General features: G+C 46.1%; 102 protein-coding genes, 1 pseudogene, 3 riboswitches and 1 other annotated feature (2 of these 107 only partly in view). Of the genes and pseudogenes, 74 read left to right on the top strand and 29 right to left on the bottom strand.

Annotated elements, in window-relative coordinates:
- Window positions 1–1,214, bottom strand: partial view of a sporulation integral membrane protein YlbJ gene (gene ylbJ / locus MHI51_RS25860; RefSeq protein ID WP_076277554.1) — the 5' portion only. 49 nt of this gene lie to the left of the window's left edge; 1,214 of the gene's 1,263 nt are visible here — the first part of the coding sequence; the start codon lies at window positions 1,212–1,214; the stop codon falls past the left edge of the window.
- 412 nt (window positions 1,215–1,626) lie between these two features.
- On the opposite strand from ylbJ, the gene MHI51_RS25855 reads away from it, so the two are divergent.
- Window positions 1,627–2,010 (top strand): globin, encoded by a 384-nt coding sequence (locus tag MHI51_RS25855; protein ID WP_076134176.1) that lies wholly within the window; start codon window positions 1,627–1,629, stop codon window positions 2,008–2,010.
- A 36-nt stretch (window positions 2,011–2,046) separates the two neighbouring features.
- The gene (locus MHI51_RS25850) at window positions 2,047–2,763 is read left to right on the top strand and encodes a DUF2225 domain-containing protein (RefSeq protein WP_036685310.1); all 717 of its coding nucleotides are present in this window, start codon (window positions 2,047–2,049) and stop codon (window positions 2,761–2,763) included.
- Between the two features lie 79 nt (window positions 2,764–2,842).
- Here the strand turns inward: MHI51_RS25850 and MHI51_RS25845 are convergent, their stop codons facing one another.
- Together MHI51_RS25845 and MHI51_RS25840 are read right to left on the bottom strand one after the other, a co-directional pair.
- Window positions 2,843–3,073 carry a hypothetical protein gene (locus tag MHI51_RS25845; protein ID WP_036685307.1) on the bottom strand — a complete coding sequence of 77 codons (231 nt, stop codon included), beginning with the start codon at window positions 3,071–3,073 and terminating at the stop codon, window positions 2,843–2,845.
- Entirely contained in the window at window positions 3,070–3,261 is a 192-nt protein-coding gene (locus tag MHI51_RS25840) for a YycC family protein (protein ID WP_036685305.1), read from the bottom strand. The genes MHI51_RS25845 and MHI51_RS25840 overlap by 4 nt, the downstream gene beginning before the upstream one ends.
- 118 nt (window positions 3,262–3,379) lie before the next feature.
- Here MHI51_RS25840 and MHI51_RS25835 point away from each other — a divergent pair, with 118 nt between their 5' ends.
- Together MHI51_RS25835 and MHI51_RS25830 are read left to right on the top strand one after the other, a co-directional pair.
- Window positions 3,380–5,179, top strand: coding sequence for a M3 family oligoendopeptidase (locus tag MHI51_RS25835; RefSeq protein WP_076184769.1), 1,800 nt, complete (start codon window positions 3,380–3,382; stop codon window positions 5,177–5,179).
- A gap of 611 nt (window positions 5,180–5,790) precedes the next feature.
- Window positions 5,791–6,201: an O-methyltransferase gene (locus tag MHI51_RS25830; protein WP_405173351.1), complete on the top strand. Its 411-nt coding sequence runs from the start codon at window positions 5,791–5,793 to the stop codon at window positions 6,199–6,201.
- Window positions 6,202–6,354: 153 nt separating this feature from the next.
- On the opposite strand, the gene MHI51_RS25825 is transcribed toward MHI51_RS25830, so the two are convergent.
- Together MHI51_RS25825 and MHI51_RS25820 are read right to left on the bottom strand one after the other, a co-directional pair.
- Complete coding sequence (locus MHI51_RS25825; RefSeq protein WP_036685295.1) at window positions 6,355–6,585, bottom strand: alpha/beta-type small acid-soluble spore protein; 231 nt, start codon at window positions 6,583–6,585, stop codon at window positions 6,355–6,357.
- 200 nt (window positions 6,586–6,785) lie between these two features.
- Window positions 6,786–7,760: an aldose 1-epimerase gene (locus MHI51_RS25820; RefSeq protein ID WP_076184767.1), complete on the bottom strand. Its 975-nt coding sequence runs from the start codon at window positions 7,758–7,760 to the stop codon at window positions 6,786–6,788.
- Between the two features lie 134 nt (window positions 7,761–7,894).
- Window positions 7,895–8,134, top strand: a binding site (T-box leader).
- Window positions 8,135–8,197: 63 nt separating this feature from the next.
- Here MHI51_RS25820 and trpS point away from each other — a divergent pair.
- Window positions 8,198–9,184, top strand: a complete 987-nt coding sequence (gene trpS, locus MHI51_RS25815) for a tryptophan--tRNA ligase (protein WP_036685592.1) — start codon at window positions 8,198–8,200, stop codon at window positions 9,182–9,184.
- Window positions 9,185–9,186: 2 nt separating this feature from the next.
- Here the strand turns inward: trpS and MHI51_RS25810 are convergent, their stop codons facing one another.
- Both MHI51_RS25810 and MHI51_RS25805 read right to left on the bottom strand, forming a co-directional pair.
- On the bottom strand, window positions 9,187–9,375 hold the full coding sequence (locus MHI51_RS25810) for a hypothetical protein (protein ID WP_036685291.1): 189 nt from the start codon (window positions 9,373–9,375) through the stop codon (window positions 9,187–9,189).
- A gap of 105 nt (window positions 9,376–9,480) precedes the next feature.
- Window positions 9,481–10,482, bottom strand: a complete 1,002-nt coding sequence (locus MHI51_RS25805; protein WP_076277557.1) for a metal-dependent hydrolase — start codon at window positions 10,480–10,482, stop codon at window positions 9,481–9,483.
- Between the two features lie 232 nt (window positions 10,483–10,714).
- Here MHI51_RS25805 and cyoE point away from each other — a divergent pair, with 232 nt between their 5' ends.
- Both cyoE and MHI51_RS25795 read left to right on the top strand, forming a co-directional pair.
- Window positions 10,715–11,647, top strand: a complete 933-nt coding sequence (gene cyoE, locus MHI51_RS25800; RefSeq protein ID WP_036685285.1) for a heme o synthase — start codon at window positions 10,715–10,717, stop codon at window positions 11,645–11,647.
- Between the two features lie 23 nt (window positions 11,648–11,670).
- On the top strand, window positions 11,671–12,288 hold the full coding sequence (locus MHI51_RS25795) for an SCO family protein (RefSeq protein WP_036685589.1): 618 nt from the start codon (window positions 11,671–11,673) through the stop codon (window positions 12,286–12,288).
- Window positions 12,289–12,383: 95 nt separating this feature from the next.
- On the opposite strand, the gene MHI51_RS25790 is transcribed toward MHI51_RS25795, so the two are convergent.
- On the bottom strand, window positions 12,384–12,731 hold the full coding sequence (locus tag MHI51_RS25790; protein WP_076218721.1) for a DNA primase: 348 nt from the start codon (window positions 12,729–12,731) through the stop codon (window positions 12,384–12,386).
- Window positions 12,732–12,864: 133 nt separating this feature from the next.
- Window positions 12,865–14,052, bottom strand: a complete 1,188-nt coding sequence (locus MHI51_RS25785) for an MFS transporter (RefSeq protein WP_076277558.1) — start codon at window positions 14,050–14,052, stop codon at window positions 12,865–12,867.
- A gap of 270 nt (window positions 14,053–14,322) precedes the next feature.
- Between MHI51_RS25785 and MHI51_RS25780 the strand changes: the two genes are divergently transcribed.
- The 13 genes from MHI51_RS25780 (at window position 14,323) to MHI51_RS25720 (ending at window position 28,735) form a co-directional block, all read left to right on the top strand.
- A complete protein-coding gene (locus tag MHI51_RS25780; protein WP_076127990.1) occupies window positions 14,323–14,760 on the top strand; it encodes a hypothetical protein in 438 nt (145 codons plus the stop codon).
- A gap of 63 nt (window positions 14,761–14,823) precedes the next feature.
- Window positions 14,824–15,969: a transglutaminase domain-containing protein gene (locus MHI51_RS25775; RefSeq protein WP_076218714.1), complete on the top strand. Its 1,146-nt coding sequence runs from the start codon at window positions 14,824–14,826 to the stop codon at window positions 15,967–15,969.
- 173 nt (window positions 15,970–16,142) lie between these two features.
- Window positions 16,143–18,218: a penicillin-binding protein 2 gene (locus MHI51_RS25770; protein ID WP_256719070.1), complete on the top strand. Its 2,076-nt coding sequence runs from the start codon at window positions 16,143–16,145 to the stop codon at window positions 18,216–18,218.
- A gap of 31 nt (window positions 18,219–18,249) precedes the next feature.
- A complete protein-coding gene (locus tag MHI51_RS25765; protein WP_076218712.1) occupies window positions 18,250–20,355 on the top strand; it encodes a penicillin-binding protein 2 in 2,106 nt (701 codons plus the stop codon).
- A 77-nt stretch (window positions 20,356–20,432) separates the two neighbouring features.
- Complete coding sequence (locus MHI51_RS25760) at window positions 20,433–21,200, top strand: Cof-type HAD-IIB family hydrolase (RefSeq protein ID WP_405173350.1); 768 nt, start codon at window positions 20,433–20,435, stop codon at window positions 21,198–21,200.
- 58 nt (window positions 21,201–21,258) lie between these two features.
- Complete coding sequence (locus MHI51_RS25755; protein WP_038573189.1) at window positions 21,259–21,744, top strand: DUF456 domain-containing protein; 486 nt, start codon at window positions 21,259–21,261, stop codon at window positions 21,742–21,744.
- Window positions 21,745–21,770: 26 nt separating this feature from the next.
- Window positions 21,771–23,396, top strand: coding sequence for a polysaccharide biosynthesis protein (locus tag MHI51_RS25750; protein ID WP_076277561.1), 1,626 nt, complete (start codon window positions 21,771–21,773; stop codon window positions 23,394–23,396).
- Between the two features lie 78 nt (window positions 23,397–23,474).
- The gene (locus MHI51_RS25745) at window positions 23,475–23,819 is read left to right on the top strand and encodes a thioredoxin family protein (RefSeq protein ID WP_036685265.1); all 345 of its coding nucleotides are present in this window, start codon (window positions 23,475–23,477) and stop codon (window positions 23,817–23,819) included.
- Between the two features lie 102 nt (window positions 23,820–23,921).
- Entirely contained in the window at window positions 23,922–24,905 is a 984-nt protein-coding gene (locus MHI51_RS25740) for a heme A synthase (protein WP_076277562.1), read from the top strand.
- Between the two features lie 155 nt (window positions 24,906–25,060).
- Window positions 25,061–25,795, top strand: a complete 735-nt coding sequence (locus tag MHI51_RS25735) for a Cthe_2314 family HEPN domain-containing protein (protein WP_076178960.1) — start codon at window positions 25,061–25,063, stop codon at window positions 25,793–25,795.
- A 102-nt stretch (window positions 25,796–25,897) separates the two neighbouring features.
- Window positions 25,898–26,033, top strand: a riboswitch (SAM riboswitch).
- Between the two features lie 102 nt (window positions 26,034–26,135).
- Entirely contained in the window at window positions 26,136–27,152 is a 1,017-nt protein-coding gene (locus MHI51_RS25730) for a methionine ABC transporter ATP-binding protein (protein WP_076218128.1), read from the top strand.
- A 29-nt stretch (window positions 27,153–27,181) separates the two neighbouring features.
- On the top strand, window positions 27,182–27,811 hold the full coding sequence (locus MHI51_RS25725) for a methionine ABC transporter permease (protein WP_370510697.1): 630 nt from the start codon (window positions 27,182–27,184) through the stop codon (window positions 27,809–27,811).
- Between the two features lie 57 nt (window positions 27,812–27,868).
- Window positions 27,869–28,735: a MetQ/NlpA family ABC transporter substrate-binding protein gene (locus MHI51_RS25720; protein WP_036685252.1), complete on the top strand. Its 867-nt coding sequence runs from the start codon at window positions 27,869–27,871 to the stop codon at window positions 28,733–28,735.
- 158 nt (window positions 28,736–28,893) lie between these two features.
- Here the strand turns inward: MHI51_RS25720 and MHI51_RS25715 are convergent, their stop codons facing one another.
- Window positions 28,894–29,142, bottom strand: a complete 249-nt coding sequence (locus MHI51_RS25715; protein ID WP_036685249.1) for a NifU family protein — start codon at window positions 29,140–29,142, stop codon at window positions 28,894–28,896.
- An 81-nt stretch (window positions 29,143–29,223) separates the two neighbouring features.
- Here MHI51_RS25715 and MHI51_RS25710 point away from each other — a divergent pair, with 81 nt between their 5' ends.
- A complete protein-coding gene (locus tag MHI51_RS25710; protein ID WP_036685247.1) occupies window positions 29,224–29,478 on the top strand; it encodes a YuzB family protein in 255 nt (84 codons plus the stop codon).
- Between the two features lie 409 nt (window positions 29,479–29,887).
- Here the strand turns inward: MHI51_RS25710 and MHI51_RS25705 are convergent, their stop codons facing one another.
- Window positions 29,888–30,949 (bottom strand): NAD(P)/FAD-dependent oxidoreductase, encoded by a 1,062-nt coding sequence (locus MHI51_RS25705; protein ID WP_076277563.1) that lies wholly within the window; start codon window positions 30,947–30,949, stop codon window positions 29,888–29,890.
- Between the two features lie 51 nt (window positions 30,950–31,000).
- The gene (mqnE, locus tag MHI51_RS25700) at window positions 31,001–32,107 is read right to left on the bottom strand and encodes an aminofutalosine synthase MqnE (protein ID WP_076277564.1); all 1,107 of its coding nucleotides are present in this window, start codon (window positions 32,105–32,107) and stop codon (window positions 31,001–31,003) included.
- Window positions 32,108–32,565: 458 nt separating this feature from the next.
- Between mqnE and MHI51_RS25695 the strand changes: the two genes are divergently transcribed.
- A complete protein-coding gene (locus MHI51_RS25695) occupies window positions 32,566–32,925 on the top strand; it encodes an iron-sulfur cluster assembly accessory protein (RefSeq protein WP_036685235.1) in 360 nt (119 codons plus the stop codon).
- A 101-nt stretch (window positions 32,926–33,026) separates the two neighbouring features.
- Window positions 33,027–33,479 (top strand): N-acetyltransferase, encoded by a 453-nt coding sequence (locus MHI51_RS25690; protein WP_076218130.1) that lies wholly within the window; start codon window positions 33,027–33,029, stop codon window positions 33,477–33,479.
- 480 nt (window positions 33,480–33,959) lie between these two features.
- On the opposite strand, the gene MHI51_RS25685 is transcribed toward MHI51_RS25690, so the two are convergent.
- Window positions 33,960–34,169, bottom strand: a complete 210-nt coding sequence (locus MHI51_RS25685; protein WP_036685233.1) for a hypothetical protein — start codon at window positions 34,167–34,169, stop codon at window positions 33,960–33,962.
- Between the two features lie 333 nt (window positions 34,170–34,502).
- Here MHI51_RS25685 and MHI51_RS25680 point away from each other — a divergent pair, with 333 nt between their 5' ends.
- Window positions 34,503–35,165 (top strand): YheC/YheD family protein, encoded by a 663-nt coding sequence (locus tag MHI51_RS25680; RefSeq protein WP_076218131.1) that lies wholly within the window; start codon window positions 34,503–34,505, stop codon window positions 35,163–35,165.
- 315 nt (window positions 35,166–35,480) lie between these two features.
- On the top strand, window positions 35,481–35,624 hold the full coding sequence (locus MHI51_RS25675) for a sporulation histidine kinase inhibitor Sda (RefSeq protein WP_036685584.1): 144 nt from the start codon (window positions 35,481–35,483) through the stop codon (window positions 35,622–35,624).
- 132 nt (window positions 35,625–35,756) lie between these two features.
- Here MHI51_RS25675 and MHI51_RS25670 read toward each other — a convergent pair whose 3' ends face one another.
- Window positions 35,757–36,731 (bottom strand): NAD(P)/FAD-dependent oxidoreductase, encoded by a 975-nt coding sequence (locus tag MHI51_RS25670; protein WP_076128050.1) that lies wholly within the window; start codon window positions 36,729–36,731, stop codon window positions 35,757–35,759.
- A gap of 331 nt (window positions 36,732–37,062) precedes the next feature.
- Between MHI51_RS25670 and MHI51_RS25665 the strand changes: the two genes are divergently transcribed.
- Together MHI51_RS25665 and MHI51_RS25660 are read left to right on the top strand one after the other, a co-directional pair.
- Window positions 37,063–38,256 carry an NAD(P)/FAD-dependent oxidoreductase gene (locus tag MHI51_RS25665; RefSeq protein WP_036685230.1) on the top strand — a complete coding sequence of 398 codons (1,194 nt, stop codon included), beginning with the start codon at window positions 37,063–37,065 and terminating at the stop codon, window positions 38,254–38,256.
- Between the two features lies 1 nt (window position 38,257).
- Complete coding sequence (locus tag MHI51_RS25660; RefSeq protein ID WP_076277565.1) at window positions 38,258–38,536, top strand: hypothetical protein; 279 nt, start codon at window positions 38,258–38,260, stop codon at window positions 38,534–38,536.
- Window positions 38,537–38,603: 67 nt separating this feature from the next.
- Here MHI51_RS25660 and hemQ read toward each other — a convergent pair whose 3' ends face one another.
- Window positions 38,604–39,362 (bottom strand): hydrogen peroxide-dependent heme synthase, encoded by a 759-nt coding sequence (hemQ, locus tag MHI51_RS25655; protein WP_036685226.1) that lies wholly within the window; start codon window positions 39,360–39,362, stop codon window positions 38,604–38,606.
- Between the two features lie 439 nt (window positions 39,363–39,801).
- On the opposite strand from hemQ, the gene MHI51_RS25650 reads away from it, so the two are divergent.
- From MHI51_RS25650 to dnaI, 3 genes are all read left to right on the top strand, one after another.
- Window positions 39,802–40,098, top strand: a complete 297-nt coding sequence (locus tag MHI51_RS25650) for a YuiB family protein (protein ID WP_036685224.1) — start codon at window positions 39,802–39,804, stop codon at window positions 40,096–40,098.
- A 240-nt stretch (window positions 40,099–40,338) separates the two neighbouring features.
- On the top strand, window positions 40,339–41,877 hold the full coding sequence (locus tag MHI51_RS25645) for a DnaD domain protein (protein WP_076184760.1): 1,539 nt from the start codon (window positions 40,339–40,341) through the stop codon (window positions 41,875–41,877).
- Between the two features lie 18 nt (window positions 41,878–41,895).
- Window positions 41,896–42,852: a primosomal protein DnaI gene (gene dnaI, locus MHI51_RS25640; protein ID WP_076134190.1), complete on the top strand. Its 957-nt coding sequence runs from the start codon at window positions 41,896–41,898 to the stop codon at window positions 42,850–42,852.
- Window positions 42,853–43,274: 422 nt separating this feature from the next.
- Here dnaI and MHI51_RS25635 read toward each other — a convergent pair whose 3' ends face one another.
- Window positions 43,275–43,433 (bottom strand): YqzM family protein, encoded by a 159-nt coding sequence (locus MHI51_RS25635; RefSeq protein ID WP_094902239.1) that lies wholly within the window; start codon window positions 43,431–43,433, stop codon window positions 43,275–43,277.
- 352 nt (window positions 43,434–43,785) lie between these two features.
- On the opposite strand from MHI51_RS25635, the gene trxA reads away from it, so the two are divergent.
- Window positions 43,786–44,103: a thioredoxin gene (gene trxA / locus MHI51_RS25630; RefSeq protein WP_036679814.1), complete on the top strand. Its 318-nt coding sequence runs from the start codon at window positions 43,786–43,788 to the stop codon at window positions 44,101–44,103.
- A gap of 121 nt (window positions 44,104–44,224) precedes the next feature.
- Window positions 44,225–46,177, top strand: coding sequence for an excinuclease ABC subunit UvrC (gene uvrC / locus MHI51_RS25625; RefSeq protein WP_282580007.1), 1,953 nt, complete (start codon window positions 44,225–44,227; stop codon window positions 46,175–46,177).
- Window positions 46,178–46,265: 88 nt separating this feature from the next.
- On the opposite strand, the gene MHI51_RS25620 is transcribed toward uvrC, so the two are convergent.
- Window positions 46,266–47,942: a CPBP family intramembrane glutamic endopeptidase gene (locus tag MHI51_RS25620; RefSeq protein WP_339169666.1), complete on the bottom strand. Its 1,677-nt coding sequence runs from the start codon at window positions 47,940–47,942 to the stop codon at window positions 46,266–46,268.
- Window positions 47,943–48,262: 320 nt separating this feature from the next.
- Window positions 48,263–48,438, top strand: a riboswitch (cyclic di-AMP (ydaO/yuaA leader).
- A gap of 64 nt (window positions 48,439–48,502) precedes the next feature.
- On the opposite strand from MHI51_RS25620, the gene MHI51_RS25615 reads away from it, so the two are divergent.
- Window positions 48,503–49,861 carry a TrkH family potassium uptake protein gene (locus MHI51_RS25615; RefSeq protein WP_076218136.1) on the top strand — a complete coding sequence of 453 codons (1,359 nt, stop codon included), beginning with the start codon at window positions 48,503–48,505 and terminating at the stop codon, window positions 49,859–49,861.
- A 13-nt stretch (window positions 49,862–49,874) separates the two neighbouring features.
- Window positions 49,875–50,546, top strand: coding sequence for a TrkA family potassium uptake protein (locus MHI51_RS25610; RefSeq protein WP_036679808.1), 672 nt, complete (start codon window positions 49,875–49,877; stop codon window positions 50,544–50,546).
- Window positions 50,547–51,083: 537 nt separating this feature from the next.
- Here the strand turns inward: MHI51_RS25610 and MHI51_RS25605 are convergent.
- Window positions 51,084–51,986 carry a LysR family transcriptional regulator gene (locus tag MHI51_RS25605; protein ID WP_036679806.1) on the bottom strand — a complete coding sequence of 301 codons (903 nt, stop codon included), beginning with the start codon at window positions 51,984–51,986 and terminating at the stop codon, window positions 51,084–51,086.
- A 402-nt stretch (window positions 51,987–52,388) separates the two neighbouring features.
- On the opposite strand from MHI51_RS25605, the gene MHI51_RS25600 reads away from it, so the two are divergent.
- The 7 genes from MHI51_RS25600 (at window position 52,389) to MHI51_RS25570 (ending at window position 59,195) form a co-directional block, all read left to right on the top strand.
- Complete coding sequence (locus MHI51_RS25600) at window positions 52,389–53,054, top strand: succinate dehydrogenase cytochrome b558 subunit (RefSeq protein WP_036679804.1); 666 nt, start codon at window positions 52,389–52,391, stop codon at window positions 53,052–53,054.
- A gap of 45 nt (window positions 53,055–53,099) precedes the next feature.
- Entirely contained in the window at window positions 53,100–54,842 is a 1,743-nt protein-coding gene (sdhA, locus tag MHI51_RS25595; RefSeq protein WP_076127961.1) for a succinate dehydrogenase flavoprotein subunit, read from the top strand.
- A 75-nt stretch (window positions 54,843–54,917) separates the two neighbouring features.
- The gene (sdhB, locus tag MHI51_RS25590; RefSeq protein WP_036679800.1) at window positions 54,918–55,682 is read left to right on the top strand and encodes a succinate dehydrogenase iron-sulfur subunit; all 765 of its coding nucleotides are present in this window, start codon (window positions 54,918–54,920) and stop codon (window positions 55,680–55,682) included.
- A gap of 211 nt (window positions 55,683–55,893) precedes the next feature.
- Window positions 55,894–56,685 (top strand): DUF3891 family protein, encoded by a 792-nt coding sequence (locus MHI51_RS25585; protein WP_341003783.1) that lies wholly within the window; start codon window positions 55,894–55,896, stop codon window positions 56,683–56,685.
- Between the two features lie 57 nt (window positions 56,686–56,742).
- Window positions 56,743–57,672 (top strand): metallophosphoesterase, encoded by a 930-nt coding sequence (locus tag MHI51_RS25580; RefSeq protein ID WP_081391912.1) that lies wholly within the window; start codon window positions 56,743–56,745, stop codon window positions 57,670–57,672.
- 38 nt (window positions 57,673–57,710) lie between these two features.
- A complete protein-coding gene (locus MHI51_RS25575) occupies window positions 57,711–58,253 on the top strand; it encodes a GNAT family N-acetyltransferase (RefSeq protein WP_341003782.1) in 543 nt (180 codons plus the stop codon).
- Window positions 58,254–58,463: 210 nt separating this feature from the next.
- A complete protein-coding gene (locus MHI51_RS25570) occupies window positions 58,464–59,195 on the top strand; it encodes an NADPH-dependent oxidoreductase (protein ID WP_254857065.1) in 732 nt (243 codons plus the stop codon).
- A 143-nt stretch (window positions 59,196–59,338) separates the two neighbouring features.
- On the opposite strand, the gene MHI51_RS25565 is transcribed toward MHI51_RS25570, so the two are convergent.
- Both MHI51_RS25565 and MHI51_RS25560 read right to left on the bottom strand, forming a co-directional pair.
- Window positions 59,339–60,148 carry a histidinol-phosphatase gene (locus MHI51_RS25565; protein WP_076277566.1) on the bottom strand — a complete coding sequence of 270 codons (810 nt, stop codon included), beginning with the start codon at window positions 60,146–60,148 and terminating at the stop codon, window positions 59,339–59,341.
- Between the two features lie 71 nt (window positions 60,149–60,219).
- On the bottom strand, window positions 60,220–61,122 hold the full coding sequence (locus MHI51_RS25560) for a LysR family transcriptional regulator (protein WP_038573173.1): 903 nt from the start codon (window positions 61,120–61,122) through the stop codon (window positions 60,220–60,222).
- 254 nt (window positions 61,123–61,376) lie between these two features.
- Here MHI51_RS25560 and MHI51_RS25555 point away from each other — a divergent pair, with 254 nt between their 5' ends.
- The 6 genes from MHI51_RS25555 to MHI51_RS25530 all read left to right on the top strand — a co-directional run bounded on the left by MHI51_RS25555 (window position 61,377) and on the right by MHI51_RS25530 (window position 74,315).
- Window positions 61,377–61,832 carry a chemotaxis protein CheX gene (locus MHI51_RS25555; RefSeq protein WP_036679793.1) on the top strand — a complete coding sequence of 152 codons (456 nt, stop codon included), beginning with the start codon at window positions 61,377–61,379 and terminating at the stop codon, window positions 61,830–61,832.
- A gap of 28 nt (window positions 61,833–61,860) precedes the next feature.
- On the top strand, window positions 61,861–62,637 hold the full coding sequence (locus MHI51_RS25550; RefSeq protein ID WP_076127922.1) for an SDR family oxidoreductase: 777 nt from the start codon (window positions 61,861–61,863) through the stop codon (window positions 62,635–62,637).
- 97 nt (window positions 62,638–62,734) lie between these two features.
- Entirely contained in the window at window positions 62,735–64,243 is a 1,509-nt protein-coding gene (locus MHI51_RS25545) for a DEAD/DEAH box helicase (protein ID WP_339244835.1), read from the top strand.
- On the top strand, window positions 64,240–64,986 hold the full coding sequence (locus MHI51_RS25540; protein ID WP_405173349.1) for an ABC transporter ATP-binding protein: 747 nt from the start codon (window positions 64,240–64,242) through the stop codon (window positions 64,984–64,986). The genes MHI51_RS25545 and MHI51_RS25540 overlap by 4 nt, the downstream gene beginning before the upstream one ends.
- Before the next feature lies 1 nt (window position 64,987).
- A complete protein-coding gene (locus MHI51_RS25535) occupies window positions 64,988–66,208 on the top strand; it encodes an ABC transporter permease (protein WP_076277567.1) in 1,221 nt (406 codons plus the stop codon).
- Window positions 66,209–66,470: 262 nt separating this feature from the next.
- On the top strand, window positions 66,471–74,315 hold the full coding sequence (locus MHI51_RS25530; protein ID WP_405173348.1) for a glycoside hydrolase family 3 N-terminal domain-containing protein: 7,845 nt from the start codon (window positions 66,471–66,473) through the stop codon (window positions 74,313–74,315).
- A 525-nt stretch (window positions 74,316–74,840) separates the two neighbouring features.
- Here MHI51_RS25530 and MHI51_RS25525 read toward each other — a convergent pair.
- The 3 genes from MHI51_RS25525 to MHI51_RS25515 all read right to left on the bottom strand — a co-directional run bounded on the left by MHI51_RS25525 (window position 74,841) and on the right by MHI51_RS25515 (window position 77,141).
- Window positions 74,841–74,960, bottom strand: a complete 120-nt coding sequence (locus MHI51_RS25525) for a YjcZ family sporulation protein (RefSeq protein WP_212592220.1) — start codon at window positions 74,958–74,960, stop codon at window positions 74,841–74,843.
- A 150-nt stretch (window positions 74,961–75,110) separates the two neighbouring features.
- Window positions 75,111–76,412, bottom strand: coding sequence for an aminotransferase class I/II-fold pyridoxal phosphate-dependent enzyme (locus MHI51_RS25520; protein ID WP_036679816.1), 1,302 nt, complete (start codon window positions 76,410–76,412; stop codon window positions 75,111–75,113).
- Window positions 76,413–76,523: 111 nt separating this feature from the next.
- Window positions 76,524–77,141, bottom strand: coding sequence for a pyridoxamine 5'-phosphate oxidase family protein (locus tag MHI51_RS25515; protein WP_076277568.1), 618 nt, complete (start codon window positions 77,139–77,141; stop codon window positions 76,524–76,526).
- 144 nt (window positions 77,142–77,285) lie between these two features.
- Here MHI51_RS25515 and MHI51_RS25510 point away from each other — a divergent pair, with 144 nt between their 5' ends.
- From MHI51_RS25510 to gpmA, 3 genes are all read left to right on the top strand, one after another.
- On the top strand, window positions 77,286–78,791 hold the full coding sequence (locus MHI51_RS25510; protein ID WP_405173347.1) for a PLP-dependent aminotransferase family protein: 1,506 nt from the start codon (window positions 77,286–77,288) through the stop codon (window positions 78,789–78,791).
- 254 nt (window positions 78,792–79,045) lie between these two features.
- On the top strand, window positions 79,046–79,831 hold the full coding sequence (locus MHI51_RS25505; protein WP_036679782.1) for an AraC family transcriptional regulator: 786 nt from the start codon (window positions 79,046–79,048) through the stop codon (window positions 79,829–79,831).
- A 779-nt stretch (window positions 79,832–80,610) separates the two neighbouring features.
- The gene (gpmA, locus tag MHI51_RS25500; protein WP_076141983.1) at window positions 80,611–81,354 is read left to right on the top strand and encodes a 2,3-diphosphoglycerate-dependent phosphoglycerate mutase; all 744 of its coding nucleotides are present in this window, start codon (window positions 80,611–80,613) and stop codon (window positions 81,352–81,354) included.
- 1,448 nt (window positions 81,355–82,802) lie between these two features.
- Here the strand turns inward: gpmA and asd are convergent.
- Both asd and MHI51_RS25490 read right to left on the bottom strand, forming a co-directional pair.
- Window positions 82,803–83,594: an archaetidylserine decarboxylase gene (gene asd, locus MHI51_RS25495; RefSeq protein WP_076278180.1), complete on the bottom strand. Its 792-nt coding sequence runs from the start codon at window positions 83,592–83,594 to the stop codon at window positions 82,803–82,805.
- A gap of 86 nt (window positions 83,595–83,680) precedes the next feature.
- A complete protein-coding gene (locus MHI51_RS25490) occupies window positions 83,681–84,775 on the bottom strand; it encodes a YheC/YheD family protein (RefSeq protein ID WP_076280560.1) in 1,095 nt (364 codons plus the stop codon).
- Between the two features lie 217 nt (window positions 84,776–84,992).
- Here MHI51_RS25490 and MHI51_RS25485 point away from each other — a divergent pair, with 217 nt between their 5' ends.
- Window positions 84,993–89,681 (top strand): WIAG-tail domain, encoded by a 4,689-nt coding sequence (locus MHI51_RS25485; RefSeq protein WP_405173346.1) that lies wholly within the window; start codon window positions 84,993–84,995, stop codon window positions 89,679–89,681.
- 298 nt (window positions 89,682–89,979) lie between these two features.
- Here MHI51_RS25485 and MHI51_RS25480 read toward each other — a convergent pair whose 3' ends face one another.
- Complete coding sequence (locus MHI51_RS25480; protein ID WP_179088269.1) at window positions 89,980–90,129, bottom strand: hypothetical protein; 150 nt, start codon at window positions 90,127–90,129, stop codon at window positions 89,980–89,982.
- Between the two features lie 268 nt (window positions 90,130–90,397).
- Between MHI51_RS25480 and MHI51_RS25475 the strand changes: the two genes are divergently transcribed.
- Genes MHI51_RS25475 through MHI51_RS25460 form a run of 4 tightly spaced genes read left to right on the top strand, consistent with a single transcriptional unit; the run spans window position 90,398 to window position 93,670 of the window.
- Window positions 90,398–91,240 (top strand): glycosyltransferase, encoded by an 843-nt coding sequence (locus tag MHI51_RS25475; protein ID WP_249267796.1) that lies wholly within the window; start codon window positions 90,398–90,400, stop codon window positions 91,238–91,240.
- Window positions 91,237–92,157 (top strand): glycosyltransferase, encoded by a 921-nt coding sequence (locus MHI51_RS25470; protein ID WP_143763963.1) that lies wholly within the window; start codon window positions 91,237–91,239, stop codon window positions 92,155–92,157. The genes MHI51_RS25475 and MHI51_RS25470 overlap by 4 nt, the downstream gene beginning before the upstream one ends.
- Window positions 92,154–92,891, top strand: a complete 738-nt coding sequence (locus MHI51_RS25465; RefSeq protein WP_076142551.1) for a glycosyltransferase family 2 protein — start codon at window positions 92,154–92,156, stop codon at window positions 92,889–92,891. Before MHI51_RS25470 ends, MHI51_RS25465 begins: the two co-directional genes overlap by 4 nt.
- 47 nt (window positions 92,892–92,938) lie before the next feature.
- The gene (locus MHI51_RS25460) at window positions 92,939–93,670 is read left to right on the top strand and encodes a sugar phosphate nucleotidyltransferase (RefSeq protein WP_076208710.1); all 732 of its coding nucleotides are present in this window, start codon (window positions 92,939–92,941) and stop codon (window positions 93,668–93,670) included.
- 65 nt (window positions 93,671–93,735) lie between these two features.
- On the opposite strand, the gene MHI51_RS25455 is transcribed toward MHI51_RS25460, so the two are convergent.
- Window positions 93,736–94,251 (bottom strand): GNAT family N-acetyltransferase, encoded by a 516-nt coding sequence (locus MHI51_RS25455; protein ID WP_076278183.1) that lies wholly within the window; start codon window positions 94,249–94,251, stop codon window positions 93,736–93,738.
- Window positions 94,252–94,446: 195 nt separating this feature from the next.
- Here MHI51_RS25455 and MHI51_RS25450 point away from each other — a divergent pair, with 195 nt between their 5' ends.
- The 13 genes and pseudogenes from MHI51_RS25450 (at window position 94,447) to MHI51_RS25390 (ending at window position 107,485) form a co-directional block, all read left to right on the top strand.
- Window positions 94,447–94,734 carry a hypothetical protein gene (locus MHI51_RS25450; RefSeq protein ID WP_036679726.1) on the top strand — a complete coding sequence of 96 codons (288 nt, stop codon included), beginning with the start codon at window positions 94,447–94,449 and terminating at the stop codon, window positions 94,732–94,734.
- Between the two features lie 24 nt (window positions 94,735–94,758).
- Window positions 94,759–95,103 (top strand): hypothetical protein, encoded by a 345-nt coding sequence (locus MHI51_RS25445; protein ID WP_036679724.1) that lies wholly within the window; start codon window positions 94,759–94,761, stop codon window positions 95,101–95,103.
- Complete coding sequence (locus MHI51_RS25440; protein ID WP_051491084.1) at window positions 95,100–95,402, top strand: hypothetical protein; 303 nt, start codon at window positions 95,100–95,102, stop codon at window positions 95,400–95,402. Before MHI51_RS25445 ends, MHI51_RS25440 begins: the two co-directional genes overlap by 4 nt.
- Entirely contained in the window at window positions 95,383–95,823 is a 441-nt protein-coding gene (locus MHI51_RS25435) for a hypothetical protein (RefSeq protein ID WP_139330222.1), read from the top strand. The genes MHI51_RS25440 and MHI51_RS25435 overlap by 20 nt, the downstream gene beginning before the upstream one ends.
- 142 nt (window positions 95,824–95,965) lie before the next feature.
- Entirely contained in the window at window positions 95,966–96,496 is a 531-nt protein-coding gene (locus MHI51_RS25430; protein ID WP_076130442.1) for a GNAT family N-acetyltransferase, read from the top strand.
- A gap of 2,058 nt (window positions 96,497–98,554) precedes the next feature.
- Window positions 98,555–98,653, top strand: a riboswitch (purine riboswitch).
- Between the two features lie 69 nt (window positions 98,654–98,722).
- Entirely contained in the window at window positions 98,723–100,060 is a 1,338-nt protein-coding gene (locus MHI51_RS25425; protein ID WP_076130441.1) for a 5'-deoxyadenosine deaminase, read from the top strand.
- Between the two features lie 137 nt (window positions 100,061–100,197).
- Window positions 100,198–100,770 (top strand): RNA polymerase sigma factor, encoded by a 573-nt coding sequence (locus MHI51_RS25420; protein ID WP_076278175.1) that lies wholly within the window; start codon window positions 100,198–100,200, stop codon window positions 100,768–100,770.
- Window positions 100,767–101,936, top strand: a complete 1,170-nt coding sequence (locus MHI51_RS25415; RefSeq protein ID WP_405173345.1) for a hypothetical protein — start codon at window positions 100,767–100,769, stop codon at window positions 101,934–101,936. The genes MHI51_RS25420 and MHI51_RS25415 overlap by 4 nt, the downstream gene beginning before the upstream one ends.
- Before the next feature lie 206 nt (window positions 101,937–102,142).
- Entirely contained in the window at window positions 102,143–104,041 is a 1,899-nt protein-coding gene (locus MHI51_RS25410) for an LTA synthase family protein (RefSeq protein ID WP_076278173.1), read from the top strand.
- Window positions 104,042–104,049: 8 nt separating this feature from the next.
- Window positions 104,050–105,465: a hypothetical protein gene (locus MHI51_RS25405; RefSeq protein ID WP_076278172.1), complete on the top strand. Its 1,416-nt coding sequence runs from the start codon at window positions 104,050–104,052 to the stop codon at window positions 105,463–105,465.
- Between the two features lie 173 nt (window positions 105,466–105,638).
- On the top strand, window positions 105,639–105,839 hold the full coding sequence (locus MHI51_RS25400) for a hypothetical protein (RefSeq protein WP_405173344.1): 201 nt from the start codon (window positions 105,639–105,641) through the stop codon (window positions 105,837–105,839).
- Between the two features lie 84 nt (window positions 105,840–105,923).
- Window positions 105,924–106,544, top strand: a pseudogene (locus MHI51_RS25395) (IS1595 family transposase); the annotation flags it as partial.
- 26 nt (window positions 106,545–106,570) lie between these two features.
- The gene (locus MHI51_RS25390; protein WP_076278171.1) at window positions 106,571–107,485 is read left to right on the top strand and encodes a phosphotransferase; all 915 of its coding nucleotides are present in this window, start codon (window positions 106,571–106,573) and stop codon (window positions 107,483–107,485) included.
- Window positions 107,486–107,810: 325 nt separating this feature from the next.
- Here MHI51_RS25390 and MHI51_RS25385 read toward each other — a convergent pair whose 3' ends face one another.
- Complete coding sequence (locus MHI51_RS25385; RefSeq protein WP_076278170.1) at window positions 107,811–108,563, bottom strand: AAA family ATPase; 753 nt, start codon at window positions 108,561–108,563, stop codon at window positions 107,811–107,813.
- Between the two features lie 253 nt (window positions 108,564–108,816).
- Here MHI51_RS25385 and MHI51_RS25380 point away from each other — a divergent pair, with 253 nt between their 5' ends.
- From MHI51_RS25380 to MHI51_RS25365, 4 genes are all read left to right on the top strand, one after another.
- Complete coding sequence (locus MHI51_RS25380; RefSeq protein ID WP_076098583.1) at window positions 108,817–109,917, top strand: glycosyltransferase; 1,101 nt, start codon at window positions 108,817–108,819, stop codon at window positions 109,915–109,917.
- A gap of 54 nt (window positions 109,918–109,971) precedes the next feature.
- The gene (locus MHI51_RS25375; RefSeq protein WP_076187192.1) at window positions 109,972–111,087 is read left to right on the top strand and encodes a glycosyltransferase; all 1,116 of its coding nucleotides are present in this window, start codon (window positions 109,972–109,974) and stop codon (window positions 111,085–111,087) included.
- A 53-nt stretch (window positions 111,088–111,140) separates the two neighbouring features.
- Entirely contained in the window at window positions 111,141–111,311 is a 171-nt protein-coding gene (locus MHI51_RS25370) for a hypothetical protein (protein ID WP_175619029.1), read from the top strand.
- Window positions 111,312–111,482: 171 nt separating this feature from the next.
- On the top strand, window positions 111,483–112,955 hold the full coding sequence (locus MHI51_RS25365) for a glycosyltransferase (RefSeq protein WP_339169622.1): 1,473 nt from the start codon (window positions 111,483–111,485) through the stop codon (window positions 112,953–112,955).
- A 258-nt stretch (window positions 112,956–113,213) separates the two neighbouring features.
- Here the strand turns inward: MHI51_RS25365 and MHI51_RS25360 are convergent, their stop codons facing one another.
- Window positions 113,214–113,729 carry a hypothetical protein gene (locus MHI51_RS25360; RefSeq protein ID WP_405173343.1) on the bottom strand — a complete coding sequence of 172 codons (516 nt, stop codon included), beginning with the start codon at window positions 113,727–113,729 and terminating at the stop codon, window positions 113,214–113,216.
- 80 nt (window positions 113,730–113,809) lie between these two features.
- On the opposite strand from MHI51_RS25360, the gene wecB reads away from it, so the two are divergent.
- Both wecB and MHI51_RS25350 read left to right on the top strand, forming a co-directional pair.
- Window positions 113,810–114,904: a non-hydrolyzing UDP-N-acetylglucosamine 2-epimerase gene (wecB, locus tag MHI51_RS25355; RefSeq protein WP_076103696.1), complete on the top strand. Its 1,095-nt coding sequence runs from the start codon at window positions 113,810–113,812 to the stop codon at window positions 114,902–114,904.
- On the top strand, window positions 114,894–115,343 hold the beginning of the coding sequence (locus MHI51_RS25350; RefSeq protein WP_036679704.1) for a polysaccharide biosynthesis protein. 537 nt of this gene lie beyond the right edge of the window; the window shows 450 of its 987 coding nt (coding positions 1–450); its start codon is at window positions 114,894–114,896; its stop codon lies off the right edge, out of view. The genes wecB and MHI51_RS25350 overlap by 11 nt, the downstream gene beginning before the upstream one ends.

Genomic DNA, 115,343 nt, shown 5'->3' with positions numbered 1-115,343 from the left:
AGTGACACTAGAAGAGCAGCGGCCAGTATAAGACTCAGTAGAGCTAGGCTGGCAGTGACACCAGAGGCTGAAGGTGTAAAGGCGGTGGAGGCTGGCAGAGAGACCCAGGCAGAAGACAATCCTGATCCCATCACAGGCTTCCATAGCAGCACCACGAGACCTGCTGCGAGTACGGCATGTATTAGTCTCGCTGTTAAGAACGGCAGATAACGCAGCCCGGTACCGTTCAAAATACTGGCGACTTGGGCATGTACAGATAATCCGCCCCAAGAGAGAATAAAGGCAGCTGCTGCGACCTTGAATTGAAGCGGGATGGAAGAAGCGGCTTCACCAGCAGAACGAGCACCTATGGTGACCTCGAATAATCCGCTGATCAAGGCCTGAGCTAATTCGGGAGGCCCTCCAACAAGGGAGACGAGAGATCCGGCCAGGCTAAATAGTGAGGGCAGGATTCCGGCACGGGCAAGCAGCTCCATTAGCACGTTGAAGAATACAACCAGACCCCCTACGACAATAATAAGCTGTAGCGAGGATTGGATCGCTCCTTTTAACAGCTCCCCGAAGCTACGTCCATCCTTGCGCCGGGCTTCGGACATCGCAAGGAGTGCGGCATGTATTCTGCCGAATCCTTGTTTTGCTGGAGCAGTGGGGACGTCAGAACTACTTTTTGTTGGGTCTTGGGTGGGAGTCTTTTGTTCCTTACGTCCATGAAATGACATTAGGAGACCAACCATTAAGCCACTTCCGTAGTGGGCTAGTGCCAATATTAGCCCCAAAGAAGCATCGCGAAAGAACCCAACGGATACCGCCCCTAATAGAAAAATAGGATCGGAGGAGGTTGTAAATGCTACAAGGCGTTCACCTTCGATTCTGCTGATCAGCTTCTGCTCCCGCAGCTTAGCGGTTAATTTGGCTCCAACGGGATATCCTGATACATATCCCATGGCCGCGACAAAACCACCGCTGCCTGGTATACCGAAGAGGGGACGCATCAGTGGATCAAGTAAAGCGCCGAAGAGATGGACAATGCCTAAGCCTAGCATGATTTCAGAAATGACGAAGAAGGGAAACAATGAAGGGAAGAGCACGTCCCACCAGATGGCCAGGCCACGTAAGGCTGCGGCAAGAGATGCTTCAGGATGAAGTAACATAAGCAGCATACAACCTGCCAATATGAATCCCAGCAGCGGGCCGCCAATCTTTTTAAAAGTCATAATTAACGCCTCCTGGTCTATGGTTAGATGTATGCAAAAAGAGGGACAAACAGCACAAAAAAATGGAGAAAGCGGTTACAATTATCTGTGCTTTTTCGCAGGAATTATGATATTATGTAATAAATAAATGCACCCTCTGTTACACGATTAAATGGGATGGAGTGATGGCGATGAGCGTTATAGCCGGAGTTCTCGTTTGTGCTTTTGTATATGTAATCCGGGTCTCTCTCGTCCCTCCTGGTGATGAGGAATTTAGGACCTACTAACCTTACTCTTCAGGCGCTGAACTATAGTTTAGCGCCTTTTTTCTGTAGTTTAGAGAGCACTTTCGACGGATATCCGTGTTATGCTTATCTTTGGTATAATAAAATAAGTAACGTTTCATTAATATGGAAGAAGGCTGGTAACCTCAATGAATCCAAATGAGAGTATATATGACAATCTAGGGGGGGCTGAAGCACTACATCGGTTGGTGGAAGTGTTCTATGCCAAGGTACAGCTTCATCCGCAGCTGGGACCCTTGTTCCCTGAAGATATTACTCCAGTTCTGGAGAAGCAATATCAATTCCTGACACAGTTTTTTGGCGGGGGTCCACTTTATTCGGAATTACATGGACATCCCATGATGAGAGCAAGGCATATGCATATTCCTATTACTCCAGAACGTGCTGAGGAGTGGCTACAATGTATGAAAGAGGCACTGGTGGAGACTGGAGTCGAAGAACCACTGCGTTCATTCGTGCTTAGCCGCCTTGCAGGTCCTGCACATCATTTTGTTAACATGCCCCAGGAATAACAAGGGACAGGTTGATCCTGAAAGGAATGAGAGTACTTGACAGAGTTAATACCCCTATATTCTATTAAGGTCAAGTGTTGCAACTGTGAAAATGAATTTTCAACCTCGCGGGTACGCCCTAGTCTAAAAAAGGCTATTCGGCGTGATGCTGATTTCTGCGCGTATTATAAAAATGAGAATCCGGATTATTATGTTGTACGGGTCTGCCCCAATTGCGGGTTTGCCTCCACAGAAAATTCGGCTGACAAGCTGACGGAACGCCAGCGCAAGGCATTTAATGAACAAGTAGGGAAACGCTGGAAGAGCCGGGACTTTGGAGAGAAACGAGACTGGGAAACTGCGCTCGAGACCTATAAGCTGGCGCTTTTATGTGCTCAGAGTATTAACGATAAAGATCGGATTATCGCAAGTCTGCTGCATCATATTGCTTGGCTCTATCGCTATCAAGGGGAGACTGAGCAGGAGAAGCGTTTTTTACGCTATTCTTTGGACGAGTATGTTAAGGTCTATGAAATAGATGGCATTGCCGGCAATGATGCCCGGCTTATGTACCTGATCGGCGAACTTAATCGGCGCATCGGAGAATACTCAGTGGCTGTAATGTGGTTCTCCCGTCTGATTAATGATCAGAAGATCATGGATGCGGCGATGATTCGAGCGGCACGTGAGCAGTGGGTTATTTTACGGGAGCAAATGCGTGCTGAGGCTCTAGATGTTGAAGTTGATATCGAAGGCTTGTCTTCAAGTTCATAATGTTTGCGAACAACAAAAAGCGCAGAAGAGAATTTAAATTCTCCTCTGCGCTTTGTAGAAAGAAAATGTTAGGATTTGCTTATCTGACAGCTCGATCGAACAAAAGGTAATCGCCGTCATTATCTATAACTGTAGGACTGGCGCTGCAGCAGGGGAAGACGAGCAGTTTTTTCTTGCCGTCACGAACGATTTGTAATTCTTTTGGCTTCATAGGCAGAAGCACATTCTCTGAGTTGCAGAATGGACAGTATTGCACATACATATCGCCTAGAATGATGTCATAAGGCCAGGTATGACTAAATGGAATCATTGTGAGTCCTTCCCAGAAGGAGTCTCTTCATTTTCGCCCTCAGTTTGTGGGGGATTTTCTTTTTTGGATAGCTCCGCTATTTTTTGTAGTAAAATATGTTGGGGCATATGCATCAAGTGTTCCAAAGGAACGCCTAGTTGCTTGGATAACGTAATGGCTGTTTCCGGTGAAATTTGTAGTGGCTTCATATGGATGCCCTCCTAAAGTTTATCGGCTATAAATGTTCAGATATCGTTATTCACTTTACCATGGTGTTAAGACAATTACAAAGAAAGTCAAATGAAAGCAAAGGAATGGTGAGTACACATGAAACAACCGTTATCACTGACTTGGGAACTTGATACTATTTTTCCGGGGGGTTCTTCGTCTGCAGAGTTAGAAGGGTTCTTGAGCAAGCTTGAAAAAGATATTTTATCCTTGCAAGGCTTTGTGAAGGATGCTGTGGCACCAACGGATGTTGCGTCTACAAAAGCATTGGATGAGGTTATAGCATTGCTTCAGAGCTGTTCAGGAAGACTTGTGGAGGTCACTTCCTTCGCAGACTGTCTAGGCGCTCAGAATCAGATGGACAAGGGTGCGGTAAGGCTGGCGGCCAAAGTGACAAGCATGCGCGCCGGATTCGAAGGGATCAGCTCGCAATTTAGCAATGTCCTTCGTCAGACTACGGACAAGGTATGGGCTGAGTGGATGGCTCGTCCAGAGATTGCTCCTTTAACGTTCGTACTGAGCGAGAGCCGTGATTTGGCCCGTGAGAAGATGAGCCCTGAGCTGGAAAGCTTAGCGTTGGAATTAGCTGTTGACGGATATCATGGATGGAGCGGGCACTATGATACGATTGTGAGCTCGATCAAGATCCCATTTGAGGATGAAGAAGGAACAAAGCTGCTATCTGCTGGTCAAGCTTTTAATAAGCTGGATGATCCAGATCCAAAAGTGCGTCAAACGATGTTCCATAAATGGGAAGAGGCTTGGACTGAAGCGGCAGATAATTGCGCGGATACCTTAAATCACTTAGCAGGCTTCCGCCTGAAGCTCTATAAGGGCAGAGGCTGGGACGATGTTCTGAAAGATCCGCTCAGCATCAATCGTATGACACAGGACACCTTAAATACGATGTGGGACGTGATTACGAATAGCAAACCTGTACTTGTGTCCTACCTTCAGCGTAAAGCCAAGCTGCTGGGGCTGGATTCTCTCTCATGGGTCGATGTCGAAGCTCCTGTAGGCAAATCCTCCGGCAAGATCCCTTATGATCAAGCTGCGAAGGATATCGTCACACAGTTCCGTAAATTTAGTCCTAAGATGGCTGAGTTTGCAGAGCGTGCCTTTGATAATAACTGGATCGAGGTTGAGGATCGTAATGGCAAACGTCCTGGTGGATTCTGTACTTCCTTCCCTGAGAGTAAAGAATCACGGATATTCATGACTTACAGCGGCACACCTTCCAATGTTTCAACATTGGCCCATGAGCTGGGACATGCTTATCATTCCTACCTGCTTGATGATCAACCTGTATTTAATCAGAATTATGCAATGAACGTTGCAGAGACCGCTTCAACCTTTGCAGAAGTGATTGTATCTGATGCTCAGGTTAAAGCTGCGGGCAATGCAGAGGAGAAGCTGGCTCTGCTTGAAACGAAGATACAGAACAGTGTGGCATTCTTTATGAACATTCATGCTCGATTCTTGTTCGAGACTCGCTTTTATGAGAAACGTAAGGAAGGCCTTGTAAATGCTGAGGAACTTTCTGCTCTGATGGTGGAAGCACAGAAAGAAGCTTTCTGTGGTGTGCTTTCTGAATACCATCCTCACTTCTGGGCGTCAAAGCTGCATTTCTATATCACAGATGTACCTTTCTATAATTTCCCGTACACCGTTGGTTATATGTTCAGTACAGGCTTATATCGTCTGGCATTACAAGAGGGAGCTTCCTTTGCAGACAAATATGATAGCTTGTTGCAGGATACCGGCGTGATGACATTGGAGGATTTGGTGCTCAAACATTTGGGAGTGGATCTGACAAAACCGGATTTCTGGCAAGGAGCTACAGATCTGATCGTGGCTGATATTAACGAGTTCTTGGAGATGACAGAGCATTTAGCGTGAAATGTCTAAAATAAGACAAATTTCAGGACACAAAAAATAACGGAATTTCAGTGTGAACACGCAAAGACCCCGGTTAAGGGGTCTTTTTTTAATGCTTAAATGTCGAAAACCCCCGGTTTATAAAAATTAATATACGAATGATCTATGAATTTTGCGCATTACTAGGGATAATAACCCAATTTTGTAGAATAATGTTGTTGGACGTATGTAAGGGGTCTATAATGAGCCTTGAGCCTTATAAAAGGCTTGCATGGAAGACAAATGAGCTCAGCTCAAAAAGCTTAAGTAAGCGCTTACTAAGCCGGCTTGTACGAAGAAAACTCGAAGTAGCTAAGCTCACAAAACGATATAAATCGAACCAGAAACTTGGGAAAAGGGGAAGGAGTGGCGAGGGGAATTTTGGAACTGTAAGAGCGGGAGCGACCGCCTTTGTCTCCGAATTTCACCCGCTATACGCGTAAGAATTCAAGAAATTTGGAGAGAACAGCGGCTGGAAGTCCAAACATTCCCCGCAGTGGCGACGGACCCTTAGCCCAAATATTTAGGGTTCGATTTATAAGACGAAGAAAACTCGAAGAAGCTAAGCTCACAAAACTTTTAGGAGGAAAGATATGCTTAAGACAGAACAGCTATCATTAGCAAGACAGATGGATTTGGTGTTTAGGGAACTGCAAGAGGAATTGTCAGGGCTATCTTCCGGTACGGTATTTGTGCAAATACGAAATAATACCATTGGCAAATTCGGCATACGTCATCACCCTTTAGCCGGTCGGGGTGGTGGATTCACAGAAGTGAAGGAAGGAATAACGGAGAGCCAGCAGTCTTCTTTTCGTCTAATGGCACTGGAGAGTCTGAAATACAAACGCCGTTGGACTCATGGTGAGATCAGCTATGAATTCGCTATAAGACAGGGCAAGCTAATCGTAGATGCTACGCTGGAGTCTAATTATAATATGGCGAATCTGATGATTCGATCTACCCGTAATGCTTACGCCGAGAGTGCTGATCAATTTTTAAGTTAAACGTTTTACATAAAAATTGTTTGCAGCTGGGACTATAGGCTATAAATTAGAAAAACCTCCCACAGCTTCTGGAAGAAGTGTGAGAGGTTTGAAAGCTAGTCGGCAATAGGCTTTTTAAGACCTCTGCCGGATAAAACACTTAAGATAACGATGTTACTGACGACCGGACAGTTGTTGTTCTGCCAGTTGTACTAGACGTTTAGTGATGTAACCTCCCAAAGAACCAGTTTCGCGGGAAGTGTAGTTCCCGTAATAACCGTCAGCTGGGATCGTTACTCCAAGCTCTTGTGCTGCTTCATATTTCAATTGTTGCAACGCTGCATTTGCTTGAGGAACTACAAGGTTATTGGAACGGCTGCTACGACCTTGACCTGCTTGACCCATGTGTGTCACCTCCTTCGCCCGTTGTGAAGATAGTATGAGCGCTAAGTGGCTAATTCATGCATGCTATCGAAAGGTTTTAAGGATGGTAATTATTAGTCGATTAAAAGTAAGGGTAGAAAGCCCAAATAACTAAGCTCGCACAAAAAATCGGCCTTCTCTTACGTAAACGCAAGGGAAGACCGATATAATGTATATCTGCTTTAATTCTCGGGATAGATCATTTCCAGCATAGTGGACAGCTCAAGACTTTGACCTGGTTCTACCTTCAGCAAGCCCGTGAAGGAAGGGTCATCGGAAACGTTAGGAGCATCCGGGAGCCAGGTGTACGGTTCGATGCACAGAAATTGATCGGCCGGCCCTTTGGTATACAGGACCCAGTGGCGGAAATGATTCTCGTCAGCTGTATAACGAAGACCATAACCATCATCGCGTAATAGCAAGGCTTCTACGGGCTGCTTGTCACCAATACGTAGAGCAGTATCAAAATTAGTTCCCTGGAGGTTGATTCCAGAGTTTAGTGAATCTAGATCACCAAGTGGAATTAGATTGCCGCTAGGGAGCAATTCATCGTTTAGTTCATAAATGCTGTTTACGGGCAGCTTGAGATTCCAGCGTTCAGGTTCTCCATCGATCATAAACCAGGTGTGATAACCGATCCCAAAGGGAATACGATGATCGCCGAGATTTGTAACCTTTAAAGTCTGGCTGAGCCGGGCATCCTGAAGCCTGAATGTCATTTCGAATTTGAGTGGAATGGGAAATTGCTCCATCCAGTGCGGATCATCTTCAGTAAGGAATTCAGTAGTGACTGCACAACCGTCCTCGTCTTCTTCAATATCGCTGACACACCAGGATTGAGTCCGGTGTAGACCATGGATATGATTGTCACCAGCGGTATTCTGGTCAAATTGATAACTTGTACCCTCGAATTGAAATTTTCCTTTACGAATTCTTCCGGGTGGAATTAAGAGCGGGATGCCAAAATGGTAAGGTTTTTGCATAAAGAAAGCTTGATCGCTTTCATCAGGCCGCCGCAGAATTTCCCGTTGTTCTTTTACATCAAACAATGAAATCACGTTGTTTCCTAGTCGCGGCAAAAGCGTGACTTCCAGTTCGCGGCTGTGCAAAATATAAGTATCATAACCGCCCCACTGCCCTTTGGTCACCTGTTTCATGAGATATGCTCCTTTATCGTAACTGTAATCGAATAGAACATGGATAACCTTATCATAACAGATTTATGCGGAAGTGGTTAAGTGATTTGACAACTTCTCTTTATGGTTCTATGATGAAGGCATTAAATTATGATGAGAATGTGATGACGGGGACAAGTAGACAGGAAATGCACCTTCAGAAAGCCGGTGGTTGATGCGAACCGGTAGGACACTCCTGATGAATGGACCCCTGAGCGCCGCGCTTGAACGGGAGCAAGATGCCCTAGTAGACCGGCCGGATCTTCCCCGTTAAAGGAAGACTAAGGCTGTTTCCCTTTGACTATATAAGGGTTAAGCAGCGAATAAGGGTGGCACCACGGTCTCACGTCCCTTGCGGATGAGGCTTTTTTTGCGTTCTCGGAAATTGGAAATCACATCTAACGGAGGTCTATATTATGTTGAAAAAAGTAATGTCAGGCATACAACCGAGCGGTTCTCTAACTTTGGGTAACTATATCGGAGCGCTGAAAAATTTTGTGAAGCTGCAAGACGATCATCAATGTTTCTTTATGGTTGTCGATATGCATGCGATCACCGTTGCTCAAGATCCTGCGGCACTGCGTGAGCAGTCTGAAGCTGTAGCTGCACTCTTTATCGCGGCAGGAATTGATCCTGTGCGTTCGAATGTATATATGCAGTCTCATGTGCCTCAGCATGCGGAATTGGGCTGGATCATGACTACGCTAACGGCAATGGGCGAGCTTGAGCGTATGACACAGTTCAAAGATAAATCATCAGGTAAGGATTCAGTTGGCGCGGGCCTATTCGTATATCCTTCTTTAATGGCAGCAGATATTCTTGTTTATAATGCGGATCTTGTGCCAGTAGGTGAAGATCAGAAGCAGCACTTGGAGTTGACCCGGGATTTAGCTGGCCGATTCAATAACCGTTTTGGCGAATTCTTTACGATTCCTGAACCGTATATCCCTGAAGTGGGCGCACGCATTATGTCTCTGGATGATGGCACTAAAAAAATGAGCAAGAGCAGCCCGAATGCAGGCAGCTATATTGCCCTGTTGGATTCGCCGGATGTGATCCGTAAAAAAATCAGCCGCGCAACGACTGATTCTGGACGTGAAGTGATCTTTGATCCGGCTAACAAGCCAGAGATTAGTAACTTGATGAGTATTTACTCGGAATGTTCTGGAATGTCCCTTCAGCAAATTGCCGATCGTTATGAGGGACAAATGTATGGTGGCTTTAAGAAGGATCTTGGGGAAGTGGTTGTATCCACACTTGAGCCTTTGCAACAAAGATATCATGAAATTCGCAGTTCAGGTGCGATCACTGATATTCTTGCCGAAGGTGCTGAACGCGCACGTATTGTTGCAGCTGAGACGTTGAATGGCGTAAAAGAGCGGATGGGCTTTCTGCCAGCTCGTTAATCTTAGTCAGAGCTTAAGCTTTCCTGTTTGCGTCTAATTCTGGCTTTGAGGATAAATCCCCAGCCAATATTCATTACGCAAAGAAAACCAAGCAGAAGTGCCAGCCAGAAGCTATAGCTGATCGCGATTGAAGCGGCAGTGAGAATAAGAATAGAAGAACAAGCGAACCAAAGTGAGAGTCCTTTACCCATTAAGAGCCTTCCTTTCCGTGTCTGCTAAAATGAATCCCGGAGTATTATAAAATACTCCGGGATTTTTTGTGATTATAGAATAGATCTCTCAGTAAGTCTACAGTTTCATCGTAAAGAACCAGGGTCGATGGAAAATCGTTTGTCGAGCTTATCACTGCTAAGCCAGCCTACATAAGTATTTAAAGGTTTATATTGGTTATCCATAACTAATACAGCCACAAAAGGGTATTGTTTGCGGTGTAAATAACGAACGTCTCCCCAGCGCACCATATATCCTGAAGGAAGTTCCTCCACTTCGGCAACCGCATAAGAGGTGAAATATAGAAAGGACTGAATATCTGGATGCGACTTGGATATTTCCACAGCGGGATGATTCGAGCAGACCGCATGTTTGAACCATTCCAGACGGTTGTTCAGTAGCTGCCCTACGTCATAGCTGCCGTCTTTTTTCACTTTAACTACGTTCCAGCGTTTAGGTGAAATTGTAGGGATTACAATATAACGTTCACCAGCATTATGGTGTATATCTTTAAGCTTGATGTTTCGTGTAAGGCGGGCATGAACAACCGTTCTCCAAATATAATAAAGAATGGTACAGGCATAAAGCGTAATAAATAAAGGTTTGGGCGGCACAATCCCAGTGATCCAGAGTAGAATAGCTGCGATATGGCTGCCAAAAATAAATGGATCGAAAATGTGGATGATATTCCAGGCAATCCATTTCTCAGTAAATGGACGGGCGGCCTGGGTTCCATAGGTGTTAAACAGATCAGAGAAGACGTGCACGCCTACGCCTATGAAACCCCAGAGTGCAACATGGCTTAAAGCTGCCAAATCAGTAAATCCAAACAGAGGCCCTAAGACTAGGGCAATCAGAGCGGGCCACAAAATTAGAAAAGGCAAGGAGTGTGTGATTCCCCGGTGATTACGAATATATATTGCATTGTCCTTTAGTCTTAATGCGGTATCGGCATCAGGAGCTTGTGAGCCTAAAATCGTAGCCAGCATAACGGCCCCGGCCAGTTTAGGGTCAGAAGCAACGACAGGATCTACGAATGAAAGTCCGGCTAACCCTATGCCCATAACTAAATGTGTAGCGGTGTCCATTGGTCAGTTCTCCTTTGTTGTTCGGAAGTACATTATTAATAATTACCCAAATACAGCTTAGGTTATTAACGGGCTGGAAATAAATATTGTCACGTAATTGTCAAATTCATGAACATACTGTGCCATGACTGTCAAAGTCTCCTCGGGTTTGATATGATAAAGTTAACAGCGAAGTCTATTTAGTGCTTCGGCTAGAACGTTAGAAGTTCGTTTAGAAGGAGGATCATTTGGTGTGGATAATCATATAACATTTCAAGCTTCTTCCGATTCTGCAGCTATGTCTGCAAAATCTCCACCGGAAGGTGCAAGTTGGCGTGATTTCATTACCGTAACAAAACCCGGTATTATCCGATCTAACCTCATCGCTGCCTTTGCAGGATATTGGCTGGCTTCAGGTTGGGATGTTCAATACGGCAGATTAGTTCTGACACTGCTCGGTACAATGCTGGTTATGGCTTCGGCCTGTGTTTTTAATAACTATTTCGACCGTGACTTGGACATGAAGATGGAAAGAACGCGCGATCGGGGGCTTCCTACAGGACGACTGAAACCCAAAACCGTATTGCTGTATGCTATTGGGCTAGGGATTGCGGGCTTGATTGTACTGTTTGCTTTTTCCGGAGTTTTAGCCGGTCTGTTCGGGATTGTAGGGATGTTCGTTTACGTTGTAGTATACACCCTTTGGTTGAAACGGACATCAACATGGAGCACTTCAGTAGGTGCGATCTCTGGAGCTATGCCACCGGTAATTGGCTACGTTGCAGTTACGGGAACAGTTGATCTAGGGGCTTGGCTGATGTTTGCGATGTTGTTTCTGTGGCAACCTCCCCATTTCTGGGCACTCGGGATTAGACGTAAAGAAGAATATAGAGCCGCTGGATTTCCGCTGCTGCCTGTAGTCAAAGGAACACGTCGTACGAAGTTTCAAATGATTCCTTATGTAGCACTGTTGCTGCCTATTCCAGTGTTAATGTACGCCTACGATTATGCAGGCATTTTTTATCTGGTGATTTCAACAGCGCTGTCCTTAGCTTGGTTAATCATAACCTTGATGGGCTTTGCAGCAAAAGATGACGAAGTCTGGGCGAAGAAGAACTTCCTCTTCTCCATTAACTATCTAACGGTAAGTTTGATCGTACTTGTATTGAATACGATTCACGGTTAAGAAGAGGGAGGGTATTATTGTCCGTGCAGACCTTTAAGCGTTATAAATGGACCTGGATTCTACTATTGCTTGCTTTGGTAATGGCTGGTTATCTGGCAGTTAATTCTTTGAATTTAGGAAAAGAAAAACTGCCGGTAATCGGTGAAGTGCAGGACTTTTCACTTGAAAATGTGGATGGAGACCAGATTACTCTGGCTGATACACAAGGTAAGGCGCGGCTGGTATACTTTTTTTTCACACAATGTCCGGATGTATGTCCTATAACTACGTTTCTGTTATCTCAGACGCAGAAAATTCTGGTCGACGATGGCAGCTTTGGAAAAGATACGGCGTTCGTCTCCATTTCTTTTGATCCAGAGAATGATACGCGTGAAGCCATTAAAAGCTTTGCGGACCGTTTCCAGGCAGATTATAAGGGTTGGTACTTCTTACGGGGGGATCAGGAAGTCATTCGTAAGCTGGCAACTGATTCTTTTAAAGTACTAATTGCAGGGAATAGTAAAGAAAATTTCGTACATGCCAATCGCATAGCATTGGTTGATCGGGACAATCGTCTCCGTGCATTGTATGACGCAGGGGATACGGATAACATAACGCCTGAATTTCTTGCCGATAGGCTGAATGAATTGGCTCGTGAATAGAACATAACCGCATAACAGAAACGCCTTTTTCGAATCCCATTTATTGAAGGATAACGAAAAAGGCGTTTTTAATTTCTTAGGCAATATATCGCGAATCAAAAAGGAATGGGTTCAGGGTAAATGATGAACTCTTCCAGACCCGCTTTTTCAAGCTGATTAATATTGTATTCATCTGGAGTGCCTTCCACTCCGGCATAACCCCGGCGTGTATAGATGTGACCAGCATCGGGAAAGGCATCGCGGAGAATCCCGCGTATTTTTTTGCCTGAACTGTCGTTATCCATATAAAGATATACTTCTCCATCTCCTGCTTTTTGTCGCAGGGACTCGAGTTTGAGCGTATTTAATGTACCAAAGGTACAGAGGATTTCGACTTCCGGTACCAGCACGCGTCGTAATCTGCTGCGATCGTTTTTGCCTTCGACAATAATCGTAATGGACATTTGCTGACAATCACCTCCGGAAATGAAGCCTGAACTTACAGACTTATTATAGTTTACCGAAGGAGGAGCAGTTTTAACAACTGTTTCTACAGGAAAATCTTCATTCCCCGGGAAATGTCGTAAAAACAATAAATCATGCGGCCCGCCCATTCCATTTGGAAGAGTAGGTAGACAGCTTGGTTGAATTTTTTGGCGGAAGCAGTAATAGTGCAACCATTAGCAATAGAAAGGCAATGAAATAAGGCGAAACAACGGCTCTTAATTGTCCTGCGGCCACAGGGCCTGCGAATGCGCCTAGTGACATGGCTATCGACTGCATGGAGAAGGTGCGTCCCATACGTCCTGGTCCACCTAGACTAATAAAGAGCGATGCCATTGCAGGAAATAATATTCCTTTAGCTGCACCCAGCATAAAGAGAATAACGGAAGCGGGAATGCTGTGAAGTGAGGCAAGCGCAAAAAAACAAAGGGCCATTCCTAGCAAGGCCACGGCTATTCTTCCTCCTGGGGAAAAGCGGTTCAGGAAGAACAAACTGAGTGTTACCAAAGCCCCTAAGCTAAGGAGCGATAAAAGAATGCCTGTGGAAACAATGCTATTACTTCCGGTCTGAGATAGAGGAAGTTCAAAGAACAGAACCCCTTGTGAACAAGAAACGAAAAAAGGCAGCAGATAATAACGTTTGGAAACTGGATTGGCATCGGATATAGGGACCGAAGGAAGATCCTGTTTTTTTAAAGGAGGTGCTGCAGAGTTTACAGGGCGTACTAAACGCCGGGCAGGTGCCGGTACACTGAAAAAAGCCATGATGCCTGTAGCGATAAGCAGCCATCCCAATGAGGTGAAGGTGCCGGAATAGCCAGCTTTAGCTACGATAAAGGCCCCCGCTGCCGGGGATACCACTGAAGCTAAGGTATGAACGATACCATGTCCGGACATATATTTCCCCTGCTCAGTAGCATCAGATGATAATGAAGCCAGCAAGGTCATGCACGCTGGAGAGAGGAAGGCGAGCGCGAACCCGCTTGCTGCTCGTAGCATCAGCAAATGCCACGGAAGCTGAGCATGAGCCTGCAGCAGTAGAATGGCTCCCGCAGTAACAAGGCTAAAGACGATGTAGCGGCGGCTGCCATTACGATCGACGAGTACGCCTGCGAGCAAATTGCCAGGAAGATGGGTTAACGAATACATGCCCATCATCCAGCCAATAAAGGCGGGTCCCGCACCAAGAGAGATGGCAAAGGGCGTTAGAATAGGATACTGTGCATGTAAATCAAAAAACGCCAGAAAAAGAAACAGGTACAGCCACAGCGCAGTTTTCACAGGGAAACACCTCCGAGAGCCACCTACAATAAAGATTAATGCAGGAAGGCGGATTTTAAGAAGATCAAATTTAAGCAACTACTTGTACTTTACGTGGGACAGAGAAGGCTTATACCGCTTTTTTAATTCCTATAAGCAGGTATACCTTTCTCTGGCTGTGGAACCATGAATTATGATGGGCATTCATGTATAATAATTAATATTGGCGTCATGTCTATAGAGGAGATAATCCTTAGGACGAAACTAGGTGATAGGGGTGTTGTGAGGTTGATGGATCCAGAGGTGTGGTCACAGTTTATTAGAGAGAATTGGTTAGTTATTGTTATTGCGCTCATTCTGTTGTTCGCGGTTGTTAATTTGGTCAAAACGATGTTGAAATGGGCGATTGTCATTATTATCGTTGTAGGTCTATTCATCTATAGTGGTGTGACAATGGACCAAATTGGTAACGCTGTGAATAAGGTGGCAGATGGAACGGTAAGTACGGTGAAGAAGGAAGCACAAGAGGTTATGCTTAAAGAGGCGCAGGATGCGAAGTACACTTCAAATGGTGACGGAACATTTACGATTACAACTCCGAATATTGAAGTGAAAGGTACTACTGGCGAAGATAAGGTAGAGGTTACTTTCCGCGGAGTTAGTCTTGGGAAGTGGAGTATTACTGATACCACACAAACATTTATCGAGGAAGCTCGGAAACATCAATAAACGGCTTCAGTTTAAATCATTATCAAAAACAAGCAAGCGGGCGACTGAAAGGGAAGATCGGATATGATAAACGGTTGGTTGACTAGTCTGAGTGATGCAAATATCATCTCCATCGCCCTCCTGCTGGTAGTAGTCTTTTCACTATTGCAAGGCTGGAGCAGAGGGTTCTCAAGTGCCACCGGAAGATTATTCGGTCTGCTGGGAGCAGGACTGTATACAATAGCTTCTTTGGTGCTGGCCATTCCTGCTGCGGCTTATCTCAATCCTCATGTACAGACTTGGGCAGCAGGAATAAGTCTGCCTGATAAACAGCTGACCCAGTGGCAGCAAATTTATTATACGGCTGTGTCTGTGCTGGCGGAATCGCCGCTGGTGCGGTTTCTATTGTTGTTATTGCTCTCTTATATCTTAATTCGTATGCTTCTGGGATTGTTGTCTATGCTGCTCCCATTCCATCAGCTACGGCGCACCAAGACATTTAAGGACAGAAAGATTACGCAAGTAAGCCGTATGGGCGGAGCTATCATAGGATTAATTATAGGATTGACTCGTGGTTTAATTATTGTGCTTGCTCTCTTCATTTGTGTTGGCCTAAATCCAGAAAGTCAATTTAGCCGTTATGTGGAATCTTCTCCGATCTACAGTCAAAGCGCTGCCGCTGTATTTGAGCCCTTTGTTGGGGAGACAGTGCAGAAAAAGCTGCCTATTCTGACGAAGACCGTTGCAGCTGAGATGAATGATATCCTGCGCAGAAAATATGAAGTTATTGATCATGACATTCCACAAGATATTGTGGGTGCGGCTGAAGATATTATTGGACAAGCGCAAGGAGACGAGAAGAAAGCCAGACTACTGTATGATTGGGTAGGAACACGAGTAACTTATGATTACGCCAAAGCGGAAAATTATGAAAAAAATAGAATTTGGCATGAACAGACCCCGCAGGATACCTTCGACACACGCATAGGGGTATGTATTGATTATGCACGTCTTTATGCTGTAATGGCCCGCTCCCAAGGATTGCAGGTGCGCGTTGTAACGGGTCAAGGCTATGATGGTCGAGGCGGGTATGGCGCACATGCCTGGAATGAAGTTTATATAAGTGACCGGCAAGCTTGGATTCCATTGGATCCCACTTGGGCGAGCAGTGGGGATTGGTTTAATCCGAAGGATTTTGACGATACGCATATTAGGGAGAACGCACTCTGAGTGAGGGCGCCGCACTCCTTCCGTGTGGTACAATAAACTCATACCAACCGCTCTAACACAAATGCGAGTGCAATGCTCACAATCAGCTTCTTAGAAATCACCTTCATTATAAGAGCAATGTCGCTGGCTAAGGCAATTCAGACATTATTTTTATATAGAAGGGAAGAAAGCTGGTGAGCTTTGGGAAGCAGCTCCCGCCTGCGGACGGGAAATCTTCGAAACATTCTGTAGGTCTGAGATTGAATCTGTTTTTCTTTGGCACTTTTTTTATTTTTTGTATCATTATTGTGCGTCTTGCAGGTTTGCAGTTTACTGAGGGAGCTTTGCTGACAGAAGAAGAGATCAAACGGGATACGAAGTTTGTTCCGCTGGCAGCCATGCGAGGGATTATTTTTGCTGCCGGGGGTGAGCAGATAGCCTATTCTACACCTGTTGAGTCGCTCTATCTTACCCTAAATAAGGAATATACAGCTAAAACTACCGATAAAGTAACGGGTGAAACCTCACTAACGGAAAAAGCCAAAAATAAGTCTAATTACCTTGCAGCAAGATTAGTAGCGGAGTTTGAGAAATATGGAAGTGCAGATGCCCCTAAGTTAACGCAGCAGGACGTGCTGGATTTACTTGATCTGGACTTTAAAAAGTATCTGGGTTATGTACCGCGTCGTATAAAAGCAGGGCTAACTTCAGAAGAAATAGCTTATTTCATGGAACACAAGGATGAATATCCAGGCATTACCATTGTGGAAGAAAGTGTACGCCACTACGATAAAGATACGGTAGCTGTGCAGACGGTGGGTTTTGGTAAACCTTTTAAATCAACCGAAGACATAGCGATGTACAAAAATATTCGTAGTGCAATGAAAGACAATTCTTCACCGGGACTTATGTATAAAACGGAAGAATATGTAGGATTTGATGGTCTGGAAATGCAGTATCAACGCGAACTGCGCGGAGAAAATGGTTATCAGGTCATTTCGGTCACTCCTCAAAATATGGCGGAGAAGGTAGAACAGACCGTTCCCCCTGTAAAAGGCAATAACATTTGGATGACCATTAATAAGAATGTTCAGATGAAGACTGAACAGGCTATATTGGATCAGATTAAATGGCTGCATACCAATGCTGTTCAAGGCGAAACTCATCCTGATGCTTTAACAGGTTATGCAGTAGCAATGGAAGTAGAGACTGGGAATATTGTCGCTATGGCGAGTATGCCTGATTACGATTCGAATGTATGGACAAAGGACTCGCTGCCTACATCTGTCTGGAATAAAATTATGAATAATCATCTGAATGGTACAATTACCTCGAATTCTTCCGGGAGATCGGGTCATGATTTTAGCTCACTTGTATTCTTGGGATCGACCATTAAACCGTTAAGTGTATTAATTGGTTTAAATGAAGGATTTTTTAACACCTCGAGCACCTATCCCGATGTGGGGATTACCTATTTCGGTAAGGATGATAAATCATCGGTTAGAAATTCATCAGGTCACGTCTATGGAAAACTGTATCCGGCTGATGCTATCAAGCAATCCTCTAACGTATTTATGGTAGATATGGTCGGAAAGCAACTATACAAGAAATACCTGGGGGATAAAGGTGTAGAGGTCTGGGACGAATATATGAAAAAGTTCGGACTGGGTGTGTCAACACAAAGTGGTCTTCCCGGTGAATCACCAGGTCAGATTAACTATACAGATTTCAAGGCTGCAGGGAGCTCACAGGCCGCGCTCGTCTACGCATCTTTTGGCCAGCAAGGCAGTTATACTACATTACAGCTTGCCCAGTATGCTACTACACTTGCAAATGAAGGTGTGCGAATTAAACCGCAGCTTGTAAGTAAGATTACTGATGCGCAAGGTAAGGTGGTTAAGGAATTTAAAAAAGAAGTGCTTAATAGCGTAACTTTTGATAAATCGTTCTGGAGAGAAATCAAACAGGGAATGAGCAGTAAAGTTAGTGCTTTTGACGATTTTCCTTATGATTTTGCCCGTAAGACAGGAACCTCTGAAAAAACGGATAGAAAAAATATAAACCGTGATAACGGGGTCTTTATTGCCTTTGCTCCACGTGAGAATCCGAAGCTGGCTGTAGCGGTTGTGATTCCGGAAGGCGGCTTTGGCTCCAATAGTGCAGCTCCGGTTGCCCGTAAGATTTTTGATGCTTATGATTGGGAATATGGGCTGGATGGGGTTCCGAAGAAGAATATTCCACCTGTGGCAGATCCCGTTCAAGAACAATAAGCTTAAATTAGAGAAAAAGGAGAGAAAAACTGTGAGTTTTTTCCGTAAGCAGGCCTCACCTCCTGACGAGACCAGCAGCAAAAGTTCCATTGGCCTGCGACTCAACGTGTTTTTCTTTAGCACGTTCGTTATATTTTGCGTAATCATCATCCGACTAGCTGTTCTGCAGTTCGTGGAAGGTCCAACTTTAACTGAGGTAGAGACGAGTAGAGATACTAAAAATGTACCGTTAGCTTCCATGAGAGGGGTTATATACGCTGCAGGTGGTGAGAAGCTAGCTTATTCCACACCTGTTCAATCGCTGTATATCACACTCAATAAAGAGTATACGGCTAAGGAAACAGATAAAGTCACCGGTAAAACAACGCTGACCCCAGAGGCTAAGGCCAAGTCTGATGCATTGGCAGCCAAGCTGGTAGCTGATTTCAATAAATATGGGGATCCAAATGCAGAGAAGATGACGGAGAAAGATGTAATTGATGCGTTGGATTTATATTTCCGTAAATCACTTGGCTTTATGGCACGGCGAATTAAGGCTGATCTGACTACTGAAGAAGTTGCTTATTTCATGGAACATAAAGGAGAATATCCGGGGCTTGAGATTGTCGAGGAGAGCATTCGTCATTACGATAAAGATACGGTTGCTGTACAGACGATTGGTTATATCAAACCCTTCAAATCCGCGAACAGTCTTAATATTTATAAAAACATTCTAAGTGCTATGAAAAACAATCCGGAGCCAGGGCTAACGTATAAGGATGATGAATTTGTTGGATTCGATGGGCTGGAGCTGAAATATCAGCGTGAGCTTCGCGGGCAAAACGGCTATCAGGAAATTTCCGTCAATCCACAGAATATGGCGGAGAAAATTGAGCGTGTCGTTCCGCCTGTCAAAGGAAATGACATCTGGACAACGATTAATAAGAACGTTCAGATGAAGACAGAACAGGCGATAACAGATCAGCTCAAATGGTTGCACTCTAATACCGTACAAGGCAGAACGCATCCGAATGCTTTAACGGGATATGCAGTAGCGATGGAAGTAGATACTGGCAATATTGTTGCTATGGCGAGTATGCCTGACTATGATACGAATGTTTGGACAACGGGTTCTTTATCTGCAGATGTCTGGAACAGTATTATGGATAACTATCAGAACGGCACGATAACTCCTATTTCTTCAGGAACCTCAGGGAATGGACTAAGATCTGTATTGCTTCTAGGTTCAACGATTAAACCTTTGAGTGTACTCGTGGGCCTGAATGAAGGGTTGTTTTCAACTTCATCGTATTATCAGGATAAAGGTTTTGCGACTTTTGGTAAGTCTGGGCATGAAACGAAGGTAAGAAACTCTTCTAACCACGTATATGGTTCTTTGGATCCTGCTAGAGCCATTGAGAAATCCTCGAATGCATTTATGGTCGATATGGTCGGTAAAAGATTGTATGACAAATATAAAAGCAAGGGGATAGACATCTGGGATGTCTATATGAAAGAGTTCGGCCTTGGTGTATCTACGGGAATTGACCTGCCAAATGAATTCTTGGGTCAAAGAAACTATACCAATATAGAAGCTGCTGGTAGTGCGCAGTCCGCACTGGTCTATGCCTCTTTCGGACAACAAGGAAGTTATACAGTAATGCAGCTTGCACAGTATGTTACAACACTTGCTAATGAAGGACAGCGGATTAAACCTCAATTGGTTAGCAAGATTACTGATGCAGATGGAAATATAGTCAAAGAGTTTAAACGTGAGGTGCTTGATGAAGTAACAAACTTCGATAAGTCCTACTGGAATGAAATTAAGCAGGGGATGCGAAGTGAAGTTAGTGCTTTTTCTGATTTCCCTTATGACTTTGCCCGTAAGACGGGAACCTCTCAGCAAGTAGCTAAGGGTGAAATTCGCGATAATGGGGTATTTATTGCATATGCTCCACGTAATAATCCTAAGTTGGCTGTGGCGGTTGTAATCCCTGAAGGTGGTTTTGGTTCACAAAGTGCGGCACCAGTCGCACGTAAAATATTTGATGCCTATGATTGGGAATATGGCCTTGATGGAGTTCCAAAGAAAAGTCTCCAGTCTGGCAATAATACTAATGATAATGCGAAGGAGGGAGAGACTACAGGTACCGAGTAACTCTGACCCTATGGCCTAAGATTTAAAAAAATAAACAGCTTCTCAAATGAGAGCATACAAGAATGGAGGGATGGCAAATGATTGCCAAATACCGCCTGCTTGCATTGGATATGGATGGAACCCTACTGAATGATGAACAGATAATTACACCCACAACGGTGGAATGGATTCAAAAGGCGGTCAACGCAGGCGTTCATGTCTGTCTGTCGACAGGCCGGGCATTTGTAAGTGCCTTACCCTATGCAGAGCAGCTAGGTTTAGAGACACCGATGATCACTGTGAACGGCAGTGAGGTGTGGAGAGCGCCACATGAAATATACCGGAGATCACTAATGGATCCCAAGCTGGTACAAGAAATGTATGATCTTGCAAAAGCAGATGACATCTGGTTCTGGGCTTATTCTCTGGACGAAGTTCTTAAACAGGATAACTGGGATGGGGATGTAACGGGTAGAGAATGGCTTAAATTCGGTTATCACACTGAAGATGATGAGCTTCGTCATAAGCTGTTGCTTCGTCTTCAAGATATGGGTGGACTGGAGATTACGAACTCTTCTCCGCACAATCTGGAGATTAATCCTCTAGGCGTGAATAAGGCAGCAGGATTAAAGGAAGTCTGCAAGCTGCTGGGAATAGAAATGTCGCAAGTTGTAGCTGTGGGCGACAGCCTTAACGATCTGGCGGCGATCCAGCAGGCTGGGCTTGGGGTTGCCATGGGCAACGCGCAAAAGACGGTTAAACAAGAGGCTGATGTTGTGGTGGCGACCAATAATCAAGACGGGATTGCCGAGGTCATCCAAAAGTATATCTTTACCGAAGCTGCAGCCTCTGTAGGCAGCAAATAATAAAAGCAGTACTGCGAAGTGAATCCATGGAGCATTATGCTAGTAGGAGGTTAAGGAATTGACGATCCTGGGTTGGATTCTTATCATTGTTTTGTTTGCTGTAGGATTGGCAGGGGCTGTGTATCCCATACTGCCGGGTGCGTTAGCGATCTATCTTGCCTTTTTTGTATACGGCTGGTTTTTTTCTTTTGAGCCCTTTGGGGTTTGGTTCTGGATTATTCAAACACTGATCGTTGTAGTTCTTTTTGTTGCTGATTATGTTGTAGGAGCGTGGGGTGTCAAAAAATTTGGCGGATCACGTTCATCGATTATCGGGAGCACGATCGGGCTGATCTTGGGACCTTTTGTTATTCCAGCTTTTGGTCTTATCATTGGACCATTTCTAGGCGCTTTTATTGGAGAATTGATAGTGGGATCTTCCCCGTCTAAAGCTGCTAAGGTAAGTGTTGGCTCCATACTCGGCTTATTTAGCAGCACCTTGGTCAAAATCGTGTTGCAGGTAATTATGGTCGTCCTCTTTTTTATATGGGTCGCCCGGTTTTAATTTAACAGTGAAGAAGGGGAAAGAGTTTGTCCAAGAAAGAGTCTTTTGTTAAAGGCACGCTTATCCTTGCTGCTGCAGCTTTGGTGGCAAGGGTACTCGGGCTTGTCCAGCGTGTGCCGCTGGAGCATTTATTTAATGATGTTGGTAATGCTTCATTTACACAGGCAAACACAGTTTATTTAATGTTATTACCGCTGGCTACAGCAGGGATTCCAAGTACATTAAGTAAAATGGTATCTGAGCGTTATGCACTGAATAGACCAAATGAAGCTCAGCAGGTGTATCGGGCGGCATTAATCTTTGGTGTTGTAGTTGGCGTAATTATGAGCGCATTGTTATACATAGGTGCTCCTTATTATGCAGAATATGCAAAAGTTCCTGAAAGTACTTTGGCGATCCGGGCCATAGCTCCGGCACTCCTACTCTTCCCTTCTATTGCAATGATGCGTGGTTACTTTCAAGGGCGGAATAATATGATGGCTGGTGGCATCTCTCAAATTGTGGAGCAGATCGCGAGGGTATCTACCGCTGTTCTTCTGGCATTTGTATTGTTACAAAAAGGGTACGACAACACGTGGATGGCTGCTGGTGCATCATTCGGTAGTGTATTTGGTAGTGTTGGTGCGTTTGGTGTAATGCTCTATTACGCTATGAAATTACGGCGTAGCGAGGGGCAAACTGCGTTATACGAAACGAATGAAGCGAAGCTTCCTCTATTTGGAATTTATAAGGATATATTTAAATTATCCATTCCTATCGTTCTATCTTCAGTTACGGTTCCAGTAGTGAACTTTATTGATACATCTTTAATTGTACCGTTACTGAGTGGACAAGTTGGTGTAGCTGATGCCACACGTGCTTTGGGTATTTTCGGGAGTCGGGCACAGAGTGTCGCCGGGATTCCACCGGTTCTTTCTATAGCACTGAGCACATCACTTATACCAATTATTTCAGCTGCATATGCCCGTCGGGATGAAAAACATCTAAAAGGGCAAGTGACGTTAGCACTTCGAATCTCTATTTTAACAGGAGCACCGATTGTTCTATCACTCGTAGTTGCTGCATATTCAGTTAATGGTCTCTTGTTCAGTAGTTTAGATGGCAGTGGTATCGTAGCCATGCTTACTTTAGGAACGATCTTTCAGATTACGATGATGACAACGAACTCTATTTTGTTAGGTATGGGCAAATCGCGAATTTCCATGTATTATGTGTTAGCGGGTATTATTGTAAAATTAGTGGCAAGCTTATTACTTAGTAAGGTATTTGGCATCTACGGAATTATCGGTGCAACAGCACTTTGTTTCGTGGTCATTACTTTGCTTAACTTACGGATGCTGAAATCGATTGTGCCATTTGAAATTATGGGCAAACGTTGGGGCGGTTTCGCGATTGCGGTACTTGTGTCCGGCGGGATTGGTTATGGCTTGAATGAAGCTGGAATTTTGTTAACGGATCTGATGCCGGCACGTTTGGCGTTTCTGATCACTTGTCTAGTTGTAGGAGCAGCCGTTGTTGTTATTTATCTAGTACTGCTTATTGTGCTGGGCGTGCTGACTAAACAGGAAATCTCCAGTTATCCGCGGGCGCTGCAAAAATTATTGAATCCGCTGATGAAGTTACAGCCTGCACGTGTTCGTATGAGAGAATAGGTTTGACTTCTACACTGCATTTTGCTTCACTTAAAGAGTAGAAAATAGACAGATATTGAAGAAGGGACTGAGTAAATCATGGACAAAATTAGTTCTCCTGCTGAATTTCAGGTAGCCATTCAATCACCTCGATTAACAGTGGCCATCTTCAAGGCTGACTGGTGTTCGGATTGTAAATTTATCGATCCTTTTATCCCAGAGGTAGAGCAGGCTTATGCAGACCGCCTTACACTGGTTGAGGTAGATGTTGATGCCGTGGGCGATGTTAGCCAAGAACAAAATATTATGGGTATTCCAAGCTTCGTCGCATATTCGGATGGACGGGAATTGGTTAGATTCGTTAATAAATTGCGCAAATCCCGTGAAGAGATTGAGAATTTCCTTGATAAAGCGGTCCAAGTGCATCAAAGCCTTCAAAAGTAATTCCTAAGGAACCACCGCTTTCGCCTGTTTGTGCAAAAGCGGTGGTTTTTTGAAATATAAGTCTGGCTGCTTCTTCATTACTAAAAACTGCGGGTGATATTTTTGACGACAAATCAGTTGAAATGGCTTAGTTATCTTACTTGCCTTATCATGTTCCTTGCTGTACTCGGAGGAGCGGTAGTGACGAAGACTGGATCGGGCTTGGAATGCGGAAATGAATGGCCGCTCTGTCATGGGAAATTAATTCCGGCTTATACTATAGGCTCGATGATTGAATACACCCATCGCTTGTTTAGCGGTTTGGCAGGGTTATTCTCACTTGCCTCGATGTTTGCTTTTTGGCGTTATGCCCGTACTCGGCGCGATTTGCTGGGATATGCATTTATGACTTTATTATTCGTCATCGTTCAAGGTGGTATGGGAGCGCTTGCAGTAATTAAATCTCAATCCGCCGCTGTAATGGCGCTGCATATGGGTTTTTCTTTGATCGCCTTTTCGAGCGCTATGATGTTGGCTCTTGGAACCAAGAGATGGCATGAAGCACGCGAATATGATCATAAGCTGGAGGCTCAAAAGAAGCCCGTAAGTAAGGCTTTTCGCAATTTAACCTGTTTTACTGCCATCTATTCTTATATTGTCGTGTATATTGGAGCCTTTGTAAGTCATACGGATTCACAAGGCGGGTGTTCGGGTTGGCCGCTTTGTAATGGAGAATGGGTTCCGGAGCTTTCCGGAGGAGTAGGTGTTGTTTTTACGCATCGGATTGCGGCTTTAATCTTATTCATGCTTACTGCGCTGCTCGGGCATTTGGCATTTTGGAAACATAAGGATTATCCAGAGCTTAGAGCGTTAGGTATAGCTGCAGTACTGTTATGCTTGATGCAGGTATTTAGTGGGGCGGCTGTGGTTTACACTCTAGATAATGAAAGGCTGTACATATTTGCCGCTTTGGCTCATATTTTGCTGATTGCCAGTTTGTTTGGTGTCTTATGTTATATGAGTGTAAGAGTCTGGCAGCTAAATCGCGCGAGTAGTGTCGTGTCTGGAAAAAATGTAACGAACCCAATGATTCCACCGCCTTGGTAGAACATTCCCTCCGTGGATAGAGGCGCTTCACCCGCGGAATAATAAAGTGGAAATCGGTATATCGTGGAGCTGATTGGCCGATGCTTACGTCGCGAGTTTTGTACGAAGCAGTCCATGGAAGCAGACGCTGAACAAAACTTTAGGAGGACTGGGATATGCTGCGGGTATTACTTGGAGAGCCGCCTCGAAAGAACAGCGGTGTGTTGGCTGATGCGATGGAGAATATGGCCACTTTTGCAGCATTGCTGCGCAAGGAAATGAGTGCCCATGAGGATAATGACCATGAATACCGCAAGCTGGAGATTTGGACACGTGGGCTGATTTCCTCTCTGGATGAACTGGAGCAAAGTTGGTTCGCAGCCGCTTTTTACCGGAAATTAGTGATTGCGGGTTATATGGATGATATGACACCGGTGGAACAGGGCGATTATGCACGTTATGTTTATTTTTATAAAGATGGCTTTATCCGGGTTTTCTCTCTTCTGGACAAGCTTGGGACGGTACTGAATCATTTTTATGATCTCAAAACATCCAAATTAAAAACGCACTTTTCTTATTTTACAGTGCTGCGTCAGCTTCAATTATTGAATGTGCATCCTGCATTAGCGGATCAACTGGAAGAGATTAAGAACTCCTACCGCGATCCATTGGAGAATTTACGCAAGCGCAGAAATGCTGAAATTCATTATATGAATTCCGAAATGCAGGATGATTTGTGGCAGCGGCACCAAGGTCTGCATGACAAAATTCAGCTCGAGGATCTGGATAGCCATCTTGAGGATTTAAAACAATCGCTCGAAATGAACTGTAAGACATTAATCGCGGCATTCAGCTACAGCAATGAACAGCTGCGTAAGGAAATAAGCAAGGCAAAGAGCATAAAATCGTAATCGTTCAATATATTTCCTTTTGACAAAAATAGATAAACTCACTATACTTATGCTTGCATTAAAGTATGTACGATTTCAGAAAAAATATAATTTCATAACTTTATCTTATCGAGAGCGGCGGAGGGATAGGCCCGATGAAGCCCGGCAACCGATTTGTATCCAGCGCGGGAAGCGTTGTACAAATGTCATGGTGCTAATTCCTACAATGGCGCAGGTTGCGGTCGTTGGCAGATGAGAAGGCATTGTCTTAATAAACCCACAGAGCCTCTTGCGATCTGCATCGATCGTTAGAGGTTTTTTTGTATAGAATAAGTGAAGTATAAAGGGGGGGCGACGAGAGTTGATTAATCTAAAAGGGATAACAAAGATTTATGGAAAAGGGAGTAATGCGGCAACAGCACTTTCTGGATTGAATCTGTCCATCGAGAAAGGTGAAATATTCGGAGTCATCGGCCACTCTGGAGCCGGGAAAAGTACATTGATCCGTTGCATTAATCTGTTGGAACGTCCGACAGAAGGAGAGGTCTGGGTAGACGGTGTTGAGCTAACCAGTCTTAACCAAGGTCAGCTGCAGGAACAGCGGCGCAAGATTGGGATGATTTTTCAACATTTCAATTTGCTGTCTTCGGCGACCGTATACGATAATATTGCCTTTCCACTGCGCCTTGCAGGTACATCTAGAACAGCTATTGATACAAAAGTCAAAGACCTGCTCGCTCTAGTTGGGCTTGAAGAACATAAAGATAAGTTTCCTTCTCAGTTATCTGGAGGACAAAAGCAGCGGGTCGGCATCGCCCGGGCACTAGCCAGTGACCCTGATGTGCTGCTGTGTGACGAGGCCACTTCTGCGCTCGATCCCCAGACAACGGACTCCATTCTTAAGCTGCTGCTCGATATTAATAAAAGATTCCATTTGACCATTGTGCTGATCACACATGAAATGCATGTAATCCAGAGCATCTGCGACCGTGTCGCGGTCATTCATGGTGGTGGGATTGTTGAGCAAGGCAAAGTTACAGAGGTATTTCTCAAGCCGCAGCATGAGGTTACACGCGATTTCATCCGCAGTGAGACACAGAATGAAGGACCTCTTCGAGTGGCGCTTGATGCTGCTGCCGGGGATAACTCTCAAGCTGTCAAAATTACTTTTTTCGGAGAAAAAACTTACGGCTCGGCACTATCCGATGTCGTGCGTGATACGGGTGTAAGCTTTGCAATCTTACATGGTACCATTTCAACGATTAAAGATGTGCCTTATGGACAGATGATTGTGCGGTTCGAAGGGCCAGCTGAGGCGATTGCTGTAACGATCTCCAGGCTAATTGCTCAAGGCCTTGATGTGGAGGTGATTTCGTAATGAATTTTGCAGATCTAAATTGGCAAGAAATGATGGATGCTACGGTTGCTACTATAAAAATGATATTTTTTTCCGGATTGTTCACAATTATTCTTGGTTTACCACTCGGAATTCTATTGTATTTATGGGGGAAATCGAATAGTATAGTAATCAGAGTAACTTACTCGGTCTTATCATTACTTGTAAATATTCTACGTTCCGTACCCTTTATCATTTTGATGGTGGCTCTAATTCCTTTCAGCAAAGCCGTTGTTGGAACCTCCATTGGTGTACTCGGTACGATTCCACCTCTGGTGATTGGTGCAGCTCCGTTTTTTGCCCGCTTGGTAGAGACGTCGTTAAGAGAGGTAGACCGCGGAGTCATCGAAGCCGCACAAGGTATGGGAGCATCGACGAACCAAATCGTTATGCGTGTTCTTTTGCCAGAAGCTCGTCCAGGTCTGCTCGCTGGAGTTACGATCACACTGGTTACACTGGTCTCCTATACAGCAATGGCTGGAATGGTTGGGGGCGGCGGATTAGGTGACTTGGCGATTCGTTACGGCTACCACCGCTATGAGACGGAGATTATGATTGTTTCTATAGTATTTATTGTCGTACTGGTGCAATTGCTACAAATGGCCGGTGACCGACTCGTAAAACATTACACACGGAAATAAGGTACATCCATATATATCCTTATTCAATACAAAATATAGATTAGAGGGGGATTTACAATGAAAAAAGTACTACTTACATTTTTTAGCCTGACACTGGTTGCGGTGCTTGCGGCTTGCGGTAACAACAATGCATCTAATAATGCTGGGAGCTCGGCTGCTACAACAGCACCAAACGCAGAAGCAACAAGTGAACCTACTAAAGATCCAGTGAAATTGGTTATTGGTGCCTCACCTGTTCCTCATGCTGAAATTTTGAAGGCTATTGCTCCATTGCTTGAAAAAGATGGAATTACACTTGAAATCAAAGAATTCACTGACTATATTCAACCTAACGTGCAGCTTGATGAGAAGGAGTTAGACGCTAACTTTTTCCAACACCAACCGTATCTGGATGACCAAAACAAAAATAATAAAACCGACCTGGTCTCTGTTGCATCCGTTCACGTTGAACCTTTTGGAGCTTATTCCAAAAAAATCAAATCAATCGATGAGTTGGCTGATGGTGCAAAAGTTGCCATTCCGAACGATGCTACTAACGGTGGCCGTGCACTAATCCTACTTGCAAAAAATGGTCTGATTACCTTGAAAGATGATACAAACATTGCTGCAACAAAAGCAGATATCACTGAAAACAAGAAAAATCTCGACATCATTGAGTTGGAAGCTGCTATGCTCCCACGTCAACTGGATGAGGTAGATCTTGCTTTGATCAACACGAACTTTGCACTAGACGCTGGTCTTGTGCCAACTAAAGATGCATTGTTCATCGAGGGTGTAGATTCCCCTTATGCTAACATTTTGGTAACCCGTCAAGACAATAAAGATTCCGAAGCCATCAAAAAGCTGGTTGCTGCCCTGAATTCTCCAGAAGCTAAAGCTTTCATTGAAGAAAAGTACGAAGGTGCGATCATTCCAGCGTTTTAAGGAATGAAGCTAAATTCGTCTATAGTCATAACAAGAACCCGCAGCCAAGTTGGCTTGCGGGTTTTATGTTCTAAGGTTGTGAGAGAATGTTAAATCCTCTATAATAAGAAAATCCCGATCTCCTATACAGGAGAATCGGGAGGGTTATTGAACGGGATTTAGAATACTTGAACTACTTCTTCAACGCCTTCTACTTCTTCAAGGAGGGCGCGTTCAATCCCGGCTTTCAAGGTGATCGTGGAGCTTGGGCAGCTGCCGCAGGCACCCATAAGTTTCAACTTAACGATGCCGTCTTCCACATCGACCAGTTCTACGTCACCGCCATCGCGCTGCAGGAACGGACGAAGCTTATCCAGCACTTCTAGTACTTCATCATACATTTCGGTGCTTTGTGCATTCTCACTCATTTCTCAATCACTCCTTTCGTAAGTTCATTATAGTACAAAAAGTTAAAAAATAAAATGGTTAGGCGGAATAGGGAGATCATCATGAGACCAATTATTGAATTTTGTTCCAGTAACATGGGTCACGGAACAGACAAGCTAATGCATAAGCTGGAGGAAAATCCAGATTATGATGTCATTGAATACGGATGTCTGAACAATTGTGGAGAGTGTTATTTAATGCCTTTCGCCATGGTTGAAGGTGACATTATTGCAGCAGACACTGTTGCAGAGCTAGAAGAGAAAATTGAGGCCAAGATCAAAGAGCTTGAGGCTTGGTTTAATATAGATCTTGACTAAATTTCTCGAGAAAAAAAGAGGGAGCACTCCATAATCTAAATTATGGAGTGCTCCCTCTTTTTGGAACCTTACTTGAACAAAATCCACCAATTTGATCGATTAGGCAACATATTGGAGAGTGCAGGGGCTACCGTGAAGGTGCCACCGGACTCAGGCGACCTTATATTGAGTGTTTTCCTACATTTGGATTGCTATCGGACCCCATAGTCACTATTCACCTGAAAAACAGCATAAATGAACCTCATTATAAGCAATAACTTCACTGGAGTCCGAAACTCTCCTTCAAAGGCTGAAAATTTGCGAATAAGGTCATCTGAGTCCGAAGGGTATACGCACCAATAACGTAAGGAAGCTACTCTCGTGTTTATCTGAGAGTAGCTTCCTTTAATAATTATGAACCATCATAGGCTTATCCTAAAGTGCGTTTCGACATCCAGAGCACTCCGCTCTTGAGGATGCGGGGAACCCGTCCTTTGACGGAGCGTTGTCCCATAAGTCCGAATCCTGCTTTTTTTCCTAGTGACCCTAAAGTACCCTTCAGGCGAATAGGATGAAGCTTGGGAGTCTCACTGCGCCAGGTCGCTTGGATAACCTGAGCTACCTGCTCACCCTGTGCTCCAGCGGCTTGTGCGCTTGGTGCGAATGGCAGACTGGCACAGTCGCCAATCACATATACCTCCGGATAATCCGGTATACGATAATACTCATCCAGCATAATCCGTCCACCGCGGTCCTTCGACACATTCAAATCTTGAACTACTTTTACAGGTTGAATCCCTGCGGTCCATACTGTCACATCTGAAAGGATTTCCTCGGTACCGTTAAAAATCGAATCCTTCTCTACATGAGATACAGAGATTCGTCCTAGCGTTTGCACCTGATGGTGATGAAACCATTCCTCTACGTACTGTGACAGCTTTGCCGGAAAGGCAGACAAAACACGTTCACCGCGATCCAGAATAGCGATGTTAAGGTCTGGACGGCTTTCCCGAAGCTCTGCGGCTAATTCAACACCGCTCAATCCTCCACCTACGATGTTTATCGTTCCGTAAGGCTTCACATCATTTAAACGGCGGTAGGTTTCCCGAGTACCAGCAAAGGTCTGGATGCTGCAGGTATATTGATCAGCACCAGGGATGTTGTGGTAATTGTCGGTACATCCAAGAGCAATGGCTAGGAGATCATAAGATACAATCTCACCGGACTCCATACTGACTATTTTGCTCTCCAAATCAATGGAACTCACTTCACCGTACCGGACAGTAAGCCGGGGGTGAACCGGAAAATGAATGCGCAGGTGATAATCAGTTACGGTACCTGCGGCGAGCGCATAATATTCCGTTTTGATTCCTTGATAAGGCATTCGGTCAATTAAGATAATTTCAACATCATGAGGAAGATGATTATTGAGTAATTCTTGAATTAAGGCTAGGCCGCCGTAGCCACCGCCAAGAACGAGTATTGTTCTCATGCTGACCGAACTTCCTTTCCAATATGGGATAACAAATCTCAGGTAGTCTTCTTATTCGTATACCTTAACTTCATTATAGAAAGTGTCACGTTCGACAGGAATTCGTCCAGCACCTTTCACTAGCCAGATCAATTCGTCGCGAGTCAGACCTTCCGGTGTTAAGGCGCCAGCCGCGTGGCTGATACGTTCTTTTAGAATTGTGCCATGCACATCTGATGCACCGAAGTTCAGCGCGACTTGAGTAAGCTGAGGGCCAATGTTAATGAAGTACGCTTTGATGTGATCGAAATTGTCCAACATCAATCTGCTGATCGCAATGGTCTTCAGATCCTCATAAGCAGAGTTGCGGCGCATGATGCCAGCGTTTTTATTCTTAGGCTGCATGGACAATGGAATGAATACCATAAAGCCATTGGTTTCGTCCTGCAAATCACGGATTTGCATCATATGGCGGATACGGTCTTCATGAGATTCAATGGAGCCGTACAGCATAGTGGTATGGGTCTTCATCCCAAGCTGATGTGCTGTCCGATGGACTTCCAGATATTCTTCCACATTAGCTTTGTCTACACGCATTTTTTTACGATATTGGTCGGATAATATCTCTGCGCCACCACCGGTGAGTGTTTTAAGTCCAGCAGCACGCAATTGTTCCAGTACCTCACGAATACTCAAACCGCTAATACGGGTGAAAAAATCAATTTCAGCCGCAGTGTAGGCTTTTAAGGTAACCTCAGGGAAACGTTCGTTCAAAGCTTTTAAAGAATCCACATAATAGTGGAAGGGAACCTTGTCGTTATGGCCACCAACAATGTGGAATTCGCGTACGCCTGGGTGGATATGCTGTTCGACATATTGCACCATTTCCTGACCGGATAGGGTATAGGCTCCCTCTTCTCCATCATCTTTGCGGAAATTGCAGAATGCACAGTGCGATTCGCAAACATTGGTGAAATATAGACTCATGTTTTCGATAAAATATACCCGGTTGTGATTCTTGGCGATATTGACTTCATTCGCTAGCTGGCCAATGGTAAGTAAATCGTTGCTTTGATATAAATAAACGCCATCTTCCAAATTCAATCTTTCGCCGCTGCGAACCTTATCAATAATGTTCGCCATTCGGGCATCCGTGTGGGGGGTAAAAAGAGTAGACATATTATGATTTCCTCCTGAAAGTTTACGAGCAGATTGCTCGAAGATAAATTCCAGACGTACCCAAGTGGTAGCTGTTCATTCTAAAAAAGAAAGAGGCGAGCTTGCCTCCGTGACAAATTTCCGAATTTTTACTTAGAGTGCCTTCCCTATTATAAACCTACTCTCCTAAGGGTATCAACAGCTTGATATTGATGGTGTTTTTTGCTGTGAAGGGTCATGCCTAAGGCAGTTGTGACTTGAGGGTAACGGAATAGTCGGTTATACTGAATTTATCAAGCATAAACGTCATTGGCATCCTTATAAAGTTGATAAGCGTTTAAGCGAGAAATATAAGACATAAAGAATAGGTGCAACACTTATACTATCTTATATTTTTATGAAATAACTTTTGGCCGGAAGGTCCCTTAAACATAAGTTTCCGCTTATGAAGGGAGACGAATTTGTAGGAGGATGAGATCATGATTAATATTAGTGAAAAGGCAGCAGAACAATTAAAGGCGATGCTTGCTGAACAAGAAGTACCGAACATGTTCCTCCGTATTGGAGTAACGCCCGGCGGTTGCAGTGGATTCTCGTACGCTATGGGCTTTGATGATAATGAAACCGATCAGGACGTATATATGGACATTCAAGACATGAAAGTGGTTGTGGAGAAGGAGAACCTTCGTTACCTGGACGGTCTCGAAATCGACTTTGAAGAATCCGGCATGACGGGTGGTTTCACCATCAACAACCCTAACGCTACTGCAACTTGCGGCTGCGGTTCAAGCTTCCGGACAGCTACGGATGCAGGGAAACCTAACGAAGAGCCTTGCTAATCACAGCAATCACGGCTCCAAGCCCCGTGTTGGATTCTAACAACACAGGCTTGGAGTTTTTTTTATTCTCAATGACAAAAATCATCACAAGGAGTTCGGAAATGGAAATCAGAAAATTAAAAGCTGGTGAACAGCCTCCATTAGAATTACTTCTATTAGCAGATCCTTCGGAGAGCTTAGTTAACGGATATTTACAAAGAGGGTTATGTTGTGTGGCTGAGGTGGATAACAGCATCATCGGAGTCTACGTTGTGCTGCAGACAAGACCGGAGACTGTAGAGATTGTTAATATCGCCGTCGACGAAAATAAACACGGGCAAGGTATAGGAAAACAGCTGCTGAACCATGCGATTCAGAATGCCAAGCTGCTTGGAGCAAAAACCATTGAAATTGGCACAGGTAATTCGAGTGTTGAACAATTGGCACTTTATCAGAAATGTGGATTCAGAATCACCGGCATTGATAGAGATTTTTTTATTAGGCATTACAGTGAAGAAATCTTTGAAAATGGGATTCAAGTCATAGATATGATACGCCTGTCGCTGGATTTATGAGTAATAGGGGAGTTTCTCAGAAGCCATTTAATGACCGCTGGGGTAGCTCTTTATTCTTTTACATAGGAAGCAAACGATAAATCGCTAACCATGTATCACGAACGATATATCGCTAACCATGTATCGCAAGCCATGTATCGGACACAGATGACCCTAAACGCCACATTTTCCCATATTTGTGGTGCCGACGGACCGCATTGCCGCTATTGCTATGAAAATCAGTAAATATGAAACTCTTTCTAAGCGATAGTGTCACTGGAGTCCGAAACCACGCCTCAAAGGTTGAAAATCTGCAAATAACGTCATCTGGGTCCGAAATGCTCATGGTTAACGACACTGTTGAAGCAGATAGCTATTGTTTAAAAACACAGAGCAGCGATTCTCCACATAACTGGAGAATCGCTGCTCTGTGTTTTTTTTGCGAGGGTCGGACCGTCTGTGCATAGAAGTAAGCTGTTTATAGGCAGTCCCCTGCGTACATTAGGCTGGAATAATAAACTTGTAATTAATCATAAATACGATGAGCGCTGCAGCTCCAAGGGAGAAGGCGATACAGCCCGTACCCAGTGCTCTGCGTTTGTCTTTAATAAATTTAAAGCCAATGGCGCAGATCAGTATAGTCGTTCCAGCCAATACAATGGACATCCCAAGCATAGCTACCCAATATAAAACCTCAAAAAACTGTGCCATTCTGAGCCCTCCCCGCGCTGTGCTTTTTAGTGATTCTGTTAGTACTCACTATAATAGTAGAAATTGAAAATGTAACCGCTATTAATAATACAACGATTTTGAAGATTATTCTAGTTATAGTGAACTCATCCATTAAGATATTGATGTCGAATTTATTGAGAACTGAATCTACAAAATCCGCGGTTGTACCCTGTCGCTGTCGACTGATGCTGTGCTAAACACTAAGCCCTTTTTGCTAAGAGCGGCATCTTACACGGACAATCATACAAGAGGGCGAGACCTTCTCTGAGTAATGTATAGGGTAGGCTGGATTGTGAAGGGAGGGAAAGGACGATGGCAGGAAGACAATTGGCCAGTAAGTGGCTGAAGACAGAAGCGTTGCTGACCGACGCTCGGGTTGCACCCTATATCCCAATGACGAGGGGGTACAGGGCAGAAACGCTCCTGGCAATGCTTCGTAGATATGGAAATGTTGTCATTAAACCTATTGTGGGTGGCGGAGGTTACGGTGTAATCAAAGTTTTTCGGGATAGTCGCGGTTATGGATTCACCTATATGGACAGAACTCGAATTTACAAGGATTTTGGAACCATGAGACGTGCGCTTAATACTGTGAAGGCAAGACGCAGATATTTGATTCAACAAGGGATTTCCCTTGCAAGAATCGGTGGACGGCCTATTGATTATCGGGTCAAAGTAGTTAAGAATGGTGAGGTTTGGGAATTTCGCTCCATGGTAGGGAGATTGGCTCGGCCAGGTCTGTTCGTAACCAATCTTTGTAAAGGGGGAACGATGCTATCATGTCGTGAAGGACTTCGTAGATCGTTGCCGCGGATTAAAGCTTCAGCGAAGAAAGCAGAAATGCGGAGACTAACCCATGTATGTATCGGAATTATGGAACGGCATTTTCCGGGAATAGGTGAGCTGGGCTTTGATTATGCTGTAGATTATTCGGGGAAAATATGGATTTTGGAGGTTAATACAAGACCTCAATAAATTAACAATTATTTTAAGAATTGACGATAATAGAGTAGTAAGATAAAATTGCGTTTAGTTGCGTTCTTTTGGGGTAAATAACATTGTAATTTATTTACAATAAAAATATATTTTTAGCTGTATACAAGTGGTTCAATCCTGTGTATAACTATTATCCCCATAGTCCACTGTGTAGCTAGTACCTTTATAACGCTTACACACATTTTATACACAGGATTTCCACATGTACTTGTGGATAACGCGAACGCTTGTTCGAAAAATGATAGTTTGATATGATAGATTCAGATCCAAATAAAGGAAAGGTAGATGAAGTTTATGGTTGAATTGTCGGATGAGATGCTGCTTGACTCTTACCATAGAGCAATAGAGCTGCAACTAGAGCATGATTTCATCGCTCTTCTACTCGTTGAAATTCGCAAACGAAACTTACACTCTCCAGTACATGCGGTTCTTCATTAAAAAGCGCAAAGGATAACTTTGTAGCAGGCTACATATATAAAACCGCGAGGCACAAACAAACATAAAAGGGTATCCTCACAGGCTGTTATCAACAGGTCTGTAAGAATACCCTTTTTTATTGTGTTAATAGATTTAGAGTTTCATATTACTGCTGTGACCCGGTGAAAGCTTCGCTTCTGGATCAATGTACACCTTAGCATTATTCACAGCCGTTGGAGCTTCACCAAATCCTACAGCAATCAGCTTCAGCTTGCCAGGATAAGTTGTGATATCGCCGGCAGCAAAAATGCCTGGAATACTTGTTTCCATACGCGAGTCAACAACAATGGAGTTCCCCTCAATATCAATACCCCATTCGGCAATAGGACCTAGGGAAGAGATGAATCCGAAGTTAACAATAACGCTGTCCACTTCAATTTCTTGAGTTTCTTTGGTCTTGATATTTGACAATGTAACCTTGGTAATGAACTCATCACCATGCAGCTCTGTAATTTCAGTAGGAGTAACTACGTTAACCTTGGAAGCCATCAGGTTCTCAACGCTATGTTCATGCGCACGGAATTTATCCCGGCGGTGAATCAGGGTTACCTGTTCAGCGATGGGTTCCAGCATGAGCGCCCAGTCAACTGCAGAGTCACCGCCACCGCTGATCAGAACTTTTTTATCTTTAAAGGCATTTAGATCATTTACAAAATAATGGAGGTTTGCTTTTTCAAAACGTCCAGCGTTGGGTAATTCCAAACGACGAGGTTCAAATGCACCTACACCAGCTGTAATGATGATCGCCTTACTGTGGTATTCGGCTACATCGGTTGTAACCACAAAATGACGTTCGTCCCGTTTTTGAACAGAAATCACTTTCTCCTCCAGCCGGATATTGGATTGGAACATATCCATTTGCCGAGACAGGTTGTCGACCAATTCTTGTGCTGTTACTTTTGGAAAACCTGCCACATCATAAATGTATTTTTCTGGATAAAGGGCAGCAAGTTGTCCCCCCAATTGGGGCATACTTTCAATAAGGGTTACTGATGCCTGACGCATTCCGCCGTAAAATGCGGCAAACATGCCAGCTGGCCCGCCACCTATGATTAAAAGGTCGCTCATAGGAACGCTGGATTGCTCTTGGGTCACGGGATATTACACCTCCGAGTTGATATATTCATTTTGCCATACTTGTGTACCTACTTATTATAATCATTGTGACACATACCTGCAAAGAAAGACTTTAGAAGTCAATAAAAGTGTGACGTTTTTTAGTATTTTAATGTTTGATTAATGCTACACTAAGGTTTACAATGGATATGGTCAATTTAGAAATGCTTCAAGTTTGATTGGAATTTCTTCTAAATATAAGTGTATAAATTCACAAAAAGGACCGTACATTGTTTCAATAAAAAATACAAAGACAGATTTACCTCTTGGAAGGAGCCGGAACATGAGTAGTATTCCCAAAATCGTTATCTTAGGCGCGGGCTATGGGGGTATTTTGACCGCACAGCGCTTGCAGAAGGCTTTGAATTATAATGAAGCGGATGTCACGCTTGTAAACCGTCACGAGTACCACTATTTTACTACCCATCTACATATGCCTGCGGCGGGTACGGACAGTATTGAACACACTCGGGTGTCCATTTCGAAACTAATCGATGAATTCAAGATCGACCTCGTGAAGTCATCTGTTCAGGAAATTCGTACTCAGCAGAAAAAGATTATTTTGGAGGATGGTACCCTATCTTACGATTATCTTGTCATTGCTTTAGGTGGAGAGCCTGAAACATTTGGTATTCCTGGACTTGATAAATACGCACTGACAATCCGGAGCATCAATTCCGTTCGTTTAATTCGCGAGCATATTGAATATCAATTCGCTAAGTACAAGAACGAGAACAATGCTCAGGAGCATATTAATTTTGTTGTCGGTGGTGCCGGCTTTAGCGGTATCGAATTTGTAGCTGAATTAGCTGACCGTATCCCTGGACTGTGTAAAGAATATGACGTTGATCCAAGTATGGTTAATATATATAACGTAGAGGCTGCTCCGACAGCACTGCCTGGTTTTGCTCCTGAGCTTGTCGAGTATGCGATGGACTTGCTCACCAAAAAGGGAGTTACCTTCAAGATGGGTGTTGCGATCAAGGAGTGTCTGCCAAACGGGGTAATTCTGGCATCAGGCGAAGAAATCAAAGCCTCCACAATTATTTGGACAGGCGGAATCCGTGGCAATCGTCTTATTGAGGCTGCCGGATTTGAAGCTATGCGTGGGCGCGTGAAGGTAGATGAATATCTACGTGCACCGGGCCAAGAGAATATCTTCATTATTGGTGATGGCTCCCTTATGATTAATCCGGAAGGACGCCCTTACCCGCCAACCGCTCAAATTGCTATGCAGCAGGGTGAATGCTGTGCGCATAATTTGGTGGCGGCAATCCGCAATCAACAGCCGAAGAAATTCGCATTCAGCAATAAAGGAACCGTAGCTTCCCTAGGCAAAGGCCAAGGAATCGCTGTAGTAGGCAGCAAAACTTACAAGGGCTGGACTGCAGCTCAGTTGAAAAAAGTTGTAGATATGCGCTACTTGTTCATTATCGGCGGAATTCCGCTGGTTCTGAAAAAAGGAAGATTCTTATAAGATGCGCCATTGCAGCGTACAGGTACGCGGACTGCTGACTCGTGATGAATTGGACCGTTATAACGGACTGATAGAGGTTGGATCTTATCTGGAGGATCAGAACCAGTATGATCTGGCTTATATCGTTCAGAAGGAAATTGATCTGCTCATTCTCCCTGGTATCGAACGCCTGAAGGATAAAGGGCGCGCTCGGGATCGGGCCACGGCTGAATATCTGGAAAGTTTACGTGAAGATGATGAGGATAACGAAGACGAGGATTCAGGAACTTCGGTGTCTTAATCTAATAATATGGCAGTTAAAAAGGGTGTGTCTCCATGCGAACTGGAGACACACCCTTTTTTTGTTGTTACAGCTTGAGCATTTCTTCAAAAGATTCTTCAGTCAGCAGATTGCCGACATAAAAAGGTCCGAATTCGCCGTAGCGGGCACTTACTTCGTCAAAACGCATTTCGTATACCAGCTTTTTGAATTGCAGTGCATCTTCAGCGAACAGAGTCACGCCCCATTCCCAGTCATCAAAACCGACGGAGCCGGTAATAATTTGCTTCACTTTACCTGCATATGAACGTCCAATTAACCCGTGTGAAGCCATGAGCTCCCGGCGTTTGTCCATATCAAGCATGTACCAGTTATCGGCAAGCTCGCGTTTTTTGTTCATAGGATAGAAACAAATGTGTTTCGCTTGCGGTAAAATAGGCTTTAGACGTGCGGCAACATGCGGATTCTGCATAGGGTCGCTGCCGTCGCTGCCACTGCCACCAGCAGCGTAGTTGCTTAATTCAACAATACTTACATATGAATAAGCTTTGGTTGTATATTGAGCAAAAGCGATTTTGTTAAAGGCGGTCTCAAGCTGGTTCAAAGCTTCTAGGCTTTCGCGCAAAAACATCATTACAAAATCGGCCTTTTGGCCCACTATGGAGTATACTGCGGTGCTGCCTTCTTTAGCTTCCTCAACAGGGCTCCATTCCTGCATAAAAGCATGTAGTTCTTCCAGGGCAACGGCACGTTCTTCATCATCTGCTGCCGTCCAAGCGGTCCAGTTCAGAGAGCGGAAGTCATGCAGTGCATACCAGCCTTCCAGTGTCAAAGCGGCTTCGATCATGATCTCACTCCTTAAAAGTTTTACGAAGCATAAGCCTCGCTGAAATAACATCGCGTAAAACTTGCTTCGAAAGCATACGCTTAGTTTTACGAAGCATAAGCCTCGTTGAAATAACATCGCGTAAAACTTGCTTCGAAAGCATACGCTTAGTTTTACGAAGCATAAGCCTCGCCCAAAATAACATCGCGTAAAACTCGCAATTGAAGCATAAACTTAGTCTTACGAAGCATCTGCTTCATAGGCTATGTATGATCTGATTAATCTACTTGCATTGTATCGCAATCAAGCCGCCAAGAGCAAACGGAGGCATCCTCTAAGTGTGCGAATTAGTGCGTGAATTTGAATAAAGTTCATTGCTTCGTGACATTTTTTCTAGTAAACTTACTACTAGCTTGTAAAAGATGTGCGCTTCTTTATAGAAAGGGGTGGAGACGGTAAGATGGGATTTATTCCAGTGTTTATCCTAGCCGTTTTATTCTTTGTGATGATGTTTGGTATCGGCTTTATTCTTAACATGTTAATGAAGACAACCTGGTTTCCCGCTTATCTATTCGTACTTATTATTCTACCCGTCGTAATCTATTCTATTTGGGATAGAAACGCGATGTCGCTCTGGGAGCATCTCTCCAGTTTCCACTTTGTTGATTATCTTACAGGTGTCGCTGGTCTTGCAGGTGCTATACTTAGTGGATGGACCATTCAAAAGCTGCGCTTTGGCGGTTACAAGATGTTTTAAAGATTTGAAAGAGCCTATGTTATGAATCAGTCTTATATTTCTGCGAGAAACGGGATACCTTCCTCTTTAGAGGACGGCGAAGCCGTTTCTTCTTGTTTAATAGAGGTAGATATTCGTAAGAAGAAGTTGATTATATTGCGAAAAGAGTCGAAATTGGGATTTTATTTACATTTTCGCTATGTTAATTTGTGATAGAATAGAATCCTGTATGAATTCGTGTAAACAAGGGGGTATCCGTAGATGCGGATGAGTAACTTACATCATTTCACCGAACATCATCGGTACTGCGTTTCCCGCGAATTTGGTCTTAGTGTTATAGATGGACGTATGCTTAGCTCTGTATATCAACCTATGGTAGGAGCCTTTGCAATCAGTTTCTATCGCTTGCTGGTTGAACATGTGCCAGCAGATAGCATTGGCTATTCTGGAGTGGAGCAACAGCGCAGGCTATTTATGACTTTGGGTGTTGAACCCAATGAGAAAGGCCGCAAATATTTAATTGATCAGGCTTCCCGGTTAGAAGCAGTGGGTCTGTTGCAGACCTGTCGAATCTATGTGCCGGAAACAGATGATTATTTATATGAATATGAGCTAATGCCGCCGCTATCGCCAGCCGACTTTTTTGCCACTCAGCATTTAACCTTGCTGTTACGTGATAAAATTGGCAAATTTGCTGTGCTGTCCTTACGGGAACAGTTCTGGAATCGCGAGCCGGAAGAGTGGAGTCGCAGATCTATAGGCAAAGAGAATATTTCCGTGCCTTTTTATGATATTTTTCAACTTAATACACATGTCATTGATTATGAGCTGGAGCAAGCTTTGGCAGAGGTAGCCTCTGTTCGACAGCCCGGCACGCTTGAATCCGGAGAGCAGGCAATCGGATATAGTGACATTATTTTGCGTTTTCCACGGGAGTCTGTGAATCGGGCTCATGTAGAAAAACTGCGCTTTGACCATACTCAAATGGGTGTAATTAACTATGTTGCTCATAAATACGAACTGAGTCCGCAGGATTTATGTCGTTTGCTGGATGAGGATGGAGTGTTCTCACCGGAGGGCGAGGTCATGCTGGATGCGTTGCAATATAAAGCGAGCCAACATTTCAGGCAAGATATGAAACGACAGGAAAAACGTGAAATTGCAGCTGCGAAAGTTGTTTCTATCCGGTCCAGTGCGACCGAAGAGAATGATGATTCTATAGCACCACCAGAGCAATCTGTTGAGATGGAGTTTTATGTAGAAGTACCGCCACAATTTTTGTCCAAGTGTGACATTCACCAATATAATATGATGCTGCGAAACGAACCTTATACAAGACTGCTACAAACCTTTTTCCCGGGTGCAGTACCCAGCCATCTGATGGATATGTTCGAGAAAATAGATTTGAACTATAAGCTGAGCGGTGAAGTAATTAATGTACTCATTCATTATTTAATGACTATGGTAGCCTCGGGTGGAGAACAGCGGATGAACCGCAATTTTGTAGAGGCTATCGCCTCCAATATGCTGGTTAAACAAGTGAACACCTACGAGAAGGCTGTAAGATATATTAGAGATCAGTCCAAAGTGAAGGGCAAGGGGACAACGGCTAATACGGCTGGAGGAACACGATCACGTTCTTATGCCAAAAATACAGGCCGATCCAATAAACCGGAAATTCCGATTGTGCTGGATGATGGAAGTGCCGGAACAGTATCGGAAGAGGAATTCGCGGCGATGATGAAGAAAGCGGCAGAAATTAAAGCCAGTAAGAAAAAAGGCGTATCGCAAACGCCTTAATGAAAGAGAGGTGGAACAATGGAGTCAATGGGCGATGTACTTCGTTCGATCAACAATCCAACTCTACGGCAGCGTCAACGCGATCTTGAACAGGGGTTATTCAATCATCCACTTGTGAAGGCATTACAGTCCGAACATCCTGAACTGGACGAATCACGACTGCGGCTTCATATGAGTCGCCTGTATCAATATGTAGAGGAAAGCCGAAACTGTGCGAACTGCCCAGGACTAGAGAAGTGTCCAAATGATTTTCCTGGCCATTATAGTAAACTAACGGTAGAAACTGTGAATGGTTCAGTGGATCTATATGAACGCAAGACGGCATGCCGGCTTAAAGTGGCACAAGATAATCAGGATAACATCCGCAAACGTATTCGTAGCTTTTATGTGGACGAGCGTGTACTTAACGGCGGTTATGATGAGATAGATATTATGGGCAAAGACCCGCGCCGGGTCTCGGCTGTGAATAAAATATTTGATTATATCACGAATGTTAAAGAGGAAGGCCTGACTTCACGCGGCATTTATTTACATGGCTCTTTCGGAACAGGCAAAACTTTTTTGATGTGTTATTTACTGCATGAGCTTGCTGTTGCTGGATATACCGGAGTGATCGTATACATGCCAGACTTTATAGAGGACTTGAAATCGATCATGATGGATGGCCAGAAGATGAAGGAAACTGTTGATACGATGAAAAACTGCGATTTACTTATTTTTGATGACATTGGTGCGGAAAATTTGAATCCTTGGGCTCGTGATCATGTACTTGGGGCGATCTTGAATTATCGGATGAACCGCAAACCAACCTTCTACACCTCGAATTATCCGTTGGATGGCTTGGAGAAACATCTTAGCTTTACGAGCAAAGATGGTGAAGAGGTCTATAAAGGCCAACGACTAATGGATCGCATTGCTCCTTTTGTGGATGTTCTTCCACTGCATGGGGAGAATCAAAGAGGGGCCAATAGATAAGCCTGGAATATTCATAATGTAAAATTCAAAAGAGCAGTGATTCCTCTTTTATTGGAGGATCGCTGCTCTTCGTTTTTTAATTATTCGAACTCAAACGCCGCTTTTTCCCTGCTACGAAGCAGGATCGCCTTAAGTCCTGATTGTTTTTCACTTGTTCAAACACACTTTCGGGTTGCAGCATCTGGTGGGCATACTGAATCTGATCGATAATTAGGGAAAGTCTCCCTAAAAATGAACTGATTCGTCAGCGAAAACAGATATTCTCCCGATTATTAGGGAGGAATTCACTGATTCCGTTCATTTATAGCAAATATCAGCTATAATCAGGGAGGTTTTCCCTCATTATTCTAAAAAAAGAAGCCGCCCCATAAGTAGCATTCACTACTTTTGAGACAGCTTCTTTTTATTGTGCGATGATTCCTTTACTCCGAGAGAATGAACTTAAGGATGACCATTCCGAAAAAGACAACCGTCATAAACGTGGTCATTCCGAAAAATCCGGTCATTAAATCCCCAAGATCATTGCGGGGTTCTTCGTTGATATGTTCTCGTGGGTCCCGTACTTGCGCGTTAACATCCATAGTTTCTGCCTCCTTACAGGGACAAGCCCTGTATTATTAGATGCAAATTGACATTAGTTTATGAAATAAGTCATTGACAATTAATGCGCTTTCTTTAAGTATACCGAAATGCTGGGGAGGTTGTAAAGAAAAGAGTACGCAAAAAAATACATTGAAGGCAATATAATTGCGAGTGATATTTCACATATCCCATAAAGATATGTTATACTTGTAATGTGTCGGTAAGTGGTAATTTGGTTATCATATTACATGAAACAATTTATTAACTCATATTTCGGAGCAGCTTCCATGAACTAAGCTTTGGCTTAAGATGTGCGTAATGCTTCGCAAAACTTAAAGGAGGAACAATATCATGGCTATCGTGAACGTGTCTGACCAATCCTTCAGTAACGAAGTGGAAGGTCAAGGTACTGTAGTAGTAGACTTCTGGGCTCCTTGGTGTGGTCCTTGTAAAATGCTCGCTCCAATCTTGGATGAATTGTCCACAGAGCTCGGAGACGATGTGAAAATTGCAAAATTGAATGTGGATGAGAATCCGGAAACGGCTTCCCGTTTTGGTGTTATGAGTATCCCAACTCTGATCTTCTTCAAAGATGGTCAACCGGTAGATAAAGTTGTGGGACTGAACTCCAAAGAATCCCTGAAAAATATCGTAGCAAAACATCAATAATTGATAGATGCTACTGTTCGGGCCTCGGCCCTGCCACTCAGCGCCTTCGGTTCATTCCGGAGGCGTTTTGTGTGCTGAATGCCAACTAATCATGGGTCCAATTTAGCTGGAGGGGATCATTTTGGACAATATCCGCAATAAACTGGCACTACTACCCGATCTGCCTGGCTGCTATCTGATGAAGAATCAGGAAGGCACTATTATTTATGTGGGCAAAGCGAAGGTACTTAAGAATCGGGTGCGGTCTTATTTTACAGGCAGTCATAATGGTAAAACGCAGCGGCTTGTCGCTAATATTGCTGATTTCGAATATATCGTTACGTCCAGTAACATGGAAGCGCTCATTCTAGAGTGTAATCTGATTAAGAAACATATGCCGCGTTATAATGTGCTTTTGAAAGACGACAAGACGTTTCCTTATATAAAAATAACGAATGAAACTCACCCGCGCCTTGAGGTTACACGCCGGGTGATTAAAGATAAAGCAAAATATTTTGGCCCTTATCCTAATGCTTATGCTGCTCAGCAGACAAAAAAGCTCCTAGATCGTATGTACCCGCTTCGTAAATGCGGCGTGATGCCAAAGGAGGTCTGTCTTTACTATCACATGGGCCAGTGTTTGGCACCGTGTGAGAAGGAGGTTCAGAAATCCGAGTATGAGCAGATTACGCAGGACATCGCTGCTTTTCTAGGCGGAGGTCATGAGGCGGTCAAAAAGGATTTACAGCAAAAAATGCAGGAAGCTGCTGAGGAATTATATTTTGAGCGGGCGAAGGAACTGCGGGATCAGATTATCCATATCGATGCATTAATGGAGAAGCAGAAGATCAACACTACAGATACTAAGGACCGGGATGTATTTGGTTATGCTGTAGACAAGGGATGGATGTGTGTACAGATTCTGTACATGAGACAAGGGAAGATGATTCAGCGCCATTCCTCCGTGTTCCCGTTCTATGGTGAAGCCTACAGTGACTTTATGTCTTATGTGACGCAGTATTATAGTGATAATCCCGCTTTGCCGCAGGAGATCCTGCTGCCGGATGTGCTCGATGAGGAGTCTCTGGCTAATAAAGAGACTAAACCCGAGATCGCCATAGCTGCTCCAGCAGAAGCGGATTTACAACAGGGTGAAGATACTCCTGAATCGGCTGAAGAGGCTGAGGCACGTGCGACGGCGGCGGAGGAAGCTGCGGCAGCAGGGATCGTGGATGCCGCTGGCGGCGCCTCCATTCTGCAGGAGTGGCTGGGCATTAAGGTGCTTGTGCCACAACGCGGTCTTAAGAAGCAGATGGTTGGCATGGCTTGTCAAAATGCAAGAGTGGCTATCGACGAGAAATTCCGGCTGATTGAACGGGATGAAGAGCGTACCTCTGGAGCAGCGATCAGCTTAGGCGAGAGCTTGGGGCTTGAACGCTTGAGCCGTATTGAGGCGTTCGATAACTCGAACATTCAGGGGACTAATCCGGTCTCAGCGATGGTTGTCTTCATTGATGGCAAGCCTGCACGAAAAGAGTACCGTAAATATAAGGTTCGTACGGTAGTGGGTGCGGATGATTATGGAACGATGCGCGAGGTCATTCGGCGGCGATATGAGCGGGTATTGAAGGAGAATCTTCCGATACCGGATCTTATCGTGGTCGATGGAGGGAAAGGGCAAATCTCCTCTGCTATTGATATTCTGGAGAATGAGCTGGGATTATTCATTCCGGTCTGCGGCCTTGTTAAGGATGATAAGCATAAGACGGCTCAGCTTTTGGTTGGAGATCCGCCAGAGCCTGTCGCGCTAGCCCGGGACAGTCAGGAATTTTACCTTTTGCAGCGGATTCAGGATGAGGTCCATAGGTTCGCGATCACCTTCCACCGTGAACAGCGCGGGAAGTCCATGGTTACCTCCAAGCTGGACTCTATACCTGGTATAGGTGAGAAGCGCCGTAAAGCGCTGCTAAAGCATTTCGGATCGCTTAAGAAAATTAAAGAAGCCTCCGTGGATGATTTCCGTACACTTTCTATTGGAGAAAAGCTGGCAAAACAAATTCTTGATGCGCTCAAGGATGAAGAGCCAACCTCATAGCAATGGTGACAAAAGAAAAAGGGTATCAAAGCAGCGACTAAAACGGCTTTGATGCCCTTTTTTAATTTCATTACGTCTTCACATTAGTTTAAATCAAAGAAGAAGGCTCCACCGGCTTAGGCTTCTGTGGTGGATTAAATCGATAGACGATGTAAGCGACTATGAACGGCATAATAATCGCGAAGATACCCGCTCCTACATTTACGCTCTCCTTCATAAAGATCAGCGTAGCGCCCATCAGGATGCTGTCAAACACGACGTGGCTGAACATGACAGCAATAAACCCGTAACGAAGGAAAATATAGCTGAACAGCAGCCCGATTACAGTCAGCTCAATGGGACGGGAGCTGATGGGATAGATCGGATATAACGTATGGCCAAACGCCCAAACCAGCGTGGTGATCAAGCAAGCGATAAAAGTGTTCCGGAACACCTTTTTCAGCATAGGAATTCCGAAAAAGCGATAAATGGCTTCCTCAGATAAACCAGCGAGCCATGCGACGATAGGCAGAAGCCAAGCATATCTCATGTTATAAGGAGATTGGGTGGCGTCTGTAGTAGACCAATTGTGCAAGGTAAACGATAATATGATGAACATAACCGTCTGCACCCCTAGTAGAACGAAAGCCCAGATGTATCCAGCCCGGATACTGTCCAACACATATTGTCCGTAGCCGGGCTCTTTGGCGCGGGGCCAAGGGTTCATGCCTTCCTCTTTTCGCCATAGGCCATTGCCGCCCACTAAAGAGAAGTAGAGCAAGGAGGACATCAGCAGGCTGTACAAAGCATAAATGATAAACATAATGACAGAGGTAATCTGTGCTTCTAGCCCTTCGCCCGTTGATTCAGGCAGCATATTATAGGTGCTGATCATCATGATTACAAAATAGGCTGAGCTTAGGAATACTCCACGTTTAAAGGAAGTATGCTCTCTTCTAAGAATACTGTAGACGAGTGCCAGAATTCCTAAAATCAGTGTGGGTATACCGTAACCGAATAATGTTAGCTTTTCCGCTAAAGAGGTCTGTCCTTGTACGTAGGAGGTATGCCAAGCCGGTGCAGTGAATCCGGCATTAAAGCTGGATACCTGCTCTCCACTGAAATCAAAATAATAGTGCAATAAGGATTCGCCGACCTGAACAGTACTATCCGTATACACTAGCCCATGGCTTCCTGTATTCGATTCAATTTGTAGCTTGGCAGGATTTACTTCCCATTCCTGAAGCCAAGGACGAGCAAGATTCTCCTTCTGCGCTAGAGTGAGGTCAGCTCCCTTGTCCTCTTTTGCACCAACGGAAGCGATGCCTGACCCCTCTTCGGAGGTAACTTTTGCAGCCTTTGAGAAAGCGACAATCTTACCGTTATACATATTGAGGTCAACGATGATTTGCGGCTCTTGCTCCGCTGAAGGAGTAAGCGTTGCCCGAAAGACATCAAAAGGATATTTTTGATCCAATTTTTTCTTGGTGTAGTCCTCCACAAGCTTCTCGCGAGACATATAGCCATAAAAGGAAGAGTCCGTCTGGTAAAGTACATTCCATTGATCGTTTGGTGCTTCGGTGTAGTTGAGCTTTTGTTCTGCAAATAATATGGCTTGGTCACGGGCTTCTGCCTTGCTAATGACGGTGGTATCTTCACCTGTAGGGCTACTAAGCAGTGAAGGGGAAATCTGAAACATAATAAATAGAATAAGACCGATAATGCCCGAGATGATGAGCCTCTTGGAGAGGGCACGTTGCTGTAAGGGCTGGCCAACGGGATTCATGTAACGCCTCCTTGTTATGTACTGACAATGTTATGTTCCATTATAGTATTAGTGCCTGGTTGGTTACAAAAAACATTATATGTTCTTTTTATGGGTAATAGAGATAGTATAGAATAGTCATGTGAATTTATACCATGAATTTTATCGTGTTCATTTCTGCACGAATGATGAGAATCGGTGTAATTGCAGGGAAAACACGGAAAAGTGATGAGAAAAGGCACTCCTTTTGATGCAGTCTCTTTAAACCGCATTTTTTCATGTGAATGAGCATTAATTGTGTCTTTGTGAATTCACTAAATAACGTATATAATTTGTATGCAATTGTATAGTAGCCGAATTTCTGGTGAAAACGGGGGAACCATAAGAAGTGATGAAAAGTGGAGTGTACACGATAAATGGCACTTTCATCAGGGGTGAATTTCGTTCTGGGAACGAATAGGGCAGCCTGCACAGTCCGAATCCGACAGCTAACCTCGTAGGCTAATTTACTGCAGGAACCAAGTCAGCATTGGTTTTCCAGTGCTTTTTTTGTTGGAATTTTTGATAAGAAGGTGAGCAAAATGGCTTCACAGTTTCGCAGGATTTCTGAATTTAAGTTTCTGAAGCTCTCGCCGCCGCAGATACTGGTGCTTGGTTTTGCATCGATCATTCTGATAGGGGCCCTGCTGCTTACGCTGCCCATCTCAAGCACAAGCGGGAATTCCGTGGAATTTATTGATGCATTATTTACTTCAACGTCGGCAACCTGTGTTACAGGGCTTGTTGTGCTGGATACCGGAACTTCGTTCACGATTTTTGGGAAAACCGTAATTATGATTCTGATCCAGATCGGCGGCTTAGGTTTTATGACCATGGCCACTCTATTTTCACTGGTGTTAAAGCGTAAAATATCTTTGCGGGACAGGCTAATCCTACAGGAAGCCATGAATCAAGGCTCTATGGAAGGAATTGTGCGACTGATCCGGAGAGTCCTCATATATTCTCTTGTCATAGAAGGCTGTGCCGCTGTGCTGCTGTCTATTCGCTGGGCTTTTGATATGCCGTTGGGAAAAGCGATTTATTATGGCATATTTCATGCGGTGTCTATGTTTAATAATGCGGGGTTCGATATTTTTGGGGATTTTCGCAGTTTAACTGATTATGTATATGATCCGCTTGTGAATATTATTGTGATGTTTCTGATTGTCTCCGGCGGGATTGGTTTTATTGTAATGTCAGATCTGGTGGAGTTTCGGGTAACCCGCAGGCTGTCTCTACATAGTAAAGTTGTCCTGTCCACCAGTACAGGGCTGATTCTGATCGGAGCTTTGGTTATTTTTATATTTGAGTTTACTAACACTCGTACCCTGGGTTCACTGAATTTCGGCGGTAAAATATTATCGGCCTTCTTTCAATCCGTGTCTCCCCGTACGGCTGGCGCGAACACAGTAGATATTGCTGGACTTCGGCAGGCTACACAATTTTTTATAGTGATTCTTATGTTTATTGGTGCTTCTCCGGGCTCAACGGGCGGGGGGATTAAGACAACAACCTTTACGATGATGATTGGTGCTGTAATTGCTATGCTGCGTGGACGGGAAGATGTTGTGTTGTTCCGTTATCGGCTGGCTCAGGAGCGCATCTACAAGGCATTAACGATCACGCTGCTGGCTTTGTTGTTAATCGCCTCTGTGTCGATGATACTCTCCACAACTGAAGACAGTAATTTCTTGGCAATCTTGTTTGAGACGACCTCCGCCTTTGCTACGGTAGGACTGACTATGGGGCTAACTCCGGAACTGTCAGCGATCGGTAAGATTCTACTCTGTCTGACGATGTTTGCAGGTCGGCTAGGTCCACTAACCTTAGCGTATGCACTCGGTCCCAAACAGGGTAAACCACTGTATAAGTATCCGGAAGGTAAAATAATTATTGGATAGGAGTTAATTAGAAATGAAAGCACAGCAATTTGTAGTAATCGGCTTAGGTCGCTTCGGTTCAAGCCTGGCGCTTGAGCTGATGGAAATGGGCTACGAGGTGCTCGGCATTGACCACCATGAAGAACGCGTGGAGGAAATGAGCGATCAGCTGACGCATACGGTAGTAGCAGATGCTACAGATGAGGGAATTATGCGCTCGCTTGGTGTACGGAACTTTGATTGTGGGATTGTTGCGATTGGTGACAATATGGAGAGAAGCATTCTGGCGGCCATTTTGTTGAAGGAGATTGGAGTCAAGCAAGTGGTGGCTAAGGCAATCTCCATCCTTCATGGCCGCGCACTGTCGCGGCTGGGGGTTGATCGGGTTATTTTTCCGGAGCGGGATATGGGGATTCGTGTGGCACACCAGCTGGTGACGCCCAATTTGCTGGATTATATTGAACTGTCCAAGGATTATAAAATTGTCGAGCTGACCGTACCGTCCTGCATGAACGGCAGAAGCTTGTCTGATTTAAATACAAGAGCTAAATATGGCTGCAGTATTGTTGCCCTAAATAGGGAAAGTGGAATAATCGTCGCTCCAACTGCCCATGATTATTTAAGTGAAGGCGATGTTATGGTACTCATTGGTCCTAATGAAAGTATTGACCGTTTTGAGAGTGAAGTTGTGAACCAAGAATCATAGGAAAAGAAGCTGACTCAAAAGTAGTGAATTCTACTTGGGGGCAGCTTCTTTTTTATGGAGTAAAGAGTAGGAAACGTATTGGATTTTAATATGCCATATGACTATGGACCATGCGTAGTGTTCTATAATGTTGGTTTGGTCGGTGCGCGACTTGCTAGGTGTGGTTATCGTACGGCTTGCAATTAGATGATTTGTGGTATCTGTGACGGTGAAATATGTGTGGCGAAAAGCGATATGTGTTCTTTGTTTGTGCGATGTACAGAGTGGGTTTTAAACTAGTTGGGGAAAAACTCCCTGAAAATAGCCACTATTCGCTCTAAATGAACGACATTAGGGAATTCCTCCCTAATAAACAGAGGGATTCCTTTATTAGTTACTGAATCGGCCGAAAATTAGGGAAGTTTTCCCTAATTTTAAGTCTGCTGAACAGAAATCTCTGAACTTCAGGGAAAAATTCCCTAATTACGCTATAAGTACTTCACTTATTGCCTCATTTGGAGATCACTAGGTGCGCCCCTTGATTCATTTGGTCCGGCTTTACTGCTCACGTTCTGTCAGAAACATCTCTTCGGTAACTTGCACCAGACTGCGAGCCGCCGTGCTCATGCTTCCATCGTCACGGTAGATCAGGCAGGTGGTCCGTTGAGTCTGTTCCAGCTCCTTGATATGTAAGGACACCAGCCCGCCGCCGTTCAGCAGCTCTGGACGCAGATAAGACTTTGGCAGCAACGCAGCCGCTTTGACAGTCGGAAGCAGCCGTACGATGGCTTCGAAGGAGTCAATCTCCATGCGCACATCGGGATCAATCCCGCAGCGCTGGAATAGATCGTCCGTCAGACGCCGGTACCAGGTCCCCTTTGAGAAGAGAATCATAGGCAGCCGGGATAGATTATCCATGGTTAGCTTGGAAGATAAATTTAAAGGATGCTGCTCTGAGACGACTAGTCGCAGTTGATCCTCAAATAGAGAAATGCAGCGCAACCCGGGTTCTTGAATAGAGGAAGCGATCAGACCTACATCTGATTTTCCCTCACTAACTGAGGATACGATCTCATGCGTTCGGCCTGTGATCAGCTTCAGCTCTGCGGTCGGATATTTGTCCATATAAGCGTTTACCAGCGGCGGAAGCGTGGTCTGCAGGGAGGTAAGACTAGCCCCCAAGGTGACAAGCCTTGGCTCCCCCTCTTTGAATTTGGAAAGAGCCTCCAGAAACTTCGAACGCTGCTGCCGTTGTTCAAGCGCATAGGAATAAGTGAGACGCCCAACCTCGGTTAACTCCAGTCGTTTGCCATAACGATTAAACAGTGCGACCCCCAGACGTTCCTCGAGTTTAGAAATTTTGCGAGACAAGGCGGGCTGGGATAGATTGAGCTGGCGTGAGGCCCGGTTTAAGCTGGAATGTTCCACAACTGCTGCAAAAACATCTAAATCGTCAAACATAATTGAGTTCCTCTCCTAATGCGATGTACGATCAGTAGTGATGAAATTCATAGCCGTAAGAGTAACTGTTCTTATTACATAAGGAAAATCAGGTTATGTCGGAAAATGTTGTTTTGCTAAATGAGAATTATTATCATATAAAATCTATTCTTATGCGTTTATTGTATAACGTTTAATAATTAGATTGCAATTCCCTTATAAGCGAAAAAAGAGTAACATGAAAAGTGACACAAGATATTCACATTTTGTGAAAAATAAAACTAAGTCCGGTAAACTCTAGGATAACGGTAAATTAAGGAATTATGTCATTGGATTGTCAACGTTATCCTGTGTCAAATGTAGTTCCGGCGGTGAATACCCATTAATGAAAACGCTGTTTTAATCGGAAAGGGGTTACTTTGTATGAAAGGATTTTATTCCAGAAAGATTCATTCCTTGCTAGGCGTTATCCCACTTGGAGCCTTCTTCATTGAGCACATGATGACGAATTTTGCGGCTGTAGAGGGTGGCGCTTCCGGTTTCACTGACAGCGTGTTATGGCTGAACAGCCTGCCGCTCGTCTTCTTCCTGGAATTGTTCGGTATATGGCTTCCTCTGCTGTACCATGGGGTATACGGACTTTATATTGCGTATCAATCCAAGCCGAACTTGAACCGTTTCAACATTGAAAGAAACTGGCGTTATACCCTGCAACGGATTACAGGTATTGTTACCTTCATCTTTATCGTCTGGCACTTGTTCCAAACACGGGTTCAGGTGGCGGTGGGTAATGTGGAGCACGAAGAATTAGGCGGTCTGATGCATGATATCGTGACTCAGCCACTTCTGCTGACACTGTATATTATCGGTATCGTTGCTGCATGCTTCCACTTCTCGAACGGTCTCTGGTCTTTCTTGATCAGCTGGGGAATTACCGTAGGTCCACGTGCACAGCGGGTATCTTCTTACCTCTGTCTTGGCATATTTGTATTAGTAACTTTCATGTTCCTGATTTCGCTGGTTACTTTCCGTGACAGTGAATTTCAAACCGCAGCAACCATTGCCCAGTCCATAAAGACCTTCATTTAATTTAAGAATCCTTTCTGATATTTTCGATAAAAGGAGTGAACTATCATGGCAACATCCGATATCATTATCGTGGGCGGCGGCCTGGCCGGCCTGATGGCTACCATCAAGGCAGCGGAAGCCGGTGCGCATGTCCATTTATTCTCATTAGTTCCTGTAAAAAGATCACACTCCGTATGTGCGCAAGGCGGCATCAATGGCGCTGTAAATACCAAAGGTGAGGGCGACTCCCCTTGGGAGCATTTTGACGACACCGTCTATGGCGGTGACTTTTTGGCGAATCAGCCGCCGGTTAAGGCGATGTGTGAAGCTGCGCCTGGTATCATTCACCTTATGGACCGGATGGGCGTTATGTTCAACCGCACACCGGAAGGTCTGCTCGACTTCCGTCGTTTCGGCGGAACGAAGCGGCACCGTACAGCTTTTGCCGGCGCGACTACAGGCCAACAGCTGCTGTACGCGTTGGATGAGCAGGTGCGCCGCTGGGAAGCTGAAGGTCTCGTAACTAAACGCGAGAACTGGGAGTTCCTTTCAGCTATCATCGACGACGAAGGTGTATGCCGCGGCATCAGTGCCCAGAATCTTAAGACGATGGAGATTGAGACTTTTCCTGCGGATGCTGTTATTTTAGCAAGCGGCGGGCCGGGTATTATTTTTGGCAAAACAACGAACTCCGTAATTAATACAGGGACAGCCGCAAGTGCGGTATACCAACAGGGCGTACATTATGCCAACGGAGAATTTATCCAGATTCACCCAACGGCTATTCCGGGAGATGACAAGCTCCGCCTGATGTCGGAATCGGCACGTGGCGAGGGCGGCCGTATCTGGACTTATAAAGACGGGAAGCCGTGGTATTTCCTCGAAGAAAAATATCCGTCCTACGGTAACTTGGTGCCGCGCGATATTGCTACACGTGAAATTTTTAATGTGTGTGTGGATCAAGGGCTGGGCATTAATGGCGAGAACATGGTGTATTTGGACCTCTCTCACAAGGATCCGAAAGAGCTGGACGTGAAGCTTGGCGGGATTATTGAAATTTACGAAAAATTCATGGGGGATGATCCCCGTAAAATACCAATGAAGATCTTCCCGGCTGTGCACTATTCTATGGGCGGCATGTGGGTTGATTACAATCAAATGACGAACGTTCCGGGTCTTTTTGCAGCCGGAGAATGTGAATATCAATATCACGGAGCGAACCGTCTAGGCGCCAACTCTCTGGTATCTGCTATTTACGGAGGTATGGTCGCAGGACCAAAGGCTGTTGAATACATTAAAGGCCTGAAGAAATCATCGCAGGATATCTCTTCTTCCGTATTCGATAGCTTCCACAAAAAGCAAACGGACAAATATGAGTCTCTATTGGCAATGTCAGGGACAGAGAATGCTTATGTGATCCACAAGGAACTGGGCGAATGGATGACCGCTAATATGACCGTGGTGCGGCACAATCCGAAGCTGGAAGCGACCATTGGCAAAATCAAAGAGCTTAAGGAGCGTTATCGCAAGATCAATATGAATGATGCATCACGCTGGAATAACCAAGGTGTGGCCTTCACTCGCCAGCTCTGGAATATGCTGGAGCTGTCCGAAGCGATGACACTTGGAGCGCTTATGCGCAATGAGAGCCGTGGTGCACATTACAAACCGGAATTCCCGAATCGTAATGATGAGGAGTTCCTGAAGACCACAAAAGCAGCCTGGACTGCAGAGGGTCCACAAATCTCCTACGACGAAGTGGATGTCTCGCTGATTCCTCCACGGGTACGCGATTATTCGAAGGATTAATGCTTTCCAGTAACAGAATAGCTTGCGAGGCAAGCTTCATGAAATAAAATCAGGCAATTTTAGGAGGGAACCATTATGGCGGAAACAGCTGCAGCTCCCAAAAACGTAAAGTTTATCATCACCCGCCAGGACGATCCACAAAGTTCATCGTATGTCGAGGAATTTGAACTTCCTTATCGTCCAGGTATGAATGTGATCAGTGCTTTGATGGAAATTCAGCGTAACCCTGTGAATGCCAAAGGTGACAGCACAGTTCCCGTATGCTGGGATTCCAACTGTTTAGAAGAAGTGTGCGGAGCTTGCTCCATGGTGATTAATGGCAAACCCCGCCAAGCCTGCGCTGCACTTATAGACAATCTGGAGCAGCCTGTACGCATTGAGCCTATGAAGACATTTCCGGTGGTGCGTGACTTAGTCATTGACCGTACCCGGATGTTCAATGCGCTAAAACGGGTGAAAGCATGGATACCGATTGACGGTACGTACGATCTTGGACCGGGACCGCGGATGCCGGAGAAAAAACGGCAGTGGGCCTATGAATTATCCAAATGTATGACCTGTGGCGTATGTTTGGAGGCTTGCCCGAATGTCAACGAAAAGACGGATTTCATCGGACCGGCAGCCATTTCTCAAGTACGTCTGTTCAATGCTCATCCTACAGGTGAAATGAACGCTGACGAAAGATTGGATGCTCTGATGGAGGATGGCGGGATCGATGGCTGTGGTAACTCACAGAACTGTGTACGCGCTTGTCCAAAGGGGATACCTCTTACGACATCCATTGCAGAAATTAACAAGCAAACAACGAAGCATATGTTCAAACGTTGGTTAGGTGTGTAATTAATAGTACCGCCAAATGTTTATCTATTGAGCTATCCTCAAAGTGGATTCCATTCGCTGGGGGGTAGCTTTTTTTATGTTGTTATGACTCTCTTATCTGCTTGTGGCGGGAAAGTCTTGCAGGGCTGGAGCAGGTTCAGAACATTGACCAATTTATGCTATAATATCCATTGTTAACGTAATGTTAGCTGTGGAACAAGGAGGAATAATCGTGATTTGTCGGGAGCAAGATGGAGCAATTGTAATGGTTAAGCAGCATGATCACGGGAAACTTGCCGGAGAGCTGGCCATTGGGTTCAAAGAGCAGCATGTGCCAACTGAAGGACGCCGGGAAGAGGTACTGTGGGCAGTAGCACAGCATGATAGGGGCTGGATTGATCTGGATGAGACCCCTTTCTGGAATGATGCGGAGCAAGCACCCTACACCTTTATTGATTTTCCTGTAGTGCCTAAGTTGACCTTTTATAAGCGTGGATTAGATGAGATCGAGGAACACACACCGTACGGAGCGTTGCTGTGCAGCTTGCATTTTGAGCGGCTTATTAAGATTGCGGGACTCGATTATCCAGAACTAACGTTATATCAAGAACATGAAGAGGAACGCAGAGCACGTATCCATCGGGAACTTGAAGCTACCAAGCCTATTGGGGAAGATGAGCTGTATTATGATGCCCGCCTTTTAGAATTCTGCGATGATCTGTCCTTGTATTTGGCCTTAAATGAGCCAGGGTGTCCGAAATCAGAGGAGCATCCATGGTGGCGTGAAGGGTTCTCAGGTACTGAAGATTTCAGTTTTACGTCAGGTCGTGTTATCACAGCGGAGTGGCAGGATAAGTCAACGTTAATGCTTGAACCGTTTCCTTTTGAAAAAACGCTGGAAGTAGCATTTATGCTGAGACGAGTTGAAAAATCAGAAATCGCAAAAAAAGGGATTGCACGCGCTTACAGCGAAACTCCGGAGAAAGAATGCCGGATTGTTCTAACTGCCCGAAATAATATATAAGTTATTATTTGGACCATCTGTTTTTCGGGGAAAAGGTAAAGAAAGGAGAATCTCCCTATGAAGATACAATCGTCTGGGGCTTCTCCCAATAAGAATGGCGATAAGATCCACAAGGACACCTCTAAGGGGCGTTCTGGTGGCGAGTCAACAATTACCCGCCGGCAGTTCCTGACTCGGAGTGCGGCTGCTGTAATCGGCGCAGGATTGCTTACAAGCGGATATGCATGGCAGGGGGAGCCGAACTGGATTGAGGTCACTAAGCTGGACTTGCGCTTTAAGGAGCTTCCTTCCGCTTTTTCAGGGATGAAGCTTGTTCATTTCAGTGATACGCATCTCGGATTTAATAAGGATGCCAGGGATCTGGCCCGGCTCGCTAAACATATAAGTAAAGCTGAACCGGATCTTATTTGCTTCACGGGTGACATTGTGGACAGCGATCCTGAGGATCTTGTTGAAGCCGTACCGGTGCTGGCAGCGTTAAGTGCGCCATTGGGTAAATTTGCGATATTAGGCAATCATGATTACAAGAATACCCAGCTGGTTACCGAGCTGCTGGAGTCTGCGGGCTTCCGGGTGCTGAGGAATAAATCCTACCTTCTAAAAAGAGGCGGGGCAGTCATGGCGGTTACGGGTCTGGATGATCTGTTACACGGTAAACCCGACCCAGCGAAAGCAATTGCTGGTGTTCCTGAAGGAACCTTTAACGTTCTTTTGATGCATGAGCCGGATTATGCGGATACCGCACAGGCCTATTCATTTGATCTACAGCTTTCCGGGCACAGTCATGGCGGACAAATTCGCCTGCCCTTTATAGGTGCGCCATTTACACCTTATGGATCTCTAAAATACATAAATGGATTGTATTATACAGAAGACAAAGCCATGCCTGTGTATGTGAATAGAGGGTTTGGAGAGACATACATGCCTTTTCGGTTATTGTGTAGGCCAGAATTAACGGTTCTGACGCTGCATCGGTCCATGAGCTGATTAGGCTGGAATTTTAGCTGCACGGAAGGGGAGAGAAGATGAGCACCTATGGAGCAGTGTTGTTAGAGACACAACATGGTTTAGCGGTAGATCTGAGGCTGATCATGCCTGAGGATGTTTTAGCTTTGCGGCAGCTGCTCTCCCATCCAGATGTGCAGCGCCATATTCTAGTACGCTCCGGCCCTGGATCAGCATCTGCCCAGGTGGAGAAGCTGGTGAACCGGATGTTATTTGCCTTCGATCCTTGTGCGCTGCATGCCGGGATTTATTTAAAGGGGCAGCAGCGGTTGATCGGTATAGTGGCTTTGCAGAATTGGAACCGCCGTGAGGGCACAGCTACCTTAGGATATATGCTGGACCCGGCATGGTGGGGACATGGGCTGGCGACGGAGGCCGTGGGTTTGTTTTTGAACTATAGTGTTCATACCCTTGGGATAACAAGGATCGAAGGACGCTGCACAGGAGATAATATTAGATCGGAACGTGTGATGCTCAAGAACGGTATGAAGCTGGAGCGGGTGATGCCCAAAGTCGGCTCCTTGGACGATGTAATGAAAGTATTCACATTGTTACACAAATGAAATAATGCCGTTATCAAACTCTAACAGTGTGCGGTTAAACTAAGTACATGACCCCCTTTTAAAAATATACTGCTTTGGGACCCGATGATTCGGGTCCATTTTTTTTGTTTGAAAAGAGTAGCGTAAGTGATTGGCAGTACCGAATCCGATCGTTTATGATTAACATACTATGGAGTGGAATGACCAAGGAGGCGTAACATTTTGAATGAAGTGGTACAAACATTAAAAAATCATCGTTCTTTCCGGCAATATTCAAACCAGCCTGTGGAGCCAGAGAAGCTACAAACAATGATTGAATCGGCTCAAGCCGCACCGTCATGGGTTCATGGACAGCAGGTATCGATAATCGCCATCAAAGATCCTGCGCGTAAGCAGCAGCTTTCAGTTTTGTGCGGAAATCAGAAGCATGTAGCGGCAGCACCGGTTTTTTTGGTGTTTTGCATGGATTTTTATAGAGCTAAAGTAGCTAGTGAGCTGGAAGGCAAGTCTTTTGAAGCCGTAAAAGATGTGGATGCACTTTTGGTTGGAGCTACAGATGTGGGAATCTCATTGTCTAACGCGATTGCAGCGGCGGAATCCATGGGACTGGGCATCATTCCTATTGGAGGTGTACGCCGCAACACAGCGGGTGTGATTGAACTGCTGAAGCTGCCGGAGTACGTATTCCCTGTCGTCGGTCTCTGCGTGGGATACCCAGCGGAGGAGGTTTCTCAGAAGCCGCGGCTGCCGCTGGAAGCTATATTTCATGAGGAGCAATACAATCCGGATGTACAAGGCCTCCTGGAGGCATATAATCAAACCCACCGTGAATTCTTGCAGCAGCAGGGGATGACGGAGAGAGATTGGACCAGTACGATTGCTCATTTTTATGAGATCAACCCGGAATATGGAGATGCGAAAAGTACGCTGAAACAACAAGGTTTTAGCTGTGATAATCTGTAAATAAACAAAAAAATGCACCAAGCTGAGATTGGTTTAACGGAGGGTGAACCCTGCCCCTAAACCAATAACACTTGGTGCATTATTTAATTTCTCGCTTTAACGCTTACCGTCCTTATAGGGACGTTGAAGGATTTTATGCTTGATTACAGAGAAACTTTGACTTTTTGGCGCTGCTTGTAATAAACCCAGTGTGTAAAGCCTATTGCTTTGAGCTGTGCAGCTACCGTATCCCGATCCTCGGCGACCCGGGAAGGCTTATGTGCATCCGAACCGAAACTAACCTCTACGCCAAAATGTAGTGCCCGCTCCAGAATATCTTCAGAGGGATACCAGCCGCCGACCAGCTTAGTTCCGCCTGAGGTATTGATTTCGATGGCCACGCCACATTCACTAATTACACGCAGACAATCGTCAATCGGCTGAGGTGCAGGAATTTCGGAAAAAGCAGGATAATTCCCCTTCATCGCATCAATATGCCCGAGTATTTGGAACATACCACTGCGTGCGGAATCAGCAATCAACCGGTAATATTCAGACTTCACGCGGATCTTCTCATTTTTGCTAAGGTTTTTCCAGCGCCCTTTGTTAAAAATGCTGATACCACCAACACTATGTACCGATCCAATCACATAATCAAAAGGGTAGGCGGATAATGTCTTGCGGTATATCTCAGCATGTTCGGGGAAGTAATCTGATTCGATGCCTAACAGGACGTCGATAACGCCTTCGTACTCTTTTTTGAGGGAGAGAACATCATCTACATAATTAGCAAATTCGGATTTAGCCATTGCGATTTTGGGAAAAGCCTGATCGGATGGATCTCCGAAATAGGGAGTATGATCGGAAATACCTATAACGCCCAATCCAGCGGCAATCCCAGCTTCGATATAATCTCTAATCGTTCCGTCAGCATGGCCACAGCGGAAATGATGGGTGTGTAAATCAAATTTCATCAAGAACATCTCCTTTAAACAAGGTTATGCAATCAGCTCAGAAGTAATCGGTTCCACTTTGTGGGTGGGATTTATTCAGACCCGATAAATTGGGTTTCTGGCATGCCTTTAAGATCGCTTAGAAACTGCCTCATAGCAGAGTTTACGTATTTTCCTGATTTCGTGATCACACCAACAGGATGCGTGACCTCCAGCTCAATAATTGGCACAATTTTGAGAGTGCCGGCCCGAACTTCAGCGGTAACTGACTGCTTGGAAATAATGGCGGCGCCCAAATCGAGCTCGACCATCCGTTTCACTTCCTCGCTGCTGGTCAGCTCCATAATGACCTGAGGTTGAATGCCATGTTTGTTCAGAACCTCATCCGCAAATTTACGGCCCACTGTGTCTGGTGAGAGCAGAATCAGCGGGGTTTTGCTTAAGGCTTCTATCCCAGCGGTCTTCACTTGAGCGAGAGGGTGTCTGGGAGAGACCACCAGTTCGAAGGTATCATAATACAAAATGGAAGTAGACATGCCCGGGCTACGTCCAATTAAATAACCGATGCCGACATCAACAATGCCGTTTTCGACATGCTGATAAATTTGTGATGAGGACATAGAGGAAATTGATGTTTTGATATGGGGGAACTGGTCTTTAAAATAAGATAGAATACGCGGTAAAATTTGAATAGCGATTGAGGTAGTTGTGCCTAAAACTATATGACCTTGGGGATTTTCATCAAGATCTGCAAGCCGTTCCTTAAGTTCCTCGACAATCCTCACTATTTGTTCCGCATGCTCCAGAAAGACAGTCCCTCTATCCGTTAATGTAACAGGCTGGTTTCGGTCAACCAGCTGAGTCTTGAACTCTTCTTCAAGGCTCTTAATCTGTGCTGAAACCGCTGGTTGGGTCAGATTAAGCAGTTCTCCGGCCTTGCGAAAGCTCATCGTTTTGGAAATTGTTATTAGTGTCTCCAGCTGGCTGATGTTCATGGAATACCTCCTTTGGACCATCGAATTGGATGTGTAATTGCGTTAATATCTTACGTTCCACGTTGGCATTTGTTTAAATTATAGGAGATAATACCCGGCAGAGCAATGTTGCTGCGTAAACTATCTTGGGTTTGAATTCGACATATGCATTAATTTTTGCTGAATTGTGCCGATATATAAAGTATAATATATCCATATTGCTTGGGACTTTTGGTATATGACCAAAGCACGATAAAGGGGGAGACTAGACATTCATGAAAGCAGAAGTAATTAATCCGTTTCTAGAGTCTGCACGGACTGTTATAGAACAAGTAATTCAGGTCTCGCCTTCTACGGGGAGTTTAGGCATTAAAGAAATTGAACTGATCGATAATCATATATGGATTCAAGTAGGGATGACAGGCCAACTGAGCGGAAATATTATATTTGGTATCGCGGAGCAGGTAGCCTTGCGAATGGTATCGATTATGATGGGTGGCTTTGTGATCACCGAGATGGATGAGATGGGTCAAAGTGCGATTTCAGAGCTGAGCAATATGATCAGTGGGAATGCCAGTACCATTCTATATAATCAAGGTGTTTCGGTGGATATAAGTCCTCCTCAGATTATGAAGATGGAAAGCATGTCTTTTATGCCTCGTAAAGCGCTTAGTATTCCGTTGTTGATGGATGGGGTTGGAGAGATGGATATTCAGGTGATGATCTCTTAGGCAAGAGTTAGGAGCTGAAATACTTTTCATGGTACTCAAAGATAAGGTTGTTGTGATTACAGGAGCGTCCAGCGGCATTGGTGCATTAACGGCACAGATGCTTAGTAAAAAGGGGGCAATCCCTGTCCTGGTAGCACGTTCCGAAGCGAAGCTGAAAGAAACAGCGGCTGGTATCCCGGGCGTTTTTGGACTGTATACCTGTGATGTAACAGATGCTGAGGGTGTTCAGAAGACGTTCGCACAAATTTTGGAGGCATATGGCAGAATTGATATTTTGCTCAATAACGCAGGGTACGGCAAATTTGCTGCTTTTACAGAGATGGAGCCTCATGAATTTGACGATATGATGGATGTTAACTACATGGGGATTGTCCGGTGCACGAAGGCTGTTGTTCCACATATGCTGGAGCGGGGAAGCGGCCAGATTGTAAATGTGGCTTCCATGGCAGGGAAGATAGGCACAGCCAAGTCCGTAGCCTATACGGCTACCAAACATGCTGTACTCGGATTCACAAATGCGCTCCGTCAGGAGCTGCGGAAGAGTGGAATTATCGTCTCGGCTGTGAACCCGGGGCCGATCGCCACCGATTTTTTCAAAACGGCTGACCCCTCTGGCAATTATGAGAAGAGTGTAGCCCGGATGATGATGACCCCAGAGCATGTATCTTCCAAGATCGTTAAGGTTATGGAGACCGGCAAAGAAGAGCTCGATCTTCCGGGTCTGGCAGGGTTTGGCATACGGCTTTACGGGCTGTTTCCTCGCCTGGCGGACAAGCTTACTTATAATGCGATGAACAGAAAATAGACCCTGTTGTCAGCTTTATTGGCCTTCCATTTGGTGGAGAGGCCTTTTTGGCATATAATGAAGATATTATCTCAAGCGAAAAGGATGAATTACACTTATGAATAAAGCTTCTTTTGCGGCTATCGGCATTCAGGAAGACCTCATTGCCCGGTTGTCGGAATTCGGCATTAACGCTCCATCCCCGGTACAAGAGCAGACAATACCGCTTCTACTAGAGGGAAGAGATGTTATTGCAGCTTCCCAGACTGGAACGGGTAAGACGCTGGCCTATCTATTGCCGCTGCTTCAAACGATTAATCCGGAGCAGAAGGTGGTCCAAAAGCTGGTGCTCGCCCCTACACAGGAGCTGGCGATGCAAATCTTACGCGAGGCGGAACGTTATGGTGAACAGCGCGGAATCCGAGTTATGGGTCTTATTGGCGGGGCCGCAATCAAACGCCAGATTGACAAGCTGCGTGAGCATCCACAGCTAGTTGTGGGAACACCTGGGCGGATCCGCGAGCTGATTGGACTTCGTAAATTGAAGATGCATGAAGTCAGTACTATTGTTCTGGATGAAGCGGACCAAATGTTCCAGCTTAGCGGAGCCGGCGAAGTCACAAAAATTGTCAGCAGTGCGCTGCGTTCACGCCAGCTTGTTATGCTGTCGGCAACGATCGGACCAGAGACGAAAGCGCTGGCTAATCGTGAAATGAAGAACCCGGCAGAGGTTGGGATTGCTCCAGGTGTAATGACTGCTGAAAGCTTGGAGCATCATTATGTTGTTGCTGAAGAGCGTAACAAAATGGACATGCTGCGCCGGGTGATTCGCCATTACAATCCCGATAAAGCGATTGTGTTCGTGAATGCTACAGATGATATTGCCGAGGTTGAGGCTAAGCTGAATCATCTTGGGCTTACTGCGGCAGCACTTTACGGAGATGCCGATAAGGTAACGCGCAGCAATGTATTAAAAGGTTTCCGGGAAGGAAAATTTCGTGTGCTTGTTGCCAGTGACGTAGCAGCCAGAGGACTGGATATTGAGAATCTTTCTTTGGTAGTTAGCTACGATCCTGCTTTTGATTCTGAACATTATGTACACCGTGCAGGCCGTACCGGACGGATGGGACGCCGCGGCTTATCTGTAACGATTGTTACAGAGCAACAGACCTTTATCATGCGGAAATTCGCCCGCGAATTGGATATTGCGCTTGAGGAGCGGGAGATGGTCGGTGGTAAGGTGCTAGCAGCAGATGAAGCACGCAGCGCTTTGCACAATGGACGGGGACGGAGTAATGAAGGCAGTGGGCAACGCCGTGATGGATCCGCTCCACGCAGCGGCAAGCCGCCTGTTAGCACATCTGGAGCCTCCAATGTTCAGTCGCCATCCGTTGGAGCAGGTACACCGCCTGCCAAAAGAATGGCTACGATTAACACAAGTGAAACAACAAGCGGAGAACAACAACGCGATCCACAGCGCAGCGCGAATCCTTCTGCGGGAGCACGCGGAGATGCGACTCCTGCACGGAGCAAACGCAGCAGCAATGCGGAACGTGAGAAGAACCGTAAAAATAAAGGAGCTCCAAAGTGGTTGAAAGACAAAACTCCGAGAGGTGACGGTCAATGAATAATGCTCCCGTATTGCAAATTACGGGTCTCAGTGGTGGGTACAGCCTGAATAAGCCAGTGCTGCATGATATTGCACTTCAGGTGCAGCCTGGTGAAATGGTTGGATTGATTGGTTTAAACGGAGCAGGAAAAAGTACGACGATGAAGCATATTCTAGGATTGATGTCGCTCCATAAGGGCGATATCACCGTACAGGGCAAGACGCGTGCTGAAGATCCCGTTGGATACAATAATGCGTTGTCTTTTGTACCGGAATCGCCGCTGCTGTATGACGAAATGACGGTTCGTGAGCATGTTGAATTTACTGCCAGAGCTTATGGGGTAGATCAAAAGGATTATGAATCCCGCACCTCGCATCTTGCCAAGCTGTTCCATATGGAGGATAAGATGGACACCCTGTCGACCCATCTATCCAAAGGGATGAAACAGAAGGTTATGATCATGTGCGCTTTCGTTGCACGACCTGCGTTATATGTCATCGATGAGCCTTTTTTAGGATTGGATCCGCTAGGGATCCGCTCCTTGCTTGATTTCATGATGGATCTGAAGAACTCTGGATCGTCGATTCTGTTAAGCTCTCATATTCTTTCCACAATAGAGAATTATTGCGACCGTTTTATTGTATTGCATAAAGGTAAGGTGATTGCACAGGGCACGTTGGCGGAAATAGCGGCAACTGCCGGGCATCAGGGGCTGACTTTGGAGCAGCTGTTCTACGAGCTGGTTCAGGGAGGGAAATAATATGGATTTGAAAGAGCTGCGGCGCACGCGGCGCGGTCGATTCATGGGAAGTATGCTTCCTTATGTGGGATATATCATTCAAAGCGGCGTAGCCATGGTCTTCCTGTTCGTGTTGATCGTCTTCTCTGCTTGGTATACATCGCTGCTACAAAATGTACCAGAAGGCATTCCCATTCGCTGGATTATGTTAGCATTACTGTTGCCTGCGACAGTGCATAGCAGCTTCCGAACCTATTTGCAGACCCCGGATACGATCTTTCTGCTGCCTCAGGGTCACCGCATGAAGGAATATTTTGCACCATCCTGGGTCAGTGGAAACGTGTGGAAGATCATTCGCTTGTTATTTGTACTGATCACCCTTTGGCCGTTGTACATACGTACAGATGATTCTCCCAAGCGACTTTTATTTACAGTGTTGATCCTGATTGCTGTGAAGCTGATCGCGAGCTATGGATTATGGAAAGAGATAGCTATGCTGTCACGTCCGATGGCAGGTGTGTATGCTTTCTTGCGCTGGGCAGTTGGAGGTTTGATTATTGCTGCTTGGTTGTGGCAGCCTGCCGGCCCGAGCCTGATATTTATGGTGTTGTTGGCAGCAGCCTATCTTGCTGCACTGTCTGTGCCCGGACGTCACGCTGTGCCATGGGAAAGACTGATCGCCATGGAAAACAATCAAGGTGCACGTGCGCTGATGGTTCTGGGCTGGTTCGTGGATGTGCCGGGCCGTGAGCAACGAGTGTATTCCCGCCGTTATCTTTCCAAATGGGGCGCTAAGCTGCCTTGGCGCAAGGATACTGCTTATCGGTATCTGCTGACCAAAAGCTTTGCCCGGGGCGATATCTTTGGAATCATTATGCGGATATCGGTGCTGGCTCTGCTGCTGAATTGGTGGAACCGTGATAGTTACTTTGGCACCGGAATTTATTTGTTCTTCCTGTTCATCATTGGTGTTCAATTGTCGGCACTCCGCAAATTGCATAGCGAGTCTTTTTGGCTGACAGTGTATCCTTTTCCTGAAGGCAGTAAGGCGGACAACACAACACAATTTGTATTCCGTGCGCATCTGGTTGTGGCATTGGTTCTTGGATTACCTTTCTTAGCTTCCATAGGTGACCGTCTGATGCCAGTGATCTTTACCTTAGCGGCAGGTATTGTGGTAGTCTTTCTGTTTAAAGGATACTTGTCCCGCAAAGCGGCACGATTAGATGACGATGATTTGTAAAGCAATTTCATAGTCACAATAAAAAGGCTGTCTCACAGTAGAGAAATTCTACGAATGAGAGAGCCTTTTTTTGCTGGAAGCATAATTTGAGCCGGGCAAGTCCTTAAATTTGCAAAAACGGAACAGAGTATTTAAAAAATGCTGTATGTCTTTTACCAGATGGCTCCAGCATAATAAGCCTGTATCTTACAACATGTATACGCTTCCATTCATAGGTGTAGTCATCCGTACCAACAAAACAGTATTGGGGGAGGATTCAGGCGTGAAAAGAAGATTATCAATATTCATGGTGGCGCTTTTACTATCGTCCTTATTCTTGAATGTGCTTGAGGCGGGTATACCACGGGCCGCAGCGGATGCCGCAGGAGTTCCAGTGTATTATGATCCCACAAAAAGTGTGGAGGAGCGCACTGCGGATCTATTATCCCGAATGACGCTGGAAGAGAAGATTGGGCAGATGGTTCAAGCAGAAAGAGCTGCTGTCACACCTGAGGAGGTACAGAAATATGCTCTTGGCTCTGTACTCAGCGGGGGAGGCTCATTCCCTAACGGAAAAGAAAGTGACAGCACTCGCGATAACTGGAGAAGTTTGATTGATAGCTATCAGGATGGTGCATTATCTACCAGATTAGGCATTCCGCTGCTCTATGGGGTGGATGCGGTGCATGGACATAACAATGTCAAAGGCGCGACGCTTTTTCCGCATAATATTGGTCTAGGGGCTGCTAATGATCCGGCATTGACTGAGCTTATTGGTGCAGCTGCTGCTAAGGAAGTATCCGCAACAGGAGCGAACTGGACATTTGCCCCAACGATAGCCTCCCCTCATAATGCAAGATGGGGTAGAACCTATGAAGGTTTTAGTGATAATCAGGATATTTCAGCAGAACTAGGTGCGGCTTATGTGTTTGGTCTGCAAGGACGGACTGCTGCTGCATTGGCAGGGACAGATACAATCACGGCAACTGCAAAACATTATCTAGGTGAAGGTTATACGGATAATGGTGTAAATCAAGGCAACATCACTAAATATACCGAGCAAGAGATCATGGATAAGGATTTGAAAATTTATAAAGCAGCTGTAGACGCAGGGGTGCAGACGGTTATGGCCTCCTATCACAGCATCCAAGGTCTTAAAATGCATGCCCATAAACATTTGCTGACCGATGTTTTGAAGGGTGACAAGAAAAATGGCGGACTTGGCTTTACCGGTTTCGTTATTTCAGATTATAACGCTGTGCAGCAAATCACAGTGGATAGCGAGGGCAAAGCTGTTAGCGGGTTGAAGAACCAACTGAATGTGTCCGTAAACGCCGGAGTCGATATGTTCATGATGCCGACCGTTTGGAAGGATACGATTAAGTACATCACAGAACTTGTAGGCGAAGGTAAAATCTCTACTGAGCGCATAGATGATGCGGCAGAACGTATCCTGCAGGTCAAAATCGCTTCAGGATTGTTCGAGCATCCCAAAAGCGAACCGGAGCTGTTGAGTGCTTTTGGCTCAGCAGAAAGCCGCAAATTAGCCCGCCAAGCTGTGGCGGAGTCGCTTGTTCTTTTGAAGAACGATGAGGTAAATGGAAGTCCAATTCTATCGCAATTAAGCGGGATGGATAAAATATTCGTAGCGGGTAAAAACGCTAATAATATCGGTAACCAAGCCGGCGGCTGGTCGATCACTTGGCAAGGGAAGTCAGGCAATATAACTGAAGGCACGACGATCCTCGAAGGGATAAAGGAGGCTGTTCCTGCTTCTACAACGGTCACATATAACCTTAATGGGCGTGGGGCTGCGGGTTATGATGCGGCGATCGCTGTTATCGGTGAGACACCTTACGCCGAGACCGATGGCGACCGGACCAGCTTGAATCTGGATGAGCAGGATCTGGCGACACTTGCGAATATACGTGCTGCTGATCCTAATATTCCGCTTATCGTTGTACTGGTGTCTGGACGTCCAATGACGATAGCCAGCCAATTGGAAGATTGGGATGGGCTTGTGGCAGCTTGGCTACCAGGCACAGAGGGTGCTGGAGTAGCTGATGTGTTATTTGGTACTAAGGATTTTGTAGGCAAAAATCCAATTCGTTGGCCATTCACTTTGAACAATTATCCGGCAGACAATAACAGTACTAATGTGTTGTTCAAAACGGGATATGGCTTGACCAAAAATGAGAAAACACCAAAGCTTCCAACCGCTCCTGTCGATCCGGAAGCTCCAGAGATTCCTTCTCTGCCGATTCCCGGCAAAATTGAAGCAGAGGATTTTTTGAACAAAAGCGCAGGACTGCAAACTGAAAATACGCAGGATATAGGTGGCGGTCTCAATGTCGGCTATACCTCGGCTGGCCAGTGGCTCGAATATAACGTGAATGTGGCGCAAGCAGGTACGTATCAAGCCGATTTCCGCTATTCCGTTAATAGTGGCACTACAGGCGTCAACATCAAATCAGCAGAGGGAACTAAGCTAGGAACATTAAGCGTGACCTCAACAGGTGGCTGGCAGAATTGGCAGACGAAAGCTGTAGAAAATGTTGTGTTTAAGAAGGCAGGATTGCAAAAGATCCGTCTGGAATTTACCGGTGGAGATATCAACCTGAACTGGGTAAGCTTCACTCGAACAGGTGATGTGCCTGTAGATCCATCGAATCCCGGAGATGGCGGGGAAAGCACTAAACATGTTATTAAGTCAGATGTAGTTAGCTCCTGGGTATCGAGTGAGCGAGATCCTTCCGATCGGAAGTGGTATTATGCTGACCGTTATCAAGAGGGTGATTTGAAGCTGGAAGAGCAGGCGAAGCTGGATATTGTGGTTCCCGACGTGAAGGCAGGTACAGAGATCCATATTGATCCTGACCGGAAATATCAATCTATTCTAGGGATCGGTACCTCTATGGAGGAATCGACGGTTAATAATCTGGCGAAGATGTCTGCGGCGAAGCAGGAGGAATTGCTGCGGAAAATGATTGATCCTGTATCGGGGATCGGAATGAGTATGCTCAGGTTGACGATTGGGACGGCTGACTTTACAGATAAACAATTTTATACCTACGATGATATGCCTCCAGGACAAACCGACATTAATTTGGAGAATTTCTCCATACAAAAGGATATTGACTACCATATCATCAGCACGGTTAAAAAAATTCAAAACATCAATCCGGATATTAAGTTTTTTGCCTCACCTTGGAGCCCGCCCGGTTGGATGAAGACTACAGACAGTATGATCAAAGGCCAAGTGAAGGATGAATATCTGCCTGTACTGGCCAAATATTATCTTAAATTCGTACAGGAGTACGAGAAGCTGGGAATTACCTTTGAAGGTCTGACCTTGCAGAATGAACCTTTGCTGGAAATTGAATATCCAAGCACCAAAATGCCGTGGGAGCAAGAAGCCCAGCTGGCTAAACTGCTGCGGAAGGAATTAGATGAACATGGTTTCAAAGACGTGAAGCTGTGGACATTTGATCATAATCCTGGTGACACGATGGCCTATCCAGCACAAATCCTAGGCAATCCTGAATTAGGTGCCTACGATGCGGTGGACGGAACTGCTTTTCATGATTATGGCGGTGACCTTGGTCTGATGACCCAACTCCATAATCTCTATCCTGACAAAAATGTATATTTGACCGAACGCGCAGTCTGGGGTACCTCAGGCGCAGACCGCATTGCTCAATATTTCCGTAATTGGGCCCGCAGCTATAACTCATGGGTAGCGATGCTGGACAGTGATATTGCCTCCCATCAGTGGACCGGAACGCCAGACCCAACCCCGATTGTGCAGGATTCGGGAGACCGTAACCATTACTGGCTGCTGCCAGAATATTATCTGATGGGCCAATATACAAAATTCGTTAAACCGGGGTACGTGCGGATTGATAGTGACTACGGCTCAAGCAGTACTGTAACGAACGTAGCTTTTGCTAGTCCAGATGGAAAAGAGATTGTGACGGTAGTAATCAACCAGACATCGGATCCACAGCCGTTTAAATTGCTAGTGGACGGTGCGCAAATTAGTGCTGTGCTGCCGGCGAAATCAGTGGGCACTTATAGCTGGGAACGTCTGAATGGTATACAGGCGGTGCCGGGTGTAGTGAATGCTGTTGATTTTGAAGAAGCGCAAGGGGTTTACACTGTGAATGAGCAGGGTTATATTGGCGGGTTCTCGCCAGACGCATCGTCCACCTTCGACTATGTGATTGATGTTAAAGAGAGCGGTGAATATTCACTTCAATTTAAGTATGCCGCTCAATTCAGCGATGGCGCCGGAAAATCGGTGGAGATTAGTGAAGATGGTAAGGTCATTGCTACGCTTCCAATTGTGCAGCAGACGGAGAGTCTGACCGATTTTGCAGATTATCAATCCTTGATCTCTCTGAACAAGGGCATTCACAAGCTCACCTTGAAGATGAACGGGAACGGTTATAATATCCGTTCATTAGCTTTACGCCAAGCGCCTTCCGGATCACATGAGCTTCCTGCTGTGCTTCAAGGGCAAGACTACACGACAGCTTCAGGTGTATTAGTAACGGGTGGTGCAGTGGGTTATACTGACCCCGGCGATTGGGTGAAGTACAAGATTAATGTACCTGCCAGCGGTACCTACCCACTCCTGATCTCCTATGCTACTAATCAGGATGATGCAGAGCTGGAACTGCTGACGGGAGAGGATGGAGTAACGGTAACGGCAGCTACTTATGCTTTGACGAAGACGGGGGGATGGTCCAATTGGCAAATAGCTAATGGAACGGTAACCTTGCCTGCCGGGGAGCAGACGCTGACCATGAAAGTAAATGGAGCAGGATTTCATCTGCAGTCGCTTACGATCGGCCCCGCGCTTCAATCAGAGACTGCTCTGGTAGAAGGAAATGAGGAGGGTGCAGAAGTTATCGTCAAGCTAGTAAATGACAAATATGCACCTGAACTGGACACCGCTTATTGGTCTATTGAAGGTTACGAAGGTACAGTTGTCAATAGCGTATACCGGGTGGATGATTATACAGCGAAGGTCGTATTAGCGGGTACGCGAATTATTGATTTCGACACGGATCGTATTCTTACGGTTACCGCTGATGTGTATCAGACAGAATCAAATCAGTCTTTTGACAGCGTACATGTTCTGAAATTGCCTCTTATAGTTACAGCAATCAACGACGAAGAGAGCATTAGTCTTTCTCCGAGCACGCTTCCTTATCAAGTGAACGGGAATGAATTGGTAGTCAGCCTTTCAGGAGGGACATTTAATCCTGATGCCATTCAGAGCATTTCTGTCTCGGGCCCAGGTAAGGATCAGGGGCATGTAAGTATTGGGGCAGCTGCCTTACTTGACCCTACCCATGTGAAGCTGACGCTGGCCTGGAATGATCATACCCCGTATTATAGTGATTTACAGCTTGCCGTGAATGTGCCTGCAAATGCTTATGCCGATTCAAGTGGTGGCGGCGTGCTGCGTGCGGAGGTTAAGCTCTTAGGAACAACTAGTGCTACAGCACCTATAGAAGTCACAAGCTTGAACGCACTGGATCAATTCTACCAGCTGCAAGGGATCACAGTCAGCGGCCAAGGCAGTGGAGCGAAGCTGACCGGCATTGATGCTGGAGACAGCATCGATTACTGGGTAAATGTGCCGCAGGATAGAAACTATGCTTTTACGCTTACCGTAACTTCCGCGAATGGTGCTCCTAAGGGCATTATTTATAAAACGGAGGATGGGAAGACATTAAGAACCGTTGATGTGCCGAATCTTTACTCGCAAACCGTTGGCATACGCACCGTTCTTCAATTGAAGGCGGGTGAACAGAAGCTCCGTCTGCAAGCTGGATCAGCAGGATATGAGCTCAGTGGTATTCAAATAGAACCTTATACTGAAGAAATCATGGATGGCGCTGGTTCTTTAAAGGTGGAAGCCGAGAATTATTACGATGCTACACCCAATGGAATTCAGAGTACCATGACTGGCGGTGTGCTGGATTTTAGAAATGTAGGGTTTACCGTTGCAGGGGGTTCCATGGATTATGTCCTTGATATTACTGAAGCCGGATTTTATAAAATTGTATATCGGTATGCTACAGCACAAGGCGGGGTAAGCACTACGTTATCTGTAAAGGGTACAAAACTCTCAACAGTGCCTATGCCTACTACAGGTGGATGGTCGAATTACACGCTGGCGAGTGGTGTCGTACAACTTGCGCAAGGAAAACAGGTAGTACGGATGAGCTTCAATAATGACGGTGCCAATCTAGATTGGTTCACGCTGGAACGGACGGAAGAAGGAGAGCAGCCGATTCATTCAAAGGTTTCCTTACCCGTTTCTTCTTTGAAACCGGGAGCTTACAGCGGATTACAAACGATCAGCCTTACTACAGCGACATCAGGAGCAGAGATTCATTACACAACCGATGGGTCATTGCCTACAGCAGACAGTCCACTTTATACCGGAACTATTGACGCAGCAGGAGTCACAGTTCTTCGTACGATAGCGGTAAAAGAGGGCATGGAGAACAGTTTTGTAGCTCCATTCACGTATGTGATCAGCGGAGTGGTTGATATGAAAACGGTGTCTGCTCCGCAGGCTGATCCTGCCGGGGGAACTTATTCAGGGCAGGTTGCCGTGAAGTTAACTACAGCTACAGCTGGAGCGTCTATTCACTATACGTTGGATGGCACTGTACCTACAGCAGCCAGCGAACTTTATAGTGGAGTGATTTATGTAGGCAAGAGCAAGACGATTAAGGCGATTGCTGTAAAAGAGGGCTGGAAGCCAAGTGATATTTCCAGTTTTGAATATATTGTTTCTGCGGATAAACCTGATCCAACACCTACACCAACAGCAACGCCTGAACCAACCCCAAGTCCAACCATTGAACCGACTACTCGGCCAACGACAGCACCAACTTCCGGAAGCGGGGGTACCACAGGTGGTGGCAACAGCGGAACAACAGGGGGGAATTCAAGCGGAAATGCTGGCAGTGTAACCGGCAGCACCCTCCTTACAGCAACACCAGTGCTGAACAGTAATACCGGTGCGGCGAGAGCAAGTGTAGACCTGGAGAGCTTGAAAAAGGCTGCTACAGCAGGCTTAAGTGGAGCAACTTCAGCGGTTACTGTTGATATACCGGCAGTAGCTAAAGCTGAGGGTTATGAGCTGCAATTGCCAAACGGTATAATCTTTGCAGATGATAAGACTTCATTGGTCGTTCATACTGAATTTGGTGTGCTGGAGCTGCCAGGTAGTCTGCTGAAACAAGCGGCAAAAGAGGCAGGAACCCCTTGGGTAATTACGATAACCAAGGTGGATTCAGATTCTCGTCCAGAATTTAAACTGAGCGTAACTATCAATGGCAAGGAAGCCGTATGGAACAGTCCTGACATGCGGGTTAAGGTGTCCCTACCGTATATTCCACGATCAGAAGAACGCGGTAAAGAAGGACATATAACGATTCATAGTCTGAATCCGTTGGGGATTCTAACGGTTGTTCCAAGTGGCAGATATATCGCTGCTACAGGGATGGTTTCCTTTACAGGAATTCTCTCTGGTACGTACAGTATCACCTTTACGGAGAAGACATTCCGGGATATCGGTAAATTTGAGTGGGCCCGCAATGCGATTGAGGTGCTTGGCTCCAAAGGCATCATCAACGGAATGACAGAGGATCAATTTGTACCTCAAGCGGAAGTGAAGCGGGGAGATTTTGTGCTCCTGCTTATAAAAGCGCTTGGCTTGGAAGGCGTTAGTGCAGAAAGCTTCACAGATGTGCAGCCTGGCGATTACAGATATGAAGCGTTGGCTATAGCGAAGCAGTTGGGGATCGCCACTGGTCGTCCAGATGGAAGCTTTGATCTTAACGCTTCTGTTACGCGGCAGGAAATGATGACATTGGCTGCAAAAGCGATTGCAGCAGCCGGCAGACAGCTTCCAGCCGGCAACGGAGCTTCAATGACCCGTTTCACGGATAGCCAGCAAGTATCAGCGTTTGCACGTGACAGTGTGGCAGCACTAATACGTGCTGGCCTGATCAAGGGAGACGGCTTGCGGATTCATCCACAAGGTGTTACCACCCGTGCAGAGGCAGCGGTTTTGATCTACAACTTGTACAATCTGTAATACATCAGTTGTAAAGATACTTTAAGCTTTTGGGCTGTCGCATCCGTAGATTTTCTACGTTTGCGACAGCCTTTTTAAGGTGTGGTTTGGATCTACATTAAGCCCGCACCTCCGCCGCCGATCATAATTATCCCCTGAGGCTTACGGACCCAGTTGACGTTATTTGCAAATATACAACCTTTATCGGGGAAGTTCGGACACCAGTGGCGTTATTCCCTATGAAGAGGTTCATATTTGGGGTTTGGCATGCCAATAACGGCTTTGGGGTCCGTAAGGAAACCAAATATGGGATTATACTGCCTTTAGGGTCTGCGGTGTCCGATAGCTGCTTTTGTGCGGCAAATGTGATCTGAGGTAACGAAGGTTGGTGCGGTTGGTGCTTAGACCAAGGTGGAATTTTAAAAAAAGACGCGGACGTCACAGCAGCCATTATCATGACCTACTGGGCACCCACGTCTATTGTGAAAAAAAGGGATTGAAAATAGGAAAGAGCTTAAAGCTCTCTCCCGAGACTGTCATTAATGGTTAGACAAAAAGTGAACGGCTGATGATAACCAGCAAGATAAAGAGAACCAGGATGGCGCCAGTGCTAGTGAATGGGCCACCTCCACAACATCCATATCCGCCTCTAACTTCTTCGCTCATGTTCATTCCCCTTTCGGTGTGTGTGTTGTACTTGAGTACATCGTATTGTATGTGCGGAGAGAGGGGCGTGTATAGGCCAATGTCGGATTCGTGTACAAAAAAAATCAGCTCCATGAAAACGGAGCTGATTGTAAGCTATATAAAGTTCAGTTAGGCTTTTTCTAAATCGCGAACACCTGCGTATACAAGATCGAAAAGATCTTCGAGCTGTTCCTCTTCGATACATGAGAAAGCAATACGTAGGTCAGTTTCACCCAAAGCAATAGTGCCTAGTCCGTAATTATGAATCAGGTGAAGCCTGAGATCTTCAGCCGCAACAGTATGCAGCTTCAGACACATAAAGTAACCGGAGTTAAAAGGATAATACGTCCATACATCCTCGCCGTATTTGCCGCTATCCAGCAGTGCTTTTACTTTATTCGCACGGCCTTTCATGATCTGGAACTTCTCTTCCTTCTGTGCTTCGAATTCCGGAGATTTCAAGGCGTCTAGTACGAAGGTCTGCGAAGGATGCGCACCGCTGGAAATGGTGGCACGGATGATGCCTAGTGTTTTTTGCTCCAATGCTGCCAGCAGGTCTTTGTCCTCCGAGGCATAAGTGATGAAACCGACACGGAAGCCCCAGACAAATTCTTCTTTGGTCGCACCGTCAATCTTGATTGGAAGCACACGAGGATGCAGATGAGCCAGTTTGCCAAACAGCGATTCTTTAAGTGAATCCTCAAAGAATAACCCGAAGTATGCATCATCACTTACAACAACAACGTTGATGCCTTCCTCAGCCGCACGAAGGATAGCTGCAACGATCTCATCGCCTTCCTTAATCCCTGGAGTATATCCGGTAGGATTGTTAGGGAAGTTCAGCAGCACAATCGCTTTGCCGCGTTCTTTTTGAGCAAGCAGCGCGTCTTCCAGACCTGCACTGTTAAACGTCATTTCTTCTGTGAACAGCGGATAGTTAACGGTCTCCCCATGGCGGCGGATTCCGAAGGTTAATTCGTAGTTCTCCCAGTTCTTGTCCGGGTAGATAATCGCGTCACCTGGCTCTGCGAAGAGGTCAGCGACAATGCTAAGCCCGTGAGTCAGGGCATTGGTTACAACGGGATTGCTGATGGTTTTACCTTCTAGCGATGGATTTTCGCGCAGCATCTTTTCACGCCATACAGTACGCAACTCTGGTTTACCTGCCGGAGGGGCGTAACTATAAAGATCCTTAGGACTGTAAGCGGAGAGTTTATCCTGAATGACGCCGAGGTGCATAGGTACGCCACCTTCAGTAGCAATACCGATGGTTGCGTTGTATTTCTTGGCGTGAGCTCCTGCTTCAGCGGATTGGCTCAGGATGCCCTCTTTTGGGAAGTAAATCTCTTTGCCAAGCGTAGAGAGCATATCATACACATGTTCATTTCCTGCTTTGATACTTTCGTTTAATTGTCCAGCTAGTGGATTCATCAGTTTCATCCTTCCAGGGTTCTTTGGGGATAACATACTGTTAACATTGCCTAACATTATATCACCGCCAATTGCAACCGTCACTTGGAAAGATACGATTTTTAAAAAATATCATTCGGCGTGGAAAGGGCAGTATTTTTTCATCATTTCTATCGTTTCTTCATCACGCGGATTATTTCTTTCGGACAGGCCGGAAATGATGCCGGAGCGCTCTTCTTCTTTTAGGTTTTGCCCAAACTTAAACTTCGCAGTGATCTCCTCGGGGGTAATGCGCACAACGGCAACTCCCTTTAGACGGGGACGATATTTAGGGTCCTCTGCATCGATGGAATCATAACCCCCCTCGGGCTGGAGCTTTTTCATAAATAAGGAGAGTACACTGGCTTTTTCACTAATGTCTTCAACAGGTTCGGCTTTGCCGTAGGCGGTCACACTTTTAAAATAGGCGGTTGCAGGGCAGGCCAGCTCGGGATCGCTAAAATAAGACGGGATAAGAGCATACTCATCCGCTACCGTAAAGCAGACCTGCTGCTGATTGCGGATCGCCTTCATTTTGCCACCAGCATGACTGCCGTGGAAATAGAAACAACCATCTGTATATACAAAATTCAGCGGTGTCACCCGCGGTTGCCCCTGTTCATCGCTTGTACCGAGAAAACCAAAACTCATTCCGTTAAGAAAAGAGACCAATTCTTCCTCCTGATCTACTTTAAATTCTTTTCTGCGCATAGGGATCACGTCCTCTTTCTTTTTTAGTCTAGAGCGTCTGCTCCAATGTAAATGTTCTTTAAAGAATAGTAGAGTGGTTGACAATTAAAAAGGACCAATTAAGATAGTTTTTAATGGACCACTTGCTGGTCAAGGAGGATAACGATGAATATCACGCTGGCATACGATCAATATCTGGCGATACACCGCTACAAATATTTAGCGTTATATCACGCGCTCCGCGCAGGAATATTGGAAGGAACACTTCCGGGAGGCACTCCGCTGCCGTCTACACGAAGTCTTGCTAAGCACTATGAGCTGTCGCGCGGATCGGTCTCGCAGGTGTATGAAATGTTGCTCGCTGATGGTTATGTAAGGACTGAAACGGGGCGGGGGACATTCGTATCGGAAGATAGCTTTGCTTCAGCTGCCAGTGGCAGTGACGGTGAGAACCGGGCTTTGGGTGAAGCCGCAGATGCTGCTGGAGGAGATTGTGCAAGCGAGACTACGATTCCGATCTCGGCGTGGGGAAAGCGGCTGCTTGCGCGCCCGATACCCTTTTATGAAAAGAGTAATAAGAAAGTAGTGAGCTTCCAGAGTAATGGTATGCGGATGGAACATTTTCCATACTCCGAATGGCGCAGTGCGCTCTCTTATGCCGGAGGGAAGGAAGGTGGATTGCTGCAAAGCTCTTGTCCACCTCAAGGCGATGAAGGGCTTCGGAAAGCTATCGCTGCACATCTGCGGATTACCCGCGGGATTCGCGCGGATGCAGAGCATATCGTATTGTTCAGCGGCTCGATGCAAGGCATCGTTATTTTGACGCAGCTGCTGCTGGACGCAGGAGGCTCAGCGGTCGTTGAGGACCCGGGCTTTCACGGGATTCGCCGAGCCGTAGAGATCACCGGAGGCCGATTGCTGGCAGGGGAGCTGGATGGCAATGGTCTTATTCCGGAGGATTGGGATGCCCGGCTGTTGTTTGTTACGCCGAGCCGTCAATTTCCTACGGGTGTGGTACTGCCTTTGGAACGACGCCGAACCTTGTTGGAATGGGCGCAGCGGCATCATGCAGTAATCATTGAAGATGATTATGACAGTGAGTTCCGTTGGGCTGGGCGTCCTATCGAGCCCTTAAAAGCACTGGATCGTGAAGAGCGGGTCGTATATGTTGGCTCCTTTTCAAACACGATGTTTTCAGGCCTGCGGCTCGGCTTTGCAGTGCTTCCACCCTCTTTAGTAAAGCCGACTATCGCCGCCAAGGCGCTATATGAGCCCTTGCCGGTAGGGCTGCTGGAGCAGCGAGCCTTGGCGCGGTTCATGAATACAGGCGGCTATGGCCGTCATCTGCGCCGGATGACACGCATCTATGGTGAACGCGGACGAATCCTCAGGACGCTGCTGTCGGAACGGCTTAAGGAGCTCTTCGAGCTGCTGCCTGGTGATGCGGGCTTGCATGTATATGCCCGCTGGCTGCGCAGCAGCGAAGAGTTTGTTGCTTTCCGAGCGGCAGCGCTTAGGCGCGGCACGGATTTTAGAGATGCCGCGTTATATCAGCTATCACCGGGAGCGCCGGCCGCTTGTTTTTCTTTTGCCCATCTGAATGCCGCGGAGCTGGAGGAAGGGATAACAAGCCTGCATCTGGCGTGGGAAGATGTACAAAATGCAACATGACAAGGTATGATAAAGAAGATGAAATGCAAAACTAACCGAATGTTTAAGAATTTTGACGAAGAAACTCGGAGTAGATTAAGCTAAACAAAACTATATAGACACTGCGAAGTCAGAAAGAGCAGATTTGCTGAGAATACTAAGCGGATGCTTACGAGACAAGTTTTGCTAACAAAACAAAGCGGATGCTTACGAGGCAAGTTTTGCGAAGTAGTTCAAAGTAGGTTATGCTAACAAAACTTTTAGGAGGGAACGTTATGCTGCATGCATCGCCGTCCTCTTTTGTTATTTTGCCGGCTCTGGCTAAGATTGTATGCGAGCCGGGCTGGAAATGGCAAAAAAGAGAGAAGTCGCTGCAAAATTATGATTTATTTTATGTATGGAGCGGGGAAGGGACGGTTGTGCGTAACGATGAACCCTTTCAAGTAGGTAAGGGAAGCTGCTTCCTTTTTCGTCCGGGTGACCATACAAGTGCTACACATAATCCGCAAAAGCCACTTGTACTTACATATATTCATTTTGATGTCTCCGAAGAGGTGACGGATATTCCGCTGCCCTATCGTGAGCTTACAGAAACCGTTGAATTTGAACATCTGCTTGCTAGGTACGTTCGACTATTTCTGGTGGATACTTACGCCGCTGAAGAAGAAGGGCAGCTTGTACTGAAGCAGCTGATGATTCATCTGCTGAGGGAGGACCGTGTGAAGCCAGTAGAACGTTATGTTAGCAACCATTTGACAGAAATCATTCACGAAATAGCGAACTATGTGAGCCAGCATCCGGGGATTGCACATCGAGTAGAGGATCTTGCTGCTCGTGCGGGGCTTTCACCGCGGTATTTTTCAATTAAGTTCAAGGAGCTTACGGGTTCTTCTGTGCAGTCTTATGTCATCCGAGCCCGGATTGAGCGTGCTCAGCATTTACTGCTGTACGCGGGAATGAATGTTACTGAGGTAGCAGATGCGCTTGGATATCGTGACATTTTCTTTTTCAGCCGCCAGTTCAAGCAATATACCGGAAAAAGTCCATCTGAGATCCGCTGATTCACTTTTTTTGTTTCAGTTTGATCACCCAAGGGTAAATACTTTGCAGTTTAGTTTACAGAGAATTTACATAACTTCTTGGAAGGAGACTCTTGGCATGATCATCAGACGCAGAATTTGCAACACGGATTGTAAGAGTGGAGGCGGAGGTATTTTTAGAAACCGCTTAAAACGGTTAAAGCAGGCGAATGCTTTTGTCGTGGATAGCTGGTTCTAAACTGAACAAGCAAGCATAGAATCGCCTGATATGACTAAAAATATAAATAGCCGGGGCCGTGAGGCATCCGGTTTTTTTGTGTTGTTAGAAAATGATATATATAATGAACTTAAGTCGAAGATTAGAGTAACTGATGGGCATTTCATCGTGCCTCACGTTGTATTTTGTACAATAGATTGACTCTAATAGCAGTCGAATTTGAATTCTGAAGCACATCTTACATTCAAATTCAGGAGAAACAACCTTTTTAGAGATTATCACGATAATCTATTGCACGAAGTACAATGTAATGTATCTTCAAGTGAAAGTTAAGATTTTCTGTTGCACATTCTGCAATGAAGCGTATGCTCATTTACCGCAATATCCACACACCGTTCACGCTCCATGCACGCCTCATTCACGTACCTTTAAGGATGTTTAATTGGCCTAACTATGAGGTAGCGGTAGATATTTATTTCTACGATTGGGTTATTACTAAGGTGAGAGCTTTCTGCATACGTTTCGCATAACGTTGTTCGTCGGTAGAATATATAAGGTCCATAGTTGGAAGGAGAGAGAGAAAATGTACGAAATCGTACTTATACGTCATGGTGAGAGCCAGTACAATGTACAGAATTTGTTCACAGGCTGGAGTGACCCGGATTTAACTGAGAAGGGTATCCAAGAGGCAAAGACTGCTGGTAAGCTGTTGAAGGACGCTGGGTATACATTTGATCTGGCTTTTGCTTCGGTACTCAGACGCTCGATTAAAACTCTTAACTATGTACTGGATGAGATGGATTTGCTGTGGATTCCCGTGCAAAAGTCTTGGAAATTGAATGAACGCCATTACGGGGCATTGCAGGGATTAAGTAAAAGCGAGACAGCACTAAAATATGGAGATGAGCAGCTGCATATCTGGCGGCGGAGTTTATCGGTGAGACCCCCGTTGCTGGAGCTTGATGATCCTAGGTATGCCAGAAACGATATTCGCTACAGCAGTGTTCGTCCGGGAGATATCCCGCGTGGAGAGAGCCTGGAGGACACTGTACATCGTGTAGGCGATTTCTGGGGAAACCGGATCGTACCTCTTTTGCGTAAAAAAGAACGGGTGCTTATCTCAGCCCACGGCAATACGCTGCGTGCATTGATTAAATTTATGGAGGATATTGATGAAGCGGCATTACTGGAGCTCAATATCCCTACCGGAGTACCACTCGTGTACAAACTGGATGAGGACATGAATCCTATCAGTCGCTTTTATCTAGGCGATCCGGAACAGGTAGCGGCCAAGGCGCTTGATGTTGCTAAGCAGGGACATGTGTAATTGGCGTGTAATAAGCGTATAGGCGTAGCAGGTGTATTGAGTATAACGGGTGTACAGTAATAAGCAAAACGGGGCGTAAAGGTAAAATAAGCGCAACAGGTGTAGTAGGTTATATAAGCGTAACAGGCGTATTAGGTGTAATAAGCATATTAGGGCGTAGCAGGTTGAACAAGCATAACAGGTGTATTGGGTTAAATAGGCGCAACAGGCGTAATAGGTGGGTTACATGAAAAGATAAAAGGACAGCCTTGGGGCTGTCCTTTTTGTTATTAGTGTGTTTGTGGCCAATCAAATGTGCGAAAATGGCGCGTATAAGGTCAGTTGGGTCCGATGGCGTTGAATACTAACCTTCCACCAATTCTCCGTTGATTCTCGACCAACGCTCTACCAGCCCTCAACTAACGCTCGACTAGTCCTTAACTAACTCTCGGCCAGCCCTTAACTAACTTTCGACCAACCTCGACCAACGCTCTGCAAATGCTTACGGACTCAGCAGTCGCTATTTGCCCATTTATCGCCATTTGGGCGGAGTTTCGGACTCCAGCGCCGCTATTGCCTAAGATCTAGCGCAAATAGGGTGTTTTTCATACCAATAGCTGCGGTGGAGTCCGATAGAATCGCAAATGTGTCAAAAATCCGCGTATAAGGTCAGCTGGGTCCGATAGCGGCGAGTGCACACCTTCCACCAGCTCTCGACCAGCCCTCCACCAACGCTCTGCAAATGCTTACGGACTCAGCAGCCGCTATTTGCCCATTTATCGCCATTTGAGCGGATTTTCGGACTCCAGCGCCGCTATTGCCTAAGATCTAGCGCAAATAGGGTGTTTTTCATACCAATAGCTGCGGTGGAGTCCGATAGAATCGCAAATGTGTCAAAAATCCGCGTATAAGGTCAGCTGGGTCCGATAGCGGCGAGTGCACACCTTCCACCAGCTCTCGACCAGCCCTCCACTAACGCTCGACTAGCCTTAACTAACTCTCGGCCAGCCCTTAACTAACTCTCGGCCAGCCCTCAACTAACTTTCGACCAACCTCGATCAACGCTCTGCAAATGCTTACGGACTCAGCAGCCGCTATTTGCCCATTTATCGCCATTTGAGCGGAGTTTCGGACTCCAGCGGCGCTATTTCCCAAGAATCGACTCTAATATGGCGTTTTTCATGCCAATAGCTGCGGTGGAGTCCGATAGAATCGCAAATGTGTCAAAAAGCCGCGTATAAGGTCAGCTGGGTCCGATAGCTAGCGATAGGTGTACGTTGGCTAGCGATAGGTAGATGATAGCTGGACGATAGCTGGACGATAGCTGGACGATAGGTACACGATAGCTAGAGCGTTCGCCTCCGCAACTGTGCTCCACACGAAGTCCCCAAAATTAGAGGGCACCCCAGCAGCCAATTCATGGCTTTTGAGGTACCCTCTAATTTTTCTTGGAATTCGCCTAAATCTCCCTACAAAGGTTGATGCAACGTTCCCAGTAGTTCGCCCATTTTTACCTTTGAGTTGACCTCAAGCTTGGGTCTCGGGGTAAAGGTACCGCTTTCCGTGAGCAGCACTACGGTGGAGCCAAACTCAAAATAAGCCAGATCATCGCCTATTTGCCACTCGGCAGCGGTATCATCCGTATAACGAATACTGCTGACGTTCATTGCGCCTACCTTTACTACCGCGGTTTCTCCGTGACTCCCGGCAATATACGTAATGAGACGTTCGTTGCGGTTCAGGACACCCTTCATATGTCGCATTCCGAAATCGTTGACAGGATAGGCCCGTCCGCGAATATAATCGCTCTCCACCTTTTGTCCGGTAAGGGGAGAGTGAATCCGGTGATAATCGGTAGGACTCAAATAAAGAACGAAGAAAAAACCCTTCTTGTACAGCTCCAGATGCGGGGAGTGATTAAGGAGATCCTCGATCTTATAATCCTGCCCTTTTACATTCATAATCGTACCGGCGTTAATGTCACCCATAGCAGTAATCGTTGCGTCTACGGGACTAACCAAAGCGTCAGCGTCGGTTGCAATAGGCCGCATGCCCGGCTTCAGCCGGCGGCTGAAAAACTCATTAAGAGTGAGATATTCTCCAGGATTTTTCTCCGCTTGAGCGGAGGGGATTTGATAAGTCTTAATAAATGCCGGGATAAGAAAACGGCTGATTCTACTATGAGAAAAAGATCCCATTAACCGTGAAAGCCACCGGTGTGAGGATAGCTCGGTCATCAGCCGTAGCAATTGTTTTACCATGCCCATCTCCCTTCCATAATGCAGCAGTACGGTTGTATACGGGTCGTCTCTGCTCTGCATTATATTGACATAGAATAGGAGACAAATCAATAACTGTTATATACCGTACTGTTCGTTTCTATTAAAAAACGCGCGTATCCCATAGGTCTGCGATAGCTGTCTTTCCAAATTTCCGTAAGGCCGGCTTTATGAAATCCGTAGCGTTGGTCACGACCGTTACACTCTATGAAGAAGAGTCGTCCGTCCTTAGTAATGCCTATATCCAGTCCGATATCGGCCAGTCCGGGAAGGTCTTGCTCCAGACACCGTGCGATTGCAAGGCTAAGTATTTCGACAGACATACGGATGTGGGCCGCTGTGGATCTTGAAAAGGCCTTTTCGAGCGCGAGGGAGGAGCTTAACGCTTCTCCTCCGCGGGCTATATTGGAGACAAAGCCCCCTGGGGCAGCCAGTTTGGCGAAGAGCCCAGTGACCTGCCAATCTCCTCCCCAGCCGCGCTGAACAGTGACGCGTAGATCAAAGGGACGTCCTCCAATCTCAGCAAGGGGAATACGTTCTTGTACAAGATAAGGTACGGAGGTTAGGCGTGCGCGGAGCGCTTGTGGCAACGCCGCCTGATTGACGGGAATACTTCTCCAGCGCTGCATCGAAGGGGAGAGGTAGCTCAAGGTCCAACGCTGAGCTCCCTTGCGGACCAGCCGCATGACCCCATTCCCTATACTTCCCCGGCAAGGTTTTAGAATGAGATCGGGATAAAGATTCATCATTTCTTTTAGGCCTGAGACTCTCGTTGTTACGGGTAAATATTCGCGAAGCTCCGTATTTTTTTCAAGCAGCTGATGGATCTCATCTTTGCCGTATCGATTACATGTATTGAAAATCAGGGGATAGTGCTTCAGCAGACGCTGCATCCCCGGGCTGTTTTTGCTGTATATTGCCCGGTTATGGATAACAGCAGGCGTAGGAACAACTACGCTTTTATATCCATTAACTCCCTTTATATAGGCGGCACTAAAGCCTGTGTCCGTATCGATGTCCGCGAGCTTCAGGAAGCAAGGGACTAAACCGTATGCCGCCGCGGCCTCTTCATAGTTGGATAGAGACTCCTGTCCTGTTTTTAGCCGGGGAACGCCCCGGTGCATATCGGCATTTAGTAATATTCCAACGAGCTTATGCCCCATGTTTGTTCCTCCTGTTTCATCGGTTACATGATCCCTGCTTTTTCTACTCTTGTCATAGTATGTTTGTACCCGCGTGTCAGGGTGGACGAATGCGCGAAGGCAGATGCCTTTTTTTATACATAATCTTATGAAGGCCTCATCGCAAAAGGGTGTCATAAGCCCATACCGCTGCATATGATGCCTAGGAGAAACATTAGATGGAAGGAGGAGACTGCTTGTGAGGGGTTCCAAAAAAAAGCAGCCGCGCAGTCCACAGAAACGACTCTATTTTGTAGATAATCCCAATAAAGAGGAACTGAGTATGCTGGATACCAAAAGCAGCTCTAGAAACTCGGGGAATAACAGTGACGGAGTCAGTGAAGCAGAGATCGCGGAAGTTCAGGTAAGTGGGGGAGCAATAGCTGAAGTCGTTCTAGAGGAGCCAACTTCTGCTCCAGTTCTACAATTGGAGCCGGAGCTTATAGAAGAAGCGCAGCTTCAGAAACAGGCGGATAATCTTCCTGAAACCGTATGGTTCGCTCCTCCAGAGAAAGAACGTTTTCAGCCCGTTTATACAGATGATCTTTCGGATGCAGCGGTGACCGGAGCCAAAATCGCTCCACGTACTATTGACGGTTCTAAGCTAAAGTTCGGCATTATTGGTACACCTTGGCTGCAAGATTACGCTGTACAGAGTATCAATATCGCGGACAAGGCAGTCACTTCTGCAAAAATCGCACCAGAATCGATAGTGGGCGAGCATTTAGCAGAAGGAAGCGTTAGTGGCGGTAAGCTGCTGGATCATTCGATCAGTGGAGAGAAGCTGAAAAATGGCAGTATTAGTCCAGAGAAGCTGGCTGATCGGATTATAGGCGGCGGTCAAATTGCAGATAAAGCTATTGAGAGCCGCCATTTAAGCGATTTGATTATTACTGCGGATTTACTGGAAGATGGAGCCGTTACTAGTGACAAAATAGGAAGCAGCAGCATCACAAGCCGCCACCTGGCAAACGGCAGTGTTGACCGTTCCAAGCTGGCCGATGCAGCGGTATCTGGCGATAAAATAGCTGATGGTGAAATCAGCAGCTCAAAGCTAGCGGATGCTGTCATTGAAGGCCGCCATCTTAGCGACGCCTTGATAACCGCCAGACATCTGGCCCCGGGAGCGATTGGTTCTGATCAGCTTGCCAGCAAATTGATCGGTAAGGAACAGCTGCAGACGGGTATTATCGAAGGCGGACATTTAGCTGATGGAGCCATAGGCTCCAAGCAACTTGGTGCAGATGTCGTGAGAAGCATCCATTTAAGCCCAGAAAGTGTGAATGGTAATCATATCGGTGATGGCGAAATATCAAGTCGGCATTTGGCTGACCGCAGCATCTCTTTTTTAAAGCTGGCTGAGGGTGCAGTAGGGACTGCGCAGTTAGTGGAGCAAGCGGTAACCTCGTCCAAAATTGCTGACCAAAGCATTCTCCCACATAAGCTGGCAGACGAAGCAGTGACCACAAGACATATTGCTAAATCCGCCATTCGCGGACCGCAAATTGCTATGCAAGCCATAACTTCTATTCATCTGGAACGCGAAGCAGTGAATCATTCGCATATAGCTGCGGAAGCGGTCGGCTCGGAGCAGCTCAAGGAAGAAGCTATTCAGACTCAACATTTATCTTCCGGTGCTGTGACTGGAGAACAGCTGGCTTCAGAATCTGTGGGTGGGGAGCATCTTCGTGCACAGAGCGTTACTTCAGCCAAGTTGGCAGATGGAAGTGTAAATGCAGCTAAGCTGGCAGCGGGTGCAGTGATTGGCAGCACGATTGCGCGTGAAGTTGTCAGTGGTGAACATATCGCTTTTTGTACAGTGGAGGAAAAACATCTGGCGGATGCCAGTGTGAGCGGCCGTGTATTGCAGGATGCTGTGGTAAATAAGGATCATTTGGCCCCGGGAGCCGTGGAACGAAGACATCTTGGTGAAAATAGTGTGACTTCCGCTGCGATTCAATCGGGCTCAGTTTCAGGAGATAAGCTGGCTTCCGCTGCGGTGAGAGAAATTCACCTGGCAGCAGGAGCCGTGCAGCCTCATCATCTGGCCGATCATGCAGTGACCTCGTTGAAGCTTTCACCGGAAAGTGTCTCAACGGATAAAATCAGTGATTTAGCAGTCACTTCGGCTAAGCTTGCAGACGGCAGCATAGAATCCAGTAAACTGGCGGCGTCAGCAGTTCAAGCTGAGCATTTGTCGGTAAATGCTGTAAGTTCGAAAACCATAAGCGAAAGTGCTGTTCAAAGTAGACATTTGAATCCTGGCAGTGTCAGCGGGGCGCATATCCGGCCGTTGTCTATCGGGAATGGTCATATCCTTCCGAATTCTATTTCTGCGGTTCAAATCCAAGAGGGCAGTATTAATAGCTCTAAGCTGGTAAAAGGTGCCGTGGATTCTCAGCATCTTTCACCTGGTAGTGTAGACGGCAGCCATCTGTGTATCGATACGATTGAAGGCCGTCATATCCTACCGGGTGAGATCACGCTGGCTCATCTGGCGGAAGAGGTACGTAGCTCTGAATTGCTGCCAGACGGCTGCATAACTGGGGAGAAGCTGGCAGAAGGATCGGTAGATTCCAATCATCTCCTGCCTGGAAGTGTGAACGGAAGCCATTTGAACTCGGGTTCTGTAGAAGGTCGACATATCCTACCGGGTGAGGTCACGCTTGCTCATCTGGCTGCAGATGCATATACCTCCGACTTGCTGCCTGAAGGCAGTATTACCGGGAAGAAGCTGGCGGGAGCATCTGTGGATTCTTTTCATTTAGTGTTTGGAAGTGTGGAAGGCGGACATCTGAGTTCAGGTTCCGTCGAAGGACGTCATATTGGAAAAGGTGAGATTACCCTAGCTCATCTCGCCGATGAAACCCGAAGCGCTGATCTGCTGCCAGACGGTAGTATTACTAGAGAGAAGCTGGCGGAAGAATCCGTAAGTTCTATACATCTAGTGCCTGGCAGTGTGGATGGCAGCCATTTAGGACCAGACACAGTTGAAGGACGTCATATCCGATACGGTGAGATCACGCTGGCTCATTTGGCAAAAGAAACACGCAGCTCCAAATTGCTGCCAGACGGTAGTATTTCTGGAGTAAAGCTGGCACATGCTTCCGTAAATTCAAATCATCTAGTACCTGGCAGTGTGGAAGGCGTTCATCTAAGTTCAGGTTCTGTCGAAGGGCGCCATATTGGAAAAGGTGAGATTACGTTAGCTCATCTGGCCGAAGAAACACGTAGCGCTGACTTGCTGCCAGACGGTAGCATCACTCGAGAGAAGTTGGCGGAAGAATCCGTAAATTCTAATCATCTGGTGCCTGGAAGCGTAGATGGCAGTCATTTGAGTCCAGACACAATAGAAGGACGTCATATCCGATATGGTGAGATCACGCTGGCTCATTTGGCCGAAGAAACACGCAGCTCCAATTTGCTGCCAGACGGTAGCATTACTGGGGAGAAACTGGCGGAAGCATCCATAAATTCAAATCACATTGTACCTGAAAGCGTGGAGGGAACTCATCTGAGTCCGTCTGCAATAGAAGGACGCCATATTGGAAAAGGTGAGATCAAGCTAGCGCATCTGGCGGATGAGGTACGCAGCTCCGAGCTGCTGCCAGACGGAAGCATTACTGGGGAGAAGCTGGCGGAAGCCTCCGTAGAAGCAATTCATCTAGTGCCTGGAAGTGTGGATAGAACTCATCTGAGTCCGTCTGCAGTAGAAGGTCTCCATATTGGAAAAGGTGAGATCAAGCTAGCACATCTAGCGGATGAGGTACGCAGCACCGAGTTACTGCCGGATGGCAGCATTACCGGTAAAAAGTTGGAGGGTGGATCTATTACTGCCTACCACTTGGCTCCTGGCAGTGTCTATGGGGGACACTTAGGGGGGAATGCGGTAGATAGCCGCCATATCCGTGCTGGAAGCATTACTCTGAATCATTTGGCAGAAGAAGTGCGCAGTGCTGATTTATTACCGGAAGGCAGTATTACAGGCGAGAAGATTGAAGTCGCGACGATTCAGTCTTTCCATTTAGCCCAAGGCAGCGTCTCTGGAGGTCATTTGGCCGGGGATGCGGTGGATGGCCGCCATATTCGATCGGACAGCATCACCCTGAATCATTTGGCAGAAGAGGTACGCAGTGCGGATTTGTTGCCGGATGGCAGCATTACGGAAGAAAAACTCGCTGAAGGCTCCGTGAGTTCTTCACATTTACAACCATGGAGTGTTTACGGAGAGCATCTTGCTGACAAGATCGTGGCAGATCGGCATTTGCAGCCTGGCATCATCAAATTAGAGCATCTTGCGGATGAAACACGCAGCTCAGCCCTGCTCCCGGATGGCAGTATCAACGGAGCTAAGCTGAAGGAAGGCAGTATCGAGTCCGCTCATCTGACAGAAGGTGCAGTAGGGACAACAGAGCTTCAGGATGAAGCAGTAGTAGCATCCAAAATCTCTTCGTTTGCGATTCAAGCCCGCCATCTGGAAGAAGAAAGTGTTCAGGAATATCATATTTCCCCAGGTGCAGTAAACGGGACTCATCTGGCACCGAACTCTGTAAATACAGATCATCTGTCCTTCAGTCCGATTCAGACAGCTGGGAAGCGAGAAGCACTACAACAGTTTGGAATGACAGCATTTATGTTCAATGGGGATGCAGAGAGTGTAGAGGTGACCGTATCGTTTGATGAGAGCTTTGGGCATACGGGTTATGTGCTTGTTGCCATGACCAATCAGCCTTACTTCTATGCTTCCTTAAAGAGCAGAGCCAATGGAGAAGCAGTGATTCAAGTGGTGCGGTTGCGCGAAACTCCGCATTTCTATGGGGTTATCTCTTGGATTGCTATAGGTGCTCCCTTAGCTAAACCGGCAGCAGATGATCGTGTATTTGATTGAACCTTAAGCAATTCCTCTTAAAAACAGCAGAGCAGCGAATCTCCTTATTGGAGATCGCTGCTCTGTTTTTTTGGTGGGGAACGGTACTTGTCAGCATCGCCGGGTTTAATCAATCGCTGTGGCTGCGGTTCTGTCCGATAGCCTGGTACTCTAAACATCTGCTACTACTTACGGACCCAAATGGCGTTATTTGCAGGTTTGTTGTCTTTTGAGGCTGGTTTCGGACTCTAGTGACGCTATTGTATAGAAATAGAGCCTTATTGGGTTCTTTTGATGCCAATAGCTGCTATGGAGTCCGTTAATAATCTAAAAGTGTGATAATGCGGCGAATAGGAGCAACTGTGTCCGATAGCGCCAAAGTATAATCATCCGCTGCAGATTCGGCTGTGTCCGATAGTGCAAAATTATAATCATCCGTTGCGGATTCGGCTGTGTCCGATAGTGCCAAAGTATAATCATCCGTTGTGGATTCGGTTGTGTCCGATAGCGTCCTAACCTAATCCCCCTGCTGTGTTACTGCGTTCGTTACCGCCGCAGGTTGTGTCCGCGGCAGCTGGCTATGCGCAATGTATCTAAGCCGAAGTTTGGTGGGGAGTACATTTGTCCTGTTTTCAGAACGACAGGAGACAATTGCCGTTACCCTGTGCGTTATAGTACATAAACTGTGATGTAACCCTCAGCCTGAAGAATTGGCTCTGTAAGGAAGGTGGATGAGCATGAAGCCCAAACGAACTTCTGCCCGCCGCACAGGGCGGCGGGTCTCTCGGATGAAGCGGCGGACTTCACGCCCAGTGCGGCAAGTCGCTGTAGTCCCTATAGTTAACCATCCTAATCCCTATGTTTCGGTTATTATTCCAGCCATGAATGAAGCTCAGACCATTGCGGGAGTGATATCTGGAGCCAGAGGGGTCCATCCGCGCTGCGAGGTAATTGTGGTCGTGAATGGATCCACTGATCAAACGGCAGGGATTGCACAATCGCTAGGTGCGCGTGTTATTTCCTATGAGTTGCCGCTTGGACACGACGCTGGCCGTAGTGTGGGAGCTGAGGCAGCCAAGGGAGAAATCCTATTGTTTACAGATGGAGATTTGGTGATACCTGCTTCGGGGCTGCGTCCTTACGTTACTGCTGTTAGTGGTGGAGTGGACATAGCGCTTAATGATTATTCCGGTCCGGTCCGGAAGCTGTCCCCCCATCCGGTGGTGCTGTCTAAACATGCACTGAATATTCTGCTGGGCCGTCCAGATCTGAAGGGATGTTCGATGACGGCAGTTCCGCACGCAATCAGCCGCAGAGCACTTGATATTTTAGGGAGCGATTCATTATCACGTCCTCCACTGGCGCATGCCCAGGCAATTCTTAGTGGACTGCATGTGGTAGCCGCTCACAAAGTACCTGTAGGGAAGTTAAATGCGGTGAGGCGCAAGGAAGACGGCATAGATCCATTGCAGCAGTTGATTACAGCAGATCATATGGAGGCTGTATCCCTCTTGCTGGAACATCGGGGGAACAGAGCGGGCTTTGGCGACGGAGCCCGGCGCAGAGAGATGGTGAGATGATGGTTGCAACTTTACGAGGCACAGCAGCTCGAACGGCAAAGAAACGCCCAATCCGTCACAGGTCAGCCAATCGCTCTGTAAAAGCCAACGCTGCTACTCGCCCGCTTCTGTCTCGGCAATCGAAGGCAGGCAAGGAGACTCTGAAATTACCGAAGTTACGTGGGACTTTGTCAGTCATTATCTCCGCGCGTAATGAGGAGCAGACCTTGTCCCGTCTGCTGCATCAGGTTGCACGGCTTGAACCTGCAGAAATTATCGTCGTACTTAATGGCTGCAGTGATAACTCTTTTCCTATTTCTAGACAACATCGTCAAGCCATTGTAGTACACTGCCCAGAGTCTGTCGGACATGATGTGGGCCGGGCTATCGGTGCAAAGCTGAGTCGCGGGGATATATTGCTTTTTCTGGATGGAGATATGGTCATTCCGGCCTCTCAGCTTGTTTCATTCACGGCGGCTGTAGATCGCGGAATTGATGTAGCTCTTAATGATTTAGACTCACTGATGCCTTCCTTTGGATTATGTGATGATGTCACCCGCAGCAAACTGTTTTTGAATTATGCTCTGGATAGGTACGATCTCGGGGTTAGCTCTATGACAGCTGTTCCTCATGCGCTTTCGCGGCATGCGCTTGAGACCATAGGCTACCGTGAATTAATGGTTCCACCTAAAGCCCAAGCTCGCTCTGTATTAGAAAAGTTACGGGTGGAGAAGGTAGGAACGGTAAATGTTATTAAACATAATCGGCTGCGCAAGGCAAATACAGGGGTTGGAAATGCTGTGGAAAAACTGATCATAGGAGATCATGCTGAGGCTCTACATGAGGTTCTTTCCCGGCGAAAAGCTGGCGGTCTGCTAAGTAGTGAAACACAGCGTGAGTACCGCAGACAGGTAGCCGCTTGGAGGAATCGGATATGACGCTGACGAGTATTATTATTCCAACCTACAATGCGCTGCCCTTGCTGCGGGCCTGTGTGGAATCTATTCGTGCCTACACTCCGCCGCCTTATGAGATTATCGTAGTGGACAATGCTTCAACGGACGGAACAGACACCTATTGCCGTGCGAATCATATAACGTTTATTTCATTGCCAGACAATCGCGGCTTTCCAACTGCATGCAATTTGGGGCTACAGCTAGCGTCAGGTGATGAAGTCCTGCTGCTGAATAACGATGTAGTGGTGTCTCAAGGATGGTTAACTAATCTGAAGAGGGCTCTATATAGTGCTCCTGATGTAGGTATTGTTGGACCAGTCACAAACTATGCCAGTGGACGTCAACAGGTGAAGACCGATTATGAAGGTCTGATAGGTTTTCATCAGGCTGCTGAGAGGGCGAACCTTCCAAATCCCCAGAAATGGCTGGAGACGAGACGGCTGGTAGGATTATGTTTTTTATTCAAAAGAGAGCTGCTAACTTCCGTAGGTCTACTGGATGAGAGATTCTCACCTGGACATTACGAAGATGATGATTATTGTTATCGCGCCAGGATAAAGGGATATCGGCTGCTTATCGCCGGGGATTGCTTGGTGCACCATGAAGGAAGTGCAAGTTTCAAGCAAGTTTACAATACCGGACTGCAAGAACTGGTGGAACGAAATCGCAAGATCTTTATAGATAAATGGAATGTAGATCCTATTAATTTTATATGAAGTGCAGATCCGAAGGCAAAGGACGTAGATAAAGAGGAGGAAAGTAAGTGAAAGGAGTCATACTGGCGGGCGGAACAGGATCTAGACTTCAACCGCTGACCCGGCTTATGAACAAACATTTGCTTCCGGTCGGCAAATATCCTATGGTCTGTTACGGCATAGACCGGCTTCGCCGGGGAGGAATTACCGACATTCTTCTGGTCATAAGCAAGCAGTCTGCTGGCCTGTACACGGATTTTTTAGGTAGCGGTGCTGCATTTGGTGTATCTCTGACCTATAAAATTCAGGAAGCTGCCGGAGGCATTGCCGAGGCGCTTGATTTAGCAGAAGGGTTCATTTTCCCAGGGGAACGATTTGTTGTATTGCTCGGGGATAATCTTTTTATGGATGATCTGAAGCCTTATGTGGAGAGTTATCTTCGTCAGCCAGCGGGCACTGCAAAGGTGTTGCTGAAGCCGGTGGAGGACGCGCGCAGATACGGTGTACCTGTATTTGATAGTCAAGATGCGGCATGGATTGCCTATATCGAAGAAAAGCCTGAGCATCCGAAGACCAATTATTGTGTAACTGGTATTTATATGTATGATGAAGCTGTATTTGATATCATCCGGCAGGTATCGCCTTCCAAGAGGGGGGAGCTGGAGATTACCGATGTAAATAATATATACGCCGCTGATCGCAGACTTAGTTATGATGTGCTTAAGGATTGGTGGAGTGATGCGGGGACGTTCCAGTCTTTACACGAGGCGGGGGAAAAGTTAAAAGATGCACTGCCATAAGGCAGTGCTTTTTTTGTTGTAATCCTGCTATAGATAGCCGCAAGGGCTTTGAAATCACACGTTACTCAGAGAGCTCGGGGGTTAGAAATCCTCCACCAGATTAAATCCTCAGTTTCTTTGTATCTCTCAGAGCCTAGACGCTCCAATACTTTGTGGGAGGCTGTATTATCTTTTTCAGTGTCAGCGATTACATAGACAGCTTGGGGATGGGAGAAGATCCATGCATTAATTGTGTGTAGTGCCTCTGTTGCATACCCTTTTCTTCTATATTTCTCATCAATCCCATACCCTAGAATAACCTCGCCTTTCTCATTCGGGTAACCTTTAAGGATAATGAATCCTATAATACATTGATCTTCCCGATGGATGATGGCCCAGTTCGTTAACCATAGGTAATGGTCGGGGTCCTGCTGCACCTTTTTTAGCCTGATCTGCATAGCATATTGCATTTCATCATCAAGCGCCGCACTGATGGCAGCTAAGCCTAATTGCTGCTGTAGCTCCGAATAGTTATCTATTGCTAGCGTGAGCTCTGGGGCAGTTAAAGGTATTAGATCGATACGCTTGCTTTCAAGCTTCATATATTCCCCACCAACCTTTGGTAAACTCAGGATTGTGCATTTCACATTTTAATCCTTTTAAATGTACTTAGCAATAACGTAATTTTTATGTCATTCCAGTCACGAATAGAGCCTTAACTTGTCGAGGATCCCGGCACCGTCCCGGCTCCTGCCGCATATGCTGTAGCAGGGCGTTTGAGCAAAGGAGACATGAAGGTGCAGAGTAAAATAACTAAAGTCCTGCAGCACATGGCCCATACGCACGAACAGATGGCGCGGATTCTAGATGCTGAGCGCCATGTGGCTGTCCGTATGTCGCAAATTGTCCACGATCTGCCAGATGCGGAGCCTGATTTTGATGGGATCAGCGGGATGATCGAAAGCTCAACTCAGGTAAACAAGAACATTATTGCTTACTTGAATGCACTTGCAGATCTGGAAGAAGCGATGGCTGATGGGGTAGGCAGAGTGATTAAGGAATTGAACGGTCAAGAAGAAGAGTAACGCTATAGGAGCAGGAGGCGGAAGATGAGCAGAGAAAAGGCTTATCTGCAAATGCTGGAGTCCACCGCCGCCATCCAGTGGAACGTTGCGTTGATTCTGGAAGCTAAGGCGGTTGAAGCTGAAAAGGTAAAGCAGTGGGCACAGCATCATATCCACGCTAGAGCCTTTGATTCCCACAGTGAGCAACTGAAGGAGTCCCTCTCTATACACGAGGTCATCGTGGAGATGGTCGAAGGGCTGACCAAACTGGAGAACGGACTCTACAGCAATTTAAAAGCAGTGCTGGGCAGTGGTGAAGACGATGGTGGCGGGGAAGGTTTTGGAGACATGTCAGGTGATGGCTTTAGTTTTGGAGAAGACAGCAAATGAGCGGGGACCGTCTCTCTGAACATGCCGTCAAGCTGGAGATGATTCGCTCCATTTCGCGCAGTCAGGCTGCTTTGGCGGCCATCTTGGAGAGCATCGCCGAATTGACGGAGCAATCTGAGTTGACGGCCCGCAAATTGAGCGACAATATCAGGATTTTAAGTGGGTATCAGAGTGCGATGTGCCGGATGATGTCCGGGATTTCATTACATCGTCCTAAACGGGGAATTCCTGCTGCGCCATGGCTGAGCAAGGCATACGCCGTAGGAACCTCCAGAGAACATGGAGCACAGGAGGAGTAGAAGCATGAAGAAAAAAAGCCGCAGAACGCTACGTTCAGGCAGAACCCGTAGACGCACATTGCTGCTCTCGCGGAAAGCAAAAGTTCGTAAAGGGCTAGCCCGTAAATCCCGCAGAGTTCTTGCCCGGAAAACTGCTCGTTATGGGAAGTCAAAGAAAGGCCTATTGCTACGCAAGAAAAGAAGACTTCGTCGCAAGCTTGTTCGTAAAGTAAGGGTTGCGCAGCCACCGGTGATTGTGGTACCCGTGAGCGAGGCTCCGCCTGCTCCACAGGTAATTCCGCTCCCCCCGGAGCTGGGCGTTTCGCCGGAAACGCCTCCGGCAGACGCCTTTCAACAGGGCTACACCGAAGCATACAACGTGGGGTTCGACGCCGGTTTCGCCAAGGGCTTCGAGGACGGGCATAAGCTGGAATTCAGCTAGGAGACACAGATGACAAGATCCGCTCCGTCCGTGAGCGGGTCTTGGGGTTTTCGTGCGGACTGGTTTGCTGCGCTGCCGATGTGATAAACTTCATAATGAAAGTGAAAATAATATGAGGTTAAGATGAAGGCAGGGATGATTCATGGGTACTGAGATTCGCAGAGCACGCAAAGATGAGATTGATGAAATTATGGAGCTGATTGCCAAATGCGTACAGGTGATGCAAGCAGGTGGCAGCGATCAGTGGGACGAGCATTATCCGAACCGGGAGATCATCTCCCTTGATATTGAACGTGGCAATCTATGGATATGTGAGGAGAACAATGCGGTGGCCGGCATTCTAGTGTTGGACGAGCATCAATCTGAGCAGTATGGGAAGATTGACTGGACTGAAACGCAAGGGCCTCATTTAATTATGCATAGATTGGCTGTGCATCCCGAAGTGCAAGGGAAGGGAATTGCACGCCGTCTTAGCACTTATGCAGAAGAATATGCTCGCCAGAATGGTTATTCCAGTATCCGTCTGGATACATATGCTAAGAACACTGGGGCACTCGCCCTATATCCCAAGTTAGGTTATGATCGCAGGGGTGAAGTAACTTTTCCGGGGCGCACCGCTAATTTTCCGGTGTTCGAGAAGGTTCTAGAAAAGCACGGAAATTCGGAAGCTTAACATAGCAAGAGAACCAGAGGATATCTCAGAGCCATCAAATGGCTGCTGGGATATCCTCTTTTTTCGTGAAAATAACACCTTTCTCTAAACAAAAACTTTGTTTGATTAGGTAGCATTTGCGCTTACGGAAACCCTGCTCAAAAGGCGATGAATTTGCAAAAAAGCGTCATTGGAGTCCGAAACCCTGCTCAAAAAGCGATAAGTGTGCAAATAGCGTCAGCTGGGTCCGAAAGCATCAGTGGCAGAGTATGACTCGACAGTAACGGACCCAGATGACCTTAAACGTGGAATTTTCCCACATTTGGGATGCTATCGGACTCCAGCGCAGCTATTGGTATAAAACACACTGCATATGGACCTGTTTCGAGGGAATAGCGTCACTGGAGTCCGAAATCTTACTCAAAAGGCGATAAATGTGCAAATAGCGTCATCTGGGTCCATAAGCATCAGCGACTGAGTATGACTCGACAGTAACGGACCCAGATGACCTTAAACGTGGAATTTTCCCACATTTGGGATGCAATCGGACTCCAGCGCAGCTATTGGTATAAAACACACTGCATATGGACCTTTAACGAGGGAATAGCGTCACTGGAGTCCGAAATCTTGCTCAAAAGGCGATAAATGTGCAAATAGCGTCATTGGAGTCCGAAACCCTGATCAATAAGCGAAAATATGCAAATAGCGTCATCTGGGTCCATAAGCATCAGCAGTTGAGTATGACTCGATAGTAACGGACCCAGATGACCTTAAACGTGGAATTTTCCCACATTTGGGATGCTATCGGACTCCAGCGCAGCTATTGCTATAAAACACATTGCATATGGGCCTGTAACGAGGGAATAGCGTCACTGGAGTCCGAAACCATGCTCAAAAGGCGATAAATGTGCAAATAGCGACATCTGGGTCCGAAAGTATGGAGGATTATGACTCACCTGTGGTGTAGACGTAGCGAGAACAATAGAAGCCGAAGTAGGCAGTAGAGTAGGCGCAAGTGGAAAGTAGCGGTACAGAAGAAGTAGTAGTAGCAGAAGCAGTAGACATAGCAGTGGAATAGGCGCAAGGGGAACGTAGAAGTGCAGAAATAAGAGTAGTGTAGGGGCAGTAGTAGTAGCAGAAGCAGTAGACATAGCAGTGGAATAGCCGCAGGGAGAAAGTAGAAGTGCAGAAGTAGGAGTAGTGTAGGGGCTGGAGTTGTTGTAGCAGTATCAGTAGATGTAGCAGTGGAATAGGCGCAAGGAGAAAGTAGAAGTACAGAAGTAGGGGGGAGTGTAGAAGCAGAAGCAGTAGACGTAGCAGTGTAATAGGCGCAAGGGGAACGTAGAAGTGCAGAAATAAGAGTAGTGTAGGGGCAGTAGTAGAAGCAGAAGCAGTAGACGTAGCAGTGTAATAGGCGCAAGGAGAAAGTAGAAGTGCAGAAGTAGGGGGGAGTGTAGAAGCAGAAGCAGTAGACGTAGCAGTGGTATAGGCGCAGGGAGAATGTAGATGTGCAGAAATAGGAGTAGTGTAGAAGCCGAAGCAGTGCAGAAGTAGCAGTTGAGTAGCAGTAGGGTCGGCATAGGTCAGTTAGATGAATAGAGTTAGACGTACACTTTCGGGCTCTGACCAGTTTACCATATTGCGCTATATGCATAGCGGTTTAGCATAACGCGTTAGAGTAAGCAGAGATACTGTCCGAAATGGTCGACCTAATCGTGCGAAATGGCCGATCTAATCGTGTGAAATGGTTGGCCTAATCGTGCGAAATGGCCGATCTAATCGAACGAAACCGCCGACCTAATCGAACGAAACGGCTGTCTCTTAAGCCATGAAATAGCTCTTGGATAGCTTATTTTTTATGTATTCCTGACAGTAAATCTGACGCAAAGTATAAGGTATCGTGATCGAAATTTTCTTCAAACAGAATAATCGTGATCATAAATCTAATTATGTTATTTAACATAACATAAAATACTAAATCACTTTTATAAAACAGTATTAATAAAACTAAATCGATTTTATATGTAACATATATTGACACAAAACCTGTCTTTAGATTATTATTGGACTATTCAAATTACAAATGAATAGTCTTTTTTTCGTATATCCTTAATAATTGGTTTAAGGGTCTCTACCGGGAACCGTAAATTTCTGGCTACGAAAATATGCTCAGGCATATTTTTGTGGCCTTTTTGTGTTACAAGCGTGAAGTTGTGCTGGAATTAACTCAATGAGGGGGAGAAGGCTATGGGGAATATTTTGATCAAAAATGCCGAAATCATTACGATGAACAAGCAAGAGGAAATTATACACGGGGATGTCCGGATTAAGGATGATCTCATTGTTGAAATCGGCACTGGCCTGATCCCGCAGGGCGACGAGCAGATCATTGATGCTACGAACCGTACATTAATTCCGGGTTTTATTCAGACTCATATTCATTTATGCCAGACGTTATTCCGTGGTAAAGGGGACGATCTGGAGCTGATGGATTGGCTGCGCAAACGAATCTGGCCATTAGAGGCCGCGCATGATGAAGAATCCCTTTATTATTCGGCTATGCTTGGCATCGGCGAACTGATCACTAGCGGCACGACGACGATTGTGGATATGGAGACTGTCCATCATACGGATTTTGCGTTTCAGGCTATAGCTAAAAGTGGAATCCGGGCCTTGTCCGGCAAGGTGATGATGGATCAAAAAGGGGGAGATGTGCCTGAGGCGCTGCAGGAGGATACCGCATCTTCTTTGCAGGAAAGTGTCGATCTACTGGAAAAATGGAATGGTTATGGAAACGGCCGGATTCAGTATGCATTTTCTCCACGTTTTGTGATTTCCTGTACAGAGCCTTTATTAACCGAGGTGCGGGATCTGTCCGCAAGATACGATGTGAAGGTGCATACTCATGCGTCTGAGAATTTAGGGGAAATTGAGATTGTGCAGGCCATGACTGGCATGCGTAACATCGTCTATCTGGATCATCTAGGATTAGCCAATGAACGGCTTATACTGGCGCATTGCGTGTGGCTGGATGCTGAGGAGCGGCGGATTTTGCGGGATCGAGGAGTGCATGTAAGTCATTGCCCGGGTTCCAATCTGAAATTGGCCTCCGGAATTGCCGACACACCAGGGATGCTTCATGAGCATGTTTCTCTTAGTCTGGGAGCGGATGGCGCTCCATGCAATAACAATCTGGATATGTTTAATGAGATGCGATTGGCGGCGATTATTCAAAAGCCTCATCACGGACCCACAACCATGGATGCCCGCAGTGTATTCCGTATGGCTACTATTGGTGGGGCGAAGGCCGTAGGGATGGAGGATAAGATCGGGAGTATCGAGGTAGGCAAAAAAGCAGATCTAGTGCTCCTGAATCTCTACAATTTTCATACCTTCCCCTCTTACGACGTAGATCCCATCTCTAGAATTGTATATTCCGCTACGCGGGCAGATGTGGAGACAACGATAATCGACGGGGAGATCGTGATGGAAAGAGGTTTGCTAAAGACTGTGGATAAAGAAATTGTACTAAATGAAGCTAACCGTTCTATTAAAAGATTACTCACGCATACCTCGATCGTTTGAGGGGAGAGGTCGATTCGGATTTGGATATCTTATCATTCGCAGGGGATCACTGGACCCCCTGTTTTTTTATGAGAAAATATGAACATAAGGGAACTAAAGTGCCTTTTATGAGGTCGTATTAAGTGAGGTGAAGCTAATTGGAACTGGAAGGTCTTCAGCATAGCGAGACGATGAATGAACAGCAACTAAGAGAAATCATGAGCCGTTACGGAGAGGATATATGGAATTATATCTATTATCTTACCAAAAATTCTGAACAAGCCGATGATCTGGCTCAAGAAGTATTCATTAAATGTTATTACCGGATTGGAACGTACCGGGGGAATTCTTCATTTAAAGCATGGTTGCTTACGATTGCCAGGAATACTGTTTTTTCGCACCGGAAATCGCGCTTTTTTCGTTCGGGCTTATGGGGTGGTGTACAGCCATTGTCCACGGTTGATGTGGAGCAGCGGGAAAAAACTATCGAACCTCTTGGCGTAGCCCGATCTGCGGAGATGGAGTATTTGGGTAATCAGTCCATTGGTGAGATATGGGGTCTAATTATGGCATTGTCTCCAAAGCTGCGCGAAATATTGGTCCTGGATTTGAAATATGAGCTCTCTATAAAAGAAATAGCTGAACTGATGAACTTGAGTCACGGAACGGTAAAATCAAGATTGCACCGAGCGCGGCAAAAAATTCAGAACAAATTAAAGGGGGTAGAATGATGGAGGATCATAAACCGGAATGGTATGCTCAGGCCCGAAAAGGACCTTTTGGAAATGAAAAGTTTACTATGAGGCATGCAGACAACGTCATTCGCCAAATTCAAGAAGATCAACAGGGAGCGAAATCTTACTCAGGAAAAAGACTGCCTGTGCAATTGTTGGCTGTGGCGAGTTTTATTGTATTGTTGGGCTTAGGTGTATTCTTTCTGAACGGAAGGTTCCTCGGTAATGAATCAAGCAACCCTGCGCAAACGGAGGTTTCGTCGCATTTCACGGAGGCTGAGCTACAGCGGAACGCAGATCAGGTGATGCAGAGTTTACTTGGAAAGACTTATCCGCTAGATCACCGGGAATGGCTTAAGGAGCAACAGCAGATATTTTACTCTTACCAGAAAGGTGAGGACTCCGCATATATCTGGATCAATTATGAGACAGGAGAACTGGTGCAAACGAAGATGAGTACGATTCTGACAGCTGCAGAGATCGACGCTGAAATGAAAACCCGTGCGGAAGAGATCAAGGGCAAACTGGGTTATGCGAATGATTCAGCTTATGAAGTGCTCAGATACGTTGAATATGATGTTACACAACATTCTGGCGTGAAAATTGAGAATAACTTTAGGGCGGAGAAATGGCGTATCGGATTTGTGAATGGTGAATTCGATTACGCATCAGCCACGCTTGAGGCCTCGGCGGTATCAGAAGAGATGCGTCAAGCTGGGGAAGAGGCATTGAAGGTGTTGAGAGGTAACGGAGGTGATGAAGAGCTTAGTTTAGTATTTCGGGCTATGGACAAGGATCAGGATACGCTTACGCTGCAATACGGATCAAAGGTTTCGGTTACGTTCGATACTGTTACTAGAAGGATTGAGCAGATTAGTGATACAAATCCTCGTGCTAGTGATAAAACAGATCCCAAACAACTAACGGTATTAGACCGGGAGTTGTCTCTAATTGATGGGGATCGCCTACGTGAGAAGGCAGCACCTCTGCTGACTAAGATATTTAGCGTTGCTGATGTGGGCGGATATAGCTTGCTTAAAAGAGATCAGGAGCCCGGGAATCTCACCTTTCATAAGCTTGGCAGTCCTGAGATCACTGTATATTATGATAGTGATTTAACGATCTGGAAGGTAAAAGAGGATTTGCCAGCAAGCCAGTCTTAGATTGAAAGTCATAACATAATAGGCTTAAATAGGGAGGTTCCACAGCCGAAAAGGCGTGGGATTTCCCTATTTGTAGTGGGAGCGAAAGGTGCACATTTTTGATAAAAAAAGTAAGTATTGTTATACTAGAACAATCTGATATTTTACAGAAAAGATGAATAGAGTTCATAATCAGAACAAATGAAAAGGTAAGAGGGGATTAAAACGTGAAAAAGCACGGGCCGAATCGAGCTCAGTTCTATATTGTTGTCCTGCTGCTATGGTTGAAGCTGCTCCTGCTGAGAGTGCTGTTCTTTGATAGAATTGCTTGGGAATGGATTGCAGCAGATGTTGCTCCAGTCCTCTTCATCATGGGGATACTGACGGTCATTACTCCTTCGCGGGTGAGAACAGCTGTCTATTGGACATTTAACGGGATATTATCGCTGCTGCTGTTCGCAGCCAGTGTATATTTCAATCACTTTGGTTCTGTTCCTACGTATCTGGCTTTATATGAACTGAATCAGGTGTTTCAAGTGAAGGCAAGCGTAGAATCAACGATACAGACTATTGATTATTTATTTTTCGCTGATTTTGTGATCATGGCAATCTATGTCTTGATCCGCAGATGGAAGCATGGAAAAGCCTATCCGCGTGAGCGTGAGCGATTCAGCTCCCGGAACACACGATTGGCACATATGATGGTGATTCTGGTGGCTATTCTTGGAGGTTTTGCTTTATCGGCCAATTCTGTCAATTCTGCGCGGGGAATTACAAATGAGCTTGTGCAGGCAGAAAGTGCCGGATTCCTGAATTATGAGGTCGTTGCCGCAATTAAGGTCAAGGAAGATAACAATCTCATTGGAACCGGAGATATTAAGGATACCATCGCGAAGATTGATGAGCTACAAGCTTCCTATCCTTATAGTAGTAAGGCCGCGGGCACAGCACCTGAGTATTTCGGCTCCCAAAAGGGCAAAAATGTAATTGTCATCCAAATGGAAGCTTTCCAAAACTTCCCGCTGCATCAATCCCTGAAGGGTCAAGAGCTGACTCCAGTGTTGAACAAGTTGGCAGATGAGGGATTTTACTTCCCCCATGTCTACCAGCAGATTGGTCCGGGCAATACTTCTGACGCTGAATTTATGAGCAACACGTCGATTTATCCAATCGGGACCTTGGCAATGTCCACTGGATTCGGGGACAGAGAACTGCCGAGCCTACCACGTCTGCTGAGAGATAAAGGATATGAGGCGTACACCTTTCACGTGAATCAAGTGGGCTTTTGGAATCGGAATGAGCTATATCCTGCACTTGGATTTAACGGCTATTATGATAAAGATTATTTTACCAATGATCATTTTAATGCGTTTGGTGCTTCCGATGAACAGCTTTATATTACGGGTGTCGAGAAATTGGCAGAGCTGCAGAAGAAAGGAACTCCTTTCTACGCACAAATGGTGACGGCGTCCAGCCATCATCCCTTCCAAATTCCGGACTCTTTTAAGAAGATCTCAGTGCCTGATGAGTTAAAAAACACGATGCTTGGCGATTATTTGACTGCTATTAACTATACTGATTATGCCATTGGAACTTTAATAGAGGGTTTGAAGAAAAATGGAATGTGGGATAACACTGTGCTGGTGATGTATGGCGATCATTTTGGCTTGCAGCCGCAGGATGTGCCACCGGAGCAAATAGAAAGTGCGTTGGGGATTCCATACGATTCCCGGATCAGTCGCTTTAATATTCCATTGATTGTACATGTACCAGGAATGGAGCAAGGGAAGGTAGTAGAGAGAACAGGTGGACAGTTGGATATTCTTCCTACGATAGCTAACCTATTGGGGGTTTCTTTAAAAGAAGAAGGTTATACAGCATTTGGTCATGATCTCTTGAACATTGATCGTAATGTGTTAGGAATGCGGTATTATTTGCCTTCTGGTTCTTTCTTTAATGATGATATTCTCTATGTGCCTGGTAAAGATTTTGCTGATGGTAAAGCTGTGTCGCTGGATACGCTTAAGCCAGTATCGGATTTCACAAAATATCAGACTGATTATGAGTATATTTTGAAGCTAATGAATTTGTCCGACGAATATGTGAAGCTGTTACCACAGAGATAGGGGGAATCATGAAAAAGTTCTGGAAACCGGAGTATCTCGTAGGCCTTGCCGGCTGCGGTATCATTATTTATTTGCTATTCGTAGGGCCTTTTATTGGTGTTGCCGATAACGGAGATTTTTTGCGTATGATGAATACCATCGGTCTGAACTACTATGACACTGGAGCATCATATGCCGACCAGTTTTTCAATTTTAGTCATTCCAGTTTTGCGTATGAAAATTTATTTAGAGGTTTTTATCCTTCCTCACAGATTTTTATAGTACTTGTGCCGAGATTGATCGGCGGGCTCATCCATGGCAGCTTTTTTGATGTTCGTTTGCTGGGTGCAGTTTATGGGCTTCTTTTACTGGCGGCAACTTGGCTGCTGGTGAAGTATAATGCTCGTGGCTCTTATGTTACAGGGCTGCTGTTGGGAGCAGCTATCTTATTTGTGTTTTACGATATCGGGTATGTGGCCTATTTCAACTCCTTGTTTGGAGAACCAGTGTCGATGGTGTTTATGCTGCTGACATTTGCATTAGGATTAAGATTAACCAGCCAAGAGAAGCCAACCACTAAAGGATTAACTTTGTTTTTTATCGCAATTCTGTTTCTGGTCACCTCCAAAATCCAGAATGCACCCATTGGGATTGCCTTTGCTCTGATTTTCTTGCGGTTTATGATGCTTGACGGAGAGGGCAAATGGAGGAAGCTGGCTTTACGTTTTTCGATTGCCATCTTTCTTGTATCCATCGTTTTGTATGTGGCAGCGCCAAAAGATCTGAAGCATATTAATCTGTATCAAACGGTGTTTTTTGGGATTTTAAACGAATCGCCGGATGTGAAGGGAGACTTGCAGGATCTCGGATTGCCGGAGCGGCTGGAGGTACTGGCGGGTACAAATTATTTTCAGACCGATACAGTGATTAAGCAGAATGATCCTTCGCTGGTTCCGGACTTCTATGACCGTGTATCTCATAAAGATGTATTGTTCTTCTATCTGAAGCATCCGGACCGGTTGATAGATAATATGAAATATGCTGCGAGTAACAGCATGGCGATTCGCCCGTATTATCTAGGAAACTACGAGAAAAGCGAGAATAAACCAGCAGGTGCATTATCCTATACTTACAGTGCATGGAGCCAATTCAAAAATAAACATATTCCGCATACGCTCGGATTTCTCTCCATATTCTATCTGGTGTATTTTGCGGGAGCTTTGTTCCAGTATTTCCGCAGCAGAGATATTCGTGGCAAAGTTGCCGGCGAGCTGCTGATGCTGCTAGGACTAATAGGGATTTTCTCCTTCTTGGTTCCGATTCTTGGGGACGGGAGGGCTGACATCGGTAAGCATTTATTCTTGTTTAATGTGTGCTTCGATATGATGGTTGTAGTCATGTTTGGATGGATTGTACACAAGCTGACGGGGATTGCGAGACGCTAATTTCAAGCACCTATCAAACACAAAATAACACAAAGCAAACAGCAAGTTTCCGATTTGGAGACCTGCTGTTTTTTTAAAAATATGGCTATGTTAAACTTTGTTGTTGATATTTCATAATTAAGAACAAATGTTCTATAATAAGGGCGATATAACTGTTCGGAGATGATTTGCCCATGGATTTAAAGGAACTGAAAAAGCTTGCTGATACGTTGGACGATAATGGTAAGCGAGAACTTATCTACTTTTTGCAGTCCCGAACCAAGGGAGTGGCACTTCCAGTTCGAGCGATTGATGAAATTCAAGAGCAGAAGCATAAATATGGACTTATTTGCCCGCATTGCAAAAACGATTCTGTTGTTCGATTTGGAAAGTAGGCTGTAAGAACACGCACTGGAGAGGTTAAACGTCAACGTTACCGTTGTAAGTCCTGTCGCCAAACATTCAATGACCTTACGAACACCCCTCTGCAACGAATGAGGCGACCTCATATGTGGGTTCGTTTTATCGAATGCATGATTGAGGGCTTTTCTCTGAGAAAATGTGCAGAGCAGTTAAACGATGAAGTCACGCATGTCACCTTGTTTTACTGGCGGCATAAGATTCTTTCCGCTCTGAAGCAGATTCCAACCGAAGCATTTCAAGATATTGTTGAAATGGACGAGACCTACTTTCTTTACTCGGAAAAGGGCGAGCGGAATATTACCGAACGCAAGCCACGTAAACGTGGCGGCAAAGCGAAATATCGTGGTATAAGCCACGATCAAGTGTGCGTGCTGGTTGCCCGTGACCGTCAGAAAATGACTTACTCTGGCGTACTTGGGCGTGGACGTATTCGGATTACAAAATTAGACGGAGCGATTGGTGGTCATCTATCTGACTCAAACGTGTTATGCACTGATTCATGGAGGGCATTTAGCTCCTATGCGAATTCAAAAGGCATGACTCATTACCGATTCAAGTCCGACGGAAAACAACGTGTGAAAGGCGTGTACCATATCCAAAACGTAAACAGCTACCACAGCCGCTTGAAGAAATGGATGGATCGCTTCACTTTTAGGGAATGTAAACATCTAAATAACGTAAGGAACGAGGAGGCAGACAATTCATGGGAGGAACGAATGTATGGGATGCGGAGTGGGAGGTTAACGAAGAGCAGGCGCGGACGCTGATCGGCAGACAATTCCCTCAGCTGTCATCGAAGCAAGTGAAGCGAATGGGCTGGGGCTGGGACAATACGGTTTTTCTCATCGGTGACGAGTACGTGTTCCGGTTTCCAAGAAGAACGATTGCAGTTGGTTCGATTCGTATGGAAGGGAAGCTGCTGCCAAAGCTGGAGACATATATAACCATCCCCTATCCGAAACCGTTGTTTTATGGCGAAGCAAGTGACGAATACCCGGCACCATTTCTTGGCTATGACTACGTGCTAGGAGATTTCCCAATCGGTTTGACGGAAGAACGCCGGGCTTTATCGGCAGAGACGCTGGCGAAATTTTTGCGGAGATTGCATGAGTTTCCGGTGCAGGCAGCGCTGGAGTGCGGAGTTCAGCAAGATCATCGAAACTTGACGGACATAGCATCGCGCAAAGTGAAATTGGAGGGCTTTCTATCGAAGGTGGTTGAACACTTGTCGCCGGAGGAGTCCGGTGTGATCGAAGCGTATATTAGCAGGCTGCAAAAGGACCGTGTCGAGGCGGTGAATGCACTGCTACATGGCGATCTTCATTTCAAAAATATGCTTGTGAATGAGAACGGGATCGTTTCCGGCATCATTGATTGGGGCGATCTGAGCGTAGGCCATCCGGCTTGCGATTTGAGCGTTGCTTATAGCTTTTTACCACCTTACGCTCGCGGCGTGTTTTTCGAAACGTACGGAGGAGCGGACGAGGAAACGAAGCTGCTGGCGCGGCTAATCGCGGTATACATCCCCATACTGATCTTAATGCAAGCGGTCGATGACGGGAATGAAGCAATTGCGGCAGAGGCGAAATCCAACATCATGCGGGCACTGTCGGATTAGGCTTATTATTTCGTTGCGGCTATGGGGCTATGGCTATCGGCACCATTTTGTCGTTTAAAGGCCGCGATAAGGTACGATCCGCCTTCTCTGATGCCGCTTTATGTTGAGGAACACGAAATTCAACAGAGTAAGTCGTTGCGCTAACGGGACACGATAGCAATAAACCGCCTTTTCAACGAAGGCGGTTTTCTTATGGTCAAATATCAACATTAGAATTTAACATAGCCTATAATATAAGAATTTATATGTTCCATGTTGTAAATTATCCTTATATTTCTCGCTTAAACGCTTACCGTCCTTAAAGGGACGTCGAAGTCGTGTATGCTTATTCATCTTCAAATAACTCACGCAACATCCCTTGACGATCGTTCATAAACGCTTTGGTCACGGTATAATGTTCGGTTTCCTCCAAGGCGACGGACCGTACTCCCTCCCCCTCCAAGAGAAAAATTTCAGCACCGGGATAGGACATCAGAATGGGGGAATGAGTTGCGATAATGAACTGTGAATCTTGCCCGACCAGCTCATGCATACGCACCAGCAGAGACATTTGACGTAAGGGGGAAAGCGCTGCTTCAGGCTCGTCGAGGATATAAAGGCCGCGGCCGCCGAAACGGTGAACGAATGTAGCTAAAAAAGACTCTCCGTGGGACTGCTCATGCAGAGATTTGCCTCCGTAGGAGTCTTTGATCGGTGGGCCACCGGGTTGTTCATCCAACTCATCAATATAAGAAGCCACATTATAGTAACTCTCCGCACGCAGAAAAAAGCCGTCCTTCGGCCGTCTAACCCCTCTAGCAATTCTAAAATACTCATAAAGATTCGAATGCGAGGAACGAGTGTTAAAAGAAAAGTTTAGCGTTCCACCCTCAGGGTTAAAGCCCCAAGCAGCAGCAATTCCCTCTAACAAGGTTGATTTGCCCGTGCCGTTCTCTCCAACAAGAAAGGTCACTGGTTTTTGAAAAGTCAGGCGATCCAGCGTTCGAACAGCAGGCAGATGAAATGGATAGGTTTGAAAGGATGGCACCAGATCACGCAGCAGCTCTGCGTGTCGCAAATACAACGTGGTGTTATTCATAGTTCCCCCCTTGTGAATTTCAAAAAGTAATCATCTTCGGACAGATTGGACAGAGATGACAAGTTTAGTGCCTCTAGCTAGACCTTTATAGTATAACAGCATCCAGCGAGTGGATGAAATTTGACGGGGTTCGGGCAAGCCGGGCAAAAGACAGGGTACATCTGCCAATTTAGTTCTAGTAATGACAGATGTCCATGAGGCGAGTGCTGACTCCGCATATAGTTATACTGTCTTGAGAATACAACGGGGCAGGGTGAAGGCCGTGAAAGCGAAAAGGAGAAAACACAAGCGTCCGCGAGATTATCGCGACGGTTATCACGAAGGATATCGTCTTGGCATGTGTGAGGCTGTGCAGCGTCGGAGTACTGTAGAGGTCGAAGCCTGTCGGCCATTTAAGCTAATGTATGTTCCTCAAGGGTTCCATGCAATCGATACTGGGGTAATTGAGGCGCTTCAGCAGCTTGTAAGTGAGCTTGTGATAAGCACTCCAGAAACTATGCTGGAGACCGCAGCTCGGGAGATGCCCGGGGCAGTGCTGGTTATGAATGGACTGCATGTTTTTCCGGAAAATCATTTAGAACAGATTACAGAAATCAGAAAGCTGGGCATTCGGACTGCGATCTGGTTTGTGGATGATCCTTATTTTACAGAGGATACTTCAGTGATTTGCCGGCATTATGATCACGTCTTTACGCATGAGCTCGGTTGTGTGGAGTTTTATCAATCCTTTGGGGTTCCATCCGTTCATTATTTACCGCTTTGCGTCAATCCAAAGATGTTCTATCCGCGCCGTACGGCACCGCAGTATAAGTACGACATTGTGTTTATTGGCAATGCATTTCATAATCGGACAGCGCTGTTTGATGAACTTGCCCCCTATCTAAAGGATAAGAAGGTGCTGATCGCTGGCGGCTTCTGGGAACGGCTTGCGACTTATGACCAGCTTGCCCCTTTTATTAGCAATGGCTTTATCCCGCCTGAGGAAACTGCGAACTATTACAGTGGTGCAAAGCTAGTCATTAATATTCACCGTCCGTGGGAGGAGGGGCAGGATAACCGGAATAGCTTCCGTTTACCATCACGCTCTATCAACCCACGTACTTATGAGATCAGTGCCTGCGGTACTATGCAGCTTACGGATGTTCGTGAGGATCTGGGCAATTATTATCGGCCAGGTTATGACTTGGATACTTTTGGCTCTGCTAAGGAATTGCAGGAGAAGATTGAGTACTATCTGAAGCATGAAAAAGAGCGCCGAATTTACGCTTTACGGGGACTACAGACAACCATGCGCAACCATACATTCACTGCGCGTTTGCCTCATTTGCTGAATGTGATTGCTTCAAGTGTATGAAATCTATAACGGGATAAAGGAGCGAGGATGATGATGAACAACAATGAATTTATTATGCCTGCACCACCGCTACCTCTGACACCTCCAGAGGAAGAAAAGCTTCGTGGTCGTCTGAGTGGTTTTAAGGGCGGATATGATGAAGGATATTTACGGGGGCGGCTTGCGATTTTGGATGGCCGGCCAGAAGAAGTATTTCCCGTACGGAATATTCATGTAATGTATGTGGCTTCTGGTAAAGGATATCCCTACTCTCCATTAGATGATGCAGTCCTCTATGCGCTGCAAAAATTAACCACACAAGTCACGATAACGGATGTGCGCCAAAACTTAGTGGAGTTAGCCGCCGCTCAAAGGCCGGATCTGGTACTTGTGCTGGATGGTATGGATTTACCGCTTGAGCAGATCTCCGTTCTTCGGGCTAGCGGAATTAAGACAGCCATTTGGCTTACAGATGATCCTTATTACACTGATTTTACAGTTAAAATTGTGGCGCATTACGATTTTGTGTTCACGCTTGAGCGTAATTGTATTGATTTTTATAAGGGACTTGGCTGCCCTGAAGTTCATTATCTTCCTTTTGCCGCTCACCGCGAGCATTACCGTCCAACTACAACACGTTCACCATTGAATCGCGAAGTTAGTTTTATTGGCTCTGCCTATTGGAACCGGGTTAATTTCTTCCGTGAGATTCTTCCGGATTTGATGAACTATAACACGGTGATTAACGGCATCTGGTGGGACCGTCTGCCTGAGGCGGCACTCTATGGAGATCGAATTGAGATTGGTAAGTGGATGTCACCACAGGAAACAGCGGTAGCTTACAGCGGATCCAAAATCGTCATTAACCTCCACCGCTCGCACATTGATGAAGTAGTGAACAACAATACGCTTTCGATTCCGGCGGTATCTCCTAATCCGCGTACTTTTGAAATCGCGGCTACGGGTACGCTGCAATTAGTGGATGCCAGAGATGATATGGGATCTTTCTACAAACCTGGTGAAGAAATTGAGACTTTTGCAAGCCCTCAAGAAATGATGGATAAAATCCGTTTTTACTTGACTCATGAGGAAGAACGCCGTGCGATTGCCCTGCGCGCTTTTGAACGGACGCTTAAAGATCACACCTACACCAAACGTATACACCAGCTGTTAACAGTAATTTATGGCTAGGTCATATGCCCGGAAATGGAACGGAAATGTGCGCTTACCAGGGGACAGGTGTCGTGCCGGCATCTGTTTTTCCTCGATATACTGTAGAACCGAACCTCAGCTTATGCCTGTGGCCTGATGAAAAGAAGCAACGTCTGGAGCGGGCTTGTATAGCGGAGCGGAAGCGACTGGCTAGATTCGAGAGCAGAGTGGAAGTGAAGGGGCGAAGCTCGGGAGCGAATTGAAATTGACTGACGAGATTCTAGAGCGAAGCGGAAGCGATGTTGCGAGTCACAGGAGCGACCATTTTCAAAGAGAGTTTTACTGCGAAGGACAGAACTTAGCGCAAAGTTTGTAAATTTTTTAAGGAGGTGAATGGCTGCTCCAGGCCCCTCGTTAGGGAGCGCCGAAACGCCATGGCTGACAAAGCTACAATCGTCCTCTTTTCACATGTATCCAATACACGCAGTATTACGGGAGCGGAGAAGCTATTGTTGTTTTTCGCTCAGGAGCTTTCTCCGTACTTTAATTGTATTCTCGTTGCGCCTCAGGACGGCAAGCTGACTTCTCAGGCTCGAAGCTGTGGAATAAGTGTACAGTTGCTTTCGATTCCTCTTTTATATGGAATGTACACTCCTTATGCAGGGTTGGAGGCAGATGCTCGGAAATTCCAGGAAAGCAGGGAGTATCACGAATTAACAGACTGGCTGAATTCCCTGCGCCCGGCGTTTGTTATTACAAGTACCTGTGTGCATGCTCTGCCAGCAATGGCTGCAAAGTCACTGGGCATTCCGGTGATATGGAAAATATCAGAGACGATAACAGACAATGAATATACACCTATTAGTGTAGGGCTGATTCATCGGAATAGTGATGAGATACTAGCTATTTCACAAACAGCTGCGGCTTGCTTTCCAGAGGACGTGAGAGCGGAAAAAGTGATCCAGCTGCCTCCCTCTTGGAATGATAAAGAGATGATGATTGAGGCTTGGAGCAAGCTTCGGAGCGAACGGCGGCGGGAATTGCGGGTTAAACCGCATGAACAGCTGATCGGCTATATTTCTTCTTTTATCAACAAGGAAAAAGGTCTAGAACATTTTGTGAAAATGGCTGTGCTTGTGCACGCGGTTCATCCAACCTCGAAATTTGTTGTCATTGGGTCAGCTGGCGATAAAAGCTACTATGAGCGCTGTGTCCGCAAGGTGAAGCTTGAGGGACTGTACACCCGGTTTAAATTTGTTGGTTATGCTGAATGTCTTCCATCTGCCTATTGCGCCATGGATGTGCTAGTGGTTCCTAGTCTGATCCGCGAAGGCTTCGGCATGACTGCTCTGGAAGGAATGGCTTTTGGAAAGCCCGTGGTCGCTTACGACTCTGGGGGCTTGCGAGAAATTCTGCACGCAGCGGGCTGTGGCGAAAATCTCGTGCCAGCATCGGACATTTCCGCGCTGGCAGAAAGAGTCAACGTCATGCTGGCGCAGCCGGGACTGGCGTTGACTCTAGGCAGTCAAGCGCGGGAGCGCGTCGACGCCGTCTATGGTCCGGCGGCTTATCGGAGCCGCCTGCAGGGCCTTGCGGAGATGTGGAACCTCCGCTATTGCAGCGCACCTGCGGTGCGCGAGGCTGACAGCGTGGTGGTGGTGGAACCACCCGCTGTCCAGCCTGATTTACCCGCAGCGTCGCCGGCTTTGCCGCCGCGAAGCAAGGGCCTGCCAAGCCGCGTCGCCCGCAAGCGGCGCGGCAAAGCCCGGGCGCGCCGGCGAAGCGGGCGCCCGTTGGTTTTGCGCCGCGTTGCTCGCAAGCGGCGTAAAGGTTCTGCCCGGCGGCGCAGCACTGCCGGGGGGAAGCGCCGCCGGGCCCGCCGCGGTGGACGGCGGCGCGCGGCGTAAATGCCTCGATTGCAGCGAAGCGGCAAGCTGAGCAAAAAGAGAGGCATATTTGCCCTCGAATGCGTCGAATTTCGCAAGCTGAGCGCAAAGAGAGGCATATTTGCCCTAGATTTCGTCGAATTCAGCTAGCTGAGCGCAAAGAGAGGCATATATGCCCTAGATTTCGTCGAATTCAGCTAGCTGAGCGCAAAGAGAGGCATATATGCCCTAGATTTCGTCGAATTCAGCTAGCTGAGTGCAAAGAGGGGCATATATGCCCTAGAATGCGTCGAATTCGGCAAGATGAGCGCAAAGAGAGGCAGTTATGCCCTTGAATGCAGCGAATTTAGCTAGATGAGCCCAAAGAACGGTATAAATCCCGCAAAAAGAGCTCATTACAGCAACCTGAGCCCAATGAGCGGTATAAATCCCGCTAAAAGAGCTCATTCCAGCAACTTGAGCCCAATGAGCGGTATAAATCCCGCAAAAAGAGCTCATTCCAGCAACCTGAGCCCAATGAGCGGTATAATTCCCGCTTATTGATCTCAATCCAGCAACCAGAGCCAAATGAACGGTACATTTCCCGCTAAAAGAGCTCATTCCAGCAACTTGAGCCCAAAGAACGGTATAAATCCCGCTAAAAGATCTCAATCCAGCAACCAAAGCCAAACGAACGGTATAAATCCCGCAAAATAAGCTCAATCCAGCAACCAGAGCCAAATGAACGGTACATTTCCCGCTAAATGAGCTAAATCCAGCAACCAGAGCCAAATGAACGGTATAAATCCCGCTCAATGATCTCAATCCAGCAACTAGAGCATAATCCGCTGACTGAGCAAGTCAGACCATAATTAAACAGGCAGGGGAGTGAACTCATGAAGATCATGACGATTTTAGGCACGAGGCCTGAAATCATTCGCCTCAGTGTAATCATTCCGCTTCTCGACGAACATGCTGAGCGGCACATCCTGGTGCATACAGGCCAGAACTTCACCGCCAGTCTCAGCGGCATTTTCTTTGCTGAGCTGGGACTGCGGGCACCGGATTATGTGCTGCAGGATAAACAAGCAGGACTAGGCGGCCAGCTTGCCGCCATGTTCGGAGGGTTAGAAAGTATTTTACTAAAAGAACAGCCAGATCGCGTCTTGCTTCTGGGCGATACGAACAGCGCGTTATGCGCGATTTTGGCTGAACGTATGGGAATTCCGGTGGTGCATATGGAAGCGGGCAACCGCTGCTATGACCTCCAAGTACCAGAAGAGAAAAACCGCCGTGTCATCGACGCCGTTTCGACCATTAATATGCCTTATACGCAGCAGAGCAAAAGACATCTAATCAGCGAAGGTTTCCCCAGCAGGCGTATCGTGTTAACAGGAAATCCGATCCATGAGGTCATGACCCATTTTGAGCACAAAATCCAGACTAGCGACATTCTGGAACAGCTGAAGCTTACCTCAGGACAGTATTTCCTAGTCACGGCCCACCGTGCTGAGAATGTAGATGATCCAGAGTCCCTTGTACAAATTATGTCGGGTCTAAACGCAGTGGCTGAGCATTTTGGAATTCGTTTAATATGCAGCATTCATCCTCGCACTCGCTCCAAACTTACCGAGCAATTTTCCCTTCCAATGAACCCACTAGTTGAATTTCATGAACCTTTCGGATTTTTTGATTTTGTCTATTTGGAACAGCACGCCTTATGTGCCATCACCGACAGCGGGACTGTACAGGAGGAATGCTGCTTGATGAAAGTGCCAACAGTTACGATTCGCAGAACGACGGAACGTCCAGAAACAGTGGATTGTGGCAGCAATGTAGTCTCAGGTGTAGATCAGAAAAGTATTCTGCGCAGCGTCAAGCTGATGACGGCGCTCAATCGGGATTGGGAGGCACCGGAAGGATACATGACTCCGGATGTTTCGGTCAAGGTAGTTAAATTCTTGCTTGGAGGGAACCTGCATGTTCAATAATAAAAGGATTGTGGTCACAGGCGGAACTGGTTCCTGGGGGCATGAACTGATTAGGCAACTTCTGCCACAAAATCCTAAGGAAATCATCGTATTCTCCCGCAGTGAATCCGCTCAAGTGGCGATGAGCCGGGAGTTTGAAGATCAACGTCTCAGCTTTATCATTGGCGATATCCGTGACAAGGATGCGCTGATTGCAGCCTGCCGTGGCGTTGATTATATCTTTCATCTGGCGGCGCTCAAACATGTTCCAGTCTGTGAAGATCAGCCTTATGAAGCACTCAAAACCAATGTAGTGGGAACTCAAAATGTGATCGAAGCTGCCATTGTAAATGGCGTTGAGAAAGCAATTTACATCTCTACCGATAAGGCTGCGAACCCATCCAACTTCTATGGAATGACCAAAGCGATCGGGGAAAAATTGTTCGTTTATGCCAATCTG

Origin of the sequence: Paenibacillus sp. FSL H8-0260, from assembly GCF_045040625.1 — a bacterium.
In the GTDB taxonomy this organism is placed as follows: domain Bacteria; phylum Bacillota; class Bacilli; order Paenibacillales; family Paenibacillaceae; genus Paenibacillus_AQ; species Paenibacillus_AQ odorifer.
Note: the sequence above shows the minus strand (reverse complement) of the source record. Positions and strands in the feature narration are given on the sequence as shown.

Excerpts from the sequence above, each read along its gene's own strand:
- MHI51_RS25855 (WP_076134176.1), top strand. The coding sequence starts at position 1,627 with ATGAATCCAAATGAGAGTATATATGACAATCTAGGGGGGGCTGAAGCA.
- MHI51_RS25845 (WP_036685307.1), bottom strand. The coding sequence starts at position 3,073 with ATGATTCCATTTAGTCATACCTGGCCTTATGACATCATTCTAGGCGAT.
- MHI51_RS25840 (WP_036685305.1), bottom strand. The coding sequence starts at position 3,261 with ATGAAGCCACTACAAATTTCACCGGAAACAGCCATTACGTTATCCAAG.
- MHI51_RS25835 (WP_076184769.1), top strand. The coding sequence starts at position 3,380 with ATGAAACAACCGTTATCACTGACTTGGGAACTTGATACTATTTTTCCG.
- MHI51_RS25830 (WP_405173351.1), top strand. The coding sequence starts at position 5,791 with ATGCTTAAGACAGAACAGCTATCATTAGCAAGACAGATGGATTTGGTG.
- MHI51_RS25825 (WP_036685295.1), bottom strand. The coding sequence starts at position 6,585 with ATGGGTCAAGCAGGTCAAGGTCGTAGCAGCCGTTCCAATAACCTTGTA.
- MHI51_RS25820 (WP_076184767.1), bottom strand. The coding sequence starts at position 7,760 with ATGAAACAGGTGACCAAAGGGCAGTGGGGCGGTTATGATACTTATATT.
- MHI51_RS25810 (WP_036685291.1), bottom strand. The coding sequence starts at position 9,375 with ATGGGTAAAGGACTCTCACTTTGGTTCGCTTGTTCTTCTATTCTTATT.
- MHI51_RS25805 (WP_076277557.1), bottom strand. The coding sequence starts at position 10,482 with ATGGACACCGCTACACATTTAGTTATGGGCATAGGGTTAGCCGGACTT.
- MHI51_RS25790 (WP_076218721.1), bottom strand. The coding sequence starts at position 12,731 with ATGTCCATTACGATTATTGTCGAAGGCAAAAACGATCGCAGCAGATTA.
- MHI51_RS25780 (WP_076127990.1), top strand. The coding sequence starts at position 14,323 with ATGGATCCAGAGGTGTGGTCACAGTTTATTAGAGAGAATTGGTTAGTT.
- MHI51_RS25775 (WP_076218714.1), top strand. The coding sequence starts at position 14,824 with ATGATAAACGGTTGGTTGACTAGTCTGAGTGATGCAAATATCATCTCC.
- MHI51_RS25760 (WP_405173350.1), top strand. The coding sequence starts at position 20,433 with ATGATTGCCAAATACCGCCTGCTTGCATTGGATATGGATGGAACCCTA.
- MHI51_RS25745 (WP_036685265.1), top strand. The coding sequence starts at position 23,475 with ATGGACAAAATTAGTTCTCCTGCTGAATTTCAGGTAGCCATTCAATCA.
- MHI51_RS25735 (WP_076178960.1), top strand. The coding sequence starts at position 25,061 with ATGCTGCGGGTATTACTTGGAGAGCCGCCTCGAAAGAACAGCGGTGTG.
- MHI51_RS25725 (WP_370510697.1), top strand. The coding sequence starts at position 27,182 with ATGATGGATGCTACGGTTGCTACTATAAAAATGATATTTTTTTCCGGA.
- MHI51_RS25720 (WP_036685252.1), top strand. The coding sequence starts at position 27,869 with ATGAAAAAAGTACTACTTACATTTTTTAGCCTGACACTGGTTGCGGTG.
- MHI51_RS25715 (WP_036685249.1), bottom strand. The coding sequence starts at position 29,142 with ATGAGTGAGAATGCACAAAGCACCGAAATGTATGATGAAGTACTAGAA.
- MHI51_RS25710 (WP_036685247.1), top strand. The coding sequence starts at position 29,224 with ATGAGACCAATTATTGAATTTTGTTCCAGTAACATGGGTCACGGAACA.
- MHI51_RS25705 (WP_076277563.1), bottom strand. The coding sequence starts at position 30,949 with ATGAGAACAATACTCGTTCTTGGCGGTGGCTACGGCGGCCTAGCCTTA.
- mqnE (WP_076277564.1), bottom strand. The coding sequence starts at position 32,107 with ATGTCTACTCTTTTTACCCCCCACACGGATGCCCGAATGGCGAACATT.
- MHI51_RS25695 (WP_036685235.1), top strand. The coding sequence starts at position 32,566 with ATGATTAATATTAGTGAAAAGGCAGCAGAACAATTAAAGGCGATGCTT.
- MHI51_RS25690 (WP_076218130.1), top strand. The coding sequence starts at position 33,027 with ATGGAAATCAGAAAATTAAAAGCTGGTGAACAGCCTCCATTAGAATTA.
- MHI51_RS25685 (WP_036685233.1), bottom strand. The coding sequence starts at position 34,169 with ATGGCACAGTTTTTTGAGGTTTTATATTGGGTAGCTATGCTTGGGATG.
- MHI51_RS25680 (WP_076218131.1), top strand. The coding sequence starts at position 34,503 with ATGGCAGGAAGACAATTGGCCAGTAAGTGGCTGAAGACAGAAGCGTTG.
- MHI51_RS25675 (WP_036685584.1), top strand. The coding sequence starts at position 35,481 with ATGGTTGAATTGTCGGATGAGATGCTGCTTGACTCTTACCATAGAGCA.
- MHI51_RS25670 (WP_076128050.1), bottom strand. The coding sequence starts at position 36,731 with ATGAGCGACCTTTTAATCATAGGTGGCGGGCCAGCTGGCATGTTTGCC.
- MHI51_RS25665 (WP_036685230.1), top strand. The coding sequence starts at position 37,063 with ATGAGTAGTATTCCCAAAATCGTTATCTTAGGCGCGGGCTATGGGGGT.
- MHI51_RS25660 (WP_076277565.1), top strand. The coding sequence starts at position 38,258 with ATGCGCCATTGCAGCGTACAGGTACGCGGACTGCTGACTCGTGATGAA.
- hemQ (WP_036685226.1), bottom strand. The coding sequence starts at position 39,362 with ATGATCGAAGCCGCTTTGACACTGGAAGGCTGGTATGCACTGCATGAC.
- MHI51_RS25650 (WP_036685224.1), top strand. The coding sequence starts at position 39,802 with ATGGGATTTATTCCAGTGTTTATCCTAGCCGTTTTATTCTTTGTGATG.
- MHI51_RS25645 (WP_076184760.1), top strand. The coding sequence starts at position 40,339 with ATGCGGATGAGTAACTTACATCATTTCACCGAACATCATCGGTACTGC.
- dnaI (WP_076134190.1), top strand. The coding sequence starts at position 41,896 with ATGGAGTCAATGGGCGATGTACTTCGTTCGATCAACAATCCAACTCTA.
- MHI51_RS25635 (WP_094902239.1), bottom strand. The coding sequence starts at position 43,433 with ATGGATGTTAACGCGCAAGTACGGGACCCACGAGAACATATCAACGAA.
- trxA (WP_036679814.1), top strand. The coding sequence starts at position 43,786 with ATGGCTATCGTGAACGTGTCTGACCAATCCTTCAGTAACGAAGTGGAA.
- MHI51_RS25620 (WP_339169666.1), bottom strand. The coding sequence starts at position 47,942 with ATGAATCCCGTTGGCCAGCCCTTACAGCAACGTGCCCTCTCCAAGAGG.
- MHI51_RS25615 (WP_076218136.1), top strand. The coding sequence starts at position 48,503 with ATGGCTTCACAGTTTCGCAGGATTTCTGAATTTAAGTTTCTGAAGCTC.
- MHI51_RS25610 (WP_036679808.1), top strand. The coding sequence starts at position 49,875 with ATGAAAGCACAGCAATTTGTAGTAATCGGCTTAGGTCGCTTCGGTTCA.
- MHI51_RS25605 (WP_036679806.1), bottom strand. The coding sequence starts at position 51,986 with ATGTTTGACGATTTAGATGTTTTTGCAGCAGTTGTGGAACATTCCAGC.
- MHI51_RS25600 (WP_036679804.1), top strand. The coding sequence starts at position 52,389 with ATGAAAGGATTTTATTCCAGAAAGATTCATTCCTTGCTAGGCGTTATC.
- sdhA (WP_076127961.1), top strand. The coding sequence starts at position 53,100 with ATGGCAACATCCGATATCATTATCGTGGGCGGCGGCCTGGCCGGCCTG.
- sdhB (WP_036679800.1), top strand. The coding sequence starts at position 54,918 with ATGGCGGAAACAGCTGCAGCTCCCAAAAACGTAAAGTTTATCATCACC.
- MHI51_RS25580 (WP_081391912.1), top strand. The coding sequence starts at position 56,743 with ATGAAGATACAATCGTCTGGGGCTTCTCCCAATAAGAATGGCGATAAG.
- MHI51_RS25575 (WP_341003782.1), top strand. The coding sequence starts at position 57,711 with ATGAGCACCTATGGAGCAGTGTTGTTAGAGACACAACATGGTTTAGCG.
- MHI51_RS25565 (WP_076277566.1), bottom strand. The coding sequence starts at position 60,148 with ATGAAATTTGATTTACACACCCATCATTTCCGCTGTGGCCATGCTGAC.
- MHI51_RS25560 (WP_038573173.1), bottom strand. The coding sequence starts at position 61,122 with ATGAACATCAGCCAGCTGGAGACACTAATAACAATTTCCAAAACGATG.
- MHI51_RS25555 (WP_036679793.1), top strand. The coding sequence starts at position 61,377 with ATGAAAGCAGAAGTAATTAATCCGTTTCTAGAGTCTGCACGGACTGTT.
- MHI51_RS25550 (WP_076127922.1), top strand. The coding sequence starts at position 61,861 with ATGGTACTCAAAGATAAGGTTGTTGTGATTACAGGAGCGTCCAGCGGC.
- MHI51_RS25545 (WP_339244835.1), top strand. The coding sequence starts at position 62,735 with ATGAATAAAGCTTCTTTTGCGGCTATCGGCATTCAGGAAGACCTCATT.
- MHI51_RS25540 (WP_405173349.1), top strand. The coding sequence starts at position 64,240 with ATGAATAATGCTCCCGTATTGCAAATTACGGGTCTCAGTGGTGGGTAC.
- MHI51_RS25535 (WP_076277567.1), top strand. The coding sequence starts at position 64,988 with ATGGATTTGAAAGAGCTGCGGCGCACGCGGCGCGGTCGATTCATGGGA.
- MHI51_RS25525 (WP_212592220.1), bottom strand. The coding sequence starts at position 74,960 with ATGAGCGAAGAAGTTAGAGGCGGATATGGATGTTGTGGAGGTGGCCCA.
- MHI51_RS25520 (WP_036679816.1), bottom strand. The coding sequence starts at position 76,412 with ATGAATCCACTAGCTGGACAATTAAACGAAAGTATCAAAGCAGGAAAT.
- MHI51_RS25515 (WP_076277568.1), bottom strand. The coding sequence starts at position 77,141 with ATGCGCAGAAAAGAATTTAAAGTAGATCAGGAGGAAGAATTGGTCTCT.
- MHI51_RS25510 (WP_405173347.1), top strand. The coding sequence starts at position 77,286 with ATGAATATCACGCTGGCATACGATCAATATCTGGCGATACACCGCTAC.
- MHI51_RS25505 (WP_036679782.1), top strand. The coding sequence starts at position 79,046 with ATGCTGCATGCATCGCCGTCCTCTTTTGTTATTTTGCCGGCTCTGGCT.
- gpmA (WP_076141983.1), top strand. The coding sequence starts at position 80,611 with ATGTACGAAATCGTACTTATACGTCATGGTGAGAGCCAGTACAATGTA.
- asd (WP_076278180.1), bottom strand. The coding sequence starts at position 83,594 with ATGGTAAAACAATTGCTACGGCTGATGACCGAGCTATCCTCACACCGG.
- MHI51_RS25490 (WP_076280560.1), bottom strand. The coding sequence starts at position 84,775 with ATGGGGCATAAGCTCGTTGGAATATTACTAAATGCCGATATGCACCGG.
- MHI51_RS25475 (WP_249267796.1), top strand. The coding sequence starts at position 90,398 with ATGAAGCCCAAACGAACTTCTGCCCGCCGCACAGGGCGGCGGGTCTCT.
- MHI51_RS25470 (WP_143763963.1), top strand. The coding sequence starts at position 91,237 with ATGATGGTTGCAACTTTACGAGGCACAGCAGCTCGAACGGCAAAGAAA.
- MHI51_RS25465 (WP_076142551.1), top strand. The coding sequence starts at position 92,154 with ATGACGCTGACGAGTATTATTATTCCAACCTACAATGCGCTGCCCTTG.
- MHI51_RS25455 (WP_076278183.1), bottom strand. The coding sequence starts at position 94,251 with ATGAAGCTTGAAAGCAAGCGTATCGATCTAATACCTTTAACTGCCCCA.
- MHI51_RS25445 (WP_036679724.1), top strand. The coding sequence starts at position 94,759 with ATGAGCAGAGAAAAGGCTTATCTGCAAATGCTGGAGTCCACCGCCGCC.
- MHI51_RS25440 (WP_051491084.1), top strand. The coding sequence starts at position 95,100 with ATGAGCGGGGACCGTCTCTCTGAACATGCCGTCAAGCTGGAGATGATT.
- MHI51_RS25435 (WP_139330222.1), top strand. The coding sequence starts at position 95,383 with ATGGAGCACAGGAGGAGTAGAAGCATGAAGAAAAAAAGCCGCAGAACG.
- MHI51_RS25430 (WP_076130442.1), top strand. The coding sequence starts at position 95,966 with ATGGGTACTGAGATTCGCAGAGCACGCAAAGATGAGATTGATGAAATT.
- MHI51_RS25425 (WP_076130441.1), top strand. The coding sequence starts at position 98,723 with ATGGGGAATATTTTGATCAAAAATGCCGAAATCATTACGATGAACAAG.
- MHI51_RS25415 (WP_405173345.1), top strand. The coding sequence starts at position 100,767 with ATGATGGAGGATCATAAACCGGAATGGTATGCTCAGGCCCGAAAAGGA.
- MHI51_RS25405 (WP_076278172.1), top strand. The coding sequence starts at position 104,050 with ATGAAAAAGTTCTGGAAACCGGAGTATCTCGTAGGCCTTGCCGGCTGC.
- MHI51_RS25400 (WP_405173344.1), top strand. The coding sequence starts at position 105,639 with ATGGATTTAAAGGAACTGAAAAAGCTTGCTGATACGTTGGACGATAAT.
- MHI51_RS25390 (WP_076278171.1), top strand. The coding sequence starts at position 106,571 with ATGGGAGGAACGAATGTATGGGATGCGGAGTGGGAGGTTAACGAAGAG.
- MHI51_RS25385 (WP_076278170.1), bottom strand. The coding sequence starts at position 108,563 with ATGAATAACACCACGTTGTATTTGCGACACGCAGAGCTGCTGCGTGAT.
- MHI51_RS25375 (WP_076187192.1), top strand. The coding sequence starts at position 109,972 with ATGCCTGCACCACCGCTACCTCTGACACCTCCAGAGGAAGAAAAGCTT.
- MHI51_RS25365 (WP_339169622.1), top strand. The coding sequence starts at position 111,483 with ATGGCTGACAAAGCTACAATCGTCCTCTTTTCACATGTATCCAATACA.
- wecB (WP_076103696.1), top strand. The coding sequence starts at position 113,810 with ATGAAGATCATGACGATTTTAGGCACGAGGCCTGAAATCATTCGCCTC.